We start from the raw sequence: 109,811 nt of genomic DNA, 5'->3' as shown, positions 1-109,811 counted from the left end.
GCGCCTTCGTAGGTGCCGCCGTCGGCATAGGTGATCTTGCCCTGGCCATGCGGCTTGCCGCCCGCGAACTGGCCCTCATAGACGGACCCGTTGGGAAACGCGGCGCGGCCCTGGCCCATGATCTGGCCCTCGACCCAGTCCCCCTCGTAGCGATAGCCGTTGGGCAGGACATAGCTGCCCTGGCCGTGCTGCAGCCCGTTGCGGAAGGTGCCTTCGTAGACGCCGCCATCGTCGTACTGCTTGGTGATGACCTGGGCGGCCGCAGGGCCTGCCCAGATCGCCAATGCCAAGGCCGTTCCGATTGCCGCTTTCATCGCCTGTCGCCCCTTACGGTGTTTTGCCGCAGGTTTACCCCGGAAGGCACCCATGCGCAAAGGCCGACTTTTCCTTGGCCGGGCGATCCTCTATCCAAGGGGCCACACAACCGGGGTGCCCGTGATGACCGACCGTTTCCGCCTGACCATCGGGCAGCTGAACGCCACCGTGGGCGACCTGGACGGCAATGCCGCCCGCGCGCGCGATGCCTGGGAACAGGCGCGCGATGCAGGCGCCGACATGCTGGCCCTGCCAGAGATGTTCATCACCGGATACCAGACCCAGGACCTGGTGCTGAAGCCCGCCTTCACCGCCCAGGCCGAGGACGCGATCATGGCGCTTGGCATGTCGCTGACGGGCGGTCCCGCCATCGGCATCGGCGGGCCGTGGCGCGACGGCGGCCGTCTTTACAACGCATGGTGGGTGTTCCGGGACGGGGCGCTGGTGGCGCGCGTGCTGAAGCATCACCTGCCCTACAAGCAGCTGTTCGACGAATTGCGCCTGTTCGACAGCGGCCCGATCAGCGGCCCCTATCCGGTCGGCGCGGCCCGCATCGGCAGCCCGATCTGCGAGGACAGCTGGTACCCGGACGTGGCCGAGACCCTGGCCGAGACCGGGGCCGAGATCCTGGTCGTGCCGAACGGCAGCCCCTATCACCGCGACAAGCTGGACCTGCGCATGGGCCACATGGTCGGCCGCGTGGTCGAGACGGGCCTGCCCTTGGTCTATGTGAACATGGTCGGCGGACAGGACGACCAGCTTTATGACGGGGCAAGCTTCGTGCTGAACCCCGGCGGCCACAAGGTCGTGCAGCTGCCCGCCTTTCAGGAGGCGGTGGTGCATGTCGACTTTACCCACGGCCCCGATGGCTGGCAGGCCGAACCGGGCCTGATGGCGCCCCAACCCGACGCGTGGGAGCAGGATTACCATGCGATGATGCTGGGCCTGCGCGACTATCTGCGCAAGTCGGGGTTCCGCAAGGTGCTGCTGGGCATGTCGGGGGGCATCGACAGCGCGCTGGTCGCCACCATCGCCTGCGACGCGATCGGGCCGGAAAACGTGCGCTGCATGATGCTGCCGTCGGAATACACCTCCCAAGCCAGCCTGGAGGACGCGGCCGATTGCGCGACGCGGCTTGGCGCGCGGCTGGACACCGTGCGCATCGATGGGGCGCGCGACGCGGTGGGCGGCGCACTGGCGCATCTGATGGAGGGCACCCAGCCCGACATCACCGAGGAGAACATCCAGTCCCGCCTGCGCGGCGTGATGCTGATGGCGCTGTCCAACAAGTTCAACGAGATGCTGCTGACCACCGGCAACAAGTCCGAGGTCGCGGTGGGCTATGCCACCATCTATGGCGACATGGCGGGCGGCTATAACCCGATCAAGGACCTCTACAAGACGCGGGTGTTCGAGACCTGCCGCTGGCGGAACGCCAACCATCGCGACTGGATGATGGGCGCGCCCGGAGAGGTGATCCCCCAGCGGATCATCACCAAGCCGCCGTCGGCCGAACTGCGCCCCGACCAGCGCGACGACGACAGCCTGCCGCCCTATGAGGTTCTGGACGCGATCCTGGACGGGCTGGTGGAACAGGATCTGTCGCTGGCCGACCTGGTCGCGCGGGGGTTCGATGCGGACACGGTGCGGCAGGTGGAAAAGCTGCTCTATGTCAGCGAATGGAAGCGGTATCAGGCCGCACCGGGGCCGCGCATCTCGACCCGCGCCTTCTGGCTGGACCGCCGCTATCCCCTGGTGAACCGCTGGCGCGACCGGCTGTAGGTTTCAGAACTCCAGCCAGGTGCCCAGCCGGACGGCCTGTTCGGACGGGCCGGACAGGGGATTGACCATGCCCAGTTCCACCTTGACCGGGCCGGGCACGTCGAAGACCAGCGACGACATCAGACGGGCGGAATATTCCTCGTCCTGGTGGTGCTCCAGCCACAGGCTGTTGATGACCATCAGCCCGTCACGCGGACGCAGGCCCAGGGTCACATCGGTCTTGATCACCCGTTTGGCGGTCAGGAAGCTGGCGGCAAAGGACGGGCGCATGGGCGCGCGCGGGTCCGGCGCGCTGCCGGTCATCTTGGCCAGCACCTGCGCGGTGATCCAGCCCCGGTCGAAACCGCGCCCCCAGGACAGCGCGCCCTGGACCACCGGCAGGGTAAGGTCGTCCCGCCGGATCACCCCCGCGCCCGATTGCATCGCAAAGCGGTTCGGCCCCTGACCGTCGTCCAGCGCGCGCTGCAGCTACAGGATGGCGCTGGTCTCCGCCTGGTCGGCGCGGCCCAGTTCCATCCCCAGCGTAGTGCGCGGCGTCAGCCCGTATTCGGCATAGGCCGAGGCATAGCTGCTGTCCGCGCGATTGCGTTCCCCCGACAGCGACAGGAAGGTCCGCCCAGCCTCGCGCGGCCAGGGCCCGGCCTGCACCGCGGCGGGCAGCATCAACGCCAGGAACAGGACAAGTCTGATCATCGGCCGGCCCTTTCGTGCCACGGGTCGCCCCAGATCTGGCACAACCCGCGCGTGCGGGCGAGAGGGAAACGATCCGTCAGGGGATCTCGATCTTGCCCACCAGGGGTACGTCGTCCTGGGGACCGACAGTGTGACGCTCGATCATGCGGTGGACCAGCGGGTCGGTGTCGCCCTGGTGCAGCGCGCGCAGGGCCACCGCGACCTCGGCATCCGACTTGGTGCGGCGCAGGTTGTGGCGGACATATTCGTCCCAGGTCGCGATGTGATAGCTTTCGCTCCACTGGTCGGGATGCTCCAGGTCGCGCAGCAGCGACCAGTTGCGCGCCCCGTCCCGCCTGCGGATGTTGCGCCGCCGCTGCATCAGGCGCAGGAATTCCGGCACATCGGCCTGGTCGATGCGGTAATCGACCATCACCATGATCGGCCCCGACCGCCCCCGCAGGTCCAGCATCAGCGCGGGCTCGCGGAAGCGGTTCACCGGGTCCAGATCGACCGCCCCGAATTCGGGCGCCCGCAGCCAGAACCCGATCGCGGCCCCCAGCAGCAGCACGCCCCCGGCGGCCGTCAGCGCCGCATCAAGGCCCTGCGTGCCCGCCACCATGCCCCAGATCCAGGCGCCCGCCGCCATGCCGCCGAAGGTCGCCATCTGGTACAGCGCCAACGCGCGGGCCACGACCCAGCGCGGCGTGGACAGCTGCACCGTCACGTTGAACAGCGACAGCGCCAGCACCCAGGACGCCCCCGCAGGCAGCATCGCCGCCGCGTGCAGCCAGACCGACTGGGTCTGGCCCAGGACCAGGGCCGAGACCGCAAAGCCCGCAAAGGCCATGCGCACGACGTTCTCGTTGTTCAGCCGGGCGCGGATGCGAGGGTTCAGCAGCGCCCCGCCGATCGCGCCGACGCCATAGCATCCCAGCAGGCCGCCAAACAGCAGCGACCCCCCCTCGGGGTGGCTCTTGGCGACCAGCGGCAGCAGCGCCAGCACGGCGATGGCGGCAAAGCCGAATAGCGCGCCCCGCGACATCACCCGCAGCAGGTTGGGCGACAGCGCGACATAGCGCAGGCCTGCCCCCATCGCGGCCATGAACGGCTCTGGCGTGGTGATGCGCGGCGCCAGCTTGGGCTTCCATTGCGACATCGCCCCTAGCAGCGGCAGATAGCTGATGGCGTTGACCGCAAAGGCAGCCGACGCGCCCAGCGTGGCCACGATCAGGCCGCCCGCCGCGGGCCCCACGCTGCGCATCAGGTTGAAGCCCACGGAATTCAGGCTGACCGCCGCGGGCAGGTCCTTCCGGTCGACCAGATCGCCCATGCTGGCCTGCCAGGGCGGGTTATAAACCGCCTGCCCCGCCCCCAGCAGGAAGGTGAAGCCCAGCAGCAGCCATGGCGTCAGCCCCCCCGTCCAGGCCACCGCGGCCAGGGCCAGCGACACCACCGCCATGAAGATGAGCGCGCCCATCAGCAACGTCTTGCGGTCAAAGATGTCGGCCAGCGCCCCCGCCCCGATCGCCAGAAGCATGATCGGCAGCGTGTTCGAGGCCTGCACCAGCGCGATCAGCGTGGCGCTGTCGGTCAGCTGGGTCATCAGCCAGGCCGCGCCCACGGCCTGCACCAGGCCGCCGAAATTCGACACCAGCGTCGCGCTCCACAGCAGGCGAAAGTCGCGATAGCCCAGCGGCGCCAGCGCGCCGGTCCGGGCGGGGACGGTGGTCGGGTCTGTCGAAGGGGTCACGGATCGGCCTTTCCTGCGGCGGGCATCGCGGTCAGCCTAGGCGGGCACCCGCGAACCCGCAACGCCGGCGCCCGCCCGATCGCCGCAAAGTTTTCGCCTGCACATGAAACCCGAAGACACGCCAAGTTGTTCATTAGGCGCATAAAGGTGATCCACCTGACGCCGTAGCGCCACAGAGATCGGGCGCAGACGCGGCACGGACCCCGTCGAGGGTGGCTCGGGGTTGACGCGGATCGGCGGGCGGCCTCATGGAAGAACATGCGAATCGCGCCCGCCCTGCGGCGCAACAGAACAGATGCTGCCTCGGAACCGCCTCTGCCGGCGCGACCGACGATGAACAAGGAACAAGCAACGATGCGCCTCGCTTCCCTTTTCGCGGCGCTGGCCCTGGGGCTGGCGGCCTGCGGTCCCTCGCAAGAGACCACGACCCCCACCGCCCAGCAGCCGGTCGAGATCCCCGAGATCTACAAGGCCCGCACCGACCGCGGCCCGGACGGAGAGCCGATTCCCATCGCGGCCGTCCGCGCTGCCTATTTGAACGACCGCAACACCCGCCAGCTGGTGTCCTATAACGGCACCGAGGCCCCCGGCACCATCGTCGTCGACCCCTATGCACGCGTCCTCTATCACGTGCAGCCCGGCGGCCAGGCGATGCGGTACGGCGTGGCGGTGGGGCGCGCGGGCCTGACCTTCGAAGGTCGCGCCACGATCGCGCGCAAGGCGGCCTGGCCCAGCTGGCGCCCGACCGACAACATGCTGCGGACCGAACCCCAGCTTTACGGCCAGTTCGCGGGCGGCCTGCCCGGCGGCATGCAGAACCCCCTGGGGTCACGCGCGCTGTACCTGTACCAGGGCAGCGTCGACACCTATTACCGCATCCACGGCACGCTGGACCCCTCGTCCATCGGCAAGGCCACGTCGGCGGGCTGCATCCGGATGTTCAACCAGGACGTCATCGACCTGTTCGAACAGATCCCCACGGGAACCGAGGTGATCGTCCGTTCGCAGGCCGAAAGCGTCGCGATGGAAGGCCCGATGCAGGAAACGCCCGAAGGCTATGTCGTGCCCGCCGCCGCGGTGCAGCCGACGGCCGACCCGGCCGCGACCGCGCAGGTCGCATCCGCGCCGATGCAGACCGCGATGGTCGCATCCGCGCCGGTCGAATCTGCCGTGCCGACGGGGTTCACCGATCCCTATGCCGCAATGACGGCGGTGCCGGCCGCGACCTCGGTCCAGCCGTCGCTGGTCAGCGATCCGTTCGCCACGGATGCGGGCTTCGTCTCTCCGGTCGAAAGCGCCGTGCCCTCCCGGTAACGGGGCGGCCACGCCTGCGAAAAGATCAGGGGGCTCCGGTTGCGACCGGGGCCCTTTCCAATTGCAAACGCGCCGATTCCTGCGCACAGTCCTGCCGAACACATCATCCGTCCGCCAAGGGTCCCGCGAATGCCGAATTATGCCAAGCGCGAACAGGAACTGCTCAACCCCGATCAACTGACGCTGGCCGAACAGAGCCGCCATCCCGCGCTTGGGGCGCTGGACGATGCGGCGTTGCTGACGCTGATCGATGCGCTGCGCGCCGCGCGGGCCGAGGCGACGACCGCCGAGGGCGACCCGGCCCCGGCCGAGATGCTGCGCGCGGCCCTGCGCCGGACCGACATGGAACGCCGCAAGCGCCGTCTTGCCGCGCCCGGCACCCCCTCCGCCGCGCCGACGGCGGCCAAGGCGGCGGCCAAACCTGCCGGTGCCAAGCCCGCGACCGCCAAGCGCAAGCAGGCGACCGTGCCGCGCACCCCCGCCGACCGCAAGTCCGCCGAGACGCGCAAGACGGACCTGCGGACCGAACCGCACCGGATTCCCAAGCGCGGTGCAAAGGCCGCGCCCGCCCCGGCCGACGCCGTGACAGAGCCCGCGACCACCGCGACTGCAGGCGACGACAAGGCGCAGAAATCCGCCAAGCAGGCGGCCCGCAAGGCCCAGAAAGATGCCGCCAAGGCCGTCGAGAAGGAAGAAGCCAAGGCCGCCCGCAAGGCGGAGCGCCAGGCCGCCAAGCAGGCCCAGAAGGCCGAGGCCAAAGCCGCCAAGGCCGCCGAGAAGGAGGCCGCCAAGACCGCGCGCCGCGCCGCCCGCAAGGCCGAACGTCAGGCCGAGAGCCCCGAGGCCAAGGCCGCGCGCAAAAGCGCCAAGCCCGCCAAGGACGGCAAAGACAAGCCCGCAAAGGCGAAGTCGGCCGAGACCAAGCCCGCCAAGAAATCCAAGTCGAAGAAGTCCAAGTGATCATCCGCCCGCGCACCGGGCGCGGGCAGATGAACGGCCCGTCGCGATGATGACCCTTTTCAGACATCTTGGTGCCGCCCTCGTGGCGCTGTTCTGCGTGGCCGCGCCCCTATCCGCGCGCCCCGCCATCGACGCCGCCCACGGCCTGCCCCCGCCCCGCACGTCCGAAGACCTGCGCTGCAGCGATGACGGGCGCGACTGCATCGCGCGCGACAGCTATGCCGCGGATGTCTGCAAGCTGATCGAGCGCAATGCCGCCGATCACGGGCTGGACCCGGCCTTCCTGGCGCGCCTGCTGTGGAAGGAGAGCCGGTTCGAACCCTCTGCCGTCAGCCCGGCGGGCGCGCTTGGCATCGCGCAATTCATGCCGGGCACGGCCGATCTGTATTGGCTGGACGATCCGTTCAACCCGGCCCAGGCCATTTCCAAGGCCGCGTGGTATCTGGGCCAGCTGCGCGACCGGTTCGGCAATATCGGCCTGGCCGCCGTCGCCTATAACGGCGGAGAGAACCGCGCTGCGCGGTTCATCGCGCAGGCCACGACCCTGCCCTATGAGACGGTCGACTATGTCGAATCGATCACCGGGTTCAGCGCGCATCGCTGGCGCGACAACCCCCCGCCCCAGCAGGAGGTCAAGCTGGCCCTGGCCGACGACCAGGCCTTTCGCCCGGCCTGCGAGCGGATGGCCGGCGAGCGGTCGCTGCGCGAGTTCAACACCCAGCCCCCGGCGATGCCCTGGGGCGTGGTCGTGGCCAGCCATCCCAGCCAGGCGGGCGCGGCCCAGCAGGTCGCGCGGCTGAACCGCACCCTGCGGCCGATCCTGACCGACGGGGCGCGGGTGGGCTATGTCCGCAAGCGGCTGAACAGCATGCCGCGCGCCGTCTTCACCGCGCAGGTCGGCTATTCGTCACGCGACGAGGCCACGCGGTTCTGCAACCGGTTCAAGTCGCTTGGCGGGCGCTGCATCGTGCTGAAGAACTGATCACAGAAAGCTTTGCGGGTCGATGTCCACGGACAGGCGCATGTTCGTGGGCAGCTTGACCCCCGCCAGCCAATCGGCGATCGCCGCCTGCAGCGGCGCCTGACGCGGCGCGCGGATCAGCATGCGCATGCGGTGGCGTCCCCGCACCCGCGCGATGGGCGCAGGCGCCGGCCCCCACAGTTCGGCCCCGACCTCGGCCAGGGGGGTGGCCAGACCGGCCAGATGGCGCGCGAAATCGGCAACCGTGCCCAGGTCCGGATGGGACAGGATGATCCCCGCCAGTCTGCCGAAGGGCGGCATGCCCGCCGCCTGACGGCCCGCGGCCTCGGCATCCCAGAACGTCTCGTCCTGGCCTGACAGGATCGCCCGGATCACCGCGTGGTCGGGCTGGTGCGTCTGCAGAAGCGCAACCCCCGGCGCCGCCCCCGACTGCCGCCCGGCCCGCCCGGCCACCTGGCGCATCAGCTGAAAGCTGCGTTCCGCCGCGCGCAGATCGGCCCCCTGCAGGCCCAGATCGGCATCGACCACGCCGACCAGCGTCAGGCGGGGAAAGTTGTGCCCCTTGGCCACGATCTGCGTGCCGATGATGATGTCCGTGTCGCCTTCGGAGATCTGGGCGATGGTCTCCTTGAGCGCGCGGGCGGAATGGAACAGGTCCGAGGACAGCACGGTGGCCTTGGCATCGGGGAACCGCGCCGCGACCTCCTCGGCGATGCGCTCGACGCCGGGGCCGATGGGCGCCAGCTTTCCCTCGACCCCGCAGCTGGGACAGGCGGTGGGGATGGGCTGCGTCTCTCCGCATTGGTGGCAGACCAGGCGGTTCTGGAACCGGTGTTCCACCATCCGCGCATCGCATTGATGGCACCCGATCTGCTCGCCGCAGGCGCGGCAGACGGTGACCGGCGCAAACCCGCGCCGGTTCAGGAAGATCAGGGACTGTTCCCCCTTGGCCAGCCGGTCGGTCACCGCCTGCGCCAGCGTCGGAGAGATCCAGCGCCCCTGCTCCATCGCCTCGGCGCGCAGGTCGATGGCGGCCATCTGCGGCAGCTCGGCCTCGCCATAGCGGGACCGCAGGTCCAGGCGCGCGTATTTCCCGGTCGCAGCGTTCACCCAGCTTTCCAGAGACGGCGTGGCCGAGGCCAGCACCACCTGCGCGCGGTTGATGGAGGCGCGCAGCACCGCCATGTCGCGGGCGCTGTAATAGACGACGTCCTCCTGCTTGTAGCTGCCGTCATGCTCCTCATCGACGACGATCAGGCCCAGATCGGCAAAGGGCAGGAACAGCGCCGAACGCGCGCCCACGACCAGCCCGACCTGACCGCGTCCGGCCATGTGCCACAGCCGGCGGCGTTCGGTACGGGTGATGCCGCTGTGCCATTCGCCGGGCCGCGCGCCGAACCGCGCCTCGACCCGGTCCAGGAACTCGGCCGACAACGCGATTTCCGGCAACAGGACCAGCGCCTGCCGCCCCTGCGCCAGGCATTCCGCCACGGCCTCCAGATACACCTCGGTCTTGCCCGACCCGGTGACCCCGCGCAGCAGCGTGGTGCCGTAACCGCCCGCCCGGATCGCGCCACGCAGCGTGTCGGACGCCGCCTGCTGATCGGGGGCCAGGGGCTTGCCCGGCCGCGTGGGGTCCAGCGTGGGATAGGGCAGATCGCGCGGTGCCTCGATCTCGGCCAGGGCACCGCTGGCGACCAGGCCCTTGACCACCGACGTGCCGACGCCCGCCAGCTGTGCCAGTTCCGATGCCGCAAAGCTGGCCCCGCCGTGATCGGCCATGACCTGCAGCACGCGGGTCCGCGCCTCGGTCGCGCGACCGGGCTGGCCCGATCCGGGCACGATGATCCGCCGTGCGGCCGGCGGCTGGTCGATGTCGGGCGCGCGCGTGGCCATGCGCAGCATCAGCGGCAGCGGCGTCAGCGTGTATTCCGCCGCCCGTGTCAGAAAATCCAGGAACCGCGCGTCGAAGGGCTGTGCGTCCAGCACGCGGGCGACGGCGCGCAGCTTGGCCAGGTCGAAATCGCCCTTGCCCGGCCCCCAGACCAGCCCAAGCACCCGGCGCGGCCCCAGGGGCACCAGCACCAGCTGTCCCTGGCGCACGCCCTCGTCGGGTGCCAGATAGTCCAGCACGCCGACCGTCTCGGCGGTCAGCACCGCGATGCGGGCGCGGGGGGGAAAGAATTCGGGCGGGGTCATGATGGCGCGATAAAGACGGGGCCGCGCGTCGGTTGCAAGCCCCCGCATGGGTTGTGCCCCTTCCCGCCCGCCCCCATCTGCAGTATCACCCAGACAAACGCACCCTGAGGAGACGCGCCATGAAATTCTTTGTCGACACCGCCGATATCGCCGCGATCAAGGAGCTGAACGACCTGGGCATGGTCGATGGCGTCACCACCAACCCGTCGCTGATCCTGAAATCCGGCCGCGCCATCGCCGAGGTCACGGCCGAGATCTGCGCCATGGTCGAGGGTCCCGTCAGCGCCGAGGTCGTGGCCGAGAAGGCCGACGACATGATCGCCGAAGGCCGCCACCTGGCCAAGATCGCGCCGAACGTCTGCATCAAGGTGCCGCTGACCTGGGACGGCCTCAAGGCCTGCCGCGTGCTGTCGGACGAGGGCCACAAGCTGAACGTTACGCTGTGCTTCAGCCCGGCGCAGGCGATCCTGGCCGCCAAGGCGGGTGCGACCTTCATCAGCCCGTTCATCGGGCGCCTGGACGACATCCACCTGGACGGCATGGACCTGATCGCCGACATCCGCGAGATCTATGACAACTACGGCTACGAGACCGAGATCCTGGCGGCATCGATCCGCACGGTGAACCACATCGTGGACGCGGCCAAGATCGGCGCCGACGTGATCACCGCGCCGCCCTCGGTCATCAAGTCGATGGCGAACCACATCCTGACCGACAAGGGTCTGGCACAGTTCAACGCGGACTGGGCCCAGACCGGCCAGAAGATCCTCTGATCCGCGCCCCCCGGAGAGACCCGCATGACCGACGCGCTGGACCCTGAAACCCGCGACCGGCTGCTGGCCGATCCGGGCGCGATCCTGGCCGACCGGGACCTGATGCGGGCCCTGGTCGCCGCACGCGAGGCCGAGGTCGGCGACAATGTCATCGACATCCGCGGCCGCGCGATGCAGGCGCTGGAAACCCGGCTGGACCGGCTGGAATCCACGCATGAAAGCGTGATCGCCGCCGCGTATGACAACCAGTCCGGCATGGCGGTGATCCACCGTGCCGTTCTGGGCCTCCTGGAGACGGCCGACCTGGCCGACTTCATCGCCGCCCTGCAGACCGACATCGCCCCCTTGCTGCGCATCGAGACGCTGCGCCTGGTGGTCGAGGACGATCCTGCTCTGGACCTGCCGCGCGATGCGGTGGCGGTCCCCCACGGCACCATCGACCGCATCCTGACCGCCGGGCGGCGGGCGCCGCGCGGCGACGACATCGTGCTGCGCGCGGCCCTGGTGGTGACCCGCCCCCTGCATGGCCGCACCATCGCGTCCGAGGCATTGCTGCCCCTGGACCTGGGTCCGGCGCGGCCGCGCACGGTACTGCTGATGGGCAGCAGCGATCCGACGCGGTTCATGCCCGCGCATGGCACCGACCTGCTGCGGTTCTTCGGCCAGGTGTTCCGCATGGCCCTGCTGGCGCGGTTGCCCGGATGATGGCCCCGGCCACGGCCGACGCCCTGCACCGCTGGCTGGAGACCGAGGCCGCGGCCCGCGACCGGTCCGACCATACGGTGACCGCCTATCGCGCCGACCTGGTCGCGTTCCTGCAGTTCATCGCGGCCCACTGGGGCGAACCCGTCCCCCCCGCGGCCCTGGCCCGCCTGCGCCAGGCCGACATGCGCGCATTCGCCGCGTCCGAACGCGGCCGGGGTCTGGGCGCGCGGTCGCTGGCGCGGCGCATGTCCGGGGTGCGGTCGTTCCTGCGCTGGATCTCTGACCGCGAGGGGCTGGACCTGTCCGCCGCCCTGTCGACCCGCAGCCCGAAATACAGCCGCAGCCTGCCGCGCCCGCTGACCCCCCTGCAGGCCCAGGACACGCTGGACCGCGTGGCCGATCACGCAACCCCCTGGGTGGGCGCGCGCGACCTGGCGGTGCTGACCCTGCTGTGGGGGTCGGGGCTGCGCATCTCCGAGGCGCTGGCGCTGGAGGGGGCGGACTGGCCCTTTCCGGAAGGGCTGATTATCCGCGGCAAGGGCGGGCGCGAACGGCAGGTGCCGGTCCTGCCGGTGGCCCGCGACGCGATCGCGACCTATCTGCGCCTGTGCCCCTGGGGGCACCGCACCGACGCGCCGCTGTTTCGCGGCATCCGCGGCGGCCGCCTGACCGCCAGCGCGGTCGAGGCCGCGATGCGCCAGGCCCGCGCGGCCATCGGCCTGCCGGCCAGCGCGACGCCCCATGCCCTGCGCCACAGCTTTGCCACGCATCTTCTGTCCGCGGGCGGCGATCTGCGCACGATCCAGGAACTTTTGGGCCATGCCAGCCTGTCGACCACCCAGGTCTATACCGGGGTGGACGACGCGCGGCTGATGGCCGTCTATCGCGCCGCGCACCCGCGCGGTTGAACCCCGGCGCGCCCGCAGGCGTTTGCCCCATCATCCACCAACGAGGCCCCGATGACCGATCACGCCATCTTTCACCGCCCCCTGGGGGCCACCCCACCTGCCGGCTATGACCAGGCGATCTTCGGCATGGGCTGCTATTGGGGGGTGGAGCGGCTGTTCTGGAAGCAGAACGGCGTCTGGCTGACCGAGGTCGGCTTTGCCGGGGGCGACGTCCAGAGCCCCACCTATGACCAGGTCAAGCGCGGCGACACCGGCCATGCCGAGGTCGTGCGCGTGATCTATGACAGCTCGCTGATCAGCTATGATCACCTGCTGCAGCTGTTCTGGGAAAACCACGACCCCACGCAGGGCGACCGCCAGGGCAACGACGTGGGCAACCAGTATCGCAGCCTGATCATGACCTTCACCGACCTGCAGGAATCGGCGGCCGAGGCGTCCAGGATCGACTATGACAACCGTCTGGCCGTGCAGGGCATGGACAAGATCACCACGCAGATCGTCCCCGCCGGCCCCTTCTGGCCCGCGCACGAGGCGCATCAGCAATATCTGGAAAAGAACCCCGACGGTTATTGCGGCCTGAAGGGCACCGGCGTACAGGCCAGCATCCCCAACCCGGATCCGATCTGATGGCCACCTATACCGCGCTGACCCACCTGCCCGGCCGCGAAGCCGCCGAAGACCTGGCGCTTGCCTGCGAGGACCTGACCCCCGAGCCCGTCGGCACCGGCGTCTTCGAGATCGAGGACGGCAGCGAACGGTGGGAGGTGGGCGCCTATTTCACTGAAGCCCCCGACGAGATCGCACTTGCGATCCTGGCCGCCGCCTATGGCGCGCAGCCCTTCGCGGTGTCCGAACTGCCCGATGTCGATTGGGTCGCCCATGTCAAACGCGAACTGACCCCCGTTCGCGCGGGCCGGTTCTTCGTGCATGGCAGCCACGATGTCGACCAGATCCCCGAAGGTGTCGAGGCGCTGTGGATCGAGGCCGCGATGGCCTTCGGCACCGGGCACCACAACACCACCAAGGGCTGCCTCGAGGCGCTGGACCGCCTGGCCACCGACGGGTTCAAGGCGACGCGCATTGCCGATATCGGCTGCGGCACGGCGGTCTTGGCGATGGCCGCGGCACGGCTGTGGCACGTCACGGTCCTGGCCAGCGACATCGACCCCGTCGCCGTCGACACCGCCGCCGCCAACGTGATCGCCAACGGCCTGGACGGTCGCGTGGAATGTGTCGAGGCGGCGGGGTTCGACCACCCGATGCTGGAACGTGCGGCGCCCTATGACCTGGTGCTGGCCAACATCCTCAAGCAGCCACTGATCGATCTGGCGCCCGACATGGCACGCCATGTCGCCAAGGACGGCCGCATCGTGATGTCGGGCATCCTGACCACCCAGGCGGATGAGGTCACCGCCGCGTATCAGGCCGTGGGCTTTGCCCCCGACCGGCGCGACGACATGGGTGACTGGACCACGCTGGTGATGATCCGGGGCTGATCCTGCGCCGCCATTAGGACATGAAAAAACCCCCGCGAGCATTCCGCTTTCGGGGGTTCGTTCGTCAATGCTGGCAGCAAGCCTTAGAAGCCGCGCGCAACCCGCTCGATGTCGCCGCGGCACAGACCGATATCGTCCAGCTCGCGGTCCGACAGGCGGCCCAGTTCGCGACGCGTCATGCGGGTTTCCCGCCAGGACGCGATCAGCGACGTGATTTGCGCCACGACGTTGCCCACGCCTCCGACAGCCACGCTGCGGTTCGTTTCGATCGTCGACATCAGTTCACCTGTTTTCACTTTGCCCGGTCAGCGGGCACATTTCGGATAGACAGGAGATAGTTTCGGCAGCCCACGAACGGTAGCCGCAAAACCGGCAACCCCGCTATGCGCTTTTCGCAACAGGTGGGCCTGTTTCTGTCGCAAAAAGGTCACGAAGGGACGCAAATCGAACCCCTTCGTCTGCCTGTTGGTTAACGCCAGTCGCCCAAGGCCGATTGCCACAGCGCCAGCGCGGCCACCGCCGCCGTGTCGGCGCGCAGGATTCGCGGCCCCAGGCTGACCGGCGTGACGAAGGGCAGGCGCGCCAGCCGCGCGCGTTCGGTGGCGGAAAACCCGCCCTCGGGGCCGATCAGGATGGCCCAGGGGCCCTGCGGCAGCCCCGCCAGCGTCGCGGCCGGCCCGGCGCGGGATTCGTCCGCCCACAGGATGCGCCGCGCCGGGTCCCACCCGTCCAGCACGCGCGACAGCGGGGCCAGGTCGGCCACCGGGGGCACGAAGGTGCCGCCGCATTGTTCCGCGGCCTCGATCGCGTGCGCCTGCAGGCGATCCTGGCGGATGCGGTCGGAATTGGTGTGGTCGGTCTGCACGGGCATGACGCGCGCCGCGCCCATCTCGGCCGCCTTCTCAACGATGAAGTCGGTGCGGGCCTTCTTGATGGGCGCGAAGATCAGCCACAGGTCCGGCGGGTCCTGCTGGATCGCGGTCTGCGCGACCACCGACAGGCTGCCGCCGCGCTTGCCGGCATCCAGCAGGGTCGCCTGCCATTCGCCGTCGCGCCCATTGAAGACCGACACCGCGTCGCCCTGCCGCAGGCGCATGACGCCCGACAGGTAATGCGCCTGCGCGCCGTCCACGGGAACGGGTTGTCCTGCAACCAACGGGTGATCTATGAACAGTCTGATCTTAGCCATGATGGGCGCGACGCTATGCAAAGCCGGACAGAAAGGCCAGACGCCGTCTTTGACGCGCCCCCGGACAACTGGGTGGACCGCTTTGCGCCGGTGCGCACGCGGCCCTGGCTGCGGCTCAGCCGGGCGGACCGGCCCATCGGGACATGGCTGCTGCTGCTGCCCTGCTGGTGGGGGATCGGGCTTGCGATGATGGCGGACGGGCCGCGGCTTTTCGATCTGTGGATCGCGCTGGCCTGCGCCATCGGCGCCTTCGTCATGCGCGGCGCGGGCTGCACCTGGAACGACATCACCGACCGCGACATCGATGCGCAGGTGGCGCGGACCCGGTCGCGGCCCCTGCCCTCGGGGCAGGTCAGCCTGCGCGACGCCTATCTGTGGCTGGGGGCGCAGGGGTTGGTCGGACTGGTGATCCTGCTGACGCTGGGCCGGGCGGCGGTGTGGATGGGGGTCGCGTCGCTGGCGCTGGTGGCGATCTATCCCTTTGCCAAGCGTTTCACCTGGTGGCCACAGCTGTTCCTGGGCTTTGCCTTCAACTGGGGGGTCATGCTGGCCTATGCCGCGCATATGGGCCGGGTCGATCCGGCGCCGGTGGTGGCCTGGCTGGGCGCGATCGCGTGGACGATCTTCTATGACACCATCTATGCCCATCAGGATGCCGATGACGACGCGCTGATCGGGGTAAAATCCACAGCCCGGCTGTTCGGCGACCGCAGCCCCGCGATTCTGGCGGGCTTTGCGCTGGTGACGGTGGTGGTTCTGGCGGTGGCCGTCGCGCTGACGGGTCGCAATCTGTTGATGGGCTGGGCCGGTGTGCTGGCCCTGGGGCTGCACCTGACGTGGCAGCTGCGAAATTTCCAGCCGGATCAGGGGGCTGTCTGCCTGCGTCTGTTCCGGTCGAACCGCGATGCGGGGCTGATTCTTGCGCTGTTTCTTGCCATTGCGGGGCTGGCATGATTGCGCCACCGCCCCCCCGTCGCTAGACGTTGCACGCTTGCAACAGCACAAGGTTTTTCCGATGGCCCGACGCCGCCGCCTTTCGACATCCCTGGCCACCATCATCGTGTTGGCCGGCGCGGGCGGATTGTCCTGGATGGGGGCCGAGGCCGCAGCGACCTTCGTCGAGGATCGCGCCGCGCGCGACGTGACGCAGGCCCTGCAGGCCGCGGGCCATGACTGGGCGCAGGTGGCGACCGACGGGCTGCGCGTCCGCCTGACCGGCACCGCCCCGTCCGAGGTCGAGCGGTTCCGTGCGGTGACCCAGGCGGGCACCGCCGTCGACGCCACGCGCATCCTGGACGAGATGACCGTCGCCTCGGTCGAGGCGATGACGCCCCCCGATTTCAAGGTCGAGCTGCTGAAGAGCGAACAGGGCCTGTCGCTGATCGGGCTGGTCCCCGCCGCCACCAACCGCGACGCGATCCTGCGTGGACTGCGCCCGGCGGGCCAGCAGGTGACCGACCTGCTGGAGGCCGCGGACCACCCCGTCCCCGACGGCTGGACCGAGGCACTGCGCTTCGGCCTGCAGGCCGCCCAGATGACCGCGCAGGCCAAGATCTCCATCGCGCCGGGACAGGTGCAGGTGGCGGCGCTGGCCGCCGACCGCGAGGATCAGGGCCGGCTGGAACAGGCGCTGCGCCGGGCCGCACCGCCGCAGGTCGCGCTGGACCTGCAGATCACCGCGCCGCGTCCGGTGATCGCGCCCTTTACGCTGCGGTTCGTGATGGATGATGACGGCGGCCGCTTCGACGCCTGCGCGGCCAGCGACGATGCGGGCCGCGACCGGATCGTGCAGGCGGCCCGCGATGCTGGCATGCAGCGGGTGCCGACCTGCACCCTGGGCCTGGGTGCCCCGTCCGACGACTGGGCCGAGGCTGCAGCCGCCGCCATCGCCGCCGTGGGGCAGCTGGGCCAGGGCCAGGTGACGCTGTCGGATGCGGACGTGGCGCTGGTGGTGCCTGCATCGGTGACGCGCCAGCGGTTCGACCAGGTCGCCGGCCGCCTGGAACAGGCGTTGCCCCCGACCTATCGGCTACAGGCCCAGCATGAACAGGCGGCCGCCCAGGCCGCGCCCATCGAATTCCAGGCCACGTTGCCGCCCTCGGGCAGCCTGTCGATGCGCGGACGCATCGCGGATGCGCAGATGCAGCAGGCCGTGGACAGCTTTGCCCGGTCACGCTTTGACGTGGCGCAAAGCGGCCTGCGGACCGATCCGTCGGTTCCCGGCGGCTGGACCGTCCGCGTGATCGCGGGGCTGGAGGCGATGGGCGCGCTGCACGCGGGCCAGGTTCGCGTGACCCCCGACATGATCGAGCTGACGGGCGTGTCGGGCGATCCACGCGCCAGCGACCGGGCCGCGGCGCTGCTGTCGGAACGGCTTGGCCCGGGCGCGCGCTATCGCCTGGCGATCAGCTATGACCGCCGCATGGACGAGGCCCTGGGCCTGCCCGACGGAGAGGAATGCGTCGCGCGCCTGAACATCATCATGTCCGAGAGCGAGATCGGCTTTGAACCCAGCCGCTCGTCGATCGCGGGCGATCCGGGGCCGACGATGGAGCGGTTCGTCCGCGCCATGGCCGATTGCAGCGATTTTCAGATCGAGGCCGGCGGCCATACCGACTCTCAGGGTTCGGAGGCGTTCAACGCCGAACTGTCGCGGTCGCGCGCGCAGGCCATCGTCTCGGCGATGGCCGATGCCGGGATCAGCGTGGCGAACATGTCGGCCCGCGGCTATGGCGAAAGCCGCCCCGTCGCCACCAACCAGACCGAGGAAGGCCGCGAGATCAACCGCCGGATCGAGTTCCGCCTGCTGTCGCCGCACCCCCTGGATGCAGACTCCATCCCCGCCCCGGTCACCATCGCCGGCGTCACCGGCGCCGAGGTCGACCCCGACCCCGCCGAGGATCTGACCCAAGGCCCGCGCCTGCCGCCGATGCAGGGGCCGCAGCTGCCCGACCGGGCGGCGCAGATGCAGGGCCCGCAACTGCCCCACAGCCGTGCCGCGTCCGGGATGGTGCCGATGACCGTGGGCGTCGCGGAACAGTTCCAGACGCTGGACGAACGCGAGGAAAACCTTAGGGTGCCCGTGCTGACGCCCGATGACGACACCCCCCGCCCCGGCCCGCGTCCCGACAGCGTCGCAGAGCAGGCAGGCGCGCAAGACGAAGCGACAGACGAATGAACAGATCCGAATTCATAGCCGTGACCGCCCTGATCCTATTCGGGGCATTCGTGCTGGGCTGGATCGCCAGCTGGCTGGTCCATCGCGTCGCCCACCCTGCCCGTGCCGACATGTCCGAGCTGGACCGCATGGCCCAGCAGCTGCACGAGGTCGAGGAAGAGCGCGACGAGGCCGTGGCCGCCCTGGCCGAACGCGAGGCGGCGCTGACCACCCGCCTGGCGGGCACGCAGGCCGAATTGCGCGATGCGATGGACGGCCTGCGCGACAGCCGCAACGAGGTCGAGGACCTGCGCGACTACATCGAGCAGGCACTGGCGCGTCGCTGACGCGCCAGTCCGCCCGGATCAGATGCCGGCGTCGATGATGGCGCGGGCCAGGACCGGCACCGTGTCGCGGTTCAGACCCGCGATGTTCAGGCGCGAATCGCCCACCATGTAGATGGCCGCATCGGTCTTCAGGCGCTGCACCTGTTCGGGCGTCGCGCCAAGGCGCGAGAACATGCCGCGGTGATGGCGGATAAAGTCGAACCGGTCGCTGCCCGACAGATCGCGCAGCTCGGCCGCCAGCTGATCGCGCAGGCCCAGCATCGTGTTGCGGACCTCCTCCAGTTCCGCCGCCCAATCGGCGCGCAGCGCGTCGTCCATCAGAATGGTGCTGACGATGCGCGCGCCATGATCCGGCGGGAACGAGAAGTTCTGGCGGTTCAGAAAGGCCATCGACCCCTGTGCCAGATCGCGGCCCTTGGAGCTGTCGGCCAGTGCGATCAGGATGCCGGTGCGCTCGCGGTAGATGCCGAAGTTCTTGGAGCAGGACGCCGCGATCAGCACCTCGGGCAGGCTGCGGGCGACCAGGCGCGTGGCCTCGGCATCCGCGTCCAGCCCGTCACCAAAGCCCTGATAGGCCAGGTCGATCAGCGGGATCGCGCCCGATTTCTGCAGGATCGCCACGACCTCGGACCATTGCTCCAGGGTCAGGTTCGCCCCGGTCGGATTGTGGCAGCAGCCGTGCAGCAGGACGACGTCGCCCTTGCCCGCCTGTGCGATGTCGGCCTTCATGCCGTCGAAATCGACGCCGCGGGTTTCCGCGTCGAAATAGCGGTATTCGGTATAGGGCAGGCCCATGAACGCCATGATCGACAGGTGGTTCGGCCAGGTCGGGTTCGACACGAACACGCGCACACCCGGATTGGCCAGCCGCGCCAGTTCCAGCGCCTGACGGATGGCACCCGTGCCGCCCACGGAGGCGACCGAGGCCAGACGGTCGGCAGGCAGATCGCCCAGCACCATCGTGGCCAGCGCGTTGCGATAGTCGGGTTCGCCCGCCAGTCCGGTATAGGCCTTGGTTGTCTGCGTCTCCCAGATGCGCTGTTCGGCGGCCTTGACCGCACGCATGACCGGGGTGACGCCCTGCGGGTCCTTGTAGACGCCCACGCCCAGGTCGATCTTGCCCTGTCGGGTGTCGGCCTTGAACTCCTCGATCAGCATCAGGATCTTGTCGGGGTTTTGGGCTTTCAGGTCGGTCAGCATCAGGCGTCTCCGGTTGCGATGTTCAGGTCGGCGAAGCTGCCCCATTCGGTCCAGCTGCCGTCGTAAAGCGAATGGTCGCGATGGCCCGCCCGCTCCAGCGCGAAGGACAGCACCGCCGCCGTCACGCCGCTGCCGCAGGTGGTGATGACCGGCTTGGACAGGTCGATGCCCGCCTCGGCAAAGGCCACGCGGATCGCGTCGGGGTCGATCATCGTGCCGTCGGCGTTGAACAGGCGACCGAAGGGCAAATTGCGCGAGCCCGGAATATGGCCCGCGCGCAGGCCCGCGCGGGGTTCGGGCTGGTCGCCGCGAAAACGTTCGGGGCTGCGCGCATCGACGATCTGCGGGTCGCCCAGCTTGCTGGCCGCGGCCACCTGGGTCACGTCGCGCACCAGGCCCGCCTGGCGCTGGACGGTGATGTGGCGGTCGCGCATGACGGGGGGCATGTCCTCCAGCGCTCGACCCTCGGCGCGCCATTTCGGCAGGCCGCCGTCCAGCACGGCCACGTCGGTCTTGCCCATCAGGCGGAAGGTCCACCAGACGCGAAAGGCGCTGCGCACGTCGGAATTGTCATAGATGACCACCTGATGTCCGTCGCCCACGCCCATCGCGCGCAGGCGGCTGATGAACATCTCGGGCGGGGGGGCCATGTGCGGCAGGGCAGAGCGCTTGTCGCTGATCGCGTCGATGTCGAAAAAGCGCGCGGCAGGGATGTGGCCCGCGTCGTATTCGGCCCGCGCGTCGCGGCCCGTGGCGGGCATGTGCCAGCTGGCGTCGATGATGCGCAGGTCGGGATCGGACAGATGCGCCGCCAGCCAGTCGGTCGAGACCAGTGTCTTCGGATCGTCCATCGCCGTCCCCCTTGGCTTGTGCCGCCCCGATCTACAGGCCGGGGGCCAGGGCTGCAATGGCCTATCCCTGCTTCAGCAGGCGCGCCTTTTGACGATTCCAGTCGCGGGCGGCGCTGGTTTCGCGCTTGTCGTGGTTCTTCTTGCCCTTGGCCACGGCGATCTTCAGCTTCACGATGCCGCGGTGGTTGAAATACATCACCAGCGGAACCAGCGTCATTCCCTCGCGCGCGGTGGCCTGCCACAGGCGGGCCAGCTCGCGCGATTTCACCAGCAGCTTGCGGCGCCGCCGCTCCTCGTGGCCGAAGACGCCGGCCCGCGACAGGGCCGCGATATAGCCGTTGATCAGCCACAGCTCTCCACCCTCGACCGAGGCATAGCTTTCGGCGATGTTCGACTGGCCCACGCGCAGTGACTTGACCTCGGACCCGGTCAGCATGATCCCCACCTCGAGATCGCTCTCGATGGCATAGTCGTACCGGGCCCGCCGGTTCTCGGCGATCACCTTGTAGTTCTTGCTGTCGTCATCCTTGGCCATGGCAGGTCAGATAGGCGCGGCGGGTGCTTCTGTAAAGGCATGCGTTGCGCGATGGCCGCGCCCTGCGCTAGGTCTGTCGCAGGGGGGGACATGCTGGGTCAGATCGCGTTCGGATCGGTGCTGATGGTGATCAGCGTGCTGATGGCCGCCCTGGCCATCTGGGCGCTGGAGACGGCATTCTCCCGCAATGCCCGCTGGCTGGCCCGCGCGCCCCATCGGCCCAAGCTGGCTTTGGTGATCGTCGCGACCAGCCTGGCGGTGCTGGCGATGGTCACGGCGTCGGTCTGGCTGTGGGCGGTGGCGTTCCACCAGATGGGCGTCTTCGCCACCTTCGAGGAGGCGATGTACTTCACCTTGGTCACCTTCACGACACTTGGCTATGGCGACGTGCTGATGCCCCAGGACTGGCGCATCCTGGGCGGGCTGGCGGCGGCCAACGGGCTGTTGCACTTTGGCCTGATGACGGCATTCATGGTCGAGGCGTTGCGCCATGTCCGCGTGCGCCAGATCGAATTCACGGAAGGGTAGCCGATGCGGCATGGCGGTCAGATCTTGGTGCAGGCGCTGCGCGCCAACGGCGTCACGCGGGTGTTCTCGGTTCCGGGCGAAAGCTTCCTGGCGGCCCTGGACGGGCTGGTCGACAGCGGCATCCGCAACATCGTCTGCCGCCACGAAGGCGGCGCGGCCATGATGGCCGAGGCCACCGGCAAGCTGACCGGCAGGCCCGGCGTGGCCTTCGTCACCCGCGGACCGGGGGCCACGAACGCCAGCGCCGGCGTGCATGTCGCCCGTCAGGACAGCACCCCCATGATCCTGTTCGTGGGCCAGATCGCGCGCGGCGACCAGGACCGCGAGGCCTTTCAGGAGGTCGATTACCGCGCCATGTTCGCCCCCTTGGCGAAATGGGTGGCCCAGATCGACGCGACCGACCGCATCGCCGAATACGTGGCCCGCGCCTTTCACGTGGCGATGTCGGGCCGACCCGGTCCCGTGGTCCTGGCCCTGCCAGAGGACATGCTGTCCGGCCAGGCCGACATTCCCGACCTGCCCCCCGCCCCGGCCTCGCTGTCTTATGTCGCGCCGCAATCGGTAGAGGCCGTGGCCGACGCCTTGGCGACGGCACGGCGTCCGCTGGTCGTCGCTGGCGGCAGCCAGTGGTCGCAGGACGCGGCCGAGGACCTGGCCCGCTTTGCCGCGGCGTGGGATCTGCCGGTCGCCGTGCCCTTCCGCCGCCAGGACCGCATGGACAACCGCCTGCCCCATTACGTGGGCGACCTGGGCGTCGGCATGAACCCCGCGCTGGCCGCGGCGCTGCGCGAGGCGGACGTGATCCTGTCGCTTGGCTCGCGCCTGGGGGACACGCTGACCGGGGGCTACAGCGCGATGGACCCGGTGCGTCCCCATGCCCGCGTGATCATGGTCCATCCCGACCCCAACCAGCTGGGCACGCTGTGGCGGGCCGATCCGGGCCTGGTCGCCGATCCACGCCGCGTGGTGGCCGCGCTGGCCGACCTGCCCGCCCCCACGACGCGCTGGTCGGATTGGCGTGCCCGGCTGCGCGCGTCCTATGACGACTGGCAGATCCCGCGCCCCACGCCCGGCGCGCTGCGGCTGGAACAGGTGGTGGGCTGGCTGGCGCAGAACCTGCCGGCCAACGCGATCGTCACCAACGGCGCGGGGAACTATGCCAGCTTCCTGCACCGCTACTACCGCTGGCGCTGCCATGGCACGCAGCTGGCCCCCACGTCGGGGTCGATGGGATACGGCCTGCCCGCGGCCATCGCCGCCAGCCTGACCCATCCCGACCGGACCGTCGTCTGCCTGGCCGGGGATGGCTGCCTGCAGATGACCGTGAACGAGCTGTCGACCGCTGCCCAGTACGGCGCGACGCCCATCGTCATCGTGGCCAACAACGGCCGCTATGGCACGATCCGGATGCATCAGGAGCGCCACTATCCGGGGCGCGTGTCGGGCACCGACCTGTTCAATCCCGACCTGCCCGACCTGGTCCGCGCCTATGGTGGCCATGGCGAGCTGGTCGAGCGGGACGAGGATTTCGCCCCCGCCTTTGAACGCGCCCGCCTGTCGGGCCGCCTGTCCGTGATCGAATTGCGGCTGGACCCCGAGGCGCTGACCCCCGGCGCGACCCTGACCCAGACGCGCGACGCGGCGCTCAGGGCGCGGGCATGATCCCCGGCCCGCGCAACCGGATCACCGACGTGGCCGGGCTGCGCGTGGGCCACGCCCAGGACGACGCCCTGCGATCCGGTGTCACCGTGCTGACCGCCGATGCGCCCTTTGCGGCCAGTGTCCACGTGATGGGCGGCGCGCCCGGGACGCGGGAAACCGACCTGCTGGCGCCCGACAAGCTGGTGGGCGGGGTCGATGCGCTGGTGCTGGCAGGCGGGTCGGCCTTCGGCCTTGCGGCCTGCGACGGGGTGATGGCGGCGCTGCACCGGGCGGGGCGCGGCTTTGCCGTGGGCCCCGCGCGGGTGCCGATCGTGCCGGGCGCGATCGTGTTCGACCTGTTGAACGGCGGCGACAAGGGATGGGACGCCAATCCCTATCCCGCGCTTGGCGCCGCGGCTTGGACCGCGGCGGGGGTGGATTGCGCGATGGGATCGGTGGGCGCGGGCACCGGTGCGCTGACCGGCACGCTGAAGGGCGGGGTCGGGTCTGCATCTGCCGTGCTGCAGGGTGGCGCCACCGTCGGCGCGCTGGTCGTTGTGAACGCGCTTGGGCAGGCGACCGTGGGCGACAGCCGCCATTTCTGGGCAGCCCCGTGGGAGCTGGAGGCCGAGTTCGGCGGCCTGGGCCTGCCCGCGCGCTTTCCCGCCGCCCATGAACCCGCCCCGGCCAAGCGCCTTGGCGAGGCCACGACCATCGCCATCATCGCGACCGATGCCGTACTGGACAAGGCCGGGCTTCAGCGCATGGCGACCGCCGCGCATGACGGCCTGGCCCGCGCCCTGGTGCCCAGCCACACGCCGCTAGACGGCGATCTGGTCTTTGCGGTGTCCACGGGCGCACGGCCCTTGGCGGACCCTGTCGGCGATGCGTTCGTTCTGGGCCATGCGGCGGCCTGCGTGCTGGCGCGTGCCGTGGCGCATGGCGTGCACAGCGCCGCGCCGCGGCCGGGTGACCTGCAACCCAGCTGGCAACGGCGGTTCGGATAGGAAAAGGGCGGCGCGACCAGCGCACCGCCCCCGAGAGATCGCCAAGAGGGACAGCTTAGCGATTGTAGGCCGAACGCCGAACCCCGCCCCCGGTTGCGAAGCCCGCTTCACGTTTCCGTCATCGTCGGCACCGACCGGCCCTGCGGCGGCTTTGACTTTGCCGCGCCGGACATGTTCACATGCCGCAACCGAAATGCACCCCGAGGACGCCATGACCAAGCCGACCGATCTGAAAAGCCTTCTTCGCGACCCCTCGCTGTTGGAAACCCGTGCGTTCGTGGGCGGCGAATGGGTCGACGCCGATGACGGCGCCACGTTCGAGGTCACCAACCCCGCCCGCGGCGACGTCATCGCCCATGTGGCCGATCTGGGCCGGGCCGAGACCGCCCGCGCCATCGACGCCGCCGCGGCGGCGATGAAGGACTGGGCCGCGCGCACGGCCAAGGACCGCGCCCAGGTCATGCGCAAGTGGTTCGACCTGATGATGGCCAACCAGGACGACCTGGGCACCATCCTGACCGCCGAACAGGGCAAGCCCCTGGCCGAGGCCAAGGGCGAGATCGCCTATGGCGCCAGCTTCATCGAATGGTTCGGAGAGGAGGCCAAGCGCGTCTATGGCGAGACCATCCCCGGCCACCAGGCCGACAAGCGCATCAGCGTCATCCGCCAGCCCATCGGGGTCGTCGGCTCGATCACGCCCTGGAACTTTCCGAACGCGATGATCGCGCGCAAGGCGGGACCTGCGCTGGCCGTGGGCTGCGGCTTCGTCGCGCGCCCGGCGACCGAGACCCCGCTCTCGGCCCTGGCCATGGCGGTCCTGGGCGAACGCGCGGGCCTGCCCAAGGGCATCCTGTCGGTGATCCCCTCGACCAGCGCCAGCGACATCGGCAAGGAGTTCTGCGAGAACCACCTGGTGCGCAAGCTGACCTTCACCGGTTCGACCGAGGTGGGCCGGGTGCTGCTGCGCCAAGCCGCCGACCAGGTGATGAAATGCAGCATGGAGCTGGGCGGCAATGCGCCCTTCATCGTCTTCGACGATGCCGATCTGGATGCCGCGGTCGAGGGCGCCATGGCGTCCAAGTTCCGCAACAATGGCCAGACCTGCGTTTGTGCCAACCGCATCTATGTCCAGGCCGGGGTCTATGACGCCTTTGCCGACAAGCTGAAGGCCGCGGTCGAGAAGCTGCACGTGGGCGACGGGCTGACCGAGGGGACCACCACCGGCCCGCTGATCAACCAGAAGGCCGTCGACAAGGTCGAGGAGCATATCCGTGACATCACCCAGGGCGGAGGCCAGGTCCTGACCGGCGGCAAGCGCAAGGACGGCCTGTTCTTCGAGCCGACCATCGTCACCGGCGTCACCCGCGACATGAAGGTCGCGACCGAGGAGACCTTCGGCCCGCTGGCGCCGCTGTTCCGCTTCGACACCGAGGATCAGGCGGTGGCTGCCGCCAACGACACCATCTTCGGTCTGGCCGCCTATTTCTATGCCCGCGACATCGGCCGCGTCACCCGCGTCCAGGAATCGCTGGAATACGGCATCGTCGGCGTGAACACCGGCATCATCTCGACCGAGGTGGCACCCTTCGGTGGCGTCAAGCAGTCCGGCCTGGGCCGCGAGGGCAGCCATCACGGATTGGAGGACTATCTGGAGATGAAGTATATCTGCCTCTCGGTCTGACATTTTCGAAGACGTCTTGGAACCGGGGGCCGGAGGCCACGTTGCGCTCACAGAAGGCGCCGACCGTCAGGGTCGGCCGGGACAATCAAGGAGAATGGCATGGGCTGGCTTGCAGCTATCATCGTCGGGGGCATTGCCGGTTGGCTTGCTGAAAAGTTCATGAAGTCCAACATGGGCCTCCTGATGAACATCATCCTGGGCATCGTGGGCGCGGTGCTGTTCAACTTCATCTTCGGCTCGCTTCTGGGCCTGTATGCGGCCGGCGCAAGCTTCAGCTTCGCCTATCTGCTGGCAGGCTTCGTGGGTGCATGTATCCTGATCGCCATCGCTCGTGCGGTGCGCGGCCGCGCCTGACACTCAGGCGTTTGCAGAAAGGGCCGTGTCGGGGAAACCCGGCGCGGCCTTTTTCATGCGATCGTTGTTGCGGGCGGGCGGGCAGCTGCGTGTCCATCCCAAGACAAAAGGCCGGGCGATTGCCCGGCCTTTTTCATCATCTGCGGTGCCAATCAGCGGCGCGACTTGCCGTGATCGTCCTCGTCGTCATCCTCGTCATGCGTGTCGGGCAGGTTGAAGAACGTGTCCTTGTCCAGCTCCCGCTCGGGCTTGTCCTCGTCGCGCGACAGGCTGAAGTTCTCCAGCCCGGCGATCGCGCTGGGCAGGCGCGGCTCCTCGGACATGGCCAGCGAGGTCTCGGTGCTGACCAGCTTGCGACGCTCGTCGTCGGTCATCACGCCGCCTTCGGCGGCCTTCTTCTTGGCGGCCTTCTGGACGGCCGCGTCCAGTTCGGTCTGCCGGCACAGGCCCAGGGCGACCGGGTCAATCGGCTGGATGTTCTGGCTGTTCCAGTGCGTCCGCTCGCGGATCGACGCGATCGTGGGCTTGGTCGTGCCGACCAGCTTGGCGATCTGCGCATCGGCCAGTTCCGGGTGGAACTTGACCAGCCACAGGATCGCCGCCGGGCGGTCCTGGCGCTTGGACAGGGGCGTATAGCGCGGCCCGCGGCGCTTTTCCTCGCCGTCGGCGGCGGGATTGTGCTTCAGGCGCATGCGATAGATCGGGCTCGCCTCGGCGCGCTTGATCTCCTCGGGGTCCAGCTGGTTCGAGGCGACGGGGTCATAGCCCTTGACGCCCGCGGCCACGTCGCCATCGGCGATGCCCTGGACCTCAAGCTCGTGCAGACCGCAGAAATCGCCGATCTGCTTGAAGCTGAGCGTCGTGTTGTCGACCAGCCAGACGGCGGTGGCCTTGGCCATCAGCGGCTTGCTCATGTCAGTCTCCTTCGCGTGTCTCTTGGTCCCGAACATGGGGGCGAGGGCCGGAAAAACGGCTTCGGCTTGCGCCATTCCTCGTTTTCGGGGGGAATTGGCAGGTCATATACCGATTCCGAAGGCCGGGGAAAAGAGGATTCGCACGTTTGCCGGTGCATGCCGGCGCGGGCGTCGCTATTGTCGCAGGATGCGCATCCTGTTCCTTACCCTCGCGGTCCTGCTGACCCCCCTGCCCCTTGCCGCCCGCGACGTCGCGGGGCGGTTCGATTATTACGTGCTGGCGCTGTCCTGGCAGCCGACCTGGTGCAGCACGACGGGCGACGACCGCGACGCCCCCGAATGCCGCGAGGGCACGGCACGCGACTTTTCGGTCCACGGACTTTGGCCGCAATACGAACGCGGCTGGCCGCAGGACTGCACGACGCCCGAACGCGATCCGTCGCGCCGCGAAAGCGCCGCGATGGCCGACGTGATGGGGTCCGGCGGGCTGGCGTGGTACCAGTGGAAAAAGCACGGCCGCTGCAGCGGGCTGTCTGCCGCGGGCTATTACGACGCGACCCGGCAGGCGGCAGGAACCATCGTCATCCCGCCGGTGCTGGACGATCTGGCCCGCGACGTCGCGGCCCCGCCCGCGGTGATCGAGGAGGCCTTCCTGGAGGCCAACCCTGACCTGGATGCCGAGGGCGTCACCATCGCCTGCCGCGACGGCGCCCTGACCGAGGTGCGGATCTGCCTGACCCGCGGCCTGGAACCCCGGACCTGTGCGCCCGACGCGCGCCGCGACTGCGACGCGCCCCGCCTGCTGATCGAGGCCGTGCGCTAGCCCGCGACCTTCAGGACGATCTTGCCGATATGGTCGCTGCTTTCCATCCGGCGATGGGCGTCGGCCGCGTCGGCCAGCACGAACTCGCTGTCGATGGTGACGGCGACCGACCCGGCGGCGATCATCGGCCACAACCGCTTGCGGATCTGGTCGGCGATCTCGGCCTTTGCGACGTCGGATTGCGGGCGCAGGGTGGACCCGGTGATCGTCAGGCGGTTCACCATGATCTGGGCAAAGTTCAGCTCGACCTTGGGGCCTTCCAGAAAGGCGATCATCACCAGCCGCCCGTCCTGGGCCAGCGTCTTGATGTTGCGGGGGATGTAGCTGCCCCCGACCATGTCCAGGATCAGGTCCGCACCACCCGCCTCGGCCAGCACCTTGGTGAAATCCTGGCTGCGATAGTTGATGGCGGTGGCGCCAAGCGCGGTGATGGCCGCGCATTTGTCGTCGCTGCCCGCGGTGGCAAAGACGCGCGCGCCCAGGGCGTGGGCGATCTGGATGGCCATCATGCCGATGCCGGAGGTTCCGCCATGGACCAGAAAGCGGTCGCCCCCGGTCAGCCCACCGCGCTGGACGACGTTCGACCAGACGGTGAAGGCGGTTTCGGGCAGGCACGCCCCGTCGCGCAGCGACAGGCCCTTGGGGATGCGCAGCGCGTGATCGGCGTGGCACACCACGTATTCCGCATATCCGCCGCCGGGCAGCAGGGCGCAGACCTGTTCGCCCTTGCGCCAGCGCGTGACACCCGCGCCAAGGCCCACGATCTCGCCCGAGGCCTCCAGCCCGGGCAGGTCGGACGCGCCCGGCGGCGGGGCATAGCTGCCCGATCGCTGCAGCACGTCGGGACGGTTCACGCCGGCATAGGCGATCTTGATCAGGATCTGGTCATGGCAGGGCACCGGCACGGGCCGGGTCGTGGCGCGCAGCTGATCGGCGGCGCCGGGGCCTGCGATCTCGATGGCGGTCATCTGGTCGGGAAACATGGGGTCGTCCTTATCGGGTCTTGCCGGGCAGCGCCCGGTCGCGGGGCGCACGGATCCAGCCCAGGGCGGCATCGGCCAGTCTGGATGCGCCGGGCAGGCTGCGCAGGCGCGCCTTGACGGTTTCGACCGACATCACGCCGTCGATGCGGCGGTCGATGAAGGCGCGGGTGTCGGCGCGGCCCTCGGACTCGTCGCCCAGCCAGAACAGCACCGTGGCCGAGATCACGGCCGTCAGCGTCGCGCGTTTCGAATACCAGTTCACGTCCTGCGACCGATCGCCCAGGGCGGTCCAGATCACGTCCGCCGTCTCCCAGACCAGCCGCGCGGCCAGAGCCGCATTCTGCGGCAACGCCAGCGTCGCGGCCCCGGCGCGGACCAGTTCGGGGTCCGACAGTTCCAGCCGCTGCCACAGGGCCTGGGCCACGCGGTCGCGGAACCGCCCCTCCAGCGGGGTGGCGGCCAAGGCCTCGCGCAGCGCCCGGTCGGCACGGCGGTGATAGGCGGCGGCCAATCCGGCGCCGCCCTGCGGGAAATGCACCCGGATCAGGGCCGCATCCATGCCGATGTCGCGCGCACCGGCGGCCAGCGCCCGCTCGTTCATCCCCTCGAAGGGGACATGGACCAATGCGGCATCCAGCAGCGCGTCTCGGTCGGTGTTGGTCATGCATACCTCGTCTGGACATTTGCGCCCGCCCCTGTTAGGGGGACGCTTCCTGCAATCTATCAACTCTAACCTAGGAAGGTGGTGACAACCACATGCAGGTCAATGTTCGCGACAACAACGTCGAACAGGCGCTCCGTGCTCTGAAGAAGAAACTTCAGCGCGAAGGTGTCTTCCGCGAAATGAAGCTCAAGCAGCATTTCGAGAAGCCGTCGGTCAAGAAAGCCCGTGAAAAGGCCGAGGCCGTTCGCCGCGCCCGCAAGCTGGCCCGTAAGAAGGCACAGCGCGAAGGCGCGCTGTAAGACGACGCGATCTTGTGTCATTTGAAAACCCCCGCGGCGCCATGCCGCGGGGGTTTTCTTTCGTGCTGGGTCGATCCGGGACGCGATCAGCCGTTGCTGTCCGAACCGCCGTCGGAACCACCATCGGAACCGCTGTCCGATCCGCCGTCGGAACCACCGTCCGAACCGCCATCCGAATCACCGCCGTCGGATCCACCGTCCGTGCCGCCATCAGACGCGCCGCCGTCGGATGTGCCGCCATCGGCGCCATCGTCCGAACCGCCATCCGCGGCACCGTCATCACCGGTCCCGCCATCCGCGGCACCGTCATCACCGGCCCCGCCATCCGCGGCACCGTCATCACCGGCCCCGCCATCCATGCCGTCATCACCGGCACCGTCATCCGTGGCGCCATTTTCGGTCGATCCGTCATCGGTCGCGCCGCCGTCCACGGCGCCTGCCGTGCCGACGGGCGCCGCGCCGGAATCATCGCCTGCCGAGGATGTCTCGGGATCGGCACGCGTCTCTACACCGTTCACCGACACCAGCCGCCCGTTGGCGGTGCTGTAGACCAGCTCGGTCGGCACGCCGGCGCGCTGTGCGGTCACCGTCAGGATGGGTCCCTCGCGCTGGATGTAGATGTCGGAATAGCCTTGGTCGGACAGGGTGTCGGCGATGGCTTCATAATTCTCCAGGCTTTCCAGCCGCGGATAATCGCTCTCCGAGACGAAGCCGCCGGACGGCGATTCCTCCAGCGCGTCATCGGGGACGATGACGGTCGATTCGGGGGTCTCGATCACGGTGGTCTGTGCGATCGCGGTCGTGGCCATCAGGCTGGCTGCGGCGATCTGGCCGCCGACCAGCAGGGCCTTGAACGGAGTCTTTAGCATCGTGCGTCTCCTGTTGTCTCTCTGGCGGCATAACGCGCATCCGGGCCCGCAGGGTTCCCTGACCGCCGATCAGACGGGAATCGCGGTCGTCCGGAACACCGTGCGCAGGGCAAAGCTGGAATGCATCTGGGCAACCCCCGGCAGGCGAGACAGGTGCTGACGGTGGATGCGGGCGAAATCGTCGGTATCCTCGACCACGATCTTCAGCAGATAGTCGGCCGTGCCTGCCATCAGGTGGCATTCCAGCACGTCCGGGATGGTGCGCACGCCGCGTTCGAAGGCGTCCAGGACCTCGTCCGCCTGACCCGACAGGGTGATCTCGACGAAGACCGTCGTCTGGCGGCGCAGGGCGCGCGCATCCAGAAGCGCGACATAGCCCGAGATGACACCGGCCTCCTCCAGCCGCTGAACGCGCCTGTGGCAGGCGGACGGGGACAGATGCACCCGTAGCGCCAGCTCGGCATTGCTGATTCGTCCCTCGGTCTGAAGCAGGGACAGGATTCGTCGGTCTATTGCGTCAAGATCGGCCATGCCGGCAGAATCTTCGAAGACCGGTCCCAATGCCAGCGGTTTCTTCGTCGATTATCCGTCTATCGGGGGAATGTTCGCAGCACCTTGCGGGCCGGACGGGGCATCATCGGACCACAGCTCTGGGAGGAGAGACCATGAAGATCGGATGCCCCACCGAAATCAAGCCGCAGGAATTCCGCGTCGGCCTGACCCCCGCCGCCGCCGCCGAGGCCGTGCTGCGCGGCCATGACGTGCTGGTCCAGTCCGGCGCGGGCCTGGGCGCGGGGTTCGCGGACCAGGATTACGTCAATGCCGGCGCCACGATCGCCCCCGACGCGGCGACGGTGTTCGCCGAGGCCGAACTGATCATCAAGGTCAAGGAGCCGCAGGCCGCCGAACGCAAGATGCTGGCCCGCGGCCAGATCCTGTTCACCTATCTGCACCTGGCGCCCGATCCGGACCAGACCCGCGACCTGCTGGACAGCGGTGTGACCGCCATCGCCTATGAGACGGTCACCGACGCACGCGGCGGCCTGCCCCTGCTGGCACCGATGTCCGAAGTCGCCGGTCGCCTGGCCCCGCAGGTCGGCGCATGGGCGCTGCAAAAGGCCAATGGCGGCCGCGGCATGCTGATGGGCGGCGTGCCCGGCGTGCGGCCTGCGAATGTCGTGGTGATCGGCGGCGGCGTGGTGGGCACCGCGGCGGCGCGCGTGGCGGTCGGCATGGGGGCCAACGTGACGGTCATGGACCGGTCGGTGCCGCGCCTGTCCTATCTTGACGACATCTTCATGGGCCGCCTGACCACCCAGTTCGCCAGCGCCGCGGCCACGGCCGAGGCGATCCGCACGGCCGACATGGTGATCGGCGCGGTCCTGATCCCCGGCGCCGCCGCGCCCAAGCTGATCAGCCACGACCAGCTGTCGACCATGCCGCAGGGCGCGGTTCTGGTCGACGTGGCGATCGATCAGGGCGGTTGCTTCGAGACGTCGCGCGCCACCACGCACCAGGACCCCATCTATGACGTCGACGGGATCGTGCATTACTGCGTGGCGAACATGCCGGGCGCGGTGGCCCGCACCAGCACGCAGGCGCTTGGCAACGTGACCATGCCGCATCTGCTGGCCCTGGCCGACAAGGGCTGGCGCCGCGCGCTGACCGATGACGCGCATCTGCGCGCCGGGCTGTCGGTCCACGAGGGCCAGCTGACCTCGCCCCCGGTGGGCGAGGCCCTGGGCCTGGACGCCGTCACCCCGGCATCGGTGCTGGGGCTGTAGGCGTCAGGCGGGGCTGGCGCGGTCGGCCAGCAGGTCGCGGATCTGCGCCAGCAGCTCTTCCTGGGTGGGGCCGGCCGGGGGGGTCTCCTTGGCCTCCTCCTTGCGCATCGCGGCGCGCTGCAGGCGGTTCACGCCCTTGACCAGCAGGAACACCGCCCAGGCCACGATCAGGAAGTTCAGCACCGCCATCGCGAAGGCGCCATAGGCAAAGATCGCCGCCCCGGAATCGCGGGCGGCGGCCAGGCTGGCCCCGTCGGCCACGTTGCCGGACAGGACGACGTACTTGTCGGTGAAATCGATCCCGCCGGTCATCAACCCCAGGATCGGGTTGATCAGGTCGACGACCAGCGAATTGACGATGCCCGTGAAGGCCGCGCCGATGATGATGCCCACGGCAAGGTCGATGACGTTGCCGCGGGCGATGAAAGTCTTGAATTCCTGAATCATGACACACTGTCCCCGTGCTGCGCGTCAATTCCGCGCCCGCCGATCCTGCGACCATGCCGGACGAAAATCAATCGCGTGCGTGCAGGGCCCGCGCGGGGCCCTGCGGGGCGATGCGTCACTGGGCCGGGGCGGCCTCGGCCAGCTTGGTGTCGATGATTTCCTTCATGCTGTCCCAGGGCTGGTTCGACACCTTCTCTCCGCCGATGATGAAGGTCGGGGTGGCCTCGACCTCGTCGGCGGTGGCGTTCGTCTGGAACGTGGCGATCAGCTGTTCGACCTTGGCGGTATCCTCCCAGCAGGCGGTCATCTGTTCCTCGGTCATCCCGGCCTTCAGGCCGATGCGGCGCAGGTTCGTCGCGATCTCGTCGCCCGAACCGCCGGCCAGCCACTGTTCCTGCTCGTCGAACAGCATCCCGGACACGGGGAAGAACTTGTCGTCGCCGCCGCAGCGCGCCAGGATCCCGGCCCACAGGCCCGGCTGGTCGAAATAGACGTCGCGCTGGACGAAGCGGACCTTGCCGGTGTCGATGTATTCCGCCTTGAGCTGCGGATAGACGTTGGCGTGGAAATTCGCGCAATGCCCGCAGGTGAAGCTGGCGTATTCGACGATCGTCAGGGGCGCGTCCTCGGCGCCCTGGGCGATGTCGGGCAGGGTTTCGGGGGTCGCGGCGGCGTCCTGTGCAAAGGCGGGGGCGGCCAGGGTCATCGCGACGGCGGTTGCGGCAAATCGCAGAAACATGGAAAGTCCTTTCAGGTCGTGCATGTCATGTCAGGTCCGGCGGCTGGCGACGTTCATCGCCAGTTGCGCCATGGCCTGGGCAAGGGTCGGATCGGAAAACTGCTGCCCCACCCCCCGGGCCTGCGCCACGATCGCGGGATCGGGCGCGCGGTCCGAGCGGGGCGCATGGGAAAAGGCCGCCTGCCCTTCGGCAAAGCCAGTTGCGGCGGTCTGCGTCAGGGTGATGCGGCTGACGGCGTTGTAGCCGTAGCAGGCATTGACGCGGTCGCGCAGCCGGGGCAGCTGCATCTCGACCATGGGCGCCATGGGGCCGGTGGTCAGCAGCGTCAGCGTGGCGCCAAAGCCCGTGCGGGCGTGGCTGATGCGGACCGGACGGGTAACGGGGGCCAGCTGCGGGCCCGCGATCTCGGCCCAGTTGGTCAGCAGGCGGGTGACCGCGAATCCCCGCCCCTCGGCCGCCTTCTGGACGCGGTCGGCCAGCAGGGTGGCCGCCGCCTGAAAGCCGCGGCTGCGACGACGGATCCGGGTCTTTGGGGCGTCGGACGGGTGGGCCATGGGCGCCTTTGCTGCTATCACCCGGCCATTCTTAGCCAGCCATCCCCCCGGATGAAAGCGCGCCCTTTTGCAAAGGCCCACATAATTGCGTGAAAGCAAGGTGATCGCCCCCGACCTGCTGGACTGGTACGACCGCCATGCCCGCAGCCTGCCCTGGCGGGTGCCCCCCGGCGGCGGCCCTGCCGACCCCTATCGCGTCTGGCTGTCCGAGGTGATGCTGCAGCAGACCACCGTCGCGGCGGTCAAGGCGTATTTCCTGCGGTTCACTGCGCTGTGGCCGACGGTCCAGGACCTTGCGGCGGCCGATGACGCGCAGGTGATGGCCGAATGGGCGGGGTTGGGATACTACGCCCGCGCCCGAAACCTGCTGGCCTGCGCCCGTGCGGTGGCGGCGCGGGGCGGCTTTCCCGACACGCGCGACGGGTTGTCCGCGCTGCCGGGGATCGGGGCTTATACATCGGCCGCGATCGCCTCGATCGCCTTCGACCGGGTGGAAACCGTGGTGGACGGCAATGTCGAACGCGTGGTGTCGCGACTGTTCGCGGTCCAGACACCCCTGCCCCGCGCCAAACAGGAACTGGTGGCGCTGGCCGACAGGCTGACACCGCAGTCCCGCCCGGGTGATTACGCGCAGGCGATGATGGACCTGGGCGCGACCATCTGCACGCCCCGCAGCCCCGCCTGCGTCATCTGCCCCGTCCAGGCCCAGTGCGACGCCCGCGCCCAGGGGATCGCGGCAGAACTGCCCCGCAAGACCCCCAAGGCCGCCAAGCCCACGCGTCAGGGCGTGGTCTGGCTGGCGCGCCAGGGCGATGCGCTTGTGCTAGAACACCGCCCGCCCAAGGGGCTGCTGGGCGGCACGCTGGCCTTTCCGTCGGCCCAATGGGATGGGCGCGACATGCCCCCGCCTGGCCCCGCCGACTGGCGCGACCTGGGCGCCGTGCGCCATGTCTTCACGCATTTCACGCTGGATCTGACCGTGCTGCTGGGCGATCTGACCGGCAATCCCACGCGCGGGGAACTGGTCCCCCTGCGGCAGATCGACCGCGACGCCCTGCCGGGGCTGATGCGCAAGGCCTGGGATATGGCGCAGCCGCATCTTCAGGGGTAGCATCGCGGCATGAGCCATGCCCCCCTGCCCGCCGCGGCGCCCTTCTGGCTGTCCGTCGCCCTGATCCCCCTGGTCGCGCTGGCGGCCTGGGGGGGCGGGATGTGGTGGCTGATCGTGCCGGTCTATGCCTGGTACCTGACCACGGTACTGGACCGCGTGCTGGGCCTGAACGAGGCCAATCCCGACCCGGACACCGCCACCGACCAGCTGTTCTGGCACCGCGCCGTGACGCTGATCTGGTTTCCGCTGCAGGCGGCCACGATCCTGGCCTGCCTGTGGGTTGCGGGGCGCACGGACCACCTGTCGGGGTGGGAATCGCTTGGGCTGTTCTTTGCCATCGGCGTCATGTCGGGCAGCGTCGGCATCGTCTATGCCCATGAGCTGCTGCACCAGAAGACGCCGGCCGAACGCTGGCTGGGGGATCTGCTGCTGGCGTCGGTCCTTTATTCGCATTTCCGCACCGAGCACCTGCTGGTGCATCACAGCTGGGTATCGACCCCGCGCGACGCCGTCTCGGCCCGCTACAACGAAGGCTTTCACCGCTTCTTCGCCCGCGTCCTGATCGACGGCCCCCGCAGCGCGTGGCGGGCCGAGACGCGGTTTCTGGCCCGCGCGGGCCGCAGCCCTTGGGACCGCCGCAACCCCTTCTGGCGTTACGGCGTGCTGCAGGGGGCGATGCTGGGGCTGGCCATGGCCGTGGGGGGCTGGACAGGGCTAGGGCTGTTCCTGTTCCAGGCGCTGATCGCCGTCTGGCAGCTGGAGCTGACGAATTACGTCGAACATTACGGGCTGTCGCGCAAGCATCTGGGGGACGGCCGCTATGAACCCGTCCGCCCGCGCCACAGCTGGAACGCCAGCCACACCGCGACCAACTGGCTGCTGATCAACCTGCAGCGCCATTCCGACCATCACACAAAGCCCGACCGCCGCTTTCCGCTGCTGCAGACCTATGGCGCGGACGAGGCGCCGCAGCTGCCTATGGGCTATCCGGCGATGACGCTGCTGGCGATGGTCCCGCCGCTGTGGCGGCGGCGCATGAACCCCCGCGTGCGCGCCTGGCGGCGCCAGTTCTATCCAGAGATCACCGACTGGACCGACTACAACCGCGGCACCCTGCCCCTGCCCCGCAACGCGCTGTAGCGCGCCTGCCGCAGGGGCCGGCAAATATCGCTAAAAGGCTGCGCAGCTTGTTCCGGGCGCAACCTTGCATTGTGTGCACAAAATGGAAAAATGTCCCAAGGCGTAACAGGGACCGACCGGAATGAACGACGATTCGATGCTGATGCACAGCGATGCGCAGCCCTATCACTTCGCCGCGGGCGACAGTCTGGGCTATCTTCTGTACCGCAGCGTGGCCCGTCCCGGCATGCAACGCGACGACTTGGAACGCATCCTGCATCATGCGCGCGACCGCAACCGGGCGGCGGGGCTGACCGGATGCCTGCACCACGAGGACGGGCTGTTCTTCCAATGGGTCGAGGGGCCGCGCTTTCGCCTGTTCCGGCTGATCGACGTGCTGCGCGAGGATGACCGCCACCTGAACTTCACGGTGCTGGACCAGGGCCCGCTGCAACAGCGCCTGTTCAGCGATTGGGAGATGCGATTTTCCGACCGCGAGGCCGCATCGCTGCTGGAATGGCTGGCCGAACGGCGCGACCGTGCCGGGTCCGACCAGGACGACGCCGAAAGCATCGCGGCCTTCATGCGATCGATGAACGGCTGACGGATGAAAATTCCCCGCCATGCGAACATGGCGGGGCAAGGTGGTTCCGGCCGCGCGCATGGCGCGGGGGGAACGGGCGAAGGGTGAAGCTCAGTTGGGCCGGGGGGCGTCGCCCTCCATCTCGGCGCGGATCTGCTGGCGCAGGATGTCCAGCGGGATCATCTTGCCCTCGCGCCGGAAATGCCAATAGGTCCAGCCGTTGCAGCTGGGCGCGCCTTCCAGCGCGGCGCCGACCTGGTGGATCGATCCCTTGACGTCGTTCCCGATCAGTGACCCATCGGCACGGACCTTGGCCTTGTGGCGGTTGCCGATCGAGAACAACTCCTCTCCGGGGCGCAGCATGCCGCGTTCGATGACCTGCCCGAAGGGGATACGCACCTCGGCGCGCTTGGCGCGGGTGGTGGCGATGGCGTCGGCGTCCAGCCGGCGGACGCGCGACAGGCGGCGGCCCGCGACCTCGCGATAGGCCTCCTCGCGCTCGATCCCGATATAGTCGCGGCCCAGCATCTTGGCGACCGCACCGGTGGTGCCGGTGCCGAAGAACGGGTCCAGCACCACGTCGCCGGGGTTGGTCGTGCCCAGGATCACCCGGTGAAGCAGCGATTCCGGCTTTTGCGTCGGATGGGCCTTGTCGCCGGCCGCGTCCTTCAGCCGCTCGCCGCCGTTGCAGATCGGCAGCACCCAATCGCTGCGCATCTGGACGCCCTCGTTCAGCGACTTCAGCGCCTCGTAGTTGAACGTGTATTTCGAGCTTTCCGACTTTGCCGCCCAGATCAGCGTCTCATGCGCGTTGGTCAGGCGCTTGCCGCGAAAGTTCGGCATCGGGTTCGACTTGCGCCAGATCACGTCGTTCATGATCCAGAACTGCTGGTTCTGCAGTTCGGCGCCGACGCGGAAGATGTTGTGATAGCTGCCGATCACCCAGATCGCGCCGTTCGGCTTCAGCAGGCGGCGGGCGGCGGCCAGCCAGTCGCGGGTGAAGGCGTCATAGGCGGCAAAGCTGGAAAACTGGTCCCAGTGATCGTCCACCGCATCGACCAGGCTGTTGTCGGGGCGATGCAGGTCGCCCTTCAACTGCAAGTTATAGGGCGGATCGGCAAAGATCAGGTCCACGCTGCCCGCGGGCAGGCTGTTCATGATCTCGATGCAATCCCCGCCCAGAATCTGGTTCAGCGGTAATGGCCGCGCGGAATCCGCGCGCTGGTCCTTGGTTTTCGTCATGCTCTGCCTTCGGGAAATGCCGACTTTTGCCGGTCTGGTATGTCCCCAAAGATGATTCAGATGCGAATCGCCGTCAATTTCTTTTTCGAATCAGTCACTTACCAAAGGGGCTTTACACAAGATGTTGTGGACCGGCCTGAACGACCGCCTATGATGTGGGGTTATCCCCAGATCTAGCAGGGCGCGTTTGTGGCCCGGCGTGGGGTATCCGGCATTCACGTCCCAGCCATATCCGGGGTGCTGTTGCGCCAAATCCACCATGATGCGGTCGCGCAACACCTTGGCCACGATCGAGGCCGCGGCGATCGACAGGCAGCGCGCATCGCCCTTGACCACCGCCTGCGCAGGCAGGGTCAGATCGCGGGGCAGCATGTTGCCATCGATCAGAACGTGGCAGGGCGGCTGGCGCAGCCCGGCCAGGGCGCGGCACATCGCGACATGGCTGGCGCGCAGGATGTTCAGGGCGTCGATCTCGACCGGATCGACATGGGCCACGGACCAGTCGCAATGCGCCATGATCCAAGCGGCCAGCGCGTCGCGCTGCGCGGCGGTCAGCTTCTTGCTGTCGTTCAGGCCGTCAGGGATGTTCTGCGGGTCCAGCACCACAGCCGCTGCGGTGACGGGGCCGGCCAGCGGCCCACGCCCGGCCTCGTCCACGCCCGCCACGCGACGCGCGCCCCCGGCCATGGCCAGGGTCTCGACGCTGTAATCGGGGGTCATGCGGTGATCCGCACCGCGGGGATGGTCACTTCCTCAAGGTTCGTGCCAGGCCCCTCGCGGTCCACGACAAGGAAATCGGCCGGCTGGTCCAAGGGCGTCAGCACGCCGTGCCAGGTTCCCGCATGCAGGTTCACGCCGGTATGCGCCGGGACCAGAAACGCCCGCAGGGCGCCGGGTCGGCCGTCGTCATCGGGCGCGACCACCGACAGCCAGGGCTGGTCGCCAAGCGGCATGAACGCCTGCGACCCAAGCGGGTGCCGTTCCAGCAGCGTGCAGTCATAGGGCAGGCTGACGGCCTGGCTGCGAAAAAGGGAAATGATCGCCTCTCCGCCGCCGCGTTCGACGGTGGCCAGGGCATGGTGGCGTTCGCAGCGGCCCGCATTGATCATGCGGTCGGGCATTGCGCGCGGGGTCAGCACCTCGCCGAAGGGGGCGAAGGCGGCGGCGGTCAGGGGTTCGATGCGGATCGTGCTCATGGCGGTGTTCTAGCGCGCCGCAGCCAGCCCGTCGAGGATCAGACGCATCAGGTCCGCCCGTGCGGCGGGGTCGCGCAGATGCGCGGCCTCGGCGCGCGCGGCACGCGACATGGCGCGACAGGCGTCGGGATGGGCGCGGACCCAGGCCAGCTTGTCCTCCAGATCGGTCAGGTGGCGCGCGACGGGGATGAAATGCTCCCAAGGCCGGAAGCGCCCCGAATAGAACACCTGCCAGCCGTCATCCTCGGCCAGCAGCACGCCCTTCTGATCCAGCCCCGAGATGAAGTTCGACCCGTGGTCATACCCCGACAGGCACAGCTGATAGCGATAGGCACGAAAGTCGCGCGGCCCCATGCGCGGGCGGCAATAGGGCGCGATCAGCGGATCGTCGGCGTGCTGGCGGAAACTGTGCGCCATGACGATTCCCACATCGAAATCGGGATGATCGTGGAACCGGCGGACAAAGGCCATTCGGTTCGTGCGGCACAGGCCCTGCCATGCGGCCTCGCGATCCGCGGGGGTGGCGGCTTGGTCCAACCGCTGCAGCCAGACATGGCTGGCGGGACCGGGCTTCACCCCATCGCGCATTTCCGACCCCGAGATCATGCCGCGCCACACCAGCCGGTCCTGCTTGTCGTCCCAGGGGATGTCGTCGTCGGGCGCGGCGGGATCGAACCCCGGCAGGCCGATCGCGTGCTGGTCCGGCAGGGGCCACAGGACCGCGTTCACCGCCCCCGCCCGGCGGTTGTGGCACAGGACCGGACGATCCAGGGGCGCGCCCTGGGAGCTGCCGAACCAGCGACTGTCCTCCATGTCGATCCAAACCGGATCGCGGCGGTCCAGCGCCAGGATGTCGTTGATCACCCCCTCGGCCCGGATCAGCTTGAAGGGACGCCCCTCGCGCGCCAGGGCCAGGGGGCGGTGGCCGGGGAGCGTCAGAAGGGTGAACTGCCGCGGCGCACCCGCCGCGTCGGTCACCGCGCCGCTGCCCGACAGGGTGCCGTCCCATCGGCAGGCAAATCCCGACAGCCCCTGCGCGCCGCCTGCCCCATCGGGGTTCAGGCCCGCAAGACAGAAGCGCGCGACATCCTGCGCCCAGCCCGGCGGTGCCTTTGGCGTCGGCGGCAAGTCCACGACGGGGTCCGGGACGGGCCAGCGGTCGGGCCAGTGGTCGGGCAGCCCCCGGTCCAGCGCCAGCAACGGCCGCAACCGTGCGGCCAGGTCCGCGGGGGTGCTGTCGGTCAGGTCCAGCAGGATCAGCCGCGTGTCGTCCGCGAACAGGGCGCGCGTCGCGTCCAGATGCACCTGCATCCCTTCGGGCCAGCGATGGCGGGGCGGGATGGTCAGCAGGAACAGCGCGTCGGGCAGACGGTCGCGCAGAAAGGCGACGCAGCGCCAGGCCTGCAATGTCGGGCGCCAATGGGGCCGGTCGCGGTACAGCCCCGTGATCAGCCGCGCGTTGGGCCAGCCGCGCAGGGGCTGCGTCCCCTGCCCCATCGCATAGACGATGTCCGCAGCCAGGCGCCCGCCGTCATGGCAGACCGCGCGATGGCCGTTGGCCTGAAACATCCGCGCCAGCGCCGCATCGATGGGGCCGTCGGGGCCGACATGGATGACGACCGGGTGGCCCATCTCAGCCCAGGCTGCGGCGCGGCAGCAGGATCGTCAGAAGCCCCAGCACCGGCAGGACCGAGCACAGCAGGAAAACCGACCGGATCCCCTGCGCATCCGCCAGCACGCCCAGAGCCGCGGCCGAGATCCCGCCCATGCCGAACGAGAAGCCGAAGAACAGCCCCGCGATCATGCCGGTGCGGCCCGGCACCAGCTCTTGCGCGAAGACCACGATGGCCGGAAAGGCCGATGCCAGCACCAGCCCGATCAGCACGGCCAGCACGCCCGTCGGCACCAGCCCCACATGCGGCAGCGCCAGCGTCAGCGGCAGCGCGCCCAGGATCGACACCCAGATGACCGTCAGCGGCCCGACCCTGTCGCCGATGATCCCGCCCAGCATGACGCCCGCCGCCATGCCCGCCAGGAACAGGAACAGCATGATCTGCGCGCCCTGGGTCGACAGGCCGAACTTGTCGATCGTGAAGAAGGTGAAATAGCTGCTCATCGAGGCGCTGTAGATGTTCTTGGTGAAGACCAGCACCGCCAGCACCGCGATGGCACGGATCACCGTCGCGCGCGGCAGGCGCAGGGTGCGGTCGGGGGTGGCGGTGCTGGCGCGGCGCCGATCCTCGGCCCAGCTGCCGACCTGCCACAGGATCGCGGCGCCCAGGGCGGCGGCGACCGCGAACCAGGCCACGGCCGGACGGCCCAACGGCACCACGATGAACGCGGCCAGCAGCGGCCCCAGCGCCTGCCCGCCATTGCCGCCCAGCTGGAACAGCGACTGCGCGGTGCCGAACCGCCCCCCCGACGCGATCCGCGCTACGCGCGAGCTTTCGGGATGGAACACGGCCGATCCGATGCCGATCAGCATCGCCCCCGACAAAAGCCAGGCATAGCCCTCGGCCATGCCCAGCATCAGCACGCCGCACAGCGTCGAGGCCATGCCGAAGGGCAGCGACCGCGGCTGCGGGTGGCGGTCGGTGGCCATCCCGATCAGCGGCTGCAGCAGCGACGCGGTGACCTGGAAGGCCAGCGTCATCACGCCGATCTGGGCATAGGACAGGTCGAATTCGACCTGCAGCAGCGGATAGATGGCCGCCAGCATCGACTGCATCACGTCGTTGATCATATGGCACAGGCTGATCGCCATCAGCACGCCCCAGGATGTCAGCGTCGCGGGTCCGGGTGTCACCGAGGGATGGGTGGTCGAGCGCATCGAAAATCCGCCATCATGCTTGCACGATCTGCATTTATCAGACATCCTGCGAAAGGAAAGCGTCGCGCGCCCGTCCGCCCGGGGTTTTTCCCCGGCCCGCGGCCAGCCGGGATGTCGCATGGCGAATTGGACAGCTTCCATTCTTGTGCGTATCATTTATCAAATCGGGACAGGTATATGTCACGAGTTCTTCAAAATGGCCAAGTTGTCCCAAGGTTCGTCCGTTACGATCCGCTCTTCCGGCGTCGACGCCGAACGGCGGCGACTCAACACATGGCAGGCGATCCGCGCGGATGTGCTGGGCCGGATCAGATCAGGCGAATGGCCGCCGGGCAGCCTGATCCCCACCGAACAGATGCTCTCGATCGAGATGGGCTGCGCGCGCGCCACGGTGAACCGTGCGCTGCGTGAGCTGGCCGACAGCGGCATCATTCAGCGCCGCCGCAAGGTGGGCACCCGCGTGACCGCCACCACGTCCCGCCGCACGACCCTGTCGCTGCCGGTCCTGCGCGACGAAATCGAATCGCTTGGCGCACGCTATGCCTATCAGATGACCGAATGCCTGCCCTGCAACCCCAGCCCCGCCGCCATGCAGGCGCTGCAGGTCGATGCCGACGACATGATGCTGCTGGTCAAGTCGCGCTATCTGGCCGACGACCGCCCGCATTGCTGCGAGGCGATCTGGCTGAACCCCCGCGCGCTGGCCCTGCCCGATTTCCACCTGTTCGCGCATGAGCCGCCGCAGGAATGGCTGGCCCGCAGCCTGCCCGTCACACAAAGCCGCTTTTCGATCCTGGCCGAAGGGGCCAGCGGATCCTGCGCGGTGAACCTGACCATCGATCCGGGCACGCCGGTGATGACGATCGAGCGGGTCAACACGCTGGATTCGCTGCCTGTGTCGTTTGCCCGCCAGTTCTATCCGCCGATGCACCGCCTGGTGCTGGACGACTAAAGACCCAACAGGTCCGCGAAATGCGCGACAAGGCGGTGCTTGAGCACCTTGCCCGTCGCCGCCGCGGGCAGCGCGCCCGTCAGGATGATCCGCGTGGGCCGCTTGTAGGCCGACAGCCGCGCCGCCGCATGGGCCGCCAGCGCATCGGCCGTGACCGCATCCGGCGAAATCAGCTGACAGAAGGCCAAGATATCCTCGTCCCCGCCCTCGCGCGCGCGGCCGATCACGGCGGTCTGCAGGACGGCCGGATGATCGTTCAGCGCGGCCTCGACCTCGGGCGGATAGACGTTGAAGCCGCCGCGGATGATCAGCTCCTTGCAACGGCCCACGATGTGCAGCCGCCCCTGCGCGTCGATCCGGCCCAGATCGCCGGTGCGCATCCAGCCGTCCCGCAGCACCTGCGCCGTACCCTCCGCATTGCGAAAATATCCGCGCATGATGTGCGGACCCCGCGTCAGCACCTCTCCGGTGCCGGGTTCGCGGCCGATGGTCTCGTCCAGCGCGATCTGGACCCCCGGCAGCGGGTGGCCCGCCGAGGGGTCCGGGTCGCCGATGGCGTTGTTCGTGACGGTGACGCCTGCCGTCGTCTCGGTCATGCCATAGCCGTTCTGCAGCGCGATGCCGTAGAACGCCTCGGCCCGCCGCTTCCAGTCGGGGTCCAGGGGCGCCGCGCCGCTGCTGACATAGCGCAGGGGGCGGGCCAGACGCTCCAGCCCCTGGGCCCGCGCCTCGGCCATGATGGCCGCGTGCATCTGCGGAACGGCGGGCAGGACGGTCACGTCCGATTGCAGCGCGGCCAGCGTCTGCGCGGCGGAAAAGCGCGGCTCCAGCCGGATATGCGCGCCCGTGGCCAGCCCCGCGGCAAGCATCGAGGTCAGCCCGAAGACATGCGTCAGCGGCAGCACGCCCCAGATGACGTCATCCGCCTGCATCCCCCGCAGCCGGGCCGAGCTTTCGCCGCCAAAGATCAGGTTGCCATGGGTCAGCATCACCCCCTTGGGCGTGCCCGTCGTGCCGGTGGTGTAGAGGATCACCGCCGTCATCGCATCCTGCTGCTCGACCTGCTCCGGCACGGCGTCGAACGGCCCCGCCACATGCAGTGCCGCCCCGGCCAGCGTGACGGCGCGCGCATCGCCCGCATGGACACGCGCGGGTTCGCTGACATCGGACAGGAACAGGGTCAGGCGCGGTTCGGTATGGGCCGTGATCTTGGCCAGCTCCGGCGCGGTCATGCGCGCGTTCACGGGCACCAGCACCGCGTCCATGCGGCTGGCGGCCAGCAGCAGGACCGGCACCGGGGCCGCGTTCTCGGCCACCACCAGCAGCCGGTCGCCAGGGCGCAGGCCCATCGCCGCCAGATCCGCCTGCGTCCGCCGGACCAGATCGTCCAGCGCGGCATAGGTCAGGGTGCGTTCTGTCCCGTCGGTCAGGGCCGGGCGGTCAGGATGGGCCGCGCGGGCGGCGTCGAACAGCTGGTGGATACGGGTCATGAATCCTCGCGAAGGCGGCGGAAATCGGGGGGGCGCTTGGCCAGGAAGGCGGTAATGCCCTCGGCCGCCTCGCGCGAGGCAAGGGCCGTGGCCATCGCGTCGCGTTCGGCGGTCAGCTGCGCCTCCAGCAGGGTGGCGCGGGCGCCGGTCAGCAGATGCTTGATCGCGGCCTGGGCCTCTGCGGGCCCTGCGGCCAGGCGATCGGCCAGGGCCATGGCGGCCATGATGGCCTCTCCGGGCTCGGTCAGTTCCTGGATCACACCCAAGGCGTGCAGGCGTTCGGCGCCGACGGGCTGGCCGGTCAGGGCCATGGATGCGGCCATCTGCGGCGGCAGGCAGGCGGTCAGCGCCGCGGTCAGCCCGCCATCGGGCACCAGCCCGGCATTCACATAGGCCGCCGTATAGCGCGCATCGCGGGCCGACACGATCATGTCGCAGGCCAAAGCCAGCGACAGGCCCGCACCGGCAGCGCCCCCCTCGACCACGGCGATGACCGGACGGGGGCAGGCCACGACCGCGCGCATCAGGGCGTTCAGCGCGTCGATGCGGGCGCGGCGCTGCTCCTCGGACATCTCCTGCGCCTTGATCAGCATGGTCAGATCGCCGCCCGCGCAGAAGAAATCGCCCTCGCCCATGATCAGCACGGCGCCGATGCGCGGGTTGTCGGTCGCCAGCTCCAGCGCGCGGTGCAGGCCCTTGTAGAAATCGGGCGTCAGCGCGTTGCGGCGGGCGGCGTTGCGGTTCTCGACCACCAGGCGGTCGCCCAGGTCGCTGATTTCGCAATGCGGATTGGTGAGGTCGGTCATGGGGCGGCCCTTGTCTTGCGGAAGACGCCGGTCGCGGTGGCGATCAGCGTGCCGTCCTCATGCCGCAAGGCGCCCTCGATGAACAGGGTCGCGCGCCCGCCGCCCGTCACGCGGCCCGTGGCGGTCACGCGCCCCGGATGGCCCGGCGCCAGATAGTTCACCGTCAGCGACAGCGTCGTGAAGGGATGGCGGCCCGTGGCATCGACCGTCAGGCTGCCCGCGGCGCCCATTGCGCTGTCCAGCAGCGTCGCGGCCAGCCCGCCATGCAGGATGCCCTGACGGTTCAGATGGCGGTCGTCCAGATCCAGCCAGCAGACCGCCCCCGCCCTGTCCCCCACGTCCAGGACATAGCCGATCAGGGACTGGGTGCCGGTTTCGCCGTGGATCACGGTCATGCGAAGGCGGGCTCGCCGCGCGCAAAGCGCTCCAGATGGAAATCCGCGTCCCCCATGGCCGTGTCGGCAGCCAGCAGGCGGCGGATCATGCCGCCAAGCGCGTATTCCTCGGTCATGCCAATGCCGCCATGCAGCTGCACCGATTCCTCGGCCACCAGCCGTGCGACCCGGCCAAGCGTGACCTTGCAGGCCTGCAGATGCCGGTCGCGCAGGGGCGCCTCGGCATCCAGATGGCCCGCGAAATTGGTGACGGCGGAGCGCGCCTGTTCGACCTCGACCGACAGGTCGGCGGCCCGATGCGCCAAGGCCTGGAACGCGATCAGCGGCTGGCCGAACTGCTTGCGGGTGCGCAGATAGTCCAGCGTCAGATCGACCGCTGCGCTCAGCGTGCCCAAGGCATAGGCCGCATGGGCCAGAACGCCCCGCGCCAGCACCGCGTCGAAATCGGCCAAGGCCCCAAGCCGCGTGGCAGGGGTGGCGTCAAGGATCAGGTCCGCGCCGCGCTGATCGTCCATCAGCGGATAGGGGCGCACCGTCAGCCCCGTCGCGTCGGGCGCGACCCGCCACAGCGCATCGGCGGTGGTGACGATGATTGCCGCCGCCCCTTCGGCCCCCGCCACCATGGTCTTGCGCCCGGTCAGGCGGTCGCCCTCCGCGCGGATCGCCACGCCGCGGTCGTAACGCGTGCCGGGTTCGGCATCAGCGAAGGCGATGGTGGCCCCGTCATCGGCAGGCTGGCCCGCCTGCGCCAGGGCCGCCGCCCCGATCATCGTGCCGATCAGCGGCAGGGACGCGCCCGCCCGGCCCAAGGCCTCGAAGATCAGCGCCACGGCGGCGCCCGATCCGTCGAAGCCGCCCTCGGCTTCGGTCAGCAGGGCGTGGGGGACGCCGGCCTCCAGCAGCGCGGGCATCAGCGCCTCGCCGGAATGGCGGGCCAGGATGCCGCGCAGGCTGTCCTGCAGCATGCGGTGGTCGTCGGAAAGCTGAAAATCCATGGGCTTATCCTTTCGCCAGCGCGCCGGAGATGATGCTGCGCTGGACCTCGTTCGAGCCGCCATAGATCGACAGCTTGCGGTTGTTCAGCCAGGTGGCGCTGGCGGCCAGGGCCTCGTCGGCGCCCTCGGGGCCTTCGTTGCCCTCCAGCGTCAGGGCCATCGCCTGCCCGCCATAGGCGCGCCGGGTCAGCGCATCCAGCCGCTGGCGGATCTGGGTGCCCTTGATCTTGAGCATGCTGCTCTCGATGCCGGGTGCCTGGCCCTGGGCCGCCGCCGACAGCATGCGCAGGTTGGTGGTGGACATGGCCATCAGCTCGATCTCGACGCCCGCCATTTCGGCGGCGAACAGCGGATCGTCGGACAGGGGCTGGCCGCGATGGCGCTGCGCCTTGGCCACGCGTTTCAGGTTGTCCAGCGCGGCGGTGGCAAAGCCCACGCCCGCGATGTTCGTGCGCTCATGCGTCAGCAGGTATTTCGCATAGGTCCAGCCCTGGTTCTCCTCGCCGACCAGATTGGCGGCGGGCACGCGGACATTGTCGAACCAGACCTCGTTCACCTCGGCCGTGCCGTCCAGCAGGACGATGGGGCGCACGGTGACGCCGGGCGTCTCCATGTCGATCAGCAGGAAGCTGATGCCCTCCTGCTTCTTGCCGGTGGCATTGGTGCGCACCAGGCAGAAGATCATGTTGGCGTGCTGGCCAAGCGTGGTCCAGGTCTTCTGCCCGTTGACGACATAGTGGTCGCCGTCGCGCACGGCCTCGCAGCGCAGGCTGGCCAGGTCCGATCCGGCGCCGGGCTCGGAATAGCCCTGGCACCACCAGTCGTCGCCGTTCAGGATGCGGGGCAGCCAATAGTCCTGCTGTTCCTTGGACCCAAACTTCTGCAGGACCGGCCCCAGCATGGCGATGCCGAAGGGCACGATGCGCGGCGCGTGCGCGCGGGCCGATTCCTCCTCGAAGATGTGGCGCTGGATCGCGGTCCAGCCCGCGCCGCCGAACTCCTTGGGCCAGTTCCCGGCCAGCCAGCCGCGTGATTGCAGCTTGGCGTGCCAGCCCTCCATCTCGGCCTTGGTCAGGTCGTGATGGAGCCGCACCTTGCGGGCCAGCGCGGGGTCCAGTTCGGCCTTCAGAAAAGCGCGGATCTCGTCGCGGAAGGCGGTTTCCTCGGGGGTAAAGCTCATGTCCATCAGAAGATCTCCAGAAGTCCGGCGGCGCCCTGGCCACCGCCCACGCACATGGTCACGACGCCCCATTTGGCGCCCCGGCGGCGGCCTTCGCGCAGCAGATGGCCCGCGGTGCGCGCGCCGGTCATGCCGAAGGGATGGCCGATGGAAATGGCCCCGCCGTTCACGTTGTATTTTGCCGGGTCGATGCCAAGCGTGTCGCGGCAATAGAGGCACTGGCTGGCGAAGGCCTCGTTCAGCTCCCACAGGTCGATGTCATCGACCGTCAGCCCGTGGCGCTCCAGCAGGCGCGGCACGGCAAAGACCGGGCCGATGCCCATCTCGTCGGGCGCGCAGCCCGCGACGGCAAAGCCGCGGAAGGCGCCAAGCGGTTCCAGGTTCAGCGATGCGGCCAGGTCGGCCTCCATCACCAGCAGCGCCGCGGCCCCGTCGGACAGCTGGGACGCGTTGCCCGCCGTGATGAACTGGCCCGCGCCGCGCACCGGCTCCAGCTTGGCCAGCGCCTCCAGCGTGGTGCCGGGGCGGTTGCCCTCGTCGGCGGCGATGGTGACCTCGCGGTCGGCGGTCTCGCCGGTCGCCTTGTCGGTGACGGACATGGTGACCGTCATCGGGATGATCTCGTCGTCGAAGATCCCGGCAGCCTGCGCCGCGGCCGTGCGGGCCTGGGATTCGACGGCATAGGCGTCCTGCGCCTCGCGGCTGACGCCATAGCGGGCTGCCACGATGTCGGCGGTCTCGATCATGGTCATGTAGAGGTCGGGGCGGTTCGCCTCGATCCAGGCCTCGCGCGAATGGCGCACGGGCGGCTGGACCATCGAGATGCTCTCGACCCCGCCGACCAGCACGGCGCGCGCGCCCTCATGGGCGACCATCTGCGCGCCCTGCGCTAGCGCCTGCAGGCCCGATGCGCAGAAGCGGTTGACCGTGGCGCCCGCGATGCTGTCGGGCAGGCCCGCGCGGATCACCGCCTGGCGGGCAATGTTGCCGCCCGTCGCGGCCTCGGGATAGCCGCAGCCCCAGAGGCTGTCCTCGATCAGCGCGGGGTCGATGCCCGCACGCTCGACCACGGCGCGGGCGGTGGCGCCGGCCAGCACGGCCCCGTGGGTCTGGTTGAAGGCGCCGCGTTTCGCGCGCCCGATGGCGGTGCGGGCGGTCGAGACGATCACGGGCTGTTTCATGCGGATGTTCCTTGGTTCAGGTCGGCAAAGCCGCGGCCGTCGGCCACCAGTTCGGCCAGAAGCGGCGCGGGCTGCCAGAAATGGTCGTCGTCTTCGGCAAAGCGGCGGATGTCGGACAGGATGCGGTCCAGACCGTGGGCGTCGGCCCAGTGCATCGGCCCGCCCCGCCAGCGCGGAAAGCCGTATCCGTTCAGCATCACCACATCGACGTCCAGCGGTCGCAGCGCGGTGCCGTCGGCCACCGTGCGGGCAGCCTCGTTCACCATTGCGGCCATGGTGCGGGCGACGATTTCGGCGTCGTCGAAATCGCGGGGCGTGATGCCCAGATCGGACCGCACCGCGTCCAGGATCGCGGGCAGGTCCGGGTTCGGCTGCGGCTTGTCGTCGGCATAGACGTAATAGCCGCGCCCCGTCTTGCGGCCCAGATCGCCCTGTTCGTACAGGCGGTCGGCAAAGACCGGAACACGGTCGCGCGGATGGCGGTCGACCGCCTTGCGCTGGCGGGTCATCGCGCCGATATCCAGGCCCGCCAGGTCGCTGACCGCATAGGGGCCCATGGCGAACCCGAAATCGGTCAGCGCGCGGTCGACCTGCTGGGGCGACGCACCGTCCAGCACCATCGCATCGACCGCCGCGCGGTAATGCGACAGGATGCGGTTGCCGATGAAACCGTCGCAGACGCCCGCGCGGACCGCGATCTTGCCAAGGCGCTTGGCCAAGGCAAAGCCCGTGGCCACGACCTCGGGGGCGGTGCGGTCCGCGACCACGACCTCCAGCAGGCGCATGACATGGGCCGGAGAGAAGAAATGCAGGCCGATCACGTCGCGCGGGCGGCGCGTCGCGTCGGCGATGCGGTCCACGTCCAGATAGGACGTGTTGGTCGCCAGCACCGCATCGGGCTTTGCCACGCGGTCGATGGCGGCAAAGACCTGTTCCTTGACCTCCATCGATTCGAACACCGCCTCGACGATCAGGTCGGCCTGACCCAGGGCCGCGTAATCCGTGTCGGTGCGGAATGCCCCGGACAGGATCGCATCCCGGCGCGCGGCGGCCAGCTTGCCGCGGCTGACGGCCCCCGCCAGCAGGTCGCCGACCGTCGCCTGCGCGCGGGCGGTCGCTTGGTCGTCCCGTTCGATCAGGGTCACGTCCAGCCCGGCCAGCAGGCAGGACACCGCGATGCCCGCGCCCATCGTGCCGCCGCCGATCACGCCGATCCGGTCCAGGGGGCGCGGTGCCACGCCCTTGATCTGCGGCAGATGGGCCACGGCGCGTTCGGAAAAGAACGCATGGATCAGTGCGGCGCGCTGCGGGCTGTCCATCAGCGCCATAAAGCCCGCGCGCTCAATCGCCATACCCTGGTCGAAGGGCTGCGCCATGCCGTCGGTCACCACGTCCACCGCCGTCGCCTGCGCGATCTGGCCGGGCAGCTTGCGCGCCAGGGCGGCCTTCAGCGCCTGCGCGGCATCCGGGTCCGGGGCGGGTGCGGGCAGATCGCGCGTCCGGCGCGGCGGCTGGCCCGCCAGCGTTTCGGCCAGCGCGATCGCGTCCGCGGTCAGATCGCCCTGCGACAGCGCGTCGATCAGTCCCAAGTCCAGCGCCTGCGCGGCGGGAACCTGGCGGGCGCTGGTGATGATGTCCAGGGCGGCGGCGGTGCCGATCAGGCGCGGCAGGCGTTGCGTGCCGCCCGCACCGGGCAGCAGCCCCAGGGTCACCTCGGGCAGGCCCATGCGGGTGCCGGGGGCCGCGATCCGCGCATGGCACCCAAGGGCCAGTTCCAGCCCGCCGCCCAGGGCGGTGCCATGCAGCGCCGCGACGACGGGCTTGTCCAGGGACTCGATGGCGGCGATCACGTCGGGCAGGATCGGCGCCTGCGAAGGCTTGCCGAATTCCGAGATGTCGGCACCTGCGACCCAGGTGCGGCCGGCGCACAGGATCACGGCAGCGTCTGCGCCTGTGTCCGCGGCAAAGTCGCGCGCCGCGTCCATCAGGCCCTGCCGCACGGCATGGCCCGTGGCGTTGACCGGCGGGTTGTCGATGGTGATCAGGCCGATGCGGCCTTGGCGGGCATAGGATACGGACATCTGGGAAAACCTCTCAGTCATTCGGGCTGCCGGGCCAGGCGGGCACACCGTCGGCACCGACCAGCCGTTGCAGGCGGGCGACCGTTTCGCGCAGCACGGGGCCGACATGGGCATGGATGCGGTCGTCGGGCAGCACGTCGTCCAGCGCCCCGCAGGAGAACATCACCGGGCCGGCCAGCCGCGCCGACCGGAACGGCACCGACACCGCCGAGATGTTGGACGAATAGCGCAGCCCCTGGCGCACCACGGTATAGCCCTTGGCGATCAGTTGGCCGCGCGCCTCCAGCCGCAGATCCTCCAGCGTGCCGCCGTCCAGCGGCGGTTCGGGATGATCGGCCAGCAGGCCCGCGAATTCCTCGCGCGTGGTGGCGCCCAGCAGGGCCAGGCCCGACGACGATCCGGCGATGGGCAGGCGGTGGCCCACCTCCAGCCAGATCGACGCCGCGCGCTGCGGCCGCCAGGTGCGCATCAGGGCGACCTTGTCGCGGTCGCGCACCGCGAACAGGACCAGCGTGCCGGTCTGGTCGGCCAGGGCCTGCATCATGCCCTGCGCCGAATCCAGGAAGGCCAGCGATGCCGCCGCCACATGCCCCATCGCCAGCAGCGTCGGGCCGGGACGATAGCGGTCGTTGCGCTGCGGCTGCGTCAGGTAGCCCAGGCAGCCAAGCGTGTAGGTCAGCCGCGACACGGTCGATTTCGGCAGGCCGGTGCGTTCCGCGATCTGCGCGTTGCTCAGCCCGTCGTCATCGGTCCGGAACGCCCGCAGCACCGACAGCCCGCGCGCCAGCGCGGTGGCAAAGTTGCGGTCGTCCTCATAATCGGGGCGCGTGTCCGGGGCCGGGGTCATCACATGGACCCCGGAATCAGCAGCGACAGGATGGGGAACAGGATCAGCAGCAGCAGGACCAGCATGTCCACGGCCAGGAACCGCGTGACGCCGGCAAAGATCTTGTCGATCCCCACCGACTTGGTGACGTTGCTGACCACGAAGACGTTCAGGCCCACGGGCGGCGTGATCAGCCCGATCTCCAGCAGCTTGACGACGATGACGCCGAACCAGATCAGGTTCAGGCCGTAGCCCTCGATCAGCGGCACCATGAAGGGCAGCGTCAGGACCATGATCCCGATCGGGTCCAGGAACATTCCCAGCACCAGATAGATCACCACGACGACCAGCATCAGCATGGCCAGCGACAGTTCGGCGTCCGACACCATGCCCACAACCGCCCCCGCCATGCCCGTCAGCGCGACGAAGCTGACGAAGATCTTGGCGGCGCCCGCGATCAGGAAGATCGCCGCGGTCTGCACCAGGCTTTCGCGGACCGCGCGCCACATCACGCCCATCGTCAGGCGGCGTTGGGCAAAGCCGATGATCGTGGTCAGCACGACGCTGACGGCCGCGGCCTCGGTCGCGGTGAACATGCCGCCATAGATACCGCCGACGATGACCACGAACAGCAGCAGCGCGGGCCAGGCCGCGATGGCCGCATCGGTCCGGCTGGCATCGCCGCGTTCGCCGCGGGGGGCCGCGTCCGGGTCGCGGTTCACCCACCAGGCGATGACCAGCAGCATGCCGGCCAGCGAAAGGATGCCCGGCAGGATGCCCGCTAGAAACAGCTGCGCGATCGATGTCTCGGTGAAGATGCCATACAGGATGAACAGCACGGATGGCGGGATCAGCGACCCCAGGGTGCCGCCCACCGCCACCGATGCGGTGGCCAGCTTGGGGTCATAGCCCATGCGCAGCATCTCGGGGACGCAGATGCGTCCCATTGTCGAGGCGCAGGCGATCGACGACCCCGAGATGGCCGAGAACCCGCCGCATCCCAGCACCGATGCCATGGCCACGCCGCCCCGCACCGGCCGCAGCCAGACCGCCGCCGCGTCATAGATGCGCGTGGTGATGCCGGCATAGAACGCGATGTTGCCCAGGGCCACGAACAGCGGCACCATCGACAGATCGTAGGAATGGACCAGGTCGAAGAAATTCGAGAAGACCACCGAACTGGTGGGGTTCAGCGCCCGGTCCGGCATCCACGCGCCGGTGCGCGTGGCATAGACCAGGAACGTGCCGACGCTGGCCACGCCCGCCAGGGCGAACGCGATGGGCACGCGCATCGCCAGCAGCACCAGAACCGCCGCCATCGCGACAAGGCCGATCGTCATCGGGTCCATCAGTTCACCTCGTTTCCGTCGGCATCCAGGATCACGTCGCCGTGGCGCAGCTGCCGCAGGTCACCCACCAGCAGCATAGCCAGCCGCACCCACATCAGCAGCAGCCCGGCCATGAACAGCGCCACGCCCGGCCAGCGCGGCAGGTTCAGGTCGCCATAGTAGAACTCGCCCGAGGCGAAGGCCTGACCGGCCACCCGCCAGGACGCATAGATCAGCGGCATCAGCGCCAGAAGGCCAACGACATGGCCCAGCACGATCAGGGTCGCGCGCAGGCGCGGCGGCATGCGGTCCGACAGGAAGGTGACGGCGACGTGGCTGCGCGCCGCCGTCGCCGCCGCCATGGGCAGCAGGATGGCCGCGACCATCAGTTCGCGGACCAGGATGATCGCATCGGGCACGCTGGTTCCCCAGAACGCACGCATCGCGACGTTGGCAAAGATCACCAGCCCCAGCGCGATCAGCGCCAGGACGGCCAGGTCCAGAAGTGTCCGTTCGATCACGCGCATGGGATCAGCCGCGCTCCCAGGGATAACCCTGCGTTTCCAGCTCCTGCGTGTATTGCGCGATCAGCCCGCGGTATTCGTCCAGCAGCGCCTGTCCGTCCAGGCCCGCGGCATCCGCCCGTGCGACCCATTCGTCCAGGTAGGGCTGGCCCGCCTCGGTCAGCCGCGCGCGATCCTCGTCCGAGAAGCTGACGATCTCCTTGCCGGCATCCTCCAGGATCTTGATCGATTCGGCGTTCGCCTGTTCGATGATGCGGCCGAATTCGTCGGCCAGCCCCTCGCCCGCGGTCATGATGACCTGCTGCTGCTCTGGGGACAGCGAATCGAACATCGACTTGTTCATGACGATGCCAAGCGCGCCGACCTGGCCCCAGTCGATGAAGGTGTAGCTGTCGAAGACCTCGTCGAACTTCAGTGCCGCGACCAGGTAGGAATAGGTCTGGGTGCAGTCCAACAGGCCGTTCTCCATGCCCTGATAGGCCTCGTAGACGCTCATGTCGACCAGGGTCGCGCCCAGGTCGCGGAAGGTCTGGCCATAGGCGCCGACGCCACGCACCTTCTTGCCCGCCAGCTGGTCGACCGAGGTCACCGCCGGCCCCTTGCAGCCCATCTGCACCGCAGAGGTGGTGTAGGTGCCCACATAGACCAGGTTCTGCGCGGCCAGGTTGGCCTTGATCTGCTCGTTGTTGCGCATCAGCGCGTCGGTGGCCTTCATGCCCACCCACGGATCGGGATTGTCCAGCGGCAGGTCGGCGATGCCGTAGGCCACCATGTCCTGGGGGAAATAGACGCCGATGACGCTGCCCAGGTCGGCCACGCCGTCGCGCAGGGACTGGACGGCGGCCTTTTCCGAAAAGAGCGCCCCGCCCCAGGTGATGTCCAGCGTCAGGTCGCCGCCCGACTGTTCGGCCACCTGATCGGCGAACCACTGCGTCGCCTCGGCGCGCGCGCCGCGGTTGGGACCGGGCTCGCCATAGATCAGCGTGGTCTGCGACATGGCGGGGGCGGCAAGGGCTGCGGTCAGGCCGGCAGCCATCAGCGCCGTGCGATACGACGGTGTGGTCATGATAAAACTCCTCCCAGTTCCACTTAGCAGGCTGCCATTCCGCACTGGGAACGCAACCTTGAATTGACCTGATTGTGACCACTGCGCTATCTGGCGGTTTTCCGCCTGATGCCGGATGTTGCGCCTTCACCATCGGAGCTTCCCATGACGCCCCACCCCGTCCGATCGCTGCTGCTGGCCCTTGGCCTGTCCCTGGGCTGGGCCTGGCCCGCCGCGGCCCAGACCCAGGACCTGCCCTTCACCGCCGCCGAGATCGAGGCCGCACAGTATGACGGCAGCGATCTGCCCCGGGGCCGGTCGGCCCTGACCGCCAAGGTGCAGCTGCTGCTGGATCGGTCCGGAACCTCTCCGGGCGTCATCGACGGGTTCAAGGGCGGGATGAGCCAGAGCGCGATCAAGGCGTTCGAACGCCGCACGGGCCTGCCCCAGGACGGCGTGATGGACCCGCATGTCTGGAACCTGCTGCAGTCCTTCGCGACGCGCCCCGTCACCCAGACCTATGTCGTCACCGCCGAGGACGCCGCCGGGCTGGCCGCGTCGATCCCCACGGATTACGCGGAAAAGGCGCTGATGCCCGCCATGGCCCATACCAGCGTCGCCGAACGCCTGGGCGAGCGGTTCCACATGGACGAGAAGTTCATCGAGTTCCTGAACCCCGGCGTGGCCCTGGTACCCGGCGCGACCATCCAGGTGATGGCGCCGAATCCCCGCCTGCGCGGCCAGGTCACGCGGATCATCATCGACAAGGACAACCGCCGCGTCGCCGGATACAACGCCCGCGGCCAGATGGTCGTGGATTACCCGGCAACCATCGGCAGCAGCGCCACCCCCTCGCCGCAGGGGGCGCACAACGTGCGGACCGTGGCGATCAACCCGAACTATACCTATAATCCCAACGTCAATTTCCGCCAGGAAGGCAACGACAGTCCGCTGGTCATCCCGCCGGGGCCGAACGGGCCGGTGGGCACCGTCTGGATCGGGCTGACCAAGCCCACCTACGGCATCCACGGCACGCCCACCCCGTCGCAGCTGTTCGCGAACCAGTCGATGGGCTGCGTGCGCCTGACCAACTGGGATGCCGAGGAGCTGGCCGGCATGGTCACCATCGGCGGCACCGAGGTCCAGTTCCTGGATGCCGGGGTCACCATCGCCGACGTGACCGGCAGCGGCACCGCGGTCAGCCCGCCCGTGGCCGAAATCGCGCTGCCCGAAGGCACGACCGACCAGATCACGACGCCAGATCCCGCGCAGCCGCTGTCGCTGCCCGATCCTCAGGCGCCTGCCACCGTCGCCCCGACGACCCCGGCAGCTGCAGCCCCGACCCCCACTGCCCCGACGCCGATGGCCCCTGCGGCCACGGATCCGGCGGCCATCCCCGCCGCGCCGGATGCCACAGCGCCCGTGCCCCCTGATCCGCTCAGCGATGCCCTCAGCGGCGCGCTGCCCGAAGGGTTCGTCGTCCCGCCCTTGGAAGAGTCGCAGCCATGATCCGCGCCGCGGGGACGATCATCGCGTTGACGCTGGCGGTGGTCCCCGCCCTGGCGCAGGAGCGCACCCCTGAGGCAGAGCCTGACACCGCCCAGACCGCCGACCGCCCGCCCGAAAAGCCCGAAGCTGCGGAACCGGCGCCAGCGCCGGACCCGGTCCCTGATGCGATCAGCGAATCGGTACCGGACGAACCTGCAGCGCAGCCCTTTGGCCCGCCTCCCCCGCCGGTCTGGTTCACCTTGGCCGAGACGGACGCGGAATATGACGCCTGCCGACTGGCGCTGTCGGTGATGGGCGCGCAATTCCGCCCCCAGCCCCCCGTGACCGACCCGGACAACCGCGACTGCGGCATCGCCCGTCCGCTGCAGGTCAGCCGCATCCTGCCCGACGTCGCCCTGTCGGGCGAGCCGGTGATGCGCTGTGCGGCCGCGCTGTCGCTGGCCTTGTGGACGCGGGATTTCCTGCAGCCTGCTGCGGGGCTTCTGCCCGAAACGCCGCGCCTGACCGCGCTGGAGACCGGACCAGCCTATTCCTGCCGCGACCGCGTGGGGACCGGAGAGGCCGACCCGAAACCATCAGAACACGGCTATGGCAATGCGATCGACGTGATGGGCTTTCGCTTCGACGATGGCGATCCCGTGCTGGTGCAGCCGCGCCAAGGCGACGGTGATGCCGCCGAAAGCTTTCAGAAGGCAGCGCAGGGAACCGGATGCCTGCTGTTCACCACCGTTCTGGGACCGGGATCGAACGCCGCGCATGACGACCACCTGCATCTGGACATGGCGGCCCGGAACGGCGGCTGGCGGCTGTGCGAATGATACCTCAGCGGCTCTGACGCTCCATGTCCAGATAGGTCGGGTCGAACCGGGCCAGCATCGCCAGGCCCTTCCAGTCCAGGATCGACACATCGGCCCCCGACCAGCGCAGCAGGCCGCGATCACGCAGATCGCGCACGGCCCGGTTCACATGAATGGGTGAATATCCCAGGATATCCGCCAGTTCGCGTTGCAGCAAAGGCAGAGAGAACTGATGGTCGGCCGCGGCGCCGACGGCGTTCAGGCGGGTATAGACCTCGCACAGCAGGTGGGCCAGATGCGCGCTCGAGCGCAGCGAGGCCGCCGCGACCAGCCATTGCCGGTGCACCGCCGCGTCGATCAGCGTCGCCATCCACAAGAGGCGCGTCAGGTGCGGAAAGTTCTCGGTGATCTCGACCAGTTCGTCGTGATCGACGAACTCGACCTCGGCGGGACCGACAGCGACGACGGAATGTTCCAGCCCGGCCAGAACGAATCCGTGCAGATCGACGAAATCGCCCGGCACGTGCAGGGCGGTGATCACCCGTTCGTCGGGTCGGCCGACCAGGCGGTGCGAACGCGCCGACATGCCGCGCAGCATCATGCAGCTGCGTTTTGCGACCCGGTCGACGGGGACGATCACCTCTCCGGAGGCGAAGCTGACATGCTGGGTGCGCAGGGCGCGAAGACGGGCCAGATCGCGTTCGGGCAAACTGTCACGTCGTTGAAGGAAGCGGATAAAATACTCGGTAATCGCCATTCCGCCCCTCCTTCTAAGGCAGCCGGACAGTTGCAAATCGGGATTCTGGACGCAATGGTCCCCCCATGCGTTCTAACATTGATTAAGCCAACGCAACGCGGCGCCGCTTGGTTTCACGCGCGCGCGCGCATGGGCAGGCGCAGCGCGGCCTCCAACGCGGCAAAGCTGTCCGCGATGCCGGGGCAGCGTCGCGTCACGAATTCGTCCAGCTGGGGGTACAATCGCACCGCCTCGTCCAGCTTGGCGTCCGAACCGGGCGCATAGAGGCCCGCGCGGATCATCAGTTCCGATTCGGCATAGGCGCCAAGCGCCGCGCGGGCCCGCCCGATGGCGGCGTTCTCGACCGCGCTGGCGGCGTCGGGCAGCGACCGTGACACCGACCGCACCACGTCGACCGCCGGAAAGCGGCCCCGTTCCGCGATGGTGCGGTCCAGCACGACATGGCCGTCCAGCGTCCCGCGCAGGATGTCGGCCACCGGCTCCTCCATGTCCGATCCCGCGACCAGCACGCTGAAAATGCCGGTGATGTCGCCCGACCCTTCCGGGCCGGGGCCTGCGCGTTCCGCCAGCGCCATGATCAGGTTCGACACCGACGGAGGAAAGCCGCGATAGCTGGGCGGCTCGCCCGCGGCCAGGGCGATCTCGCGGTGCGCCTCGGCAAAGCGGGTGATCGAATCGGCCAGGAACAGGACGTGGCGGCCCTGGTCGCGAAAATGCTCGGCCACGGCCATCGCTGCCCAGGCACAGCGCCGCCGGATCAGCGGCGACTGATCCGAGGTCGCCGCGACGATCACCGCACGGGCCATGCCCTCCGGACCCATCGTCTTTTCGACGAATTCGCGCAGCTCGCGACCGCGTTCGCCGATCATGGCGATCACCACGACATCGGCCTGTACCCCGCGTGCCATCTGCGACAGCAGCGTGGATTTTCCCACCCCCGACCCCGCGAACAGGCCGATCCGCTGTCCCGCGACGATGGGCAGCAGCGTGTCGAAGACCGCCATTCCGGTGGCCAGCCGCGCCCCAAGGCGCTTGCGCGTGGCGGCAGGCGGCGCTTCGGTCCGAAAGCTGCGGCGCGTCAGGCCCTGGGTCAGCGGGCGACCGTCCAGCGGCTGCCCCAACGGGTCGATGATCCGGCCGATCCAGGCATCGCAGGGGGCGATTCGCGGCGCGAAGTCCAGCTGCACCTGGGCGCCGACCGACAGCCCCTCGATCGGGCCCTCGGGCAGGATCTGGGCGGCGCGGGGCGACAGGCCCACGATCTCTCCGCCCAGATCGCCCGATTGCAGGGCGATTCGCACCCGGTCGCCGACCGATGCGCGCCCGTTCAGCCCTTCGGCGGCGATCAGGCCAGCGCGGATAGACTGCACGCGACCGTAATGCGTGGCCAGGCGCAGCTGCGACAGCCGGCGCGCGATCGATTCAAGCTTGTCCATCCGGTCTCCTTTCGCCGCGTGTCGAAAATCCGGCGGCTGAAACGGTTTCTAAACCAATTGGGGTTAAGACCGGGTTTATCGAGATTGAGGAGAAGCCTCATGTTTGAGAAGATCGAAATGCTGCGGATGGCCCGCGCGATGGGCCAGCACACGCAGGCCCGCCACATCGAGGTGGCGCGCAACATCGCCAATGCGGACACGCCCGGTTTCCGGGCCCACGACCTGCAGCCCTTTGCCGAGACCTATCGGCAGGCCGAGGAGGGCGGCACGCTGCGCGTGTCGAACGCCCGCCACCTGGATGCGCCGCAATGGTCGCCCGGCGGGGCGCGGGTGATCGAGGTCGCGGGCCCCGTCTCTCCGAACGGCAACTCTGTGTCGCTGGAGGAGGAGATGGTCCGCGCCGCCGAGGTCAAGAGCAGCCATGACCGCTCGCTGACCATCTATCGCTCGGGGCTGGACCTGCTGCGGTCCAGTCTGGGACGCAGGTAAGGAACCACCACCATGACCGATCAGATTTCACCGCTGCGCATGGCAGCGTCGGGGATGCGTGCGCAGACCGAACGCCTACGCCACACGTCCGAGAACATCGCGAACGCCGACACGCCCGGCTATCGCCGCAAGCTGGTGACCTTCGAGGAGGCCGTCCGTTTCGGCCGCACGACGGGCGAGGTCCAAGCCGGCCGCATGCAGCTGGACCAGTCGGCGCTGCCGCGCATCCACGACCCCGCGCATCCGATGGCCGACCAGGACGGCTATTACGACGGATCCAACGTCGATCTGGTGATCGAGCTGGCCGACGCCCGCGAGGCGGGCCGCAGCTACGAGGCCAACCTGCGCATGTTCGAACAGACCCGTCAGATGAACGGATCGCTTCTTGATCTTCTTCGCCGCTAGAAAGGCCGACCCATGATTTCCGGATTGAACGCCGCCAACGCCTATTCCGCCGCCCGCACGGCCGTCGCCCCCCAGCAGGGATCGGAGGCCCTGGCCCGCGTGGGCCAGGCCGCCGAGGATTTCGCCGCCCAGATGGCCCAGGTCGACCAGGTCGCCACCGGCGCCATGACCGGCCAGACCAGCACCCAGCAGCTGGTCCAGACCATCGCCGAGGCCGAGCTGACCATAAACACCGTCGTGGCGATCCGCGACAAGGTCGTCGAGGCGTACCAGGAAATCCTGCGGATGCCGGTGTAGGGAAGGAACGTCGTGATGGGAGAGACGGTCCTTTTCGACATGCTGCGCCAGGCGCTGCTGATCTCGGTCCGGATCTCGGCCCCGCTTCTGGGGGTCGCGCTGATCGCGGGGGTGGTGATCGGCCTGTTCCAGGCGCTGACCTCGGTCCAGGAGATGACGCTGACCTTCGTGCCCAAGGTGGGGCTGATGCTGGTCGTCTTCTGGGTCTCGATGAGCTTCATGACCACCGCCCTGGCGGATTTCTACCTGGGCGAAATCATCCCCATGATCGCGGGCAGCTGAGATGGACAACGCAATCTATGCCAGCCTGTCGCGGCAATCCGGCCTGATGGCCGAAATGCGCGTCGTGGCCAACAACATCGCCAACGCGAACACCACCGGTTACCGGCGCGAGGGGGTGATCTTTGCCGAACACCTGTCCGCGCTGGACCGGCAGGGCGACACGCTCTCGATGGCCCACGCCCGCGGCCGCCTGCTGGACCTGCAGCAGGGCGGGCTGACGCAGACCAACAACAGCATGGACCTGGCCATCGAGGGCGAGGGGTTCTTTCTGGTCGAGGCGCCCGACGGGCTACGCCTGACCCGCGCGGGCGCCTTCATCCCCTCGGCCGAGGGGGAACTGATGACCGCCGACGGCCACCGTCTGCTGGACGAGGGTCAGGCGCCGATCATCCTGCCTGCCGGCGCCAATGCGGTGGCCATCGGTGCCGACGGCACGCTGTCGTCGAACGGCCTGCCCTTTGGCCGCATCGGCCTGTTCACCCCGCCCGAAGGCACCGACCTGACCCGCCAGAGCGGCACCGGCTTCGCCGTCGAGGGCGAGCCGCAGCTGGTCGAGGAGGGCCGCATCCGCCAAGGCTTCCTGGAGGACAGCAACGTCGACCCGATCTTCGAGATCACCCGCATGATCGAGGTCCAGCGCGCCTACGAGCTGGGCCAGACCTTCCTGGATCGCGAGGATCAGCGGATCCGCGGCGCGATCACCGCCATGACCCGATAAGGAGCCACCATGAGAGCCCTGCAGATCGCCGCCTCCGGCATGAGCGCGCAGCAGACCCGCGTCGAGGTCATCTCGAACAACCTCGCGAACATGTCCACGACCGGCTACAACGCCCGCCGTGCCGAGTTCGCGGACCTGCACTACCAGCAGGCCGCCCGTCCGGGCAGCGTCACCGCCGCCGACGGAACGGTGATCCCCGCCGGGGTCCAGCTGGGCCTTGGCGTGCGCCCGACAGCGGTCAGCGTGAACCTGCAGCAGGGCGCGCTGACGCAGACGGGCGGCGACCTGGACCTGGCCATCGAGGGCGATGGTTATCTTGAGGTGACGCTGCCGTCCGGGGTCTCGGGGTATACCCGCGACGGCGGGCTGAAGCGCTCGCCCGAGGGGCAGATCGTGACCTCGGACGGCTATCCGGTCGTCCCCGACATCACCATCCCCGAGGATGCCCGCGCCATCACCATCAATGCCGGCGGAGAGGTCTATGCCTACTTCGCCGACCGGGTCGATGCCGAGCTGCTGGGCCAGCTGACCCTGGCCGGTTTCGCAAACGAGAAGGGCCTCGAGGCGATCGGGTCCAACCTGTTCATCGAGACCGCAGCCTCGGGCGGCCCGCAGGTCGTGAATCCCGGCCAGGACGGCCTGGGCACCCTGCGCCAGGGCTATCTGGAGGAAAGCTCGGTCGATGCGGTGCGCGAGATCACCGACCTGATCAAGGCGCAGCGCGGCTATGAGCTGAACGCCAAGGTCATCACCGCTGCCGACCAGATGCTCGGCGCCACGACGCAGGTGCGGTGATGCGGGCGCTGATCGTGATGCTGGCGCTGCTGCCGGGGGCGGCCTTCGCAGGCGCCCTGGGCGCGGCGCACACCCTGCCGGTCGGGCACGTGATCGCGGCGGGCGACCTGACGGTGATCGACAGCGACCGGCCCGGCCTGACAGACCCGTCCGCTGCGATCGGGATGCAGACCCGCATCACCATCTACGAAGGCCGGCCGCTGCACGCCAACATGCTGCAGGCGCCCCGCGTGATCGGCCGCAATCAGATCGTGCGCCTGCGCTTTCAGCGGGGCGCCCTGCAGATCGACACCGAGGGACGCGCCATGTCGGACGGCGCCGCCGGAGAACTGATCCGCGTCATGAACATGGGCTCGCGCAGCACGGTCACCGCCCAGGTGATGCCGGACGGCACGCTGGCCGTCACCAATTGAGAGGAACGACGATGAAACCCGCCTATCTGCTGTGCCTGGCCCTTGCCGCCGCGGGCTGTTCGCGCGCCGCCAATATCGGCCAGCCGCCCGAACTGACCTCGCCCCGCGAGACCGAGGAATTCCTGGCGATGACCAATCCGCCCCTGAACCTGCCGCTGGATTCGGGCCGCCCCGAGGCCGCGGCCTCGCTGTGGGCCGGCACCCAGTCTTCGTTGATCAGCGACCGTCGCGCGGCCATCCGCGGCGACATCCTGACCGTCGTGATCGAGATCGACGACGAGGCGACGATAAGCAACAGCAGCGGCCGCAACCGCTCCAGCAGCGAGAGCCTGTCGATCCCGCAGATGGTCGGCATCCCCCAGCGCCTTGGCGAGAAGCTGCCCGAAGGTGCCAGCTTCGACAACCTAGCCGACGCGTCGTCGTCGTCATCCTATCGCGGCAACGGCAACATCTCGCGGCGCGATCAGCTGACGTTGCGGGTTGCGGCGACGGTCGTGGACACGCTGCCCAACGGCACGCTGCAGATCCAGGGCACGCAAGAGGTCCGCGTGAACTTCGAATTGCGCGAACTGACCGTCAGCGGCTTCGTACGGCCCGCCGACATCGATCGCAGCAACGAGATCGCCTATGACCGCATCGCCGGTGCGCGCATCAGCTATGGCGGCCGCGGCCAGATCACCGATGTGCAGCAGCCGCGCTATGGCCAGCAGATCGCCGACATCGTCCTGCCCTATTGAAGGTGTTCCCGTGATCAAGAAAATCATTCCCATTGCCCTGCCCGTGCTGGCCCTGGTCGGCGGCGCATTCGGTGGCGACATGCTGCGCGCCCCCGCATCACCGGCCGATCCCACAACCGAGGCCGCAGCCGCGGACGATGACGGCGCGGCCCCCGCCGATGACGGCCACGGCGGGGGCGAGGATCATGGCGGCGACGATCACGGGGGCGGAGACCACGGGGGCGGCGATCATGGTGGCGGGGGTGACCCCACCGAGGCCGCCTATTTCCAGTTCCCGACCCAGTTCTTCGTGCCCTTGATGCGTCAGGGCGACCTGCGCGACGTGATGATCCTGACGGTGACCCTGCAGACCGACGGGGCCAACCTCCAGGCGCTGTCGAAGAAAGAGCACATCCTGCGCGACGCCCTGCTGCGCCAGCTGATGATCCACGCCAATACCGGCGGTTTCGACGGCAATTTCACCGCGGATCGCAACCTTGTCACCCTGCGCGAGGGTCTGCTGCAGGCCGCCAAGGCCGCGACGGATGCCCCCGTCACCGCCGTCCTGATCGAGGATATCGCCCGCCAACCGGGCTGACCTGCTTGCCCTTGCCGCGCCTTCGGGCCAGAACCGCAGACACCCGGAGCGACCGCTTCGGGTGTCTGCTTTTCCGGAGGGGCCGTTGCACGCGCATCACGTGGTGATCCTGATGGCGACCTGGCAGGGCGCGCCGCACCTGGGCACGCAGCTGGACAGCATCGCGGCACAGACGCATGCGGATTGGTCGCTGATCGTATCCGATGATGGGTCGACCGATGAAACCCGGCAGATCGTCGAACGGTTCGCGGCGGATCGGCCCGCAGGACAGGTGCGGCTGGTCGACGGACCGCGCGCGGGCGCCACGCGGAACTTCCTGTCGCTGCTGGATCACGTGCCCCCCGATGCATCGGCCGCGTTCTGCGATCAGGACGACCAGTGGCTGCCGCACAAGCTGGCCCGCGCAGTGTCCGCCCTGCAGGGGTTGGCCGGACCCGCCCATTACGCCGCCCGGACCATCATCACCGATGCGGACCTGCGCCCCTTGGCACCATCGCGCCGGTTCCTTCGTCCCTTGGGCTTCCGCAACGCGCTGGTCCAGGCCTGCATGGCGGGCAACACCTCGGTGTTCAACCGGTACGCCGTGGCGCTGCTGCAGCACGCCGCGCCGCATGCGATGCAGGCGGGAGTGATCTCTCATGACTGGTGGGCCTATCAGGTCAGCGCGGGCCACGGCGCGACGCTGATCCACGACCCGGAACCCGGGTTGCTGTACCGTCAGCATGCCCGATCCGAAGTCGGGCGCAACGATACCCTGCCTGCGCTGGCTGCGCGGCTGCGCAAGCTGATGGCGGGGCAGTTCGGCGGCTGGCTTCGGGCCAACCGCGCCAGCCTGTTGCCCCTGGATCTTCCGTCCGACAGCCGCGCGACGCTGGCGCATCTGGGCCGGATGCTGGACAGCACCGGGCCGCAGGCCATAATGGCCATGCGGCGTGGCGGATTTTATCGGCAGACGCGGCCCGGGACGGCGGCTCTTGCGCTGTCGGCGCTGACCGGCGCCCTGCGCGCCTGATCGCTATTCGACGATCAGGTCCGCGTGCAGGGCACCTGCCGAATGGATCGATTTCAGGATGTCGATCATGTCGCGGGGCCGCACCCCCAAGGCATTCAGACCGTCGACCAGATCCGACAGGTTGGTCTCTCCGGCCACTTCGACAAAGCCAATGCCGGGTTCCTGGTTCACGTCGACGGCAGTGCGTGGTACGGTCACGGTCTCTCCAGCGGCAAACGGGTTGGGCTGGGATACCAGCGGCGCCTCGGCCACGCGCAGGGTCAGGTTGCCCTGCGACACCGCCACCCGGGAAATGCGCACGCGTTCGCCCACCACGATCGTCCCGGACTTGTGGTCGATCACGACCTTGGCCCGGTCTTCGGGTTCGATCAGCAGGTTCTCGATCCGGCCGACGACGCGGGCGGGGTTCACGTCGCCCAGGCCGCGGAAGTTCACGACGACCGTGCCGCTGTCCAGCGTCACGGCCAGTTGACGGTTGAAATCACGGTTGATCGCGTCCTCGACCCGCGTGGCGGTGGTGAAATCGGCATTGCGCAACGCGATGCGGATGTCGTCGATGCCGGCGAAATCGAACTCTACCTCGCGCTCGACCCGGGCGCCGACCGGGATGCTGCCGGTGGTGGGCACGCCCTCGACCACGCGGGCCGCGTCGCCCTGCGCCGCGACCCCGCCCGCGATGATCGATCCCTGGGCCACGGCATAGATGTTGCCATCCGCGGCCTTCAGCGGGGTCATCACCAGCGTACCGCCCAGCAGGCTTTTCGCGTCGCCGATCGCAGAGACGCTCACGTCGATCCTGCTGCCCGACCGCGCAAAGGGCGGCAGGGTGGCCGTCACGATCACCGCCGCCACGTTCTTGGACCTCAGGGCGTCGTCGGTGACGTTCACCCCAAGCCGTTCCAGCAGGCCGGCCAGCATCTCTTCGGTGAAGGGGGCATTGCGCATGCCGTCGCCCGACCCGTCCAAGCCGACGACAAGCCCATAGCCGACCAAATCGTTGCCCCGTACGCCGTCGAAATCTGCCAGATCCTTGATGCGCACGGGTACAGCCAGGGCCGAGGTCGCCACGGCCATCCACAGGATCAGTGCTTGCAGAACCGTCTTCATCGCAGGAAATCCACCAGTTTGAGGTTCGCCAGCCGCGCCTGGACCGCATAGAGCGATTCCAGTTGGCTTTGCACTTCGGTCAGGGCTGCTGCCGTCTCGAACGGGTCGGCGCTGCGAATGTCGCCGCGGGCCCGTTCCAGCGTGTTAAGGGTCGAGGTCCCGGTGACCTGCGCGCGCTCGACGGTCTGCTGGGCAAGGCCCACACGCCCCATCTCTCCCAGAACGGCGCTGTCCGCGGCGACCATCAGGGTGCCGCCCGTGGACAACAGCTCCCTCCGCTCGGCCACGTTGCCCGCCAGGATACCGCGGTCCAGGATGGCTGCGGTCGCCAAGCCCTTCAGCAGGTCGCGCACCGGGCCGGACGCACCGGTCGTCTGCATCTCGACCGAAACGCCTTCTCCGACGGTGATCCGCTGCGGCTGGCCAAGGGTCCCGTGATAGGCCGTGTCCAGAAACCCGCCCCCCCCGGCCGGAGCGTCGAACCAGTCGGACACCGCCTGCGCGACGTCTGCGGCTGTGGTCAGTGGCGCGACGATGGCCTGCAGGCTATCCAGGATGCTGGTCGCGTCCGACAGGGGGGCCACGTCTGACGCCTCTCCGGACAGAAGGTACCGGTTGCTGTTCGTGCCGTTCAGCCTCTGGATCACCGAATCGAACGCATTGGCCACTTCTGTCGACCGCGTCCCCAGCAGGGCCTGATCGTTGAACGGGTCGGTGGCCAGGGCCAGGCCCAGCTCCGTCGTGCTGAACCGGACGGCGTCGAACATGTCCTGCACCGCCTGCAGCCGGATGCCCGCATCCTGACCGTTCTGGCGCAACTGCCCGGCCAACTGGATGCGGCCTTCGATCTCGTTCAGGGCGCGGGTGTTGCCGCCAACGCGCTGGCCCACATCCGCGACCTGCCCGGACGCGACCTCTTGGGTCAGGGTGGACAGGGTCGTCTTGATCCGGTTCGAGGCGACCTGCAGCGCATAGGCGCGGGCTTGGTCACCGATACTGTTCAGGGTCACGGCTACATCCTCAGGATCTGGTTGATCATCTCGTCCACGGCGACCAGCACGCGGGCATTGGCGGCATAGGACTGTTCGTATTGCAGCAGGCGTTGCATCTCGGCGTCGCTGTCCACGCCCTCGGCCATCAGGCTGGAGGCGATGGTCGACTGGCGGCTGCTGCGGATGGTCAGGTCGGCCTCGGCCTCGACGCGCCGCGTCGACACCCGCGACTCGACCGACCCGAACCGGGCGGTCAGCGTGCCGTTCCCCTCGAAGCCGCTGCCCGCCTGCGCAGGGCGCGAGGCGTCCAGCGCCTGGACCAGCGCCGAAAGGATCGCGGATTGGCCTGTCGGTTCGCCGTTCGCAGCCTGCAGGCCCGACCTCAGGCGCCACAGCTGGCCCCCCTGTCCCGGATCGACCGTCGCATTCAGCGCGATCCGACCGGACAGGCCCACGACCGTCGCCGCGGTCGCGCGCGCACCGCCGTCGGTGAACAGCCCGGCATCGGCAGCCCCGAGGGACGGATCGACGGCGGGATCGACCAAACGCTGGTGCAGGTCAAAGGCCATGTCGTCCAGTTCCGACTGCATCTGCGGGGCCAACTGATCGCGAATCTGGAAGTTGGCGGCCAAGGACCCGCCGCCGAACAGGCGCATCTGCGCCGCGGTGACCGGCGTCCCGTTCAGGGTCAGCAGTTCCAGGGGTGCGCCAACGACCTGACCCGCGGTCACCTGATCTGCGCCTGAAAATCCCAGCCGGGCCGGCACGCTGCCATCCAGCAGCACCGCCCCCTCGGCGCTGAACAGGGCGACCTTGCCCGAGTCGCGCGCGACCTCCTGGATGGGAATGATGCTTGCGATGCGGTCGATCACCTGCTGGCGTTCGTCCATCAAGGGCGTCGCATCCTTGCCGTCCGAATCCAGGATGGAGATGCGCGCATTCAGATAGGCCACCCGCTCCAGCGAGGCATTTACCGTCGCCACGTCGGACGCGATGCCATGCTGCGCGGCGCTGCGCGCACCCTGCACCGCGGTCGACGCCGCGTTCAGCCGGTCTGCCAATGTCGAGGCCGTGCTGACGACCTGCGACAGGCGGATCTCGTCATCGGGCCGCGTCGCCGCACTGCTGAGCGCGGCCTGGAAATCGGTCAGCGCACCCGACAGGGAATGCGCCTCTCCGGGAAGACCGATGACCTTTTCCATCGACCGGTGAAACGACGCGCGTGCGGCGCCGTCACCGACGGACGAGGCCGCCAGGCGCGATTCGGAGAGCAGGCTGGAATTGACGATCCTAGTGATGCCGTCGATGCGCACGCCCCCGCCGTGCAGTTGGGCGGACACCACCATGTCGCGCCGGGCATAACCGGGCGTCATGACGTTGGCGATGTTCGACGCCACCGTCTCGGTGCCGCGCGCGGTGGCGGTCAGCCCCGACATCGCGTTCGATATCGCCTTGGCAATGCTCATGTCCGGCCTCCTTCACCCGATCCCCTGCGGGACGGATCAGCGCTTGATGTTCGTGGTTTCCTGCAGCATCTCGTCGACCGTCTGGATGATCTTGGCGTTCGACGAATAGGCGCGCTGCGTGGTGATCAGATGCGTCAGTTCCTGCGCGATGTCGGTGGTCGACGCCTCGCGGGCATAGCCGGCGATGGCGCCCGTCGGCCCGTCACCCGCATCCCACAGGAAGAAACCGCCGGAATCGGGCGATGTCTTGAAGGCCTGCCCTTCGACCGCCACCAGGCCGTTGGGATTTGGGACCTCGATGACGGGGATCTTGTACAGCGCCTTGACGAAACCGGTGTCGTAGGTCGCCTTGACATAGCCCTGCGGGTCAACCTCGACCGCGACCAGCTGCCCCACTGGAGAGCCGTTCTTGACCACGTTCGACGGAGAGAAGCTGGCCGCCAGCTGCTTCAGGCCCGAGGCCCCGCCCGGCACGCCGATGGAAAGCTCTATGTTGCCGCCCCCGACGGTCAGCGGGATCGCCCCGGTTGCCGGATCATAGCCGCCGCCGACGACGTTCAGCAGTGCGCCGCCCGCCCCCTGGCTGTCGTCGAACGTCACCTGGAAGGTGGAGATCGGGTTGGTCGCGGGATCACTGGCACTGTCGCTGATGCTGACCGTCCAGGTGTTCGACATGCCGGTTGGATCGCTGGTGTCGGGCGTGAAGGTGATGTCCAGCGATTCCGAGGTTCCCAGGTTGCCGAAATACTCGACGCGCAGAGGCAGCGGGTCGCCCGAGCCGGTGGGCAGGGTCTCTGTCGCGGGCAGGTTGGCGCCAAGCGACACCTGCGTCGTCGGATCCCCGACGGGGCGGTTCGATTCGATGCGGATCGGCTGCAGTGCGGCCGATGTGTCGCGCGCGACAAGCGGCATGCTGCCGTCCGCGGCCGTGGGCCAGCCCATCAGCACCAGCCCGCTTTCGGTGCGCAGCAAGCCGCCAGCATCGGGACGGAACGCACCGGTCCGCGTCATCATCAGCGACGGCGTCCCCCCACCGGTTGCATCGTTCAGGGTCGTCACGGGCAGCATGCCCCGCCCGGTCATCGCAAGATCCAGCGCATTCGACGTGGTCACGATCGCACCGTCCTGCGACACCGATCGCGTCGTCGACGCGCGAACGCCGCCTGCGGTGTAAAGGCCCGCCCCCTGCCCCACGACCAGCGCATTGAAGTCGGTCTCGACACGCTTGTACCCGAAGGTCGATGCGTTCGCGATATTGTCCGAGATGGTTCCCAGCCGCGACGAGTTCGCGGCAAGGCCGGACACGCCGGCATTCATCGCAGAGGAGATGGACATGGACAGACACCCTTCTGATTTCGGTCTTGTCCGTCACCCTGCCCGTGAACGCTTAAGATAAGGCTAACCGGGACGGCTACCTGAGTAAAATCAGCTCTATCCGGTTGTTCAGCGGGTCCATCGGGTTGCCCTGCCGGTTCTTGCGGTCCGCATAGCCGCTGACCCGCTGCACGCGCTTGCCGTCGAAACCCTGCTGTTCCAGCAGGTTGCGCACCGTATGCGCCCGGGCATCCGACAGCGGCCAGACCGGCGACGCGACCAGGGTTTCGGGATAGGCGCGCACATGGCCCGAGATCGCCACATCGTTCCTGACATGCCGGATGACCCGCGCGATGATTCCCATCAGTTCGGACAGGGCGGGCTGGGGCTGGGCAGTGTCCTCGACGAACAGCGGCGCATCGGTCAGATCGCCCAGCTCGATCACCAGCCCTTCGTCGGTCATGCGGGTCACGACATGCTGCAGCAGGTTGGTCAGCTGGGATGATTCGGCGCCCGTGCCGGTCAGGCTGTCCTGGACAGCGCGGGCGACCTCCTCGAAGTCGCCTGCACTGTCGCTGTCGGGCAGCGGCGCCTCGACCGCGTGACGGACGCCGTCCTCGGTCCCGTCACCGCCGCCGCTGGTGGTGGCGTTCGGCGTCTGGATCACCGTCGGTGCGAAGTAGTCGGCCAGACCGGTCTTCTGCTCCTCGGTGGTGGCGTTCAGCAGCCACATCAGCAGGAAGAACGCCATCATCGCGGTCACGAAATCCGCATAGGCGACCTTCCAGGCGCCACCGTGGTGGCCGCCGTCGGACGACGCCTCGACGCGCTTGATGATGATGGACGGCCCGTTCAGCCCCTTGCCCGCAGCCATGATGTCTATCCTTCGTTCCGGTCAGGCATCCTTGTCGCCGGGGCAAAGGTTTCGATCAAGTTAACGGATCAAATGCGTCCTATTCATAGCTGCGGCGATCCTCGATGACCTTGCCATCATTGGGCAGGCTGCCCGGTGCCACCAGTTCGATGTCGCCACGCAGCTTCAGCGTGTCCATGACCGATGCGGCATAGTCGCCCCCATGACCCGCAGTTTCCAGCTGGACGGTCATCACGTCCATCTCTCCGCGACGATCGGCGATCACGCGGGCGCGGGACACGTCCGCATGGCGCGCGACTAGGGCCGCCACCTGTTCCGGGCGCACGAACATGCCCTTGATCTTGGTCGTCTGATCGGCGCGCCCCATCCACCCCTTGATGCGCATGTTAGTGCGACCACAAGGACTGGTGCCTGCAAGGACCGCAGACAGGTCACCCGTCGCGAAACGAACCAGCGGATAATCCGGATTCAGCGTGGTCACCAGCACTTCGCCGACCTCGCCGTCGGGAACCGGATCGCCGGTGCCGGGGCGCACGATCTCGACGATCACGCCCTCGTCCACGATCATTCCCTCCATCGCCTCGCTCTCATAGGCGATGTTGCCCAGGTCGGCGGTGGCATAGCATTGCCGCGTGACGATCCCCCGGTCGGCATACATCTGGCGCAGCGACGGAAACAGCGCGCCGCCGCCCACCACGGCCTTGGTGAAGGACAGCACCTCGCCCATCTCGTCGGCACGGTCCAGGATCACCTTGAGGAAATCGGGCGTGCCGGCATAGCAGGTCGTGCCGATGTCGACGGCCGCGCGCACCTGCAGTTCTGTCTGCCCGGTGCCGGCAGGCAGGACCGCCGCATCGACGGCCCGCGCGCCCGATTCGAACATCATCCCGGCAGGCGTCAGGTGATAGCCGAAGCAGTTCTGGACGATGTCTCCCTGCCCCACGCCCGCGGCATGCAGGAAGCGGCCAAGCCGCCACCAGTCGCCGTCGCGCCGACCGGGTTCATAGATCGGGCCGGGGCTTTGAAAGATGTGGTCGAACTGCGCGGCGGGGCGGGTGGTATAGCCGCCGAAGGGGGGCTGCTTGCGCTGCGCCTCGGACAGCTCGGCCTTGCGGATCACCGGCAGGCGGGCCAGCGCGGCGCGGTCGGTCACCACCTCCGGCTCCACGTCGCGCAGAAGGCGCGCCATCGCGGGGGCCAGCTTGGCGCGGCTCAGCGCCAGCGGCAGGGCCTGGGCCAGCGCCTCGGCGCGCTGACCCTCGTCGCGCGTTTCCAGATCGTCGTAATATCCCATGATGACCCCCTCAGGCCAGCCAGCGCTTGCGCCGGCGATAGCTGCGCACCTCGCGGAAGGACTTGCGCCCCTCGTCCGACATGCCCAGGTAGAATTCCTTGACGTCCGGGTTCTCGCGCAGCTGCGCGGCCGGACCCTCCATCACGACGCGCCCGTTCTCCAGGATATAGCCCTGATGGGCATAGCGCAGCGCGACGTTGGTGTTCTGCTCGGCCAGAAGGAAGGTGACGCCCTCGCCCTCGTTCACGGCCTTAACGATCTGGAAGATCTGCTCGACCAGTTGCGGGGCCAGGCCCATCGACGGCTCGTCCAGCAGGATCATCTGCGGGCGCGACATCAGCGCGCGACCCATCGCGGTCATCTGCTGTTCGCCGCCCGAGGTGTATCCCGCCTGGCTCTTCCGCCGCTCGCGCAGGCGCGGGAAATAGTCATAGACCATCTCCAGATCGCGCTTGATGGCGGCCGATCCGTCGCGGCGGGTATAGGCGCCGGTCAGCAGGTTCTCCTCGACCGTCAGGTGCTCGAAGCAGTGGCGGCCCTCCATCACCTGAATGACGCCGCGCCGCACCAGGGCGGCAGGGTCCAGCGCGGTGATGTCGTCGCCCTGATAGGTGATCGAGCCCTTGGTCACCTCTCCGCGTTCACTGGCCAGCAGGTTCGAGATTGCCTTGAGCGTCGTCGTCTTGCCTGCCCCGTTGCCCCCCAGCAGCGCAGTGATGCCGCCCTTGGGGACCGTCAGGCTGACACCCTTCAGGACCAGGATGACGTGGTTGTAGATCACCTCGATGTTGTTGACGTCCAGCAGCGTCTCTTGGGTCCGGGTATCGAACATGGGCAGCCCCCTTGGATGCGGAACCGGCGGCGGAATGACCGCCGCCGGTCGTGGATCAGTTGCAGCGCGCGGTCAGGCCCGCCTCGGCGGCATAGGCGGCGCTGTCTTCCTTGATCAGCGGGTCCAGGATCTCGGCATCCGGCTCGATGAAGTCGGTGATCAGCGACCAGCTGCCCTCGGCGGCATTCCACTGCTGCACGCGGGCCAGGCCGTCGCCGCCATGGTTGTCGCAGGACAGCGCGATGGGCGCGCCGAAATCGGGCAGGCCCAGCTCGGCCATGCGCTCGGCGGTGATGTCCAGCGCCTCGAAGCCGTCGCGCATCTGCGCGGGCGTGATCTCGGGGGTGCCGGCCAGCTCCTGCGCCTTGGCGATGGCCTCGGCGATCACCAGCGCCGCATAGGCGCCGCGCGAATAGAGAACGCTGCCCGCCTGATCGCCTGCACCGGCCGCCAGACCCTTGTCATAGACATGCGTCTGCAGGTCCTCGTACAGCGGATAGTCTCGGCCCACGCCGTGGAAGGTCAGCGCCTTGTAGCCCTCGGCCCCGGCCCCCGCCGCGCGCACGTCGTTCTCCGATCCCGACCACCAGATGCCGATGAACTTGTCCATCGGAAAGCGGATGTTGACGGCCTCCTGGATGGCGACCTGGTTCATCACGCCCCAGGCATACATGATCACGTAATCGGGTCGGTCGCGGCGGATCTGCAGCCATTGCGACTTCTGCTCCTGGCCGGGTGCGTCCACGGGCAGCAGGCTCAGTTCGAACCCGTGCTTTTCGGACAGTTCCTCCAGCGTCCGGATCGGCTCCTTGCCATAGGCCGAGTTGTGATAGACCAGCGCGATCTTCTTGCCGGACAGGTCGCCCCCCTCCTGGTCCAGGATATGCTTGACCGCGACCGAGGCGCCGTCCCAATAGTTCGCCGGCGCGTTGAACACCCATTCGAAGACAGAACCGTCCTTGGCCGAGGTGCGGCCATAGCCCGGCGTATAGAGCGGGATACCGTCCTGGGTGATCCGCGGGATCAGCTGATAGGTGATGCCGGTCGACAGCGGATTCAGGACCAGCGGGTTCTGGGTGCGCAGCGATTCATAGCATTCGACCCCCTTCTCGGTGTTGTAGGCGGTCTCGCATTCCGGGACCTGGATGCGCTGGCCGCCGATGCCGCCGTCGCGTTCGTTGAGCAGCGTGAAGTAGTCGGCAAAGCCGTCGGCATAGGGGATGCCGTTCGCGGCATAGGGGCCGGTCCGATAGGACATGTTCGGCACGATCAGGTCCGCCAGTGCGGGGCTTGCGGCCATCATCGTGGTGGCCAGGGCGGCAAGGGTCAGTTTCATTGCGGGTCTCCTCCCAGAGATGCGATGCCGGTTGCCCGGTCTTGACGTTAATGCGGGAACGGCCACAGCCGCAGCTTGTCCTTGGCCAAGCGCCACAGGCGCGCCAGGCCGTGCGGCTCGACGATGAGGAAGGTCACGATCAGCGCGCCCACGATCATCAGCTCGATATGGGCGGCCAGATCGGTGGGCCAGCCCATGTTGCCGACCAGGAAGTTCTTGAGCAGCACCGGCAGCAGCACCAGGAAGGCCGCGCCGGCGAAGCTGCCGAAGATGCTGCCCAGGCCGCCGATGATGATCATGAACAGCACCAGGAAGCTCTTGTTGATGCCGAAGGCCTCGCCGACCTCGGCAGCCCCCAGATAGACCGCGAACAGAAGCGCGCCCGCGATGCCGATGAAGAAGCTGCTGACGGCGAAGGCCGACAGTTTCGCGCGCAGGGGGTTCACGCCGATGATCTCGGCCGCGATGTCCATGTCGCGGATTGCCATCCACTTGCGCCCCAGGCTGCCGCGCGTCAGGTTGCGCGCGACCCAGGCCAGCACGAAGGCGAAGACCAGGCAGATCAGGTATTTCGCGGGCGCGGTCGCGGCCGGGCCGGTCACTGCCTGGTCGAACACCGTGCGCGTCGGCGCGGTGATCTGGCCCGAGGCCGAATAGTTGTAGAACCACGGCACCTTGTTGAACAGCCAGACCAGGAAGAACTGCGCGGCCAGCGTGGCCACGGCCAGATAGAAGCCCTTGATCCGCAGGCTGGGCAGGCCGAACAGGACGCCCACCCCGGCGGTGATGCCGCCCGCCAGCAGGATGTGGATGACGATGCTGACATCCGGGAATGCCGTCATCAGCTTGTAGACTGCATAGGCCCCCACGGCCATGAAGCCGCCGGTTCCCAGGCTGACCTGACCCGCATAGCCGGTCAGGATGTTCAGCCCCAGGGCCGCGATCGCGTAGATCAGGAACGGCACCAGCACCGCATTGGCCCAGTAGTCGTTGATGACGAAGGGAATGATCCCGAAGGCCAGCGCCAGGATCGCGTAGTAGCCCCAACGGTCCAGCCGGATCGGGAAGGTCTGGCCGTCATCCCGGTAGCTGGTCTTGAAGTCGCCTGCCTCGCGATAGATCATGCGGTCGTTCCCTGTGCTGCGGTCGTGGCGGGGGCCAGCCCCCGCACCCCCGGGATATTTTTCTGAAGAAGAAGGGGCATGCTCACACCCGCTCGATGATGCGTTCGCCGAACAGGCCTTGGGGTCGGAACACCAGGAAGAGGAGCGCGAGCACATAGGCGAACCAGTTCTCGGTCGCGCCGCCGACCATCGGGCCGATGGCGAATTCGAATAGCTTCTCGCCCACGCCGATGATCAGCCCGCCCACGATGGCCCCCGGGATCGAGGTGAAGCCGCCCAGCATCAGCACCGGCAGCGCCTTGAGCGCGATCAGCGACAGGCTGAACTGCACCCCCGATTTCGTGCCCCACATGATGCCCGCGACGAGGGCCACGAAGCCCGCGATCGACCAGACCATCACCCAGATGAAGCGCAGCGAGATGCCCACCGACATGGCCGCCTGGTGGTCGTCGGCCACGGCGCGCATGGCGCGGCCCTGCTTGGTGTATTGCGCGAAGGCCACCAGTGCGGCCACCAGGATCGCCGCGATCAGCGTGGCCCACAGGTCCAGCCGGTCGATGAAGAAGCCGTAACCGAACCATTGCGCGGTGACGGCCTCGATCCCGTCCGAGATGCCCTGCGGCAGTCCCACATCCAGCGTCTTTATGTCGGCACCCCACATCACGTCGCCCAGGCCCTCCAGGAAATAGGCAAGGCCGATGGTCGCCATGAAAAGGATGATCGGTTCCTGCCCCACCAGGTGCTGCAGGACCAGCTTCTCGATCAGGAAGGCCAGGCCGACCATCACCAGCGCGGTCAGGGCCACGGCCAGGACCGCGGGCACCGTCCAGCCGAAATGGTGCAGCGAGGTGCCGAAGGCCGCGTTGATCAGATGCGCGAAGGGCACCTGGCCGTTCTGGATGCCCACCAGCGTCAGAGCCGCGAACAGCGCCAGCACCCCCTGGGCATAGTTGAAGACGCCCGACGCCTTGAAGATCAGTACGAAGCCCAGCGCCACCAGCGCGTACATGACCCCGGTCATCAGGCCGTTCAGCACGACCTCGGCGGCGAAGATCAGCTGGTCCATGGGTCGCGTCCTTTCACTTCTGCACGGATCGGATCAGTCATGGGCCACCCCCAGATAGGCGTCGATCACCGCCTGATTGCTGCGCACCTCGACCGGCGTGCCGTCGCCGATCTTCTTGCCGTAATCCATCACCACCACCCGGTCGCTGAGGTCCATGACCACGCCCATGTCGTGCTCAATCAGGCAGATCGTGGTGCCGAACTCGTCGTTCACCGACAGGATGAAGCGGGACATGTCCTCCTTCTCCTCGACGTTCATGCCGGCCATCGGCTCGTCCAGCAGCAGCAGGTTCGGTTCCGCCGCCAGCGCGCGGGCCAGCTCGACCCGCTTCTTCAGGCCGTAGGGCAGACGGCCGACGGGCGTCTTGCGGATGTTCTGGATCTCCAGGAAGTCGATGATGCGTTCGACCACGGCGCGGTTCTCGTTCTCCTCGCGCTCGGCCGCGCCCCACCACAGGGCCTGGGACAGGAAGCCCGCCTTCATCTTGTTCAGGCGCCCGGTCATGATGTTGTCCAGGACCGACATGCCGTCGAACAGCGCGATGTTCTGGAAGGTGCGGGCGATGCCCAGGCGCGCGACCTGATAGGGCTTCATCGCCGGGCGCGGCTGGCCCTTGAAGATGACCTGCCCCTCCTGCGGGTTGTAGAACCCCGAGATGATGTTCAGCATCGACGACTTGCCCGCGCCGTTCGGGCCGATGATCGCGCGGATCTCTCCCTGGCGGATGTCGAAGCTGATGTCCTTGATGGCGACAACGCCGCCGAACCGCAGGGTGATGTTTCGCAGCTCCATCACCACGGGGCCGATCTGGCGGCCGTCGGCGGTCACATAGCCGTCCTGGGTCATCGCGTTCATTGGGCTGCTACCTTCTGACGGGCCGCGTCGCCGAAGACACGGGCATCCTCGATGCGCAGGGTCGCGCTGATGGCGCCCTTTCGGCCGTCCTCGTAGGTGACCTCGGTCCGGGTATGGACGCTGGACGATCCGTCATAGAGCGCGGTCACCAGGTCGTGGAACTTCTCGGTGATGACCGCGCGGCGGACCTTGCGGGTGCGGGTCATCTCTCCGTCGTCGGGGTCCAGCTCCTTGTGCAGCACCAGAAAGCGGTGGACCTGACAGCCCGACAGCATCGGGTCCTGCGCGACGGATTCGTTCACCGCCTCGACATGGCCGCGGATGGTCTCATAGACCTGCGGGTGGCCGGCCAGTTCCTGATAGCTGCCATAGGCGATGTTGTTGCGTTCGGCCCAGTTGCCGACCGCGGTCAGGTCGATGTTGATCATCGCGGTGCAGAAGTCGCGGCCGTTGCCGATGACCACGGCCTCCAGGATGTTGGGATAGAACTTCAGCTTGTTCTCGACATATTTGGGGGCGAACATCGCGCCGCTGGCCATGCGGCCCACGTCCTTGGCGCGGTCGATGATGCGCAGATGGCCGCTGCCCTCCTCGAAGAAGCCCGCGTCGCCTGTGGCGACCCAGCCCTCGGCATCCTTGGTGGACGCGGTGCTGTCCGCATTCTTGTAATATTCGACGAAGGTGCCGGGGCTGCGGTAATAGACCTCGCCGTTCTCGCCGATGCGGACCTCGACGCCGGGGCTGGGCACGCCCACCGTGTCAGAGCGCACCTGCCCGTCGGGCTGCTGGGTGATGAAGACGCTTGCCTCGGTTTGGCCGTAAAGCTGTTTCAGATTGATGCCCAGGCTGCGGTAGAAATCAAAGATCTCGGGGCCGATCGCCTCTCCGGCGGTATAGCCCACGCGCACGCGGCTGAGGCCCAGGGTGTTCTTCAGCGGGCCGAAGACGAAGATCTTGCCCAGCGCATAGGCCAGCTTGTCGCCCAAGCCGACCGTCTTGCCGTCCAGGAGCGCCGGGCCCGCGCGATGCGCGACCGCCATGCCGCGCTTGAACAGCCACCGCTTGAAGCGGCTGGCATCCTCCATGCGGATCATCACGGATGTCAGCTGCCCTTCGAAGACGCGGGGCGGGGCAAAGAAGTAGGTCGGGCCGATCTCGCGCATGTCGGTCATCATCGTGTGCGCGCCCTCGGGGCAGTTCACGGTGAAGCCCGACCACATCGCCTGGCCCATCGAAAAGATGAAGTCGCCCACCCAGGCCATCGGCAGATAGGCCACGATCTCCTCGACCTCGGTCAGATGGTCGAAATCGGCGGTGTTGCGGGCGGTCTCGATGATGTTGCGGTTGGACAGGACGACGCCCTTGGGCTTGCCCGTCGTGCCGCTGGTGTACAGCATCACGCAGGTGCTGTCGTAATCCAGCCCGGCGATGATCGCGTCCAGCCGCGGCCCCAAGGTGGCGGCCCCCGCCCGGCCCTGCGCCTGCACGTCGGCCAGCGACGCCATGTTGGCATGGTCGTACTTCCTCAGGCCCCGCCCGTCGGTATAGATGATGCGGGCCCGCGCGCCGGTGGTCTGCTCGACCTCCAGCACCTTGTCGACCTGCTCCTGATCGCCGCACAGCACGAAGCGCGCGCCGCAATGATCTAGGACATAGGCCATCTCCTCGGCCACGGCGTCCTGGTACAGGGGCACCGGGATCGCGCCGCACATCTGTGCCGCGATCATGCCCCAGTAATGCGCCGGACGGTTGCGCCCGATGATCGCCATGTGATCGCCCGGCGCCAGCCCCTGCGCCATCAGCCCCATCGCCAGGGCGCGGATCTCGTCCGCGGCCTGGGTCCAGGTCCAGCTTTGCCAGATCCCGTATTCCTTCTCGCGATAGGCGGGGCGGTCGCCAAAGCGGGCGACGTTGCGCGCCAGCAGCGCGGGCACGGATTGCAGATCGCCCGGGGGCGTGTGCTGAACGGTCATGTATCCTCCCTCAAGGCGCGGACGCCCTGTCGTGCGGCACCTCCCCGTGCCCCGCGACACACATACCATTGGCGCCAAACCTTGCGCCAGTTTTACGCGATTCCTACGAAATGTTACGACGCTTTCGCACGCTGCACACCGGTGCTAGGCCAACGGGCGGAGGAGACCGCCATGCACCACCCCGACCCCGTCACGCGGGCCGAGATTCGCGCCGACCTGACCCGGTCGGGGCTGAACCTGATCGGTCAGGCGCTGTCCATCTTCGACGCGGACCTGCGGCTGGCGGTGGCCAACCGGCAGTACCAGACGATGTTCGACCTGCCCGACGACCTGACCCTGCCGGGCAGCCATTTCGAGGACACGATCCGCTTTCTGGCCCGGCGCGGCGAATACGGCCCGACCGAGGACCCCGAACAGGCCGTCGCCCTGCGCGTGGCCCAGGCCCGCACGTTCCAGCCGCACTACTTCGAACGCGAACGCGCCGACGGCCGGTGGGTCGCGGTCGAGGGCGCGCCGCTGTCGCAAGGGGGCTGGGTCACCGTCTATACCGACATCACCGACATCAAGCGCCAGGAAGCGCTGCTTCGGGCGCGGTCGGACGCGCTGTCCGAACAGGTGCTGCTGAATGCCGAACGGCTGGCGGCGGCGAACCGCAAGTTGGCCGCGACGAACGCCGCCCTGTCCGAAGCGCAGCGCATCCTGACCCGGACCGAGGCCCGTACCCGCCAAGTGACCGAGATGGTCCCGGCCCATATCGCGCATATGGACGCGCAATTTCGCTATACCTTCTCCAACCGGCGGCTGCCCGTGATCTTTCCGGGGGCCGAGGGCGACATCGTCGGGCTGACCCTAGAACAGGCCCTGGGGGCGGCCACAGCGCGAACCCTGCACCCGTTCATGGAGCGCGCGCTGGCGGGCGATCCCCAGGTGTTCGAGATCACCCACCCCACCTCGGGCCGGCGCATCCGCATCGCGCTGACGCCGGACCGCGATGGTCAGGGGGTCTATATCCTCTCCACCGATGTCAGCGCCGAGGTCCAGTCGCGCGAGGCGCTGGCCCATGCCGCGCGGCGCAACCTGGCCGCCCAGCTGACCAGCGGCATGGCGCATGATTTCGGCAACCTGCTGACGATCATCCTGGGCCTGCAGGCCCGACTGGCCGCCCGCGACCTGCCACCGGACGCGGCCGAGGATGTCCAGGCGACGCTGGCGGCCGCCCGCCGCGGGGCCTCGCTTCTGGACCGGCTGGCGCAGATCACCGGCGCGCGCGAACCCGCGCTGGAGCCGACGGACCTGCCGACATTGCTGTCCGATCTGGCGGTGCTGGCCCGCCCGTCGTTGTCCGAGGGGACGCGGCTGGACCTGGCCCTGGCCCTGCCGCCCGGACAACTGCTGCTGGACCCCGGCGCGCTGCAGGATTCGGCGCTGAACCTGATCCTGAACGCCAATGCCGCGATCACCCCGCCCGGCGTCATCACGCTGAAGGCGCGGCGCAGCGGCGACTGGCTGGAACTGACGGTAGGCGATACCGGACCCGGCTTCACCCCCGAAGCCCTGTCCCGCGCGACCGAGCCGTTCTTCACCACCAAGAAGGGCCAGGGATCGGGTCTGGGTCTGTCGATGGTTTATGACCAGACCAAGATGGTCGGGGGCACGATGCGCCTGTCGAACGGTCCGCGCGGCGCGCAGGTGATGCTGCGCCTGCCGTGGCGGCCCGTGGCGCGGCGGATGGTGCTGCTGGTCGAGGATGACGACCAGATCCGCGCCCAGGTCCGCGACCAGCTGACCGGGCTGGGCCATGCGGTGATCGAGGCCGCGTCGCTGTCCGAGGCCCGCGCCCTGACCGACCTGCCGGGGCTGGAGGTGATCCTGTCGGACATCCAGCTGGGCGACGGGCTGGGACTGGATCTGGCGGGGACGGTGCCCCTGGTGATGATGACCTCGCTGCCACCTGGCGATCCGCTGCGCGCCCGCGCGCCGGGGCCGGTGCTGACCAAGCCCGTAACGGCCCCGCGCCTGGCCGCCGCACTGGCAGCCCCCGCAAAGGAGATGCCATGACCGACGCCCCCCTGATCGCGATCCTGGACGACGAGCCGCAGATCCGCCGCATCCTGTCCGCCGCGCTGGAACAGGCAGGCTTTCGCACGCAAAGCTTCGGCCGCGCGACCGAGTTCGAGGCCGCGCTGCGCCGCATCACGCCGGATGCCTGCCTGATCGATTTGGGCCTGCCGGACCGGGACGGGTTGGCGCTGGTTCATCGGCTGGCATCCGATTCGGGCGCGGTCATCATCATCGTGTCGGGACGGGCGCAGGTCCAGGACCGGGTGACGGGATTGGAGCTGGGGGCCGACGACTACATCACCAAGCCCTTCGAGCCGGCCGAGGTCGTGGCCCGCATCCGCGCCCGCCTGCGACGGCCGTCCCAGAGCGCGACCCAACGCCCCCAGACGCTGCGCTTTGCTGGCTGGACGGCGGATTTCGACCGTTACCTGCTGACCGCGCCCGACGGCATCGAGACACCGCTGAGCCATGCCGAGGCAGAGGTGCTGCGCCTGTTCACTGATAACCCCCGCCGCCTGATCACCCGCGCACAGATGCTGGAAACCCTGGGCGGCACGGCCGGCGACAGCTTTGATCGGGCGATGGACGTCCGCATCTCGCGCCTGCGGACCAAGCTGGGCGAGGATCCCAAGAACCCGCGGCTGATCAAGACGATCTATGGCGCGGGCTACATCTTTCTGGCCGAGATCGGCTGAGTTCCGCACCGGATCACGGTTTGCCCTGCCGGGCGGTAGCGGCGCAAGCCGGCCCCATCGAGGGGCTGGCTTGCGCGCGGGGGCTATGCCCCCGCAGGCCCTACACCATCAACGTCGTCGCAATCCTGCACCGCTGTCGCATCTTGACCCGGTCTGTGGGGTATCCCAGCAGGGGGGTCCGGGGGGACGGGAAGTCCCCCCGGCACGTCGCGGGACGCAGACGGCCCGACGGTCAGGCGTCGCGGTCCCATCCGCTGATGGCCTTGCTGTCCATGAACTCCTCCAGCCCCATCACGCCGCCTTCGCGCGCCCGGCCGGATTTCTTGACCCCGCCAAAGGCCGATCCGGCCCCGCGCGATTCGCCGTTCATCTCGACCATGCCCGCCCGCAGCTGCCGCGCCACGCGGTTACGGCGCGCGCCGTCCTGGCTCTGGACATAGTTCGTCAGCCCGTAGGGGGTGTCATTGGCGATGGCCACGGCCTCCTCCTCGCTGTCGAAGGGGATGATTGACAGAACCGGGCCAAAGATCTCCTGCTGCGCGACTGTCATGTCGTTCGACACATCCGCAAAGACCGTCGGCCGCACGAAATAGCCGCGGTTCACCCCCTCGGGCAGGCCCGGCCCGCCCGCGACCAGGCGCGCACCCTCGTCGATGCCCGCCTGGATCAGGCCCTGGATCTTGTCCCATTGCTGGCGGCTGACCACTGGGCCGATATGCTTGCCCGGCTGATGGGCGCTCGCCACGGCGGTCTCCTCGGCCACCTTGGCCGCGACCTCGACCGCGCGGTCATAGGCCGAGCGTTCGACCAGCATCCGCGTCGGCGCGTTGCAGGACTGCCCGCTGTTGTAGAAGCAGTGCCGCGCCCCCCGCACCACCGCCTTGTCGTCGGCATCGGCAAAGACGATGTTGGCGCCCTTGCCACCCAGCTCCAGCACGACCTTCTTCAGGCTGTCGGCCGCGGCCCTGCTGATCGCGATGCCTGCGCGGGTCGAGCCGGTGAAGCTGATCATCTCGACATCCGGATGCACCGACAGCTGGCTGCCGACCCCCGCCCCGTCGCCGTTCACCAGGTTGAAGACGCCCGCGGGCACGCCCGCCTCGTCCAGCACCTCGGCAAAGACCATCGACGACAAAGGCGCGATCTCGGAGGGCTTGAGCACGCAGGTATCCCCCGCCAGCAGCGCCGGGATCACCTTCAGCGTCACCTGGTTCATCGGCCAGTTCCAGGGCGTGATCAGGCCCACCACGCCCACCGGCTCCCACGCGACCATGCTGGTCGGCGCATGCGCCCCCAAGGGCCGCACGAACTGGAACTCCTTGAAGGCGGTGATGAAGTTGCGCGTGTGCCAGGCCCCGGCCTCGGCCTGGTCGGCCAGCGACATGTCCTCGGGCGCGCCCATCTCCAGGCTGATCGCGCGGGCGATGTCGGGCATGCGCCGCTCATAGATCGCCAGGATGCGCTCGACCACGGCCAGGCGTTCGGCGGGCGGCGTCGCGGCCCAGGCCGGAAAGGCACGCTTGGCCGCGGCCACCGCGGCATCGGTATCCGCCTGATCGCCGATCGAGATAACCGCGACCGCATCCTCGGTCGACGGCTCGATCACCTCCAGGTCGCGTGCCTGCACGGGGTCGACCCAGGCTCCGTCGATATAGAATTTCCGCTGGTCCAGCATCTGGTCCTCCTGACTGGCATTCGGGCAAAGCCTGTCACCCCGCAGGCCGCGCCGCAACCCCGGCCGCATGGCGCCCCCACTGGCATTCCGCGCCGCGGCGCTTATCTATGGGGGACGCAACCAACCGGAAAAGGAGCGCCCATGTCCCTGCGCATCAATGACACGGCCCCCGACTTCACCGCCAATTCGACCGAAGGGCAGATCCGCTTCCACGACTGGATCGGCGACAGCTATGCCATCGTCTTCAGCCATCCGCGCGACTTCACCCCGGTCTGCACCACAGAATTCGGCGCCGTGGCGCAACTGGCCCCCGAATTCGAAAAGCGCAACACCAAGGTGCTGGGCGTGTCCGTGGACAGCGTGGACGACCATCAGAAATGGAAGGCCGATATCGGTAAGGTCGCGGGCGTTCCCGCGAACTTCGCCATCATCGACGACAGCGACCTGGGGGTCGCCAAGGCCTATGACATGCTGCCGGCCGAATACTACCTGCCGACCGAAGGCCGCACGCCCGCCCATTCCGCGACCGTGCGCACCGTCTTCATCATCGGGCCGGACAAGAAGGTCCGCCTGACCATGACCTATCCCATGTCCGTGGGCCGCAATTTTGCCGAGATCCTGCGCGCGCTGGACGCGGTGCAGAAGACTGACGGCGTGCCGATTGCCACGCCCGCCAACTGGGTGCCCGGTCAGGACGTGATCGTGGCCCTGTCCCTGGACGATGCCGCGGCCGAGGCGAAATACGGCCCCCTGGACATCAAGCTGCCCTATCTGCGCTATGCCAAAGACCCGGCCTGATCACGGCCAGCCGTAATGATCCAGCAGGGCGGCGATGGCACGGTCATTGCCGCCCTGCCCTGCGGCGGGGCGGTTCACCGAACGCAGGCTGACCGCCTGGCTGCCTTCCCATTCAAAGATGCGGGCACGTTCGCCGATCTTGACGGGCTTAGATCCGGCCATGCGATGCATCCAGTACAGCCAGATGTCGTCCGCCCCCGGCGCCAGCCGCATGAACAGATCGTCGCGCGTGACGTCGGCATGGAACACGCCGGGGACATAGATCACCCCCGACACGCCGGTCGGAAAGACCAGCGGCCCGGTCTGTGGCGTCCGCAGATTGTGATCCCAGCCCTCGTAAGGGGCGGGACGGCTGCCTTCCATCACCACGCCATGTGCTCGCAGGCAGGCGACACCCGCGCCCCGATGCGCGGCTTCGACCAGACGCTCCAGCCAGTCGGCAGGATAGTACAGGTCGTCATCCGCCGTGGCGACATAGGCGTCGGGGTGCTCCAGCAGGGTCGGCACGATCTTCTTGTAGGACCGCCACAGCGGGCAGACACGGATCTCCAACCGCGACATCGCCCGGACTTCGGCGGGCAGGTGCTGCTGGTCGCCCTCGTCCAGCCACAGGATCACGCGATCGGGCTGCACCGTCTGGCGCAGAAGCGCGCGCAGCGTCGGCGCCAGCGTCGCGAACCGCGCGCGGTGGCTGGTCAGCGACACGATCAGCGGCGCAGGCAGGCCGTGCGGCCTGCCGGGACGGTCCGGGCGGCTGGCGGTTTCCGTCAGCGCGCGGGCCAACCTGCGGCGGTGCTTGAACCGGCGGAACGCGTCTCGGATCACGGGTTTTCCCACGCGCGGCGAAGCCAGCCGATATCGCCGATGCGGCGATACCACTTGTGCCCGCGCCCGGCAAAGACGTCCTCCATCTTGGGCGCGCCCGCGAACAGCACGATCCTTGCCCCCTGGGGCAGCGACGGGTCGCGCAGATAGCTGGCCAGATTGCGCGGCACGCAGTCGTTCTTGAAGCTGACGCACCAGCCCTTGGGCCAGTAATGCAGGTTCCCATGCGCGGCCAGCTGCGCCGACTGGAACTGCTGGCTGATCTCATAGTCCCGGGTCGCGGCCGCCGGATCGGCCAGATAGGCGTCCAGCACATAGCCATGATCGCCCACCCGATAGCGGAACACGCTGGAATTGCCGACGCTGTGCAGAAAGCGGTCGCGGTCCGGATTTACCTTGCGCAGGGGTTTTGCCCGGAACAGGTCGTCGTCACGGATGATGAAGAAGTCGCCCGGCAGATCGAAGAACGGGCCCAGGTCATCCACCACCACCAGGTCGATGTCCAAGAACAGCGCTGTCCCCGACAGGGCCGCATCGGCGCCGCCCAAGTCGCGCCGGAACAGGGCCAGCTTGCGCCAGCGGGTGTCCGAATGGCCCTGGGGCAGCCCCAGCTCCGGCAGCGGCAACGCCTCGACCTGCGGATCGAGGCCCGCCGCATCGTCCGTGAAGCAGATGAACCGGTGCGGCCGGTCCAGATGCCGCCGGACCTGTGCCGCAAGCCGGTTCACATCGGCACTGCTGTAGAGCGTGCCCCATTTCATCGTCAGGATCAGCAGGGGTTCGGTCATCGCTTGTCCCACATTTCGACTTCGCGCCGGATCGGTTCGGGATAGGCGGCGTGCAGGCCCAGCTCGATCATCTTGGCACGCTTGCCGACCATCATCTCGACGCGCTGCTTCTTGAGGAACGGAAACCCAAGCGAGGTCATGACCGCCGGATGCAGCGCGGTCGAAAAGACCAGCAGTTCGGTGTTGTCGATACGCTCGCGCAGCATGTCGCGAATCTGCAGCGCGCTGAGCGTCGGGTCCGCCAGCAGCGGATCCAGCAGGCGCGAATCCTTGCGGTTCACCTGCGCCTGGTGGTGCAGGATGTCGCGCATCATCTGTTCGTCATCCAGCGTTAGGAGGAATTGCACCACCTCGCGCCAGCTGTGCAATCCGCCGACGGAATAGCCCAGCTTGCGGAAATGGCGGGTCAGACCCAGTTCGCGCAGCTGGATCACGATGCGCTTCTCGTTGACCAACGACATCTTGCGCCAATAGCGGTCGAAATCCGGGTCGCGCACCATCCGGCCCGAAAAGCGGAAGAAATATGACTGCACATGCTGGGCGTTCATGTCGCCCGTCTCTCGATGCTGCTGGTCCAGGTCGATGAACAGGCCCCACAGATCCTCGGGCGCGGCACGGCTGCGCTTCAGCACGTCGGAATCCTCGGACAGGGGGAACCACATGCTGTCGTTCATGATGTACAGCGCCTTGGGGCGAATGCCGCGGTCAAGAACCTGCAGCACGCCCTCGCGGTATCCGCCGAAATCATAGCCCAGGTTGGGCCGTTCGACGACAAGATGGGACAGCTCTGCCAGACGTGCGCGGTCATCCGCCGCCAGCGGCGCATTGGTCACCACGACCACCGACACGCCCTGCGACGCCATCCAGCGCAGCTGCCACAGCGTCGAATCCAGCAACCCGCGCGGCTGATAGATCAGAAGGACCGCGACCTCGTCCATCAGGGGCTGGGCGCCTTCTGTCACGTGAACCGTCTTGTGGCGCCGCAGATCGTGCGCCGCCCGCGCGACGTGGCCCCAGGACGGCAGCACCAAGGCCGCGATCTGACGCCCGACGCGCCGCGTCTCTCGGACCAGCTTTTCGGAAAGCGTCTTCTCGGGCGGCATGAAGGGTTTTTCGGTCACGACACTGGCCTTGTGCAGCGTGCACGCCACGGCGTGCGGAATGTCGAAAGGGGGCAGATGCCCTGCCCCCTTCTGTCTTTCGGTGCGGATATCAGCCTTCGGCCGACTGGTCCTGCTTTTCCTCGATCTCGGCACCGGTCTCCTGGTCGACCATCTTCATGCCCAGACGAACCTTGCCGCGATCGTCGAAGCCCAGCAGCTTGACCTTGACCTCCTGGCCTTCCTTCAGGATCTCGTTCGGATGACCCAGGCGGCGGTTGGCGATCTGGCTGACATGGACCAGCCCGTCACGCTTGCCGAAGAAGTTCACGAAGGCGCCGAAGTCGACCAGCTTGACGACCTTGCCGGTATAGACCTTGCCCTCTTCCGGCTCGGCCACGATCGAATAGATCATGTCATAGGCCTTCTTGATCGAATCGGCGTTGGCCGACGCAATCTTGATGATGCCGTCGTCGTTGATGTCGACCTTAGCACCCGAAACCTCGACGATCTCGCGGATGACCTTGCCGCCCGAACCGATCACTTCGCGGATCTTGTCGGTCGGGATCTGCATCGTCTCGATGCGCGGCGCATGGGCGCTGAACTCGGTCCGGCCTGCGGTCAGGGCGTTGGCCATTTCCGACAGGATGTGCAGACGACCGTCCTTGGCCTGGGCCAGGGCCTGCTCCATGATCTCGGGCGTGATGCCCGCGACCTTGATGTCCATCTGCAGCGACGTGATCCCGTTCTCGGTCCCCGCCACCTTGAAGTCCATGTCGCCCAGGTGGTCTTCGTCACCCAGGATGTCGGTCAGCACGGCAAAGCGGCCGTCCTCTTCCAGGATCAGGCCCATCGCCACGCCCGCGACCGGCGCCTTGAGCGGCACGCCCGCATCCATCATCGACAGCGAACCGCCGCAGACCGACGCCATCGAGGACGACCCGTTCGATTCGGTGATCTCGGACACGACGCGGATGGTGTAGGGGAAGTCCGTCGCCGCGGGCAGAACCGCCTGCAGCGCGCGCCATGCCAGCTTGCCGTGGCCGATCTCACGGCGGCCGGGCGAACCCACGCGGCCAACCTCGCCGACCGAATAGGGCGGGAAGTTGTAATGCAGCAGGAAGTTCGAGCGCGAATTGCCGTGCAGCGCATCGATAATCTGTTCGTCATCGCCGGTGCCCAGGGTCGTCACGACCAGCGCCTGCGTCTCGCCCCGCGTGAACAGCGACGAACCGTGGGTGCGCGGCAGGATGCCGACTTGGCTGACGATCGGACGAACGGTCTTGGTGTCCCGGCCGTCGATGCGGGCGCCACCGCTGATGATGTCGCCGCGCAGGATGCCCGATTCCAGCTTCTTCAGTGCCGAACCCAGGTTGGCATCGGCCAGCTCTTCCTCGGTCAGGGCGTCCTTGACCTTGGTCTTGGCGGCGGCGATGGCGTCCTGACGCTCGGACTTGTCGCGGATCGCGTAAGCCGCGCGCATGTCGGCCTCGCCCAGCGACTTCACGCGGTTGTAGAGCGCGCTGTAGTCGGGCGACTGGAAGTCGAACGGCTCCTTAGCGGCATCCTCGGCCAGGTCGATGATCAGGTCGATCACCGGCTTGATCGCGTCATGGCCGAACTTGACCGCGCCCAGCATCTCCTGCTCGGTCAGCTCATAGGCCTCGGATTCGACCATCATCACGGCGTCGGCGGTGCCGGCGATGACCAGGTCCAGGCGCTGTTCGGGGTTGTTGCGCAGGCCGTCCATGTCCTGAACCTCGGGGTTCAGCACGTATTCGCCGTTCGAGAAGCCGACGCGGGCGCCCGCGATCGGGCCCATGAAGGGTACGCCCGAGATGGTCAGCGCGGCGCTGGCCGCGATCATCGCGACGATGTCGGGATCGTTGACCAGGTCGTGGCTCAGCACGGTGCACATCACCAGCACTTCATGCTTGAAGCCGGGGGCGAACAGCGGGCGGATCGGACGGTCGATCAGGCGCGCGGTCAGCGTCTCCTTTTCGGACGGACGCGCCTCGCGCTTGAAGAAGCCGCCCGGGACCTTGCCGGCGGCATAGTATTTTTCCTGGTAATGCACTGTCAGCGGAAAGAAGTCCTGTCCGGGCTTCGGCGCCTTTGCGAAGGTGACGTTGGCCATGACGCTGGTCTCGCCCAAAGTGGCGATGACGCTGCCGTCGGCCTGACGGGCAACCTTGCCCGTTTCCAGCGTCAGGGTTTCCTGGCCCCACTGGATCGATTTCTTCACTTCATCAAACATCTGATTTCCTCAAAGGGTGCTCCGGCCCTCCGGCCACCCATGTCATGTATCGCGGCCCCATTGCCGCCGCCCCTATCCTTTGCATGTGCCCCGGGGCAGGACCTCACGTCACAGATGACAGGGGCCATACAGGAAAACGCCGGATTTGGGAAGGGCGGCGACGGATGCGCCAAAGGCGGCCGGACCACGGTGCGGCCGCCCGTTTCCGGCCCGCCGACCGGGCGGTCGCGTCAGGCGGCGACCGGCACGCGGCGATCGGCCACCGGGGCGGCGGCGGCCGAAACCGGGGCCGCCGCCTCTGGCGCGCGGAACAGGTCGCGCAGTTCGGCATAGCCCGTTCTGGCAAGGTTCAGCAGGCGGTCGCGCTGCAGCTGGCTTTCGGCAAAGCTGCGCGCCTGCGCCTCCTCACCCAGACGCGGCTCCTCGGATTTGACGGCAGCGGTCACGGCAGCCTCATCCTGCGGCGCGGGGCGCGGGGCGGCGGGGGCTGCCGCGGGCGTCGCGTCGGGGGCAGGCTCCGTCCGGGGCGCCTGGCTGCCTTCGGCGGCGCGTGCCATCGCGTCGGGATCATAGCCCGCCTCGGCGTCCGGCGTCGGTTCCGGTTGCACCGCCACGGCCTGCTCCTCGGCCGGGACGGGCTGGGTCGGCTGCGCCGGGGCGGTTTCCTGCGGTTGCTGCGGCGGGGGGCTGCTGGGTGCCGGGGCGGTGTTCGTACGCCAGCCACTGGTCAGGCCACTGATCAACATGTCAACTCTCCTACGATGATGGCGGGCTGTTAACGTTTCAGTCACCACACGATCCAGAAGACGGTCCTGAAAGTTTTAGCGATTGCCGGGACGCGGCAAAGCCCCGCGATTGCCGGGCATGGAGGCTGTTTTCGACAGCATATTGATTTGACTTTGATTCTTTCCGCGTGGCTGCCCAGGCGGCACCACTGGGCCGTTCGGGGATCGCCAAGCGACCTGCCCTTAAGGACAGCCGCCGCCCGCAATGCAAAACGCCCGCGACAGGGTCGCGGGCGCCAGGGAAATGCGGGGTGCCGGTCTTAGCGACGCAGGCCCAGCTTGCCGATCAGGGCGGTATAGCGCGCCTCTTCCTTCTTCTTCAGATAGTCCAGCAGCTTGCGGCGCTGTGCGACCATCATCAGCAGACCACGACGCGAGTGGTTGTCTTTCTTGTGCGACTTGAAGTGCTCGGTCAGGGTGGCGATGCGCGAGGACAGGATCGCGATCTGCACTTCCGGCGAACCGGTGTCGCCTTCCTTGGTGCCGAACTCTGCGATGACGCGGGCTTTTTCTTCGACGGTGATCGACATCGGGATCTCCTTTCGGATGAAGGGTGAGGGCACAGGCCGGGATGTCGTCCAGCAAGGTCCATGAAACACCGCACGGACCGGATGTCCGGCGGATGCGCGCGTCTAGCCCATAAGGGGCGAAAAGGAAAGCCCGTTCAGCCGCCGATGGCCACGATGCGAATGTCGCCCAGGCGCAGGGCCTCGGGGTTCAGCAGGCGCCCTACGGCCTGGCCGTTCACCTCCAGCAGCGTGCTGCCATCCGCGTCCTCGCGCAGCGACAGCTGCACGTCGCGCGCGACCTGCGCATCCAGATGCAGGACCAGCTGGTCGTGATCGCCGTGGAAATCGGCCAGCGTCGGAAAGCCCTCCTGGACCTGGCGCAGCAAGAAGGTGTCGTCGCCCGCGTTGCCCGACGCAAAGTCATGCGCGCCGGGCATCAGCGTGTCGTTGCCGTCCCCGCCGTTCATCCAGACCGTTTCGGGGCCGTCATGGCCGATCAGCACGTCGTCGCCCGCGCCCCCGTCCAGATCATCCGTGCCGCCGGTCGAGACCAGCAGGTCGTTACCCTCATGCCCGGCCAGGACGTCGTCGCCCTCGCCTCCGAACAGCGAATCATCGCCCTCGCCGCCCATCAGGGTGTCGTCGCCATCCTCTCCGAACAGCATGTCATTGCCGCCCTGACCGGCCAGCAGGTCGTCGCCCTCGCCACCATAGATCAGGTCGTCGCCGGCGGGCCCATAGACCGCGTCGCCCTGGACCCAGTCATCGCCGGCCCCCGCCTCGATCGTGTCGGCGCCCAGGCCGCCCCGCAGGTCGTCCGCGCCGCCCTGCCCGCGAATCACATCGTCGCCGGGCGTCCCCATCAGGAAATCCAGCCCCTCCGACCCGTCGATCACCGATTCGTCCGGCGCGGCCGGCACCTCGGGCTCCGGTTCGGGCTCGGGCTCCAGTTCGGGCTCCGGCTGGGGTTCGGGCATGGTGGGGGGCAGGCTCTCGCCCTCCTCCTCATTGGGGACGGGGATGTCGTCTTCGTCATCCTCGGCATGCCGACTGGTCAGCGCACTGACATCGACCATCATCCCGGCCATCAGCACGCCCAGAATCCCGCCCAGAATGATCATCGACCCAGACCCCGTTCGCGACCGGCCCCATGCCGATACCCCGATACTAACGCGCCATGGCCCGGCATCGTACGGAAAAGTTGATAAAACCTTAATGCGGGTTGGCGGCCCGGCATGAAAAAACCCGCCCTGTGCGGGGCGGGTGATTCTGTCGTTTCCGCGTGACCTGCCGGATGACCCGGCCAGGACCCCACCGATCAGCCCTGGCGGGCCTTGAAGCGGCGGTTGGTCTTGTTGATCACGTAGATGCGGCCCTTGCGGCGCACGACCTGGCAGTCGCGGTGCCGGCTCTTGAGCGAGCGGAGCGAGTTGCGAACCTTCATCGGTTTTCTCCATCGTCGCGGCGCGTCGCAGCCGCATTGGAAAACGAAATGCCCCCGGTTTTGGCCGGGGGCGGCGAAATAATGGTGGGCGGTACTGGGATCGAACCAGTGGCCACTACGATGTCAACGTAGTGCTCTACCGCTGAGCTAACCGCCCGTTCCTTGGTGATTCCATCACGTTTCCTTGCGAAAACCCGGTGCAATCCCCTCGGTCCGCAGGTCTTTAACCGAGGTGTCTGGGGTATTCAAGGCCTATCGGTGGGCAATTTTTCAGGTTTATATGCGATGACGCGCCGGATGCCGAGGTCTGCCTTGTCCCAGCCTGATCTGCCCTATGTCGTGACCCGCCCCCGCCACTGGCTTTCGGGGGTGATCTTTGCATCCCCGCATTCGGGCCACGACTATCCCGACTGGTTCCTGCAGGGCACCCGCCTGCCCATCCAGACCCTGCGATCGTCCGAGGACGCCTTCATCGATCGCCTGATCGCGCCCGCCACGGCCTTCGGCGCGGTCACGCTGGCCGCGCGCATCCCGCGCTGCATCGTGGACCTCAACCGCGGCGCGGACGAGATCGACCCCCTGGTCGTGCGCGGCGTGCCGCGTCACCCGCTGAACCAGCGCACCCTGGCCGGGCTGGGGGTGATTCCCCGCGTGGTCAGCCAGGGCCGGGTGATTCACGACCGCCAGATCGACCGGGCCGAGGCCGATCGCCGGATCGACGCCTGCTGGCGCCCCTATCACGCGGCGCTGGCCGGGCTGATCGCGCAGGCCCGCGCCCGATTCGGGCAGGCGATCCTGATCGACATGCACTCCATGCCCCATGATGCGCTGTCGCATCTGCAGGGGACGCGGCCCGACATGGTGCTGGGCAACCGTCACGGCCTGTCGGCGGCGGCGCGCATCTCGGACGCGGTCAGCGCCGCGGTCGAGGCCGAGGGCTGGACCCTGCGCCGCAATGCTCCCTTCTCGGGGGCCTATATCTGCTCGGCCTATGGCCGACCCGCCCAGAACGTCCATGTCGTGCAGCTGGAGATCGACCGCTCGCTCTACATGGACGAGGCGACGATCACCCCCCGCCCCGACTTCGACGACTTCGCGGCGCGAATCGCCCGGGTGATCGGCCGCCTGTCCGGCCTGGGCCAGGATCAGTCGGGCGGGCGCGTCGCCGCGGAATGACCGCTGCGGCCTTCAACGGTGCCAAGCTGCTGCTGACCCATGGCGACCGGTTGCTGACCTGCCTGCGCGACGATCGCCCCGACATTCCCTTTCCGGCGCATTGGGACCTGCCCGGCGGCGGCCGCGAAGGACAGGAGGCGCCCGTCCAATGCGCCCTGCGCGAGCTGGACGAGGAGTTCGGGCTGCACCTGTCCCCGCAGGCGCTGACCGGTCGGGCGTTTCCGTCGCATTCAGCGCCCGGACTGATGTCCTGGCTGTTCGCGGGGCAGATCAGCGCGGCCCAGATCGCCGCGATCCGGTTCGGGAACGAAGGTCAGGGGTGGTGCATGATGCCGGTGGCTGACTATCTGACCCACCCACGCGCGATCCCGCATTTCTGCCGCTGGATCACCGCGATGCGGCGATGACGGCGCGGGTCAGCGGGCGTAGGCTGTCGCCCTTGACCGCCCAGCTGGTCGCAAAGGCGAAGGTGGCCGCCGTCTCCAGCCAGAAGACCGGGCGCAGGCGCGCCAGCGTATCGTCCAGGCCCGTCGCGAACAGCAGCCCGATCAGGCCGATACTGACGACGATCGTCCATCCGCAGATGCGATAGATGCGGTTCGACGCGGCCTTTTCCGGCCCGTCCACGGTGCCTTTGACGAACAGCACCAGGCAGAACACCGCCAGCGCGGCAAAGAACAGCCCCGCCGCGACGACATGGATCAGCGCCGACAGGCCCGGACCCGCGATGCATTCCAGCGCGGTGCAGGGCCCGTCCGGCCCGTCGGTGGGCACCAGGGCCACCAGCGCGATGGAGACCGCCGCCAGCCGCGCCATGGCCTTGTCGGTGATCCATTCGCCCGCATCGGGGCGAAACCCCTCATAGCTCCACAGGAACACGGCCTGCGCGATCAGCGTGCCGACGAAGACCTCGCGCATCGGAGAGTAATAGTAGGCCGAGATGCTGGTCCGCAGCGGCTCGGGCCACAGCACTGCATAGGCGATCAGCGCAAGCGGCAGGAAGAACCCCAGGGCGCCGATGGCGCGGCGCACCGCCAGGAAGGACAGGACCAGCTCGTTGCGGACCTTCTGCACGCCGCCGTCATCGTCCATCGCCACCCCCGCGTTTCGCGCCATGCTGGGACGCGGGGGCGCCGGGCGTCAAGCCAGTTCGGCCAGGATCGCCTGCGCCGCCGCGCGCGGATCGGCAGCCTGCCAGACCGGGCGGCCCACGACGATGTGGTCGACCCCGGCGGCGATGGCCGATGCGGGCGTCTCGACCCGCTTCTGGTCGCCCAGGGCGCTGCCCGCGGGGCGCACGCCCGGCGTCACGATCAGGCGCGACCCCGGCAGGGCGCGGATGTCGGCGGCCTCGCGCGGGGAGCAGATGATGCCGTCGGCCCCCGCCTCGAAGGCGCGGGCGGCGCGTTCCACGGTGATGTCGTGCAGATCGCCTGGCCGGATCAGCCCCGCGTCCAGGTCGGCCCGGTCGAGCGAGGTCAGGATGGTCACGCCCAGGATCTTCAGGTTCGACCCCGCAGCCCCCTGCTTGGCCGCCGCCACCACATGCGGGTCGCCATGCACGGTCAGGAAGTCCAGGTCGAACTGCGCCAGGCCGCGCACCGCGGCCTCGACGGTCGCGCCGATGTCGAACAGCTTCATGTCCAGGAAGATGCGCTTGCCGTGCTCCTGCTTCAGCTCGTTGGCCAGGGCCAGGCCGCCGCCGGTCAGCATGCCCAGCCCGATCTTGTAGAAGCCCACGGCATCGCCGAGGCGTCCCGCCAGGTCCAGCCCCACCACGGCATTCGGCACGTCCAGCGCCACGATCAGCCGGTCATCCATCACGCATCCCCTTCTTTGGTCCGCGGGCCTTATGACATGCTTGAAACCACCCCGCGACCCCCCCAAATCTGATCCATCAGACCCGGACCGGGGCGTGCCGCAACAGGGCGCCACCAGCACGGGGGCTTTGCAAAAGGAGTACTGCCGATGAACATGGAAAAGTTCACGGAACGGTCGCGCGGCTTCCTGCAATCCGCCCAGACCATCGCGATCCGCGAGAACCAGCAGCGCGTGATGCCCGAGCATCTGCTGAAGGCGCTGATGGACGACGACCAGGGACTGGCCTCGAACCTGATCACCCGTGCGGGCGGCGACGCCAAGCGCGTACGCGAGGCGGTGGATGCCGCCGTGGCGAAACAACCCAAGGTCAGCGGGTCGGGCAGCGGTCAGGTCTATGTCGACCCCACGCTGGTCCGCGTGCTGGACGAGGCAGAGTCGGTAGCCAAGAAGGCCGGTGACAGCTTCGTGCCCGCCGAACGGGTGCTGATGGCGCTGGCCATGGTCAACACGAACGCCCGCGATGCGCTGGCCGCGGGTTCGGTCAACGCGCAGGCGCTGAACGCCGCGATCATCGACATCCGCAAGGGACGCACCGCCGACACGGCATCCGCCGAGGACAGCTATGAGGCGTTGGAGAAGTATGCCCGCGACCTGACGGCGGCCGCGCGCGACGGCAAGATCGACCCGATCATCGGCCGCGACGAGGAGATCCGCCGCGCCATGCAGGTCCTGTCGCGGCGCACCAAGAACAACCCCGTCCTGATCGGCGAGCCCGGCGTGGGAAAGACCGCCATCGCCGAGGGCCTGGCGTTGCGCATCATCGACGGCGACGTGCCGGAATCCCTGCGCAACAAGCGGCTGATGGCGCTGGACATGGGCGCGCTGATTGCGGGCGCCAAATATCGCGGCGATTTCGAGGAGCGGCTGAAGTCGATCCTGAAGGAGATCGAGACCGCCGCAGGCGAGATCATCCTGTTCATCGACGAGCTGCACACGCTGGTCGGCGCGGGCAAGGGCGACGGCGCGATGGATGCCGCCAACCTGATCAAGCCGGCCCTGGCGCGGGGCGAGCTGCATTGCGTCGGCGCCACCACGCTGGACGAATACCGCAAGTATATCGAGAAGGACGCGGCCCTGGCCCGGCGCTTCCAGCCCGTGCTGGTCGAGGAGCCGACGGTCGAGGACACGATCAGCATCCTGCGCGGCATCAAAGAGAAGTACGAGCTGCACCACGGCGTACGGATCAGCGACGCGGCCCTGGTCGCGGCGGCGACGCTGTCGCATCGCTACATCACCGACCGCTTCCTGCCCGACAAGGCCATCGACCTGATGGATGAGGCGGCCTCGCGCCTGCGCATGGAGGTCGACAGCAAGCCCGAGGAGCTGGACCAGCTGGATCGCCAGATCCTGCAGCTGCAGATCGAGGCCGAAGCGCTGAAGAAGGAGGACGACGCGGCATCGAAGGACCGGCTGGAACGGCTGGAGAAGGACCTGTCCGGCCTGCAGGAGCGCAGCGCCGAGATGACCGCCCGCTGGCAGGCGGAACGCGACAAGCTGCAGGGGTCGCGCGACCTCAAGGAGCAGCTGGACCGCGCCCGCGCCGACCTGGACCAGGCCAAGCGCGAGGGGAACCTGGCCCGCGCCGGAGAGCTGTCCTATGGCATCATCCCCGGGCTGGAGAAGCAGTTGGCCGAAGCCGAGCAGGGCGACGGTCTGATGGTCGAGGAGGCCGTCCGCCCCGAACAGATCGCCGAGGTCGTGGAACGCTGGACCGGCATCCCCACCGCCAAGATGCTGGAGGGCGAGCGCGACAAGCTGCTCAAGATGGAGGAGCAGATCGGCAAGCGCGTGATCGGCCAGCAGGAGGCCGTCACCGCGGTCAGCAATGCCGTCCGCCGCGCCCGCGCGGGTCTGAACGACGAGAACCGGCCGCTTGGCAGCTTCCTGTTCCTGGGGCCCACGGGTGTCGGCAAGACGGAACTGACCAAGGCGTTGGCCGAATACATGTTCGACGATGACAGCGCGATGGTCCGCATCGACATGTCCGAGTTCATGGAAAAACATTCCGTGGCCCGGCTGATCGGCGCGCCTCCGGGATATGTGGGTTACGACGAGGGCGGCGTCCTGACCGAGGCCGTGCGGCGGCGTCCCTATCAGGTGATCCTGTTCGACGAGGTCGAAAAGGCGCATCCGGACGTCTTCAACGTGCTGTTGCAGGTGCTGGACGACGGGGTGCTGACCGACGGCCAGGGCCGGACGGTGGACTTCAAGCAGACGCTGATCATCCTGACCTCGAACCTGGGCTCTCAGGCGCTGTCGCATCTGCCCGAGGAGGCGGATGCGTCGGACGCCCGCCATCAGGTGATGGAGGCGGTGCGCGGTCATTTCCGCCCCGAATTCCTGAACCGCCTGGACGAGATCATCATCTTCCGCAGGCTCTCGCGGACGAACATGGACGGGATCGTCAAGGTACAGATGGCGCGGCTGGAAAAGCGCTTGGCGGGTCGCAAGATCACGCTGGACATAGACGACGCGGCGCGGATGTGGCTGGCCGATCAGGGTTACGACCCGGTCTTCGGCGCGCGCCCACTGAAGCGCGTGATCCAGCGCGCCCTGCAGGATCCGCTGGCGGAACTGCTGCTGTCCGGAGATGTCATGGACGGGGCGACCGTCCATGTCAGCGCCGGGCCGGACGGCCTGCTGGTCGGTAACCGCGTGGGCCAGGCGGGACCGCGGCTTGGCGCGATCGGCGAAGGCCCACGCCCGCCGATCCACTAAGGAAGACGGCCCCCGGAGCGATCCGGGGGCCGTTTCCGTCAGGGCATCTCGGCCAGGAAGGCCTTGACCAGCGCCGCCGAATTGTCGGAGGCCAGCGACATGAAGACGCCCATCTCGTTCTCGCCCTCGCCGCCGCCGGCAAGGTCCGACAACGAGCGGAAGGCGATGAACGGCACCTGGTTCGCCCAGGCCACCTGCGCCACGGCGGCCGATTCCATGTCGACCACCTGCGCCTCGAAGGTCGTGGACAGCCAGTCGCGCACCCCCGCATTGTCCATGAAGGACGACCCCGACACGCCGTTCCCGCCCACGCGGATCTGCGGCGCGGTGGTCAGGCAGTCGTTCTGGGCATTGCAGTCGGCCAGATCGGTCGCCTCGGCCACGCGGGCGGCGACCTCCAGCAGGGCCGGGTCGGCGGGAAACCAGAACCGCGTCTCGGGCTCGCCCCGGTCCGAGGCCACGGTCGTCTCGCGCGTGTAGATCATGTCATAGTTCGGAAAAGGCGATTCCAGGAACCCCGGCAGGGCGAAGCCGTCCTCGGTCCGGCGCGCCATGACGGTCTCCAGCCACTGGCCCCACTGGTCCGCCACGACCACGTCGCCGATGTTCAGCGCCGGATCGACCCCGCCCGCGATGCCCGAGAACACGATCGCGTCGATGTCGAACCGCTCCAGCGCCATCTGGGTGGTCATGGCCGCGTTGACCATCGACACGCCCGACAGGAACAGAACGACCTCCTGCCCCGACAGGGTGCCGGTGATGAACTCGGTGCCGTTGATGGTCTGGGTTTCCGCGCCCTCCAGGTCAGCCTGCAGGCTGATACATTCCGGCTCGAAGGCCGACATGACGGCGATGCGGGGCGTGTCGTCGACGCCATGCGCGGCCAAGGGCGCGGCAGACAGCATCAAAGCAAGGGCGGGACGGATCATGGGGCGGGCCTTTCATGATATGCAATTCCGCACCCGGCTTACGCTGCGGCACCCGCGATGGCCAGTGCCGCCGCCCTGTCGCCGCGTCACGGCTTGCCCGCTGCCCAAGGCGCGGGCATCGTGACGCAAATCCAAGGGAGATCATCCATGCTGCCACCGATCCTGCAGGGCCTGCGCATTCCGGTCGTCGCCTCGCCCATGTTCATCGTCTCGGGGCCCGATCTGGTCATCGCTCAGTGCAAGGCGGGCATCGTCGGCAGCTTTCCGGCGCTGAACGCCCGCGAAAAGGACGGCGAGCCGTCCATGCTGGACGCCTGGCTGACCCGGATCGAGGAGGAGCTGGACCGCCACAACCAGGCGAACCCCGACCACCCCGCCGCGCCCTTCGCGGTCAACCAGATCGTGCATCGCAGCAATGCGCGGCTGGAGCGTGACATCGAGATCTGTCACCGCCACAAGGTTCCGATCTGGATCACCTCGCTTGGCGCGCGGGTCGAGGTGAACCAAGCCGCCCATGACTGCGGCGGCATCGCGCTGCATGACGTGATCAACAACATGTTCGCGAAGAAGGCCATCGAGAAGGGCGCCGACGGGCTGATCGCGGTGGCGGCGGGTGCGGGTGGGCATGCCGGGCCGCAATCGCCTTTCGCCCTGATCCAGGAGATCCGCGACTGGTTCGACGGGCCGCTGCTGCTGTCGGGCTCGATCGCCACCGGACGCGCGGTGCTGGCGGCGCAGGTGATGGGGGCTGATCTGGCCTATATCGGCAGCCCGTTCATCGCGACCGAGGAGGCGAATGCCCAACCCGACTACAAGCAGATGATCGTGGACAGCACGGCGGCCGACATCGTGACCTCGTCGCTGTTCACGGGCGTGTCGGGCAATTATCTGGCGCCGTCGATCCGCAAGGCGGGGCTGGACCCGGACAATCTGGCGGGGGCGGATGCCAGCGCGATGAACTTCGGCAGCGGGTCGTCGAAGCCCAAGGCCTGGTCCACCATCTGGGGTGCGGGCCAGGGCATCGGGGCCGTTCGCGCGATCGAACCGGCCGGCGCGCGCATCGACCGGCTGGCTGCGGAATATCAAGCCGCGAAAGAGGCCGTTTCGCGCCTGTGACCTTTGCGGATGGGCGGGACGCTTCCCATATAGGGGATCGAACCGTCCCATCCGTGGAGGACCAGATGGCCTATGAGAAAACCCCCGACGCGATCGCCCGGCTGACCCCGGAGCAGTATCGCGTCACCCAGGAGAACGGCACCGAGCGGGCCTTCACCGGCGAATACGACCACCATTTCGATGCGGGCATCTATGTCGATGTCGTCTCGGGAGAGCCGCTGTTCGTCAGCAGCACGAAATACAATTCCGGTTGCGGCTGGCCCGCCTTCACCAAGCCCATCGACGGCAACGTGACCGAGCATCGCGACACCACCCACGGCATGGTCCGGGTCGAGGTGCGGTCCAAGCACGGCGACAGCCATCTGGGCCACGTCTTCCCGGACGGTCCGCGCGATCAGGGCGGGCTGCGCTATTGCATCAATTCGGCGTCGCTGCGCTTTGTCCCCAAGGACCGGATGGAGGCCGAGGGTTACGGCGACTATCTGGCCCAGGTCGAGGAGGCGCATCATGGTTGAACGTGCGGTTCTGGCCGGTGGCTGCTTCTGGGGCATGCAGGACCTGATCCGGCGCATGCCGGGCGTGATCGCGACGCGCGTCGGTTATTCCGGCGGCGACGTGCCCAACGCGACCTATCGCAACCACGGCACCCATGCCGAGGCGATCGAGATCATGTTCGACCCCGACCTGATCAGCTATCGCCGGCTGCTGGAGTTCTTCTTCCAGATCCACGACCCCTCCACGCCGAATCGGCAGGGCAACGACATCGGGCCGGGCTATCGTTCCGCGATCTATTACGCGGACGAGGCACAGAAGCAGGTGGCGCTGGACACGATCGCGGATGTTGACGCATCCGGCATCTGGCCGGGACGCGTCGTGACCGAGGTCGAGCCGGTGGGCGATTTCTGGGAGGCCGAGCCCGAGCACCAGGATTATCTAGAGCGGTTCCCCAACGGCTATACCTGCCATTTCCCGCGCCCCGATTGGGTGCTGCCCAAACGCGACGCCGCCGAGTGAGGCACGGGCGCCCCGGAACGCGGTTCCGGGGCGTTCTCTTGCGTCCCGCGACGGCCGGGGGGCTGCCGCCCCCCGGACCCCCCGCCCGGACGGTTCAGGTCCGATTGGATTGGAGACGGACGCTTCAGGGACGGGGCGGCCTGACCCGGAATACCGCGCAGTAAAGCGCGGGCACGAAGACCAGCGTTACCAGCGTGCCGGCGATGATGCCGCCCATCATCGCATAGGCCATCGGCCCCCAGAACACCTGCCGCGAGATCGGGATCAGCGCCAGCGACGCCGCAGCCGCGGTCAGCAGAATGGGGCGGGCGCGGCTGTCCGAGGCCTCGAACACGGCGTCCCACTGGCTGCGGCCCTTGTGCAGCAGCTCCTGGATCTCGTGGACCAGGATGACCGAGTTGCGGATCAGGATGCCGATCAGCGCCAGGATCCCCAGGATCGCCACGAAGCCCATCGGCACGCCGAAGGGCACCAGCACCGCCACCACGCCGATCAGGCCCAGGGGGGCTGCGGCGATCACCACCAGCGACATCCGAAAGCTTTGCATCTGCGCCATGACCAGGACGGCCATGATCAGCAGCATCACCGGCACGACCGCGGCGATGGGCGCCTGGCTGTCGGCCGAGGTCTCGACGCTGCCGCCGACCTCGATGCGGACATCGGGGGGCAGGGTTTCCTGGTATTCGGCCACTTGCGCAGCCAGCGCCGTGACCAGGGTCGCGGGCTGGTCGGCAGTGCCGATGGCGGCCTTGACCGTGACGGTGGGCAGGCCGTTTCTCTGCATGATCAGCGGCTGTTCGGATCCGTATTCCAACGTCACCAGCGCGGCCAGCGGCACGACCCGCCCGTCCGCCAGGTTCAGCTGCATGTTGCGGATCGAGGCCAGCGACTGGCGATCGTCGGCCACGCCGCGAGCGACCACGTCGATCAGGAAGATGTCGTCGCGCAGCTGCGTCACGCTGGTGCCGCTGAACAGGGCCGACAGGGCCTGGGCGATGTCCTGGCTGGTCACGCTGAGCCGGCGGGCCTGGTCCTGGTCGACGACCAGGCGGACCATGCGCGCGGGCTCGTTCCAGTCCAGCGCGATGTCGCGCAGGCGCGGCTCGGACGCGATCAGCGTGGCAAGGCCCTGGGCCGCGTCGCGGGCGGCGTCGGTGTCAGGGCTGGTCACGCGGTACTGGACGGGCTTGCCCACGGGCGGGCCGATTTCCAGGTTCTTGACATAGATGTCGACGCCCGGAAATTCGGCGGCCGCCAGCGCGCTCAACCGCGCCTTGACGCGGTCGCGCGCGGCCAGGTCGGGGGTCTGGATCACAATCTGGCCCATATGCGGCCCTGCCGTGGGTACGTCCATCGACAGCACGAAGCGCGGCGCCCCCTGCCCCACATAGGAGGTCCAGAACAGCACATCGTCATCATCCGCCAGGCTCGCCTCCAGCCGGTCCATGTCGGCGCGGGTCCGCGCGATCGAGGCGTTCTGGCGTTCCGTGATGTCGACCAGCACCTCGGTCCGGTCAGAGGTGGGGAAGAACTGCTGTTCCACGAAGCGCATCCCCCAGACCGATGTCGCAAAGATCGCCAGCGTCACCGCGATGGTCAGCCACTTGAACCGCATCGCCGCCCGCAGCAGGCCGTGGAAGGCGCGCCGCAACCGGCCCGGCCCCTTTTGGCCATGCCCCATGTCGGCCCGCAGGAAGGTGACCCCCAGCAGCGGCGCGAACAGCACCGCCACGATCCAGGACACGATCAGCGACACCGCGATCACCACGAATAGCGAGAACGTGAACTCTCCCGCGGCAGAGCTGTTCAGCCCGATGGGGATGAAGCCCGCGACCGTCACCAGCGTGCCGGTCAGCATCGGAAAGGCGATCGAGGTCCAGGCATAGCTGGCCGCATCGGTCAGCGATTCCCCGATCTCCAGCCTTGAGATCATCGTCTCGATGGCGATCATCGCATCGTCGACCAGCAGGCCAAGGGCGATGATCAGCGCGCCCAGAGAGATCCGCTGCAGCGTGATGCCGTAAAGGTCCAGGATCACGAAGGTGATCGCCAGGCACAGCGGGATGGTCAGCGTCACCACCAGCCCCGCGCGCAGGCCCAGGCTGATGAAGCTGACGACCAGGACGATGGCCACGGCCTCGGCCAGGGCCTTGACGAAATGGCCCACGGCGTCTTCGACCACATGCGGCTGGTCGGCGAATTTCGCCATCTCGATGCCGATGGGGAGGTCGGCGGCGATGCGGTCCATCAGCGCCTCCAGTTCGGCGCCGAACTCCAGGATGTTGCCGCCCTGGCGCATGCCGATCTGCAGCCCGATCGCAGGCTGGCCGTTGTGGCGGAACAGCGATGTGGGCGGGTCCTGATAGCCGCGTGTGACGGTAGCCACGTCGCCCAGATTGAAGAACCGCTCTCCGACGCGCAGGTTCACGGCCTCGATCGATTCCGCCCCGTCGAACTGGCCGCCGACGCGCACCAGGATGCGTTCGGGCCCGGCCTGGATCACGCCGGACGGCGCGATGGCATTCTGTTGGGCCAGGGTCTGGATCACCTGCGCCTGGTTCAGGCCCAGGGCCGCCAGTCGCGCGGCGGAGAATTCCAGGAACACCTGTTCGTCCTGCACGCCCAGCAGCTCGGTCTTGCCGGCGGCGTCCAGGGCCGCGACCTGGCGACGGATCGCCTCGACCCGGTCGCGCAGCTCGCGCGGCGTGAACCCATCGGCGGTGAAGGCATAGATGTTGCCGAACACGTCGCCGAAATTGTCGTTGAACTGAAAGCCCGCGAATTCCTGGGGGAATTCGGGCCGGATGTCGCCCATCATCTGGCGGACCCGCTTCCACACCTCGGGGACGGCAGGGCCGCGGATGGTGGGGTCCAGCTCGACGTAGACGACCGCCTGACCCGGCGTGGTGACGGAGCGGGTGAAGTCCAGCTCGTCCAGCTCCTCCAGCTTGGTCTCGATGCGGGTGGTGACCTGCTTCAGCGTCTCGTCGATGGTGGCGCCGGGAAGGGCCGCGCCGATGATCATCGTCTTGATCGTGAAGTCCGGGTCCTCCTCGCGGCCCAGGTTCAGGTAACTGATGGTGCCCGCGATCATCGACACGATCAGCAGGAACCACACGAAACTGCGATGCTTCAGTGCCCAGTCGGACAGGTTGAAGCGGGTCTTGGGGGTGCTCACGGCTCCAGCCTCCGGCCTACGGGCTGGCCGGGGGCCAGGGATTTCACGCCGCGGATCACGACCTCGTCGCCCGCGTCAAGGCCGTGGGTGATGGAGACGCGCCCGCGAAAGGGGGCCGCCGCCTGCACGGGGGCCTGTTCGACCCGCGCCCCCGCATCGTCGCGGATCACCCGCCAGACGAAGGGCATGCCCTCGGTCGCGACCAGCGCCTCGGCCGGCAGCGACAAAGACGGCGCGTCGACCGTGCCGAACCGCGCCCGCACCAGCGCGCCAAGGCGGAACGGCGCGCCGGGCGGCAGCGTCAGGTACAGCCGCCGCGTCCGGGTGGCGCTGTCGGCGATGGGGTCGACCCGGTCCAGCGCGGCGGCGATCTCGACCTGGGGGTCGCTGCGATGCCAGACGGTAAAGTCGGCGCCCGGCGCAAGCCCGACCAGCGCCTGTTCGGGCAGGTCGATCACCACCTCGGGGGTGTCCTGGGCCGACAGCTGGATCACGGGCGCGCCCGCATCCACGACCGCGCCCGGCACCTCATAGACGGCGCTGACCACACCGGCGAAAGGCGCGGTCATCTTGGCGAACCCTTCTGCATCCTCGGCCTGCAGCAGCTGCGAGCGGGCCTGCTCGACCGCGGCGGCGGCGGCGCTGGCCTCCTGCTGAGCCTGTTCCAGCTGGGCGTTCGAGGCGACGTTGCGCGCCGCCAGCGCCTGCGTGCGTTCCAGTGTCGCGCGCGCGGTGCGGTCCTGCACGTCCGCGGCATCGACGGCGGCGCGCGCGGCGCGGGTGGTCGCGGCCAGATCGTCCGTGGACAGCTGCGCCAGCAGATCGCCGGCCGCCACCTGATCACCCAGGTCGACGGGCCGCGCGATCATCCGGCCCAGGGTCTGAAAGCCCAGCTGGACCTGGGTTCGCGCCTCGACCACGCCGGGGATCCAGCGCGCGTCCAGGCCGCGATCGTCCACGATCACGCTGACCACCGGGCGCGGCGGGGCCGCGGGCTCCTCGGCCTGACCGCCAAGGCCCAGCCAGTCGGGCAGCGACAGTGCCGCGGCCGGCCCGCAGGCCAGCGCAAGCACGCCGGCCAGGATCAGCGCCCTCATTGCACGCCCTCCGCGACCGGCTGGACCCGGCGGCCGGGATACAGCAGCTGCGCCCCGTCGCCCACGACCCGCTGTCCGTCGGACAGGCCCTCGGACACGAAGATCGTGCTGTCCGCGAAATGGTTGATGACCACCTTGGTCAGCGCAACGCGCCCGTCATCGTCGACCACCCAGACGGCCGGATCGTCGCCCGACCGCATCAGGGCGGTCCAAGGCACGACCACGCCCTTTTCCATCGCCATGCTCAGATGCCCGCGCACCGACGCGCCCAGAAGGACGATCCCGGCATTGGGCGTCAGCAGCCGCGCGCGCACGGTCACCGTGCCGGTCTGCGGATCGACCAGGGGCGCGATCTCGGTCACGGTGCCGACCATGTCGGGACGGTCGACGTCCAGCGTCTCCATCCGCACGTCACGGCCCAGGATGTCGTGCAGCAGCGGGTCGTCGGGCGCGTGAAAGACGGCCTCCAGCCCCGACAGCGCGGCCAGCGTCAGCACCGGCTGCGCGGCGGCGACCACCTGGCCGGGGGCCACCGACTTGTCGGTCACGACGGCATCCTCGGGCGCCCGCAGCACCGCATCGTCGACGGCGCGCCGCGCCTGTTCGACCGCGGTTTCCGCGCGCTCCAGCGCCCCTTGGGTCTGGGACAGCGCCTGTTCGGCCTGATCGGCCGCCGCCCGCGTGCCGACCCCCCGCGCCAGCAGCGCATCGGCGCGGTCGCGGGCCTGCCGGGCCTGGTCGCTGCCCGCGCGCGCGGCGGCCAGGCCCGCCAGCGCGACGTTCAGCGCCTGATCCTGCTGGACCGCGTTCAGCCGGGCCAGGGGCTGACCCGCGACGACGCGGTCGCCCTCGGCCACCAGCACCTCGGTCACGCGGCCGCCCTGGCGAAAGCCCAGCTCCAGCGTGTCGACGGCCTCGATCTCTCCGGACAGCTGCATGTCCAGATCCAGAGGCTGGGTGCGGGCGGTCACGATGCGCACGCGGATATCGTCGGGGGCGGCCTGGGCCGCCGCAAGCGCGGGAATCATCATGGCGAGGGCAAGGGGCAGCAGCTTGAACATCGGAACCGATCCACGACATCTGTGGCTCAATCTGTCGACGGTTTTGGCCGCCTTGGAAAGCCCCCTTACCCTAGGTCACCGCAGCCTTGCGACGGAATTCCGCACTGTCCCAGCTGCCGTCGCGCAGGATTTGCGCCAAGGTCGCGACCGCCTGCGACACGTCGTCCAGATCGTTGTAAAGCGGCGCGAACCCAAAGCGCAGCACGTCGGGCGCGCGAAAGTCGCCGACCACCCCCGCCGCGATCAGCGCCTGCATCACCGCATAGCCCTGCGGATGGCGGAACCCGACCTGAGAGCCGCGCCGCGCCGGGTCGCGCGGGCTGTTCAGCACCAGGTCTGGGCATTGCGCCTCGACCCCCGCAATGAACGCTTCGGTCAGTTCGATCGATCGCGCCCGCAGCGCGGCCATGTCGACCGTGTCCCAGATGTCCAGCGACGCCTCCAACGCGCTCAGCGCGATGACGGGGGGCGTGCCCACGCGCATCCGCTCGATCCCCGGCGCGGGGCGGTATTCCTGGTCGAAGGCAAAGGGCGCGGCATGGCCCATCCAGCCCTGCAAGATCGGCTCGGCCTGTTCGGCGTGGCGCGGATGGGTCCAGATGAAGGCCGGCGCCCCCGGACCGCCGTTCAGGTATTTGTAGGTGCAGCCCACCGCGAAATCGGCATCCGATCCCAGCAGGTCCACGTCCACCGCCCCCGCCGAATGGGCCAGATCCCAAATGGCCAGCGCGCCGGCGTCATGCGCGCGGGCAGTCAGGGCGGGCATGTCGTGACGGCGGCCGGTGCGGTAATCGACCTCGGTCAGCATCAGCACAGCCAGGTCGGGGTTGATGGCCGCCTCGACCTCTTCGGGGGCCACGACGCGCAGGGTCGCGCCCAGGGCGCGGGCGATCCCCTCGGCCACGTACAGGTCCGACGGAAAATTGCCGCTGTCCGACAGGATCACCCGGCGGTCGGGCCGCAGGGCCAGCGCCGCGCTCAGCGCCTGGAACACCTTGATGGACAGCGTGTCGCCCATCACCACCTGACCGTCCCCCGCGCCGATCAGCCGCGCAATGCGGTCGCCGACCTTGCGCGGCTGGACATACCAGCCCGCCTTGTTCCAGCCGGTGATCAGCATCTGGGACCATTCGTCGGCCATCATGGTCGCGACCCGGTCGGCGGCGGCGCGGGGCATCGGCCCCAGGGAATTGCCGTCCAGATAGGTCATGCCGTCCGGCAGGTGGAACGCGGCGCGGGTCTTGGTGAAATCGGTCATCATGGGCTCCCTCTTGACGCGACGATAGCGCCGCGATTGGCTGCCCGAAAGAGGGGGAACCATGCTGTATCAGATCACCGACTGGGACGACGCCTATGCCAATGGCGCGCATATCCCGCATGCCGACACCTATGTCCCCCGCTGGACCGAGGCGGCGGCGGCCTTCCGCGCCGCCCATCCGCCGCAGGATCTGGGCCGGGGGCATCTGTTCCTGCCGGAGGGAGACCCGCACGCGCTGATGGTGTTCATCCATGGCGGCTACTGGATGCGGTTCGACCCGACGCTGTGGTCGCATCTGGCGGGCGGCACGCTGGCGGAGGGTTGGGCCTGCGTCCTGCCGGGCTATCCCCTGGCGCCGGACGCGCGCATCGCCGACATGACCCGCATCGTCGCGGAGCAGATCGCAAAGGCGGCGGGTCGCATCGCAGGGCCCATCGCGCTGACCGGTCATTCGGCGGGCGGGCATCTGGCGGCGCGGATGATCTGTCCGGGGGTGCTGTCCGAGACGGTGGCCGCGCGGGTCACCGCCTGCGTGCCCATCTCTCCGCTGACCGACCTGCGCCCGCTGATGCGCACGGCGATGAACGACACCCTGCGCCTGGACGCGGCCGAAGCCGCATCCGAAAGCCCCGCCCTGCTGGAACCCCGCACGGGCATCCCGGTCACGACTTGGGTCGGGGGGGCCGAAAGGCCTGAATTCATCCGTCATGCCCGGCTGCTGGCGGATGTCTGGGCGGGGCTGGGCGCGGCGACCGAATGCGTCATTGACCCCGGCCGCCACCATTTCGACGTGATCGAGGGACTGGCGGACCCCGCCAGCCCCCTGATGCGTCGCCTGCTGGGTTACAGCGGCTGACGATAGTCGAACGTATCCGGGTCCGGCCCGGTGCGATGGCCGCGGTCCAGCGCGTCGATGGCCGACATCTCCTCGGGCGTCAGGGTAAAGTCCAGCACGTCGAAATTCTCGGCCAGGCGTTCGGGCTTTTCCGATTTCGGAATGACCGACAGCCCGTGCTGGATGTGCCAGCGCAGGATCACCTGCGCCACCGTCCGCCCCGTGCGCGCCGCCGCGTCGCGGATCGCGGGCGCATCGAAGCTGTCGCCGCGCCCCAGGGGGGTCCAGCTTTGCGTGACGATGCCAAGCTGCTTGTTCACCGCCCGCATGCGCTCCTGCGTCAGCGAAGGGTGCAGCTCGATCTGGTTCAGCGCGGGCGCGACGCCCGTCTCGTCGATCAGGCGATGCAGATGCGGCTCGTGGAAATTCGCGACGCCAATGGACCGTACGCGCCCTTCGTCGCGCAGGCGGATCAGCGCCTTCCAGCTGTCGACATAGGCGTCCATCGCCGGCAACGGCCAGTGGATCAGGTACAGGTCCAGATAATCCAGTCCCGACCGCTCCATCGTCGCGTCAAAGGCCCGCAGGGCGGCGTCATGCCCCTGCGCGTCGTTCCACAGCTTGGACGTGACGAAGATCTGGTCGCGGGCCACGTCGCTGTCGCGGATGCCCCGGTCCATCCCGGCCTCGTTCTTGTAGGCGGCGGCGCCGTCGATCAGCCGGTATCCGACGCGCAGCGCCTCGGCCACGACCTCGGGGGTCTTCGCATCCTCGATCTGCCAGATGCCGGTGCCCAGCTGGGGCATGGTCCGGCCGTCGTTCAGGGTCATCATGGGTTGGGTCA

At 68.4% G+C, this 109,811-nt stretch carries 111 protein-coding genes and 1 tRNA gene (2 of these 112 running past the window's edge); 46 read left to right on the top strand and 66 right to left on the bottom strand.

Features of this window, described 5'->3' with window-relative positions:
• Nucleotides 1-314, bottom strand: the 5' portion of a protein-coding gene (locus tag SY26_RS12635; protein WP_046000763.1) for an MORN repeat-containing protein. Its footprint begins 1,129 nt before the window's first position; the window shows 314 of its 1,443 coding nt (coding positions 1-314); the start codon lies at nucleotides 312-314; its stop codon lies off the left edge, out of view.
• Nucleotides 315-438: 124 nt separating this feature from the next.
• Between SY26_RS12635 and SY26_RS12630 the strand changes: the two genes are divergently transcribed.
• On the top strand, nucleotides 439-2,097 hold the full coding sequence (locus SY26_RS12630) for an NAD+ synthase (protein ID WP_046000762.1): 1,659 nt from the start codon (nucleotides 439-441) through the stop codon (nucleotides 2,095-2,097).
• A 3-nt stretch (nucleotides 2,098-2,100) separates the two neighbouring features.
• On the opposite strand, the gene SY26_RS20560 is transcribed toward SY26_RS12630, so the two are convergent.
• The 3 genes from SY26_RS20560 to SY26_RS12620 all read right to left on the bottom strand — a co-directional run bounded on the left by SY26_RS20560 (nucleotide 2,101) and on the right by SY26_RS12620 (nucleotide 4,522).
• Nucleotides 2,101-2,520, bottom strand: a complete 420-nt coding sequence (locus SY26_RS20560; protein ID WP_052715265.1) for a hypothetical protein — start codon at nucleotides 2,518-2,520, stop codon at nucleotides 2,101-2,103.
• Between the two features lie 45 nt (nucleotides 2,521-2,565).
• Nucleotides 2,566-2,790 (bottom strand): hypothetical protein, encoded by a 225-nt coding sequence (locus SY26_RS20555; protein ID WP_052715264.1) that lies wholly within the window; start codon nucleotides 2,788-2,790, stop codon nucleotides 2,566-2,568.
• 76 nt (nucleotides 2,791-2,866) lie between these two features.
• The gene (locus SY26_RS12620) at nucleotides 2,867-4,522 is read right to left on the bottom strand and encodes an MFS transporter (RefSeq protein ID WP_046000761.1); all 1,656 of its coding nucleotides are present in this window, start codon (nucleotides 4,520-4,522) and stop codon (nucleotides 2,867-2,869) included.
• Nucleotides 4,523-4,876: 354 nt separating this feature from the next.
• Here SY26_RS12620 and SY26_RS12615 point away from each other — a divergent pair, with 354 nt between their 5' ends.
• The 3 genes from SY26_RS12615 to SY26_RS12605 all read left to right on the top strand — a co-directional run bounded on the left by SY26_RS12615 (nucleotide 4,877) and on the right by SY26_RS12605 (nucleotide 7,778).
• Nucleotides 4,877-5,836: a L,D-transpeptidase gene (locus SY26_RS12615; protein ID WP_064503560.1), complete on the top strand. Its 960-nt coding sequence runs from the start codon at nucleotides 4,877-4,879 to the stop codon at nucleotides 5,834-5,836.
• A gap of 129 nt (nucleotides 5,837-5,965) precedes the next feature.
• Nucleotides 5,966-6,796 carry a hypothetical protein gene (locus tag SY26_RS19950; RefSeq protein WP_052715263.1) on the top strand — a complete coding sequence of 277 codons (831 nt, stop codon included), beginning with the start codon at nucleotides 5,966-5,968 and terminating at the stop codon, nucleotides 6,794-6,796.
• 46 nt (nucleotides 6,797-6,842) lie between these two features.
• Nucleotides 6,843-7,778 carry a lytic transglycosylase domain-containing protein gene (locus SY26_RS12605; protein ID WP_232303334.1) on the top strand — a complete coding sequence of 312 codons (936 nt, stop codon included), beginning with the start codon at nucleotides 6,843-6,845 and terminating at the stop codon, nucleotides 7,776-7,778.
• Here SY26_RS12605 and SY26_RS12600 read toward each other — a convergent pair whose 3' ends face one another.
• Nucleotides 7,779-9,977, bottom strand: a complete 2,199-nt coding sequence (locus tag SY26_RS12600; RefSeq protein ID WP_046000883.1) for a primosomal protein N' — start codon at nucleotides 9,975-9,977, stop codon at nucleotides 7,779-7,781.
• A 119-nt stretch (nucleotides 9,978-10,096) separates the two neighbouring features.
• Between SY26_RS12600 and fsa the strand changes: the two genes are divergently transcribed.
• Genes fsa through SY26_RS12575 form a run of 5 tightly spaced genes read left to right on the top strand, consistent with a single transcriptional unit; the run spans nucleotide 10,097 to nucleotide 13,859 of the window.
• Nucleotides 10,097-10,750, top strand: coding sequence for a fructose-6-phosphate aldolase (gene fsa / locus SY26_RS12595; protein ID WP_046000760.1), 654 nt, complete (start codon nucleotides 10,097-10,099; stop codon nucleotides 10,748-10,750).
• Nucleotides 10,751-10,774: 24 nt separating this feature from the next.
• Nucleotides 10,775-11,455: a DUF484 family protein gene (locus SY26_RS12590; protein ID WP_045980932.1), complete on the top strand. Its 681-nt coding sequence runs from the start codon at nucleotides 10,775-10,777 to the stop codon at nucleotides 11,453-11,455.
• Nucleotides 11,452-12,363 carry a tyrosine recombinase XerC gene (locus SY26_RS12585; protein WP_046000759.1) on the top strand — a complete coding sequence of 304 codons (912 nt, stop codon included), beginning with the start codon at nucleotides 11,452-11,454 and terminating at the stop codon, nucleotides 12,361-12,363. Before SY26_RS12590 ends, SY26_RS12585 begins: the two co-directional genes overlap by 4 nt.
• Before the next feature lie 51 nt (nucleotides 12,364-12,414).
• A complete protein-coding gene (gene msrA / locus SY26_RS12580) occupies nucleotides 12,415-12,990 on the top strand; it encodes a peptide-methionine (S)-S-oxide reductase MsrA (protein ID WP_052715262.1) in 576 nt (191 codons plus the stop codon).
• The gene (locus SY26_RS12575; protein WP_046000758.1) at nucleotides 12,990-13,859 is read left to right on the top strand and encodes a 50S ribosomal protein L11 methyltransferase; all 870 of its coding nucleotides are present in this window, start codon (nucleotides 12,990-12,992) and stop codon (nucleotides 13,857-13,859) included. Before msrA (SY26_RS12580) ends, SY26_RS12575 begins: the two co-directional genes overlap by 1 nt.
• Nucleotides 13,860-13,942: 83 nt before the next feature.
• Here SY26_RS12575 and SY26_RS12570 read toward each other — a convergent pair whose 3' ends face one another.
• Nucleotides 13,943-14,137, bottom strand: coding sequence for a DUF1127 domain-containing protein (locus SY26_RS12570; protein ID WP_042250734.1), 195 nt, complete (start codon nucleotides 14,135-14,137; stop codon nucleotides 13,943-13,945).
• Nucleotides 14,138-14,328: 191 nt separating this feature from the next.
• Nucleotides 14,329-15,048, bottom strand: coding sequence for a 16S rRNA (uracil(1498)-N(3))-methyltransferase (locus SY26_RS12565; RefSeq protein WP_046000881.1), 720 nt, complete (start codon nucleotides 15,046-15,048; stop codon nucleotides 14,329-14,331).
• 15 nt (nucleotides 15,049-15,063) lie between these two features.
• On the opposite strand from SY26_RS12565, the gene ubiA reads away from it, so the two are divergent.
• From ubiA to SY26_RS12550, 3 genes are all read left to right on the top strand, one after another.
• Entirely contained in the window at nucleotides 15,064-16,002 is a 939-nt protein-coding gene (ubiA, locus tag SY26_RS12560) for a 4-hydroxybenzoate octaprenyltransferase (protein ID WP_046000757.1), read from the top strand.
• A 61-nt stretch (nucleotides 16,003-16,063) separates the two neighbouring features.
• Nucleotides 16,064-18,226 (top strand): OmpA family protein, encoded by a 2,163-nt coding sequence (locus SY26_RS12555; protein WP_052715261.1) that lies wholly within the window; start codon nucleotides 16,064-16,066, stop codon nucleotides 18,224-18,226.
• Nucleotides 18,223-18,552, top strand: a complete 330-nt coding sequence (locus tag SY26_RS12550) for a hypothetical protein (RefSeq protein WP_046000756.1) — start codon at nucleotides 18,223-18,225, stop codon at nucleotides 18,550-18,552. Before SY26_RS12555 ends, SY26_RS12550 begins: the two co-directional genes overlap by 4 nt.
• Nucleotides 18,553-18,570: 18 nt before the next feature.
• Here SY26_RS12550 and SY26_RS12545 read toward each other — a convergent pair whose 3' ends face one another.
• The 3 genes from SY26_RS12545 to smpB all read right to left on the bottom strand — a co-directional run bounded on the left by SY26_RS12545 (nucleotide 18,571) and on the right by smpB (nucleotide 21,138).
• The gene (locus SY26_RS12545) at nucleotides 18,571-19,752 is read right to left on the bottom strand and encodes an amino acid aminotransferase (RefSeq protein WP_046000755.1); all 1,182 of its coding nucleotides are present in this window, start codon (nucleotides 19,750-19,752) and stop codon (nucleotides 18,571-18,573) included.
• Nucleotides 19,752-20,603: a 3-mercaptopyruvate sulfurtransferase gene (gene sseA / locus SY26_RS12540; protein WP_046000754.1), complete on the bottom strand. Its 852-nt coding sequence runs from the start codon at nucleotides 20,601-20,603 to the stop codon at nucleotides 19,752-19,754. Before sseA ends, SY26_RS12545 begins: the two co-directional genes overlap by 1 nt.
• A 61-nt stretch (nucleotides 20,604-20,664) precedes the next feature.
• Nucleotides 20,665-21,138: an SsrA-binding protein SmpB gene (smpB, locus tag SY26_RS12535; protein ID WP_045980939.1), complete on the bottom strand. Its 474-nt coding sequence runs from the start codon at nucleotides 21,136-21,138 to the stop codon at nucleotides 20,665-20,667.
• 90 nt (nucleotides 21,139-21,228) lie between these two features.
• On the opposite strand from smpB, the gene SY26_RS12530 reads away from it, so the two are divergent.
• The 5 genes from SY26_RS12530 (at nucleotide 21,229) to SY26_RS12510 (ending at nucleotide 26,349) form a co-directional block, all read left to right on the top strand.
• The gene (locus SY26_RS12530; protein WP_046000753.1) at nucleotides 21,229-21,666 is read left to right on the top strand and encodes an ion channel; all 438 of its coding nucleotides are present in this window, start codon (nucleotides 21,229-21,231) and stop codon (nucleotides 21,664-21,666) included.
• A gap of 3 nt (nucleotides 21,667-21,669) precedes the next feature.
• Complete coding sequence (locus SY26_RS12525) at nucleotides 21,670-23,328, top strand: thiamine pyrophosphate-binding protein (protein WP_046000752.1); 1,659 nt, start codon at nucleotides 21,670-21,672, stop codon at nucleotides 23,326-23,328.
• Complete coding sequence (locus tag SY26_RS12520) at nucleotides 23,325-24,314, top strand: P1 family peptidase (RefSeq protein ID WP_046000751.1); 990 nt, start codon at nucleotides 23,325-23,327, stop codon at nucleotides 24,312-24,314. The genes SY26_RS12525 and SY26_RS12520 overlap by 4 nt, the downstream gene beginning before the upstream one ends.
• 211 nt (nucleotides 24,315-24,525) lie before the next feature.
• Entirely contained in the window at nucleotides 24,526-25,995 is a 1,470-nt protein-coding gene (locus tag SY26_RS12515) for an NAD-dependent succinate-semialdehyde dehydrogenase (RefSeq protein WP_046000879.1), read from the top strand.
• 99 nt (nucleotides 25,996-26,094) lie between these two features.
• Complete coding sequence (locus SY26_RS12510; protein WP_198143153.1) at nucleotides 26,095-26,349, top strand: GlsB/YeaQ/YmgE family stress response membrane protein; 255 nt, start codon at nucleotides 26,095-26,097, stop codon at nucleotides 26,347-26,349.
• A 152-nt stretch (nucleotides 26,350-26,501) separates the two neighbouring features.
• Here the strand turns inward: SY26_RS12510 and SY26_RS12505 are convergent, their stop codons facing one another.
• Nucleotides 26,502-27,263, bottom strand: coding sequence for a DUF1013 domain-containing protein (locus SY26_RS12505; RefSeq protein ID WP_046000750.1), 762 nt, complete (start codon nucleotides 27,261-27,263; stop codon nucleotides 26,502-26,504).
• 187 nt (nucleotides 27,264-27,450) lie between these two features.
• Here SY26_RS12505 and SY26_RS12500 point away from each other — a divergent pair, with 187 nt between their 5' ends.
• Nucleotides 27,451-28,086 carry a ribonuclease T2 gene (locus SY26_RS12500; RefSeq protein WP_046000749.1) on the top strand — a complete coding sequence of 212 codons (636 nt, stop codon included), beginning with the start codon at nucleotides 27,451-27,453 and terminating at the stop codon, nucleotides 28,084-28,086.
• Here SY26_RS12500 and SY26_RS12495 read toward each other — a convergent pair.
• Both SY26_RS12495 and SY26_RS12490 read right to left on the bottom strand, forming a co-directional pair.
• Nucleotides 28,083-29,069, bottom strand: a complete 987-nt coding sequence (locus SY26_RS12495) for an NAD(P)H-quinone oxidoreductase (RefSeq protein WP_046000748.1) — start codon at nucleotides 29,067-29,069, stop codon at nucleotides 28,083-28,085. The genes SY26_RS12500 and SY26_RS12495 overlap by 4 nt on opposite strands.
• Nucleotides 29,070-29,079: 10 nt before the next feature.
• Nucleotides 29,080-29,733, bottom strand: a complete 654-nt coding sequence (locus SY26_RS12490; RefSeq protein ID WP_046000747.1) for a COQ9 family protein — start codon at nucleotides 29,731-29,733, stop codon at nucleotides 29,080-29,082.
• 92 nt (nucleotides 29,734-29,825) lie between these two features.
• On the opposite strand from SY26_RS12490, the gene rpsU reads away from it, so the two are divergent.
• The gene (gene rpsU, locus SY26_RS20550; RefSeq protein WP_081994671.1) at nucleotides 29,826-30,032 is read left to right on the top strand and encodes a 30S ribosomal protein S21; all 207 of its coding nucleotides are present in this window, start codon (nucleotides 29,826-29,828) and stop codon (nucleotides 30,030-30,032) included.
• A gap of 86 nt (nucleotides 30,033-30,118) precedes the next feature.
• On the opposite strand, the gene SY26_RS21615 is transcribed toward rpsU, so the two are convergent.
• A complete protein-coding gene (locus SY26_RS21615) occupies nucleotides 30,119-30,901 on the bottom strand; it encodes a hypothetical protein (protein WP_198143152.1) in 783 nt (260 codons plus the stop codon).
• 69 nt (nucleotides 30,902-30,970) lie between these two features.
• Nucleotides 30,971-31,432, bottom strand: coding sequence for an Lrp/AsnC family transcriptional regulator (locus SY26_RS12475; protein WP_046000877.1), 462 nt, complete (start codon nucleotides 31,430-31,432; stop codon nucleotides 30,971-30,973).
• A 134-nt stretch (nucleotides 31,433-31,566) separates the two neighbouring features.
• Between SY26_RS12475 and ald the strand changes: the two genes are divergently transcribed.
• Nucleotides 31,567-32,685: an alanine dehydrogenase gene (gene ald / locus SY26_RS12470; protein WP_046000745.1), complete on the top strand. Its 1,119-nt coding sequence runs from the start codon at nucleotides 31,567-31,569 to the stop codon at nucleotides 32,683-32,685.
• Between the two features lie 3 nt (nucleotides 32,686-32,688).
• Here ald and mscL read toward each other — a convergent pair whose 3' ends face one another.
• The 3 genes from mscL to SY26_RS12455 form a co-directional block, all read right to left on the bottom strand.
• Nucleotides 32,689-33,132, bottom strand: a complete 444-nt coding sequence (gene mscL / locus SY26_RS12465) for a large conductance mechanosensitive channel protein MscL (RefSeq protein ID WP_045980951.1) — start codon at nucleotides 33,130-33,132, stop codon at nucleotides 32,689-32,691.
• Nucleotides 33,133-33,247: 115 nt separating this feature from the next.
• Nucleotides 33,248-33,871 (bottom strand): DsbA family protein, encoded by a 624-nt coding sequence (locus SY26_RS12460; protein ID WP_052714547.1) that lies wholly within the window; start codon nucleotides 33,869-33,871, stop codon nucleotides 33,248-33,250.
• Nucleotides 33,872-33,901: 30 nt separating this feature from the next.
• A complete protein-coding gene (locus SY26_RS12455; protein WP_046000744.1) occupies nucleotides 33,902-34,426 on the bottom strand; it encodes a DUF721 domain-containing protein in 525 nt (174 codons plus the stop codon).
• A gap of 85 nt (nucleotides 34,427-34,511) precedes the next feature.
• Here SY26_RS12455 and mutY point away from each other — a divergent pair, with 85 nt between their 5' ends.
• The 3 genes from mutY (at nucleotide 34,512) to SY26_RS12440 (ending at nucleotide 37,260) form a co-directional block, all read left to right on the top strand.
• A complete protein-coding gene (gene mutY / locus SY26_RS12450; protein ID WP_046000743.1) occupies nucleotides 34,512-35,537 on the top strand; it encodes an A/G-specific adenine glycosylase in 1,026 nt (341 codons plus the stop codon).
• A 9-nt stretch (nucleotides 35,538-35,546) separates the two neighbouring features.
• Nucleotides 35,547-36,677 carry an alkane 1-monooxygenase gene (locus SY26_RS12445; protein WP_046000742.1) on the top strand — a complete coding sequence of 377 codons (1,131 nt, stop codon included), beginning with the start codon at nucleotides 35,547-35,549 and terminating at the stop codon, nucleotides 36,675-36,677.
• 121 nt (nucleotides 36,678-36,798) lie between these two features.
• Entirely contained in the window at nucleotides 36,799-37,260 is a 462-nt protein-coding gene (locus SY26_RS12440) for a BLUF domain-containing protein (protein WP_052714550.1), read from the top strand.
• 90 nt (nucleotides 37,261-37,350) lie between these two features.
• Here SY26_RS12440 and SY26_RS12435 read toward each other — a convergent pair whose 3' ends face one another.
• From SY26_RS12435 to SY26_RS12415, 5 genes are all read right to left on the bottom strand, one after another.
• Complete coding sequence (locus SY26_RS12435) at nucleotides 37,351-38,481, bottom strand: site-specific DNA-methyltransferase (RefSeq protein WP_046000741.1); 1,131 nt, start codon at nucleotides 38,479-38,481, stop codon at nucleotides 37,351-37,353.
• 90 nt (nucleotides 38,482-38,571) lie between these two features.
• Nucleotides 38,572-39,201, bottom strand: coding sequence for a ribonuclease HII (locus SY26_RS12430; RefSeq protein WP_046000740.1), 630 nt, complete (start codon nucleotides 39,199-39,201; stop codon nucleotides 38,572-38,574).
• Nucleotides 39,198-39,677, bottom strand: coding sequence for an ureidoglycolate lyase (locus tag SY26_RS12425; RefSeq protein WP_046000739.1), 480 nt, complete (start codon nucleotides 39,675-39,677; stop codon nucleotides 39,198-39,200). The genes SY26_RS12430 and SY26_RS12425 overlap by 4 nt, the downstream gene beginning before the upstream one ends.
• Before the next feature lie 9 nt (nucleotides 39,678-39,686).
• Nucleotides 39,687-41,309: a glycosyl transferase family 90 gene (locus tag SY26_RS12420; RefSeq protein ID WP_046000738.1), complete on the bottom strand. Its 1,623-nt coding sequence runs from the start codon at nucleotides 41,307-41,309 to the stop codon at nucleotides 39,687-39,689.
• A 1-nt stretch (nucleotide 41,310) separates the two neighbouring features.
• Nucleotides 41,311-42,507, bottom strand: coding sequence for an MFS transporter (locus SY26_RS12415; RefSeq protein ID WP_046000737.1), 1,197 nt, complete (start codon nucleotides 42,505-42,507; stop codon nucleotides 41,311-41,313).
• 196 nt (nucleotides 42,508-42,703) lie between these two features.
• Here SY26_RS12415 and SY26_RS12410 point away from each other — a divergent pair, with 196 nt between their 5' ends.
• Nucleotides 42,704-43,459: a GntR family transcriptional regulator gene (locus SY26_RS12410; protein ID WP_052714552.1), complete on the top strand. Its 756-nt coding sequence runs from the start codon at nucleotides 42,704-42,706 to the stop codon at nucleotides 43,457-43,459.
• Here SY26_RS12410 and SY26_RS12405 read toward each other — a convergent pair.
• Genes SY26_RS12405 through SY26_RS12355 form a run of 11 tightly spaced genes read right to left on the bottom strand, consistent with a single transcriptional unit; the run spans nucleotide 43,456 to nucleotide 55,331 of the window.
• The gene (locus SY26_RS12405; RefSeq protein WP_046000736.1) at nucleotides 43,456-44,949 is read right to left on the bottom strand and encodes a class I adenylate-forming enzyme family protein; all 1,494 of its coding nucleotides are present in this window, start codon (nucleotides 44,947-44,949) and stop codon (nucleotides 43,456-43,458) included. The two genes, SY26_RS12410 and SY26_RS12405, sit on opposite strands and share 4 nt — an antisense overlap.
• Entirely contained in the window at nucleotides 44,946-45,755 is an 810-nt protein-coding gene (locus SY26_RS12400) for an oxepin-CoA hydrolase, alternative type (protein WP_046000735.1), read from the bottom strand. Before SY26_RS12400 ends, SY26_RS12405 begins: the two co-directional genes overlap by 4 nt.
• Complete coding sequence (locus tag SY26_RS12395; protein ID WP_046000734.1) at nucleotides 45,752-46,150, bottom strand: PaaI family thioesterase; 399 nt, start codon at nucleotides 46,148-46,150, stop codon at nucleotides 45,752-45,754. Before SY26_RS12395 ends, SY26_RS12400 begins: the two co-directional genes overlap by 4 nt.
• Complete coding sequence (locus SY26_RS12390) at nucleotides 46,147-47,145, bottom strand: acyl-CoA dehydrogenase family protein (protein ID WP_046000733.1); 999 nt, start codon at nucleotides 47,143-47,145, stop codon at nucleotides 46,147-46,149. The genes SY26_RS12395 and SY26_RS12390 overlap by 4 nt, the downstream gene beginning before the upstream one ends.
• Nucleotides 47,146-47,149: 4 nt before the next feature.
• Nucleotides 47,150-48,331 (bottom strand): acyl-CoA dehydrogenase family protein, encoded by a 1,182-nt coding sequence (locus SY26_RS12385; protein ID WP_046000732.1) that lies wholly within the window; start codon nucleotides 48,329-48,331, stop codon nucleotides 47,150-47,152.
• Nucleotides 48,331-49,506, bottom strand: a complete 1,176-nt coding sequence (locus SY26_RS12380) for an acetyl-CoA C-acyltransferase (RefSeq protein ID WP_046000731.1) — start codon at nucleotides 49,504-49,506, stop codon at nucleotides 48,331-48,333. The genes SY26_RS12385 and SY26_RS12380 overlap by 1 nt, the downstream gene beginning before the upstream one ends.
• Entirely contained in the window at nucleotides 49,503-51,587 is a 2,085-nt protein-coding gene (locus SY26_RS12375; protein WP_232303333.1) for a 3-hydroxyacyl-CoA dehydrogenase NAD-binding domain-containing protein, read from the bottom strand. The genes SY26_RS12380 and SY26_RS12375 overlap by 4 nt, the downstream gene beginning before the upstream one ends.
• A 13-nt stretch (nucleotides 51,588-51,600) precedes the next feature.
• A complete protein-coding gene (locus SY26_RS12370) occupies nucleotides 51,601-52,434 on the bottom strand; it encodes an IclR family transcriptional regulator (RefSeq protein ID WP_045980968.1) in 834 nt (277 codons plus the stop codon).
• Complete coding sequence (locus SY26_RS12365) at nucleotides 52,434-53,762, bottom strand: TRAP transporter large permease (protein WP_046000729.1); 1,329 nt, start codon at nucleotides 53,760-53,762, stop codon at nucleotides 52,434-52,436. Before SY26_RS12365 ends, SY26_RS12370 begins: the two co-directional genes overlap by 1 nt.
• Complete coding sequence (locus tag SY26_RS12360; protein WP_045980970.1) at nucleotides 53,762-54,268, bottom strand: TRAP transporter small permease; 507 nt, start codon at nucleotides 54,266-54,268, stop codon at nucleotides 53,762-53,764. The genes SY26_RS12365 and SY26_RS12360 overlap by 1 nt, the downstream gene beginning before the upstream one ends.
• 4 nt (nucleotides 54,269-54,272) lie before the next feature.
• A complete protein-coding gene (locus SY26_RS12355) occupies nucleotides 54,273-55,331 on the bottom strand; it encodes a C4-dicarboxylate TRAP transporter substrate-binding protein (RefSeq protein ID WP_046000728.1) in 1,059 nt (352 codons plus the stop codon).
• Between the two features lie 144 nt (nucleotides 55,332-55,475).
• On the opposite strand from SY26_RS12355, the gene SY26_RS12350 reads away from it, so the two are divergent.
• A complete protein-coding gene (locus SY26_RS12350; protein ID WP_064503559.1) occupies nucleotides 55,476-56,819 on the top strand; it encodes a L,D-transpeptidase in 1,344 nt (447 codons plus the stop codon).
• Nucleotides 56,816-57,637, top strand: coding sequence for an extensin family protein (locus SY26_RS12345; protein WP_046000727.1), 822 nt, complete (start codon nucleotides 56,816-56,818; stop codon nucleotides 57,635-57,637). The genes SY26_RS12350 and SY26_RS12345 overlap by 4 nt, the downstream gene beginning before the upstream one ends.
• 4 nt (nucleotides 57,638-57,641) lie before the next feature.
• Here the strand turns inward: SY26_RS12345 and SY26_RS12340 are convergent, their stop codons facing one another.
• Nucleotides 57,642-58,373, bottom strand: coding sequence for a Crp/Fnr family transcriptional regulator (locus SY26_RS12340; protein WP_045980973.1), 732 nt, complete (start codon nucleotides 58,371-58,373; stop codon nucleotides 57,642-57,644).
• Between the two features lie 113 nt (nucleotides 58,374-58,486).
• Nucleotides 58,487-59,809 (bottom strand): FliI/YscN family ATPase, encoded by a 1,323-nt coding sequence (locus SY26_RS12335; protein WP_046000726.1) that lies wholly within the window; start codon nucleotides 59,807-59,809, stop codon nucleotides 58,487-58,489.
• 99 nt (nucleotides 59,810-59,908) lie between these two features.
• On the opposite strand from SY26_RS12335, the gene SY26_RS12330 reads away from it, so the two are divergent.
• From SY26_RS12330 to SY26_RS12285, 10 genes are all read left to right on the top strand, one after another.
• Complete coding sequence (locus SY26_RS12330; RefSeq protein ID WP_045980975.1) at nucleotides 59,909-60,298, top strand: FlgB family protein; 390 nt, start codon at nucleotides 59,909-59,911, stop codon at nucleotides 60,296-60,298.
• 12 nt (nucleotides 60,299-60,310) lie between these two features.
• A complete protein-coding gene (flgC, locus tag SY26_RS12325) occupies nucleotides 60,311-60,703 on the top strand; it encodes a flagellar basal body rod protein FlgC (protein WP_046000725.1) in 393 nt (130 codons plus the stop codon).
• A gap of 12 nt (nucleotides 60,704-60,715) precedes the next feature.
• Nucleotides 60,716-61,000 carry a flagellar hook-basal body complex protein FliE gene (locus tag SY26_RS12320; protein ID WP_046000724.1) on the top strand — a complete coding sequence of 95 codons (285 nt, stop codon included), beginning with the start codon at nucleotides 60,716-60,718 and terminating at the stop codon, nucleotides 60,998-61,000.
• 15 nt (nucleotides 61,001-61,015) lie between these two features.
• The gene (locus SY26_RS12315; protein ID WP_042250834.1) at nucleotides 61,016-61,282 is read left to right on the top strand and encodes a flagellar biosynthetic protein FliQ; all 267 of its coding nucleotides are present in this window, start codon (nucleotides 61,016-61,018) and stop codon (nucleotides 61,280-61,282) included.
• A gap of 1 nt (nucleotide 61,283) precedes the next feature.
• The gene (locus SY26_RS12310) at nucleotides 61,284-62,000 is read left to right on the top strand and encodes a flagellar hook-basal body complex protein (protein ID WP_045980978.1); all 717 of its coding nucleotides are present in this window, start codon (nucleotides 61,284-61,286) and stop codon (nucleotides 61,998-62,000) included.
• A 9-nt stretch (nucleotides 62,001-62,009) separates the two neighbouring features.
• Complete coding sequence (flgG, locus tag SY26_RS12305) at nucleotides 62,010-62,795, top strand: flagellar basal-body rod protein FlgG (RefSeq protein WP_045980979.1); 786 nt, start codon at nucleotides 62,010-62,012, stop codon at nucleotides 62,793-62,795.
• Nucleotides 62,795-63,208, top strand: coding sequence for a flagellar basal body P-ring formation chaperone FlgA (gene flgA / locus SY26_RS12300; RefSeq protein WP_045980980.1), 414 nt, complete (start codon nucleotides 62,795-62,797; stop codon nucleotides 63,206-63,208). Before flgG ends, flgA begins: the two co-directional genes overlap by 1 nt.
• A gap of 11 nt (nucleotides 63,209-63,219) precedes the next feature.
• On the top strand, nucleotides 63,220-63,945 hold the full coding sequence (gene flgH, locus SY26_RS12295; protein ID WP_046000723.1) for a flagellar basal body L-ring protein FlgH: 726 nt from the start codon (nucleotides 63,220-63,222) through the stop codon (nucleotides 63,943-63,945).
• Between the two features lie 10 nt (nucleotides 63,946-63,955).
• Nucleotides 63,956-64,522: a hypothetical protein gene (locus SY26_RS21155; protein WP_052715260.1), complete on the top strand. Its 567-nt coding sequence runs from the start codon at nucleotides 63,956-63,958 to the stop codon at nucleotides 64,520-64,522.
• A gap of 85 nt (nucleotides 64,523-64,607) precedes the next feature.
• The gene (locus SY26_RS12285; protein WP_052715259.1) at nucleotides 64,608-65,534 is read left to right on the top strand and encodes a glycosyltransferase; all 927 of its coding nucleotides are present in this window, start codon (nucleotides 64,608-64,610) and stop codon (nucleotides 65,532-65,534) included.
• A gap of 3 nt (nucleotides 65,535-65,537) precedes the next feature.
• On the opposite strand, the gene SY26_RS12280 is transcribed toward SY26_RS12285, so the two are convergent.
• The 12 genes from SY26_RS12280 to SY26_RS12225 all read right to left on the bottom strand — a co-directional run bounded on the left by SY26_RS12280 (nucleotide 65,538) and on the right by SY26_RS12225 (nucleotide 79,767).
• Nucleotides 65,538-66,641: a flagellar basal body P-ring protein FlgI gene (locus SY26_RS12280; RefSeq protein ID WP_045980982.1), complete on the bottom strand. Its 1,104-nt coding sequence runs from the start codon at nucleotides 66,639-66,641 to the stop codon at nucleotides 65,538-65,540.
• Nucleotides 66,638-67,651, bottom strand: coding sequence for a hypothetical protein (locus tag SY26_RS12275; protein WP_046000722.1), 1,014 nt, complete (start codon nucleotides 67,649-67,651; stop codon nucleotides 66,638-66,640). Before SY26_RS12275 ends, SY26_RS12280 begins: the two co-directional genes overlap by 4 nt.
• A 2-nt stretch (nucleotides 67,652-67,653) precedes the next feature.
• Entirely contained in the window at nucleotides 67,654-69,099 is a 1,446-nt protein-coding gene (gene flgK, locus SY26_RS12270; protein ID WP_046000721.1) for a flagellar hook-associated protein FlgK, read from the bottom strand.
• Between the two features lie 36 nt (nucleotides 69,100-69,135).
• Entirely contained in the window at nucleotides 69,136-70,434 is a 1,299-nt protein-coding gene (locus SY26_RS12265) for a flagellar hook protein FlgE (RefSeq protein ID WP_046000720.1), read from the bottom strand.
• A 76-nt stretch (nucleotides 70,435-70,510) separates the two neighbouring features.
• Nucleotides 70,511-71,287, bottom strand: a complete 777-nt coding sequence (locus SY26_RS12260; RefSeq protein WP_046000719.1) for a flagellar motor protein MotB — start codon at nucleotides 71,285-71,287, stop codon at nucleotides 70,511-70,513.
• A 79-nt stretch (nucleotides 71,288-71,366) separates the two neighbouring features.
• On the bottom strand, nucleotides 71,367-72,581 hold the full coding sequence (locus tag SY26_RS12255) for a phenylacetate--CoA ligase family protein (protein WP_046000718.1): 1,215 nt from the start codon (nucleotides 72,579-72,581) through the stop codon (nucleotides 71,367-71,369).
• A gap of 10 nt (nucleotides 72,582-72,591) precedes the next feature.
• A complete protein-coding gene (locus tag SY26_RS12250) occupies nucleotides 72,592-73,413 on the bottom strand; it encodes an ABC transporter ATP-binding protein (RefSeq protein WP_045980988.1) in 822 nt (273 codons plus the stop codon).
• A 55-nt stretch (nucleotides 73,414-73,468) separates the two neighbouring features.
• On the bottom strand, nucleotides 73,469-74,749 hold the full coding sequence (locus SY26_RS12245) for an ABC transporter substrate-binding protein (RefSeq protein WP_046000717.1): 1,281 nt from the start codon (nucleotides 74,747-74,749) through the stop codon (nucleotides 73,469-73,471).
• A gap of 47 nt (nucleotides 74,750-74,796) precedes the next feature.
• Complete coding sequence (locus SY26_RS12240) at nucleotides 74,797-75,873, bottom strand: branched-chain amino acid ABC transporter permease (protein ID WP_046000716.1); 1,077 nt, start codon at nucleotides 75,871-75,873, stop codon at nucleotides 74,797-74,799.
• A gap of 82 nt (nucleotides 75,874-75,955) precedes the next feature.
• A complete protein-coding gene (locus SY26_RS12235) occupies nucleotides 75,956-76,939 on the bottom strand; it encodes a branched-chain amino acid ABC transporter permease (protein WP_046000715.1) in 984 nt (327 codons plus the stop codon).
• Nucleotides 76,940-76,972: 33 nt separating this feature from the next.
• The gene (locus tag SY26_RS12230) at nucleotides 76,973-77,794 is read right to left on the bottom strand and encodes an ABC transporter ATP-binding protein (RefSeq protein WP_046000714.1); all 822 of its coding nucleotides are present in this window, start codon (nucleotides 77,792-77,794) and stop codon (nucleotides 76,973-76,975) included.
• Nucleotides 77,791-79,767, bottom strand: a complete 1,977-nt coding sequence (locus SY26_RS12225) for an AMP-binding protein (protein WP_046000713.1) — start codon at nucleotides 79,765-79,767, stop codon at nucleotides 77,791-77,793. The genes SY26_RS12230 and SY26_RS12225 overlap by 4 nt, the downstream gene beginning before the upstream one ends.
• 171 nt (nucleotides 79,768-79,938) lie before the next feature.
• On the opposite strand from SY26_RS12225, the gene SY26_RS12220 reads away from it, so the two are divergent.
• Together SY26_RS12220 and SY26_RS12215 are read left to right on the top strand one after the other, a co-directional pair.
• Nucleotides 79,939-81,825, top strand: coding sequence for a PAS-domain containing protein (locus tag SY26_RS12220; protein ID WP_046000712.1), 1,887 nt, complete (start codon nucleotides 79,939-79,941; stop codon nucleotides 81,823-81,825).
• On the top strand, nucleotides 81,822-82,523 hold the full coding sequence (locus SY26_RS12215) for a response regulator transcription factor (protein ID WP_046000711.1): 702 nt from the start codon (nucleotides 81,822-81,824) through the stop codon (nucleotides 82,521-82,523). Before SY26_RS12220 ends, SY26_RS12215 begins: the two co-directional genes overlap by 4 nt.
• A gap of 232 nt (nucleotides 82,524-82,755) precedes the next feature.
• Here SY26_RS12215 and SY26_RS12210 read toward each other — a convergent pair whose 3' ends face one another.
• The gene (locus SY26_RS12210; protein WP_046000710.1) at nucleotides 82,756-84,198 is read right to left on the bottom strand and encodes an aldehyde dehydrogenase family protein; all 1,443 of its coding nucleotides are present in this window, start codon (nucleotides 84,196-84,198) and stop codon (nucleotides 82,756-82,758) included.
• A 141-nt stretch (nucleotides 84,199-84,339) separates the two neighbouring features.
• On the opposite strand from SY26_RS12210, the gene SY26_RS12205 reads away from it, so the two are divergent.
• Nucleotides 84,340-84,996 carry a peroxiredoxin gene (locus tag SY26_RS12205; RefSeq protein ID WP_045980997.1) on the top strand — a complete coding sequence of 219 codons (657 nt, stop codon included), beginning with the start codon at nucleotides 84,340-84,342 and terminating at the stop codon, nucleotides 84,994-84,996.
• Here SY26_RS12205 and SY26_RS12200 read toward each other — a convergent pair whose 3' ends face one another.
• The 9 genes from SY26_RS12200 to SY26_RS12160 form a co-directional block, all read right to left on the bottom strand.
• Nucleotides 84,997-85,821 (bottom strand): glycosyltransferase, encoded by an 825-nt coding sequence (locus SY26_RS12200; protein WP_046000709.1) that lies wholly within the window; start codon nucleotides 85,819-85,821, stop codon nucleotides 84,997-84,999. It lies immediately after the preceding gene.
• On the bottom strand, nucleotides 85,818-86,609 hold the full coding sequence (locus SY26_RS12195) for a hypothetical protein (RefSeq protein WP_046000708.1): 792 nt from the start codon (nucleotides 86,607-86,609) through the stop codon (nucleotides 85,818-85,820). Before SY26_RS12195 ends, SY26_RS12200 begins: the two co-directional genes overlap by 4 nt.
• Nucleotides 86,606-87,730, bottom strand: coding sequence for a rhamnan synthesis F family protein (locus tag SY26_RS12190; protein ID WP_052715258.1), 1,125 nt, complete (start codon nucleotides 87,728-87,730; stop codon nucleotides 86,606-86,608). The genes SY26_RS12195 and SY26_RS12190 overlap by 4 nt, the downstream gene beginning before the upstream one ends.
• A 91-nt stretch (nucleotides 87,731-87,821) precedes the next feature.
• Complete coding sequence (gene pnp, locus SY26_RS12185; RefSeq protein ID WP_046000707.1) at nucleotides 87,822-89,966, bottom strand: polyribonucleotide nucleotidyltransferase; 2,145 nt, start codon at nucleotides 89,964-89,966, stop codon at nucleotides 87,822-87,824.
• 230 nt (nucleotides 89,967-90,196) lie between these two features.
• On the bottom strand, nucleotides 90,197-90,712 hold the full coding sequence (locus SY26_RS12180) for a hypothetical protein (protein ID WP_046000706.1): 516 nt from the start codon (nucleotides 90,710-90,712) through the stop codon (nucleotides 90,197-90,199).
• 299 nt (nucleotides 90,713-91,011) lie between these two features.
• The gene (gene rpsO, locus SY26_RS12175) at nucleotides 91,012-91,281 is read right to left on the bottom strand and encodes a 30S ribosomal protein S15 (protein ID WP_045982834.1); all 270 of its coding nucleotides are present in this window, start codon (nucleotides 91,279-91,281) and stop codon (nucleotides 91,012-91,014) included.
• Between the two features lie 134 nt (nucleotides 91,282-91,415).
• Nucleotides 91,416-92,381: a calcium-binding protein gene (locus SY26_RS12170; protein WP_052715257.1), complete on the bottom strand. Its 966-nt coding sequence runs from the start codon at nucleotides 92,379-92,381 to the stop codon at nucleotides 91,416-91,418.
• A 197-nt stretch (nucleotides 92,382-92,578) separates the two neighbouring features.
• On the bottom strand, nucleotides 92,579-92,704 hold the full coding sequence (gene ykgO / locus SY26_RS12165; protein WP_042245282.1) for a type B 50S ribosomal protein L36: 126 nt from the start codon (nucleotides 92,702-92,704) through the stop codon (nucleotides 92,579-92,581).
• A gap of 82 nt (nucleotides 92,705-92,786) precedes the next feature.
• Nucleotides 92,787-92,861 (bottom strand) — tRNA-Val (locus SY26_RS12160).
• Between the two features lie 155 nt (nucleotides 92,862-93,016).
• Here SY26_RS12160 and SY26_RS12155 point away from each other — a divergent pair.
• Together SY26_RS12155 and SY26_RS12150 are read left to right on the top strand one after the other, a co-directional pair.
• Nucleotides 93,017-93,880: an N-formylglutamate amidohydrolase gene (locus SY26_RS12155; protein WP_232303332.1), complete on the top strand. Its 864-nt coding sequence runs from the start codon at nucleotides 93,017-93,019 to the stop codon at nucleotides 93,878-93,880.
• Nucleotides 93,877-94,287, top strand: coding sequence for an NUDIX hydrolase (locus SY26_RS12150; RefSeq protein WP_046000704.1), 411 nt, complete (start codon nucleotides 93,877-93,879; stop codon nucleotides 94,285-94,287). Before SY26_RS12155 ends, SY26_RS12150 begins: the two co-directional genes overlap by 4 nt.
• On the opposite strand, the gene SY26_RS12145 is transcribed toward SY26_RS12150, so the two are convergent.
• Nucleotides 94,268-94,972, bottom strand: a complete 705-nt coding sequence (locus SY26_RS12145; protein WP_046000703.1) for a DUF998 domain-containing protein — start codon at nucleotides 94,970-94,972, stop codon at nucleotides 94,268-94,270. The two genes, SY26_RS12150 and SY26_RS12145, sit on opposite strands and share 20 nt — an antisense overlap.
• Before the next feature lie 48 nt (nucleotides 94,973-95,020).
• Entirely contained in the window at nucleotides 95,021-95,701 is a 681-nt protein-coding gene (pyrF, locus tag SY26_RS12140; RefSeq protein WP_046000702.1) for an orotidine-5'-phosphate decarboxylase, read from the bottom strand.
• A 147-nt stretch (nucleotides 95,702-95,848) separates the two neighbouring features.
• Here pyrF and clpB point away from each other — a divergent pair, with 147 nt between their 5' ends.
• Nucleotides 95,849-98,479 carry an ATP-dependent chaperone ClpB gene (gene clpB / locus SY26_RS12135; protein WP_046000701.1) on the top strand — a complete coding sequence of 877 codons (2,631 nt, stop codon included), beginning with the start codon at nucleotides 95,849-95,851 and terminating at the stop codon, nucleotides 98,477-98,479.
• A 38-nt stretch (nucleotides 98,480-98,517) separates the two neighbouring features.
• Here the strand turns inward: clpB and mtnN are convergent, their stop codons facing one another.
• Nucleotides 98,518-99,408 (bottom strand): 5'-methylthioadenosine/S-adenosylhomocysteine nucleosidase, encoded by an 891-nt coding sequence (gene mtnN, locus SY26_RS12130; protein WP_046000700.1) that lies wholly within the window; start codon nucleotides 99,406-99,408, stop codon nucleotides 98,518-98,520.
• Nucleotides 99,409-99,555: 147 nt separating this feature from the next.
• Between mtnN and SY26_RS12125 the strand changes: the two genes are divergently transcribed.
• From SY26_RS12125 to msrA (SY26_RS12115), 3 genes are all read left to right on the top strand, one after another.
• Entirely contained in the window at nucleotides 99,556-100,524 is a 969-nt protein-coding gene (locus SY26_RS12125; RefSeq protein ID WP_046000699.1) for a nitronate monooxygenase family protein, read from the top strand.
• Nucleotides 100,525-100,589: 65 nt separating this feature from the next.
• Nucleotides 100,590-101,039, top strand: a complete 450-nt coding sequence (gene msrB / locus SY26_RS12120) for a peptide-methionine (R)-S-oxide reductase MsrB (RefSeq protein WP_045982827.1) — start codon at nucleotides 100,590-100,592, stop codon at nucleotides 101,037-101,039.
• Nucleotides 101,032-101,538 carry a peptide-methionine (S)-S-oxide reductase MsrA gene (gene msrA, locus SY26_RS12115; RefSeq protein ID WP_046000698.1) on the top strand — a complete coding sequence of 169 codons (507 nt, stop codon included), beginning with the start codon at nucleotides 101,032-101,034 and terminating at the stop codon, nucleotides 101,536-101,538. The genes msrB and msrA (SY26_RS12115) overlap by 8 nt, the downstream gene beginning before the upstream one ends.
• Before the next feature lie 124 nt (nucleotides 101,539-101,662).
• On the opposite strand, the gene SY26_RS12110 is transcribed toward msrA (SY26_RS12115), so the two are convergent.
• The 4 genes from SY26_RS12110 to kynU form a co-directional block, all read right to left on the bottom strand.
• Nucleotides 101,663-104,716, bottom strand: a complete 3,054-nt coding sequence (locus SY26_RS12110) for an efflux RND transporter permease subunit (RefSeq protein ID WP_046000697.1) — start codon at nucleotides 104,714-104,716, stop codon at nucleotides 101,663-101,665.
• Nucleotides 104,713-105,813, bottom strand: a complete 1,101-nt coding sequence (locus SY26_RS12105; RefSeq protein ID WP_046000696.1) for an efflux RND transporter periplasmic adaptor subunit — start codon at nucleotides 105,811-105,813, stop codon at nucleotides 104,713-104,715. Before SY26_RS12105 ends, SY26_RS12110 begins: the two co-directional genes overlap by 4 nt.
• Complete coding sequence (locus tag SY26_RS12100; RefSeq protein WP_148911184.1) at nucleotides 105,810-106,874, bottom strand: efflux RND transporter periplasmic adaptor subunit; 1,065 nt, start codon at nucleotides 106,872-106,874, stop codon at nucleotides 105,810-105,812. Before SY26_RS12100 ends, SY26_RS12105 begins: the two co-directional genes overlap by 4 nt.
• A gap of 70 nt (nucleotides 106,875-106,944) precedes the next feature.
• The gene (gene kynU / locus SY26_RS12095; protein ID WP_046000871.1) at nucleotides 106,945-108,132 is read right to left on the bottom strand and encodes a kynureninase; all 1,188 of its coding nucleotides are present in this window, start codon (nucleotides 108,130-108,132) and stop codon (nucleotides 106,945-106,947) included.
• 61 nt (nucleotides 108,133-108,193) lie between these two features.
• Here kynU and SY26_RS12090 point away from each other — a divergent pair, with 61 nt between their 5' ends.
• Entirely contained in the window at nucleotides 108,194-108,988 is a 795-nt protein-coding gene (locus tag SY26_RS12090) for an alpha/beta hydrolase (protein WP_046000694.1), read from the top strand.
• Here the strand turns inward: SY26_RS12090 and SY26_RS12085 are convergent.
• Nucleotides 108,976-109,811: the 3' portion of an aldo/keto reductase gene (locus SY26_RS12085; RefSeq protein WP_046000693.1), read on the bottom strand. The gene runs 1 nt beyond the window's last position; only the last 836 of its 837 coding nucleotides appear in the window; only part of the start codon is in view: it crosses the right edge, with 2 bases visible at nucleotides 109,810-109,811; it ends in the stop codon at nucleotides 108,976-108,978. The two genes, SY26_RS12090 and SY26_RS12085, sit on opposite strands and share 13 nt — an antisense overlap.

It is taken from the genome of Paracoccus sp. 228 (assembly GCF_000967825.1).
Taxonomy (GTDB): domain Bacteria; phylum Pseudomonadota; class Alphaproteobacteria; order Rhodobacterales; family Rhodobacteraceae; genus Paracoccus; species Paracoccus marcusii.
The sequence above is the reverse complement of the archived record's forward strand: the minus strand, read 5'-3'. Positions and strand labels throughout refer to the sequence as shown.

What these genes read in the sequence shown, in the direction of transcription:
- SY26_RS12220 (WP_046000712.1), top strand. Translation starts at nt 79,939, where the DNA reads ATGCACCACCCCGACCCCGTCACGCGGGCCGAGATTCGCGCCGACCTG.
- pnp (WP_046000707.1), bottom strand. Translation starts at nt 89,966, where the DNA reads ATGTTTGATGAAGTGAAGAAATCGATCCAGTGGGGCCAGGAAACCCTG.
- ald (WP_046000745.1), top strand. Translation starts at nt 31,567, where the DNA reads ATGAAGATCGGATGCCCCACCGAAATCAAGCCGCAGGAATTCCGCGTC.
- SY26_RS12525 (WP_046000752.1), top strand. Translation starts at nt 21,670, where the DNA reads ATGCGGCATGGCGGTCAGATCTTGGTGCAGGCGCTGCGCGCCAACGGC.
- msrA (WP_052715262.1), top strand. Translation starts at nt 12,415, where the DNA reads ATGACCGATCACGCCATCTTTCACCGCCCCCTGGGGGCCACCCCACCT.
- SY26_RS12550 (WP_046000756.1), top strand. Translation starts at nt 18,223, where the DNA reads ATGAACAGATCCGAATTCATAGCCGTGACCGCCCTGATCCTATTCGGG.
- SY26_RS12170 (WP_052715257.1), bottom strand. Translation starts at nt 92,381, where the DNA reads ATGATCATTCTGGGCGGGATTCTGGGCGTGCTGATGGCCGGGATGATG.
- SY26_RS12315 (WP_042250834.1), top strand. Translation starts at nt 61,016, where the DNA reads ATGGGAGAGACGGTCCTTTTCGACATGCTGCGCCAGGCGCTGCTGATC.
- SY26_RS12405 (WP_046000736.1), bottom strand. Translation starts at nt 44,949, where the DNA reads ATGACCCGTATCCACCAGCTGTTCGACGCCGCCCGCGCGGCCCATCCT.
- SY26_RS12370 (WP_045980968.1), bottom strand. Translation starts at nt 52,434, where the DNA reads ATGACCCCGGCCCCGGACACGCGCCCCGATTATGAGGACGACCGCAAC.
- SY26_RS12565 (WP_046000881.1), bottom strand. Translation starts at nt 15,048, where the DNA reads ATGGCTAAGATCAGACTGTTCATAGATCACCCGTTGGTTGCAGGACAA.
- SY26_RS12205 (WP_045980997.1), top strand. Translation starts at nt 84,340, where the DNA reads ATGTCCCTGCGCATCAATGACACGGCCCCCGACTTCACCGCCAATTCG.
- SY26_RS12510 (WP_198143153.1), top strand. Translation starts at nt 26,095, where the DNA reads ATGGGCTGGCTTGCAGCTATCATCGTCGGGGGCATTGCCGGTTGGCTT.
- SY26_RS12420 (WP_046000738.1), bottom strand. Translation starts at nt 41,309, where the DNA reads ATGGGCCACCCGGTCGTCATCCATGTCGGCCCCGACGGCCCCATCGAT.
- SY26_RS12210 (WP_046000710.1), bottom strand. Translation starts at nt 84,198, where the DNA reads ATGCTGGACCAGCGGAAATTCTATATCGACGGAGCCTGGGTCGACCCC.
- SY26_RS12490 (WP_046000747.1), bottom strand. Translation starts at nt 29,733, where the DNA reads ATGACCAACACCGACCGAGACGCGCTGCTGGATGCCGCATTGGTCCAT.
- SY26_RS12280 (WP_045980982.1), bottom strand. Translation starts at nt 66,641, where the DNA reads ATGAAGACGGTTCTGCAAGCACTGATCCTGTGGATGGCCGTGGCGACC.
- SY26_RS12310 (WP_045980978.1), top strand. Translation starts at nt 61,284, where the DNA reads ATGGACAACGCAATCTATGCCAGCCTGTCGCGGCAATCCGGCCTGATG.
- SY26_RS12240 (WP_046000716.1), bottom strand. Translation starts at nt 75,873, where the DNA reads ATGATCTATCGCGAGGCAGGCGACTTCAAGACCAGCTACCGGGATGAC.
- sseA (WP_046000754.1), bottom strand. Translation starts at nt 20,603, where the DNA reads ATGGACGATCCGAAGACACTGGTCTCGACCGACTGGCTGGCGGCGCAT.
- SY26_RS12500 (WP_046000749.1), top strand. Translation starts at nt 27,451, where the DNA reads ATGCGCATCCTGTTCCTTACCCTCGCGGTCCTGCTGACCCCCCTGCCC.
- SY26_RS12260 (WP_046000719.1), bottom strand. Translation starts at nt 71,287, where the DNA reads ATGGCTGCGGGCAAGGGGCTGAACGGGCCGTCCATCATCATCAAGCGC.
- SY26_RS12345 (WP_046000727.1), top strand. Translation starts at nt 56,816, where the DNA reads ATGATCCGCGCCGCGGGGACGATCATCGCGTTGACGCTGGCGGTGGTC.
- SY26_RS12390 (WP_046000733.1), bottom strand. Translation starts at nt 47,145, where the DNA reads ATGGATTTTCAGCTTTCCGACGACCACCGCATGCTGCAGGACAGCCTG.
- SY26_RS12545 (WP_046000755.1), bottom strand. Translation starts at nt 19,752, where the DNA reads ATGCTGACCGACCTGAAAGCCCAAAACCCCGACAAGATCCTGATGCTG.
- SY26_RS12195 (WP_046000708.1), bottom strand. Translation starts at nt 86,609, where the DNA reads ATGACCGAACCCCTGCTGATCCTGACGATGAAATGGGGCACGCTCTAC.
- SY26_RS12335 (WP_046000726.1), bottom strand. Translation starts at nt 59,809, where the DNA reads ATGGACAAGCTTGAATCGATCGCGCGCCGGCTGTCGCAGCTGCGCCTG.
- SY26_RS12600 (WP_046000883.1), bottom strand. Translation starts at nt 9,977, where the DNA reads ATGACCCCGCCCGAATTCTTTCCCCCCCGCGCCCGCATCGCGGTGCTG.
- SY26_RS12385 (WP_046000732.1), bottom strand. Translation starts at nt 48,331, where the DNA reads ATGGACATGAGCTTTACCCCCGAGGAAACCGCCTTCCGCGACGAGATC.
- SY26_RS12245 (WP_046000717.1), bottom strand. Translation starts at nt 74,749, where the DNA reads ATGAAACTGACCCTTGCCGCCCTGGCCACCACGATGATGGCCGCAAGC.
- SY26_RS12380 (WP_046000731.1), bottom strand. Translation starts at nt 49,506, where the DNA reads ATGAAACAGCCCGTGATCGTCTCGACCGCCCGCACCGCCATCGGGCGC.
- SY26_RS12630 (WP_046000762.1), top strand. Translation starts at nt 439, where the DNA reads ATGACCGACCGTTTCCGCCTGACCATCGGGCAGCTGAACGCCACCGTG.
- SY26_RS12415 (WP_046000737.1), bottom strand. Translation starts at nt 42,507, where the DNA reads ATGCGCTCGACCACCCATCCCTCGGTGACACCCGGACCCGCGACGCTG.
- SY26_RS12400 (WP_046000735.1), bottom strand. Translation starts at nt 45,755, where the DNA reads ATGACCGACCTCACCAATCCGCATTGCGAAATCAGCGACCTGGGCGAC.
- SY26_RS12515 (WP_046000879.1), top strand. Translation starts at nt 24,526, where the DNA reads ATGACCAAGCCGACCGATCTGAAAAGCCTTCTTCGCGACCCCTCGCTG.
- SY26_RS12255 (WP_046000718.1), bottom strand. Translation starts at nt 72,581, where the DNA reads ATGGGATATTACGACGATCTGGAAACGCGCGACGAGGGTCAGCGCGCC.
- SY26_RS12355 (WP_046000728.1), bottom strand. Translation starts at nt 55,331, where the DNA reads ATGACCACACCGTCGTATCGCACGGCGCTGATGGCTGCCGGCCTGACC.
- SY26_RS12555 (WP_052715261.1), top strand. Translation starts at nt 16,064, where the DNA reads ATGGCCCGACGCCGCCGCCTTTCGACATCCCTGGCCACCATCATCGTG.
- msrB (WP_045982827.1), top strand. Translation starts at nt 100,590, where the DNA reads ATGGCCTATGAGAAAACCCCCGACGCGATCGCCCGGCTGACCCCGGAG.
- mtnN (WP_046000700.1), bottom strand. Translation starts at nt 99,408, where the DNA reads ATGATCCGTCCCGCCCTTGCTTTGATGCTGTCTGCCGCGCCCTTGGCC.
- flgA (WP_045980980.1), top strand. Translation starts at nt 62,795, where the DNA reads ATGCGGGCGCTGATCGTGATGCTGGCGCTGCTGCCGGGGGCGGCCTTC.
- SY26_RS12225 (WP_046000713.1), bottom strand. Translation starts at nt 79,767, where the DNA reads ATGACCGTTCAGCACACGCCCCCGGGCGATCTGCAATCCGTGCCCGCG.
- SY26_RS12125 (WP_046000699.1), top strand. Translation starts at nt 99,556, where the DNA reads ATGCTGCCACCGATCCTGCAGGGCCTGCGCATTCCGGTCGTCGCCTCG.
- SY26_RS12350 (WP_064503559.1), top strand. Translation starts at nt 55,476, where the DNA reads ATGACGCCCCACCCCGTCCGATCGCTGCTGCTGGCCCTTGGCCTGTCC.
- SY26_RS12590 (WP_045980932.1), top strand. Translation starts at nt 10,775, where the DNA reads ATGACCGACGCGCTGGACCCTGAAACCCGCGACCGGCTGCTGGCCGAT.
- SY26_RS12105 (WP_046000696.1), bottom strand. Translation starts at nt 105,813, where the DNA reads ATGAGGGCGCTGATCCTGGCCGGCGTGCTTGCGCTGGCCTGCGGGCCG.
- SY26_RS12265 (WP_046000720.1), bottom strand. Translation starts at nt 70,434, where the DNA reads ATGTCCATCTCCTCTGCGATGAATGCCGGCGTGTCCGGCCTTGCCGCG.
- SY26_RS12425 (WP_046000739.1), bottom strand. Translation starts at nt 39,677, where the DNA reads ATGAGCACGATCCGCATCGAACCCCTGACCGCCGCCGCCTTCGCCCCC.
- SY26_RS12460 (WP_052714547.1), bottom strand. Translation starts at nt 33,871, where the DNA reads ATGTTTCTGCGATTTGCCGCAACCGCCGTCGCGATGACCCTGGCCGCC.
- SY26_RS12360 (WP_045980970.1), bottom strand. Translation starts at nt 54,268, where the DNA reads ATGCGCGTGATCGAACGGACACTTCTGGACCTGGCCGTCCTGGCGCTG.
- SY26_RS12435 (WP_046000741.1), bottom strand. Translation starts at nt 38,481, where the DNA reads ATGACGAAAACCAAGGACCAGCGCGCGGATTCCGCGCGGCCATTACCG.
- flgK (WP_046000721.1), bottom strand. Translation starts at nt 69,099, where the DNA reads ATGAGCATTGCCAAGGCGATATCGAACGCGATGTCGGGGCTGACCGCC.
- SY26_RS12180 (WP_046000706.1), bottom strand. Translation starts at nt 90,712, where the DNA reads ATGTTGATCAGTGGCCTGACCAGTGGCTGGCGTACGAACACCGCCCCG.
- SY26_RS21615 (WP_198143152.1), bottom strand. Translation starts at nt 30,901, where the DNA reads ATGCTAAAGACTCCGTTCAAGGCCCTGCTGGTCGGCGGCCAGATCGCC.
- SY26_RS12570 (WP_042250734.1), bottom strand. Translation starts at nt 14,137, where the DNA reads ATGTCGACGATCGAAACGAACCGCAGCGTGGCTGTCGGAGGCGTGGGC.
- mscL (WP_045980951.1), bottom strand. Translation starts at nt 33,132, where the DNA reads ATGATTCAGGAATTCAAGACTTTCATCGCCCGCGGCAACGTCATCGAC.
- SY26_RS12395 (WP_046000734.1), bottom strand. Translation starts at nt 46,150, where the DNA reads ATGACCGTGATCCACGGCGAAACCGGCACCCAGTCCCTGATCGGCTAT.
- msrA (WP_046000698.1), top strand. Translation starts at nt 101,032, where the DNA reads ATGGTTGAACGTGCGGTTCTGGCCGGTGGCTGCTTCTGGGGCATGCAG.
- SY26_RS12530 (WP_046000753.1), top strand. Translation starts at nt 21,229, where the DNA reads ATGCTGGGTCAGATCGCGTTCGGATCGGTGCTGATGGTGATCAGCGTG.
- SY26_RS12330 (WP_045980975.1), top strand. Translation starts at nt 59,909, where the DNA reads ATGTTTGAGAAGATCGAAATGCTGCGGATGGCCCGCGCGATGGGCCAG.
- SY26_RS12455 (WP_046000744.1), bottom strand. Translation starts at nt 34,426, where the DNA reads ATGGCCCACCCGTCCGACGCCCCAAAGACCCGGATCCGTCGTCGCAGC.
- SY26_RS20555 (WP_052715264.1), bottom strand. Translation starts at nt 2,790, where the DNA reads ATGATCAGACTTGTCCTGTTCCTGGCGTTGATGCTGCCCGCCGCGGTG.
- ykgO (WP_042245282.1), bottom strand. Translation starts at nt 92,704, where the DNA reads ATGAAGGTTCGCAACTCGCTCCGCTCGCTCAAGAGCCGGCACCGCGAC.
- SY26_RS12520 (WP_046000751.1), top strand. Translation starts at nt 23,325, where the DNA reads ATGATCCCCGGCCCGCGCAACCGGATCACCGACGTGGCCGGGCTGCGC.
- SY26_RS12375 (WP_232303333.1), bottom strand. Translation starts at nt 51,587, where the DNA reads ATGTCCGTATCCTATGCCCGCCAAGGCCGCATCGGCCTGATCACCATC.
- SY26_RS12100 (WP_148911184.1), bottom strand. Translation starts at nt 106,874, where the DNA reads ATGTTCAAGCTGCTGCCCCTTGCCCTCGCCATGATGATTCCCGCGCTT.
- flgH (WP_046000723.1), top strand. Translation starts at nt 63,220, where the DNA reads ATGAAACCCGCCTATCTGCTGTGCCTGGCCCTTGCCGCCGCGGGCTGT.
- SY26_RS12605 (WP_232303334.1), top strand. Translation starts at nt 6,843, where the DNA reads ATGATGACCCTTTTCAGACATCTTGGTGCCGCCCTCGTGGCGCTGTTC.
- SY26_RS12145 (WP_046000703.1), bottom strand. Translation starts at nt 94,972, where the DNA reads ATGGACGATGACGGCGGCGTGCAGAAGGTCCGCAACGAGCTGGTCCTG.
- SY26_RS12215 (WP_046000711.1), top strand. Translation starts at nt 81,822, where the DNA reads ATGACCGACGCCCCCCTGATCGCGATCCTGGACGACGAGCCGCAGATC.
- SY26_RS12585 (WP_046000759.1), top strand. Translation starts at nt 11,452, where the DNA reads ATGATGGCCCCGGCCACGGCCGACGCCCTGCACCGCTGGCTGGAGACC.
- SY26_RS12320 (WP_046000724.1), top strand. Translation starts at nt 60,716, where the DNA reads ATGATTTCCGGATTGAACGCCGCCAACGCCTATTCCGCCGCCCGCACG.
- SY26_RS12150 (WP_046000704.1), top strand. Translation starts at nt 93,877, where the DNA reads ATGACCGCTGCGGCCTTCAACGGTGCCAAGCTGCTGCTGACCCATGGC.
- rpsO (WP_045982834.1), bottom strand. Translation starts at nt 91,281, where the DNA reads ATGTCGATCACCGTCGAAGAAAAAGCCCGCGTCATCGCAGAGTTCGGC.
- SY26_RS12440 (WP_052714550.1), top strand. Translation starts at nt 36,799, where the DNA reads ATGAACGACGATTCGATGCTGATGCACAGCGATGCGCAGCCCTATCAC.
- SY26_RS19950 (WP_052715263.1), top strand. Translation starts at nt 5,966, where the DNA reads ATGCCGAATTATGCCAAGCGCGAACAGGAACTGCTCAACCCCGATCAA.
- ubiA (WP_046000757.1), top strand. Translation starts at nt 15,064, where the DNA reads ATGCAAAGCCGGACAGAAAGGCCAGACGCCGTCTTTGACGCGCCCCCG.
- flgC (WP_046000725.1), top strand. Translation starts at nt 60,311, where the DNA reads ATGACCGATCAGATTTCACCGCTGCGCATGGCAGCGTCGGGGATGCGT.
- SY26_RS12250 (WP_045980988.1), bottom strand. Translation starts at nt 73,413, where the DNA reads ATGTTCGATACCCGGACCCAAGAGACGCTGCTGGACGTCAACAACATC.
- rpsU (WP_081994671.1), top strand. Translation starts at nt 29,826, where the DNA reads ATGCAGGTCAATGTTCGCGACAACAACGTCGAACAGGCGCTCCGTGCT.
- SY26_RS12230 (WP_046000714.1), bottom strand. Translation starts at nt 77,794, where the DNA reads ATGAACGCGATGACCCAGGACGGCTATGTGACCGCCGACGGCCGCCAG.
- SY26_RS12365 (WP_046000729.1), bottom strand. Translation starts at nt 53,762, where the DNA reads ATGGACCCGATGACGATCGGCCTTGTCGCGATGGCGGCGGTTCTGGTG.
- SY26_RS12090 (WP_046000694.1), top strand. Translation starts at nt 108,194, where the DNA reads ATGCTGTATCAGATCACCGACTGGGACGACGCCTATGCCAATGGCGCG.
- SY26_RS12575 (WP_046000758.1), top strand. Translation starts at nt 12,990, where the DNA reads ATGGCCACCTATACCGCGCTGACCCACCTGCCCGGCCGCGAAGCCGCC.
- kynU (WP_046000871.1), bottom strand. Translation starts at nt 108,132, where the DNA reads ATGACCGATTTCACCAAGACCCGCGCCGCGTTCCACCTGCCGGACGGC.
- SY26_RS12340 (WP_045980973.1), bottom strand. Translation starts at nt 58,373, where the DNA reads ATGGCGATTACCGAGTATTTTATCCGCTTCCTTCAACGACGTGACAGT.
- SY26_RS12615 (WP_064503560.1), top strand. Translation starts at nt 4,877, where the DNA reads ATGCGCCTCGCTTCCCTTTTCGCGGCGCTGGCCCTGGGGCTGGCGGCC.
- SY26_RS12475 (WP_046000877.1), bottom strand. Translation starts at nt 31,432, where the DNA reads ATGGCCGATCTTGACGCAATAGACCGACGAATCCTGTCCCTGCTTCAG.
- pyrF (WP_046000702.1), bottom strand. Translation starts at nt 95,701, where the DNA reads ATGGATGACCGGCTGATCGTGGCGCTGGACGTGCCGAATGCCGTGGTG.
- fsa (WP_046000760.1), top strand. Translation starts at nt 10,097, where the DNA reads ATGAAATTCTTTGTCGACACCGCCGATATCGCCGCGATCAAGGAGCTG.
- SY26_RS12505 (WP_046000750.1), bottom strand. Translation starts at nt 27,263, where the DNA reads ATGAGCAAGCCGCTGATGGCCAAGGCCACCGCCGTCTGGCTGGTCGAC.
- flgG (WP_045980979.1), top strand. Translation starts at nt 62,010, where the DNA reads ATGAGAGCCCTGCAGATCGCCGCCTCCGGCATGAGCGCGCAGCAGACC.
- SY26_RS12445 (WP_046000742.1), top strand. Translation starts at nt 35,547, where the DNA reads ATGAGCCATGCCCCCCTGCCCGCCGCGGCGCCCTTCTGGCTGTCCGTC.
- SY26_RS12410 (WP_052714552.1), top strand. Translation starts at nt 42,704, where the DNA reads ATGGCCAAGTTGTCCCAAGGTTCGTCCGTTACGATCCGCTCTTCCGGC.
- SY26_RS12495 (WP_046000748.1), bottom strand. Translation starts at nt 29,069, where the DNA reads ATGTTTCCCGACCAGATGACCGCCATCGAGATCGCAGGCCCCGGCGCC.
- SY26_RS12235 (WP_046000715.1), bottom strand. Translation starts at nt 76,939, where the DNA reads ATGGACCAGCTGATCTTCGCCGCCGAGGTCGTGCTGAACGGCCTGATG.
- SY26_RS20560 (WP_052715265.1), bottom strand. Translation starts at nt 2,520, where the DNA reads ATGCAATCGGGCGCGGGGGTGATCCGGCGGGACGACCTTACCCTGCCG.
- clpB (WP_046000701.1), top strand. Translation starts at nt 95,849, where the DNA reads ATGAACATGGAAAAGTTCACGGAACGGTCGCGCGGCTTCCTGCAATCC.
- smpB (WP_045980939.1), bottom strand. Translation starts at nt 21,138, where the DNA reads ATGGCCAAGGATGACGACAGCAAGAACTACAAGGTGATCGCCGAGAAC.
- SY26_RS12430 (WP_046000740.1), bottom strand. Translation starts at nt 39,201, where the DNA reads ATGACCCCCGATTACAGCGTCGAGACCCTGGCCATGGCCGGGGGCGCG.